Consider the following 112,384-nt stretch of genomic DNA (forward strand, 5'->3'; position numbering starts at 1 on the left):
TAAGGGGTTTTTTTAATCTTAAATCTATAAGTATCTTAGGCAAAATTGAATACCCTTACTTAGAAAAGATTAAAGATTTTATTGTTGATTCCCCCGATGTAGACCTGGCATCTCAACTTATTTTTAGTAATTTGAACATTAAAGGGATTGATGGCAACATTAGTAAAGAATTCTTTTTGCAACTTAAAGATGAAATTTTTCAAAGAGTAAGGGAAGCTCAGAGTAGACGAGCGATTCGGGAACATAAGGTTTCTCTTTATAAAAACTTTGGCAAACCCTGGACTTTAAAGGAGATGGAAAAACTCAGAGTCATGCTGGTCGATTTTGATATGTCCCCAACAGAAATATCTGAATACCTTGGAAGAGAACCACGCTCTATTGCTAAAAAAATAATCGAAAATGATAAAATTTCCAATCATAAATGGCGACAGAGCGTCGGATGGTTGTGAGTTGCATATTGACTGAAATAAACCGATCTGGAAAATTCCGCTTCTGGCACTCTATGGACCCAGGTTCGGCTCTATGAATGAACGAGCAGAACCTTTTTCAGGCATTCTGGTTTACAGGCGCTGGTTGATGTTAACGCGTAAACCTCAAAAGGAAGCGGTCTCCGGGCCTTTAAACCTCACTCCGCAACCAGCCACATATCGGCCTCGTCAAACATCTCTTCCAGCATGCGGTTCAGCTTTTCCCGATCGCTTTTGCTGGCATCGCTATTCAGGCCGTTCGCCTGCATCGGCTTCACCTTCACCTCGGCATCCGGAAAGATCCGGTGCACTCGGGTGGTCAGTTCAGCCAGGATGATCTCTCTTGCACCCGGAAGCCCCGCCACATTTCTTTTGTCGTAAACCAGTTCAACGAACATCACACATCCCCTCAAACACTGTTTTAATGTACAGCATTCTTACCGGGGCAATGACATCTGTCAACTGCCGCCCGCTATGCAGGCGGCAGAAGTGACGATCAGAACAAGACCGAGTAGTTCAGGCCAAAGGTACGACCGCGTCCTTTGTAGGTATAGAGGTTCTCAGCACCGTAGGTTGGGCTGTAGAGCCCCGGTGCGCGCTGTCCCCATGCGGTGGTGTAGTCTTCATCCAGCAGGTTTTCCACGCTGAAGCTCAGCTTGCCCACCGGCAGAAGGTAACTGCCTATGAAGTCAGCGGTGTTATAGCCATCAATCTGCTTCCCGGCTTCATCAGACAAATCAAACGTCTGCGTACTTTGCAGACGCAAGGTCCAGTCGCCCGGCGCCCAGGTGACCCATGCGCTCATCTTGGACGGGCTGGCGCTGTCTACCGTCAGCTTTTCCCATTTCCCGTCGACGCGGGTTTCCGATTTGATGACGTTGAAGTTTGCGCCCGTGCTCCACTCGCTGTCGGTGAAGAAATAATCCACCTGGCCTTCAACACCGTAGATGCGACGCTCGTCATCTTCGACGTTAATGGTCATGTCGCTTTTGTTAATGTTGATGGTTTTGTCAGAGAGCGAATAGTAACCGGCAATCTGAGTGCGCAGGTTATCCCCGGTGTAGCGCCAGCCCAGCTCGTAAGCATCAACTTTAATCCCGTCGAGTTTTGAGTCGTTAACGTTAACGCTGTTGACCAGGCGATAATGGCCGTTTACCAGCTGATAGGTGCCGGAGCCGTAGTATTTCGCCAGATCCGGGATCTCAAAGCCCTGAGAGAAGTTAAACCACAGCTGCTGGCGTTCGGTCAGATGACCCAGAATGCCGGCGTTAAACAGCAGGTTGTTGTAGTCGGTTTTCCCGCCCGGGACCGCGTCTGCCGAGGTGGCTCTCCCCGTGGCGATAGCCTGTTGCTGGGCATAACCCACAAAGTCATCGACCTTGTTTTCCGTGTACTGATAGCGCACACCGCCGCTCAGGGTGATAGCGGAGAAGTCGTAGCTCGATTGCAGGAAGGGGGCGAGGTTGGTGATGCTGTAGCCCGGATAGCGTCCCACGTTATACGCATTATCCAGCTTCATGCCGCCGCTGGCCGCCGCTTTGCTGAGGTCGAAAAATTGCTGATTGGCGTCGAAGGTTTCATGTTCGGCATCCACACCCCATGTCAGGGTCAGCGCATCCAGCGGTTTGCTGTTGAGGGTCAGCTTGCCGCCGTAGAAATCGGTTTTTTGCTGCGAAGCGCCAATGCTGGTGACCCGGCCGCCTGAAAGCGTAGGGAAGGGGTAGTACGTCAGGCTTTCATCGCGGTAATAAATTTGCGCGAGCAGATCCTGGCCCCAGAAATCGGTGTTCGAATATTGCAGGTTGATCAGGTGGCGTTCGGTGCCAGGAATACGATCGGAGTCGAGGTTATTTTTGTTGTATGCATTGCCGGCGCCCGTTACTGCCGAGAAGTTCTCGCCAAGATAGAGGCCGTGCTTACCGTCGGATTCGCTTTTGTAATACTGCGTGGTGAGCTGCAACTGCTGATGATCGTCAATATTCAGCGTGCCGGTGCCCATCACGTCCAGGCGGTCAGAGTATTGCAAACCGGTCTGAGTGTTATCAATGATCACTTCGTCGCCGTTGCCGTCGTACCAGCCGCCAAAGCGTTGATACGCCACTGACAGTCGCCCTGAGGCGTTGTCGTTGCCGCCGCTGACCGCCGCCGCGATGTTCTCGTCATTATCGTTATGGCTGTTGAAGCCCGTTTTCAGGCCGGTCTGAAACTCGACTTCCGTTTCCGGCTGGCCCTTTTTGGTGACGATATTGATTAAGCCCCCGGTACTGCCGCCGCCGTAGAGGGAGGTCGCCCCGGAGATGACTTCAATGCGGGAGATATTGAACGGATCGATGGAATCCAGCTGGCGGCTGTCGCTGCGCGAGGAGTTTAAACGCACGCCGTCGACCATCACCATCATTGAACGACCACGCATATTCATACCGTAGTTGGTACGTCCCTGGCTGCTGACATCCATTCCGGGAATCAGCTGCGCCAGCACCTCTTTAAGCTCTTTGCCTCCCTGAACCTGCTGCTCAATATCAGCCTGCTCAATGACCCAGGTGGTCTGTGCCATGTCGGTAATAGAGTGGTTTGTACGGCTGGCGGAGACCACCAACGACTCTTCTTTTTGTCCTTCTGCTGAGGCATTAGCGGCTAGCATCATCAATAAACAAGGGTTTAAAGCCCAGGAGTAACGCGGTTTCATTATTATGATCGTCCTGATTTTTCGAGGTGTCGGTGGCATGAATGCCCCTTACCGCAAGAACATCACCCGGTCAGGTGATAGTGATTATCAAGATGATATGAATAATCATTACAAAGTAAACAGGTAATGTTAAAAAATGTTTCTATAATGGCATGATTTTAATGGGGTTTATTGGGGTGCGGGTCAGGCGTGAAAGAAAACTCACTGCGCCACGGCGTAATACCGGGAAAGACTTCCGCCGAAACATGAGCGAGGAGAATGTTCCACTATACTGACAATTGCACTTATCACTTACCCAGGAGGCGACGCGCGGTTAAATACCTGACACAACCTAATCCATGACCATCAGGAGAACAAAATGCAAAAGCGTAAAACCTTGAAAGCGCTGCTAGCCGTATCGGCAGTAGCAGCGATGTTCTGCACTGTCGGCGTGCAGGCCCAGACGTCGTCAAGCGCCGCTCAGAGTAGCGCCGTAGGCCAGACCGGATCGATGGCCAAACTCGACTCCGGCGATGAAAAAGCGTTAAAGGACATGGCGCAGGCCAATATTAATGAAGTTGCCGCCGCGAAGATTGCGCTCAGTAAGGCCGAGAGCAGCGAAGTTAAGGCCTTCGCGCAGAAGATGGTCGATGACCACGGTGCTGCCCTGACCAAAGTCCAGGCGGTCGCCCAGCAGAAGGGCGTAACATTGCCAACTGAGCCGGACGCCATGCATAAGGCCATGGCCGACAAGCTGGAAAAAGAGAGCGGCGATGCATTTGACAAGATGTATATGGAAAACGCCGGCACCAAAGATCATCAGATGGTGCTGTCGAAGCTGCAGAGTGACGCCAAAAATATCAAGGACCCGGATGTGAAGGCCCTGGCCGACGCGCATACGCCGGTGGTTGAGCAGCACCTTAAGTCTGCCCAGCAGATGACGATGCAACCCGGCAAGGCAGAAAGTAAGTAACCAGGTTGTTCGGTGGGCGCACGGTTCTGCACCAGGATTTCCCTTTTACTCCTGGGCCCCTCCTGGGCACCACTACAGTGCACCCACCCCGCACTCCCTCACCAAAACGGTGAGAACCCACCCCTGTAAATTACCAACCCTCTGATAATCCGCATAAAAAATTCCTGGCACACCCCTTGCAGAGATAAACGCGAAAGGGCAGCACCACACAATTTGAAAATAGCTGGCTAGGGTTCCGGTTCACTGCGGTGAATGGCTGGTCCAAGAGCTGGCGACCTCTGAGAGGTTACACGGCGGGACAAAAGCCCGGGAGACAGCAGCACCAGACGGTGTCGCGCTGCCCCCTTATTTTGTGCCACTCAGAGGTCAAGCATGAAGAAAACGCCATTACTCCGCTCTCTTGTACTGTCGCTGGCGATGCTGGTCAGTCTCCCCACTTTTGCTGCCGTCAAAAAAGAGTTCAACGTCTGCTGGACCCTCTACGCCGGCTGGATGCCCTGGGGCACCATCAGCACCGACAAAATCATCGATAAATGGGCCGACAAGTACGGCATCAAAATCAACGTTGTGCAGCTCAACGACTACATCGAATCCATCAATCAGTACACCGCCGGCCAGTTCGACGGCTGCACCATGACCAACATGGACGCGCTGACCATCCCGGCGGCGGGCGGTGTAGACACCACGGCGCTGATCCTCGGCAGCTACTCCGAAGGCAACGACGGTGTGGTGATGAAGGGCGAGGGCAAAACCCTCACCGATCTGAAAGGCATGAAAATCTACCTGCCGGAGCTGTCCGTTTCCCATTACCTGCTGGTGCGCGGGCTGGAGAAAGCGGGGCTGGCGGAAAAAGACGTCACCGTGGTGAACACCTCGGATGCAGATATCGTCTCGGCTTTCAACACGGCAAACGTGCAGGCTGCCGTGGCCTGGAACCCTCAGCTCTCGGTCATCAAAGGCACGCCGAAAACCACCGAGGTGTTCAGCTCCTCGCAGGTGCCGGGCGAGCTGATCGACATGATGGTGGTCAACAGCGAAACCCTGAAGGATAACCCGGCGCTGGGCAAAGCGCTGACCGGGGCGTGGTACGAGATGATGGGGCTGATGAAAGCCCAGGACGCTAATGCCCTGAACGCGATGGCGGCGGCCTCCGGTACCGATCTCACCGGCTATCAGGCGCAGCTGAAAACCACCCACCTGTTCTACACCCCACAGGACAACATCGCCTTTGTCACCTCGCCGGAACTGGCGAAAACCATGCAGCGCGTGGCGGCGTTCTCCTTCGATAAAGGGCTGCTCGGCGATGGGGCGCAGAGCGCCGATTTTATCGGCATGAGCTTCCCGGGCAACGTGACCCAGGGCGATGCCAACAACGTCAAACTCCGCTTTGACGACAGCTTCGTGAAAATGGCCGCCGCTGGCCAGCTGTGATGAGTGACGGAGTCTCCATGCGACACATAAATCGTCATCCCACCCCGGGCATGCGGCTGATGCTGGTTATGCTGCCCTTTGTCCTGCTGCTGGCCGCATACTTTTTTGGCTCGGCGGTGCGGCTTGAGGCCAACCCCCAGGACAAGCTGCTCCCGGGCCTGCAACAGATGCTGGATGCGATCTCGCGGATGGCCTTTACCCCGGATAAACGCAGCGGCGAGTACCTGTTCTGGGTCGACACCCTGGTGAGCCTGGCCCGTCTGCTGGTGGGGCTTTCGATCGCCTCGCTGATCGGCCTGTGTATCGGCGTCACCGCCGGGGTGTTTCCCCTGTGGCGGGCGTCCCTTTCACCGCTGATGACGGTGCTGTCGATGGTGCCACCTCTGGCAATTTTACCGGTGCTGTTTATCGTCTTCGGGCTGGATGAACTATCAAAAATCATGCTGATCGTTATCGGCATCACCCCGATGCTGGCCCGGGATCTGGAGCACCGCGCCTGCGAAATCCCGCCGGAGATCCTGATCAAAGCCCAGACCCTGGGGGCCAACAGCTGGACGCTGGTGCTGCGGGTGGTGCTGCCGCAGCTGCTGTCGCGCCTGCTGACCTCGCTGCGCCTGCTGCTGGGCTCAGCCTGGTTGTTCCTGATTTCGGCGGAGGCGATTTCCTCCACCGCCGGGCTGGGGTATCGCATTTTCCTTGTCCGCCGCTATATGGCGATGGACGTGATTATTCCCTATGTCCTGTGGATCACTCTGCTGGCGTGGCTGATGGACCTGGCGCTGCGCCAGCTGCACAAGCGCTGTTTCCCGTGGGCAGAAGGAGGGAAAGCATGAGTTTTATCACCATCAACAATATCTGGCAGGAGTACGGCGACCATGTGGTGCTGGAGCGTCTGAATTTACAGATCAACGAGGGCGAGTTCTGCTCGATGGTCGGGGCGTCCGGCTGCGGGAAATCGACTTTTCTGCGCCTGCTGCTCGGCCAGGAGAGGCCGAGCCGGGGCTCCATCACCCTGGACGGCAAACCGCTCACCGCCGAGCCGGACAGCCGCCGGGGCGTGGTGTTCCAGCGCTACTCGGTCTTTCCGCACCTCAGCGTGCTGGATAACGTGGCGATCGGTCTTGAACTGCCACAATCCCCGCTGTTTGGGCGGCTTTTTGGCGCGAAAAAACGCGCCGCACGTGAGCAGGCCGCGCAGATGCTGGACAAGGTCGGCCTCGGCCATGCCCTGCACAAATATCCCGCGCAGCTCTCCGGCGGGATGCAGCAGCGCCTTGCCATTGCCCAGGCCTTTATCATGCAGCCTCGCGTCCTGCTGCTGGACGAACCCTTTGGCGCGCTGGATCCGGGGATCCGCAAAGACATGCATGCGCTGCTGTTACAGCTGTGGGGCGAAACCCGCATGACGGTGTTTATGGTCACCCACGATCTCTCCGAAGGCTTCAACCTCGGCACCCGTCTGCTGGTGTTCGACAAGGTGCGCCTCGATCCGCAGGCCCCGAACGCCTTTGGTGCGCGCATCACTTACGACATTCCGCTCAACGAGACACGGCTTTCGGCCCTGAGCGGTTCGACTCCCGACAACGTTTATGCCTTAAGGGGTTAACGCTATGAATACGACTTTACGTGAAGAGATCCTGCCGGGCGGCGGCCACCTCTCGTTTGTACTTAAGCGCGGACAGATCCTGCGCATGACCGACCTCGACGGCGGGGCCAACGTCAGCCTGATGATGCTCAACCCCCATGAAAAGAGCGAGCGCCTGAACCTGCCGGATACCCTGAAAGGCCAGCACACCGCGCGCCTGACCGCCGGGCACTGCTTTTACTCCGATATGGGCCGGGTGCTGGCAGGCATTACCGCCGATACCAGCGGCTGGCACGATCCCTTTGGCGGCGTGCTCAATGCCGCCGAAGTGACGGAAAAATACGGTCAGGGACGCTATCAGGAGCTGCGCAACGGCTTCTTCCGCAACGGTACCGACAACCTGCTGGTGGAGATGGGCAAATGGGATCTCAACCTCGAAGATCTGCTGATGGTGGTCAACTTCTTCAGCAAAGTGACCGTGGATGACAGCGGTCGGTTCAGCTTCCACCGCGATCATTCCCAACCGGGGAGCTACGTAGAGCTGTATGCCCCCATGGACACCCTGATGGTGATGACCGCCCTGCAACATCCGATGGACCCGTCCACCGAATATGCCCCGCGCCCGGTGCAGCTCAGCTGGCGGCAGGCAGAGGACGAGGAGGGCGCCATTAACGCACTCCTCACGCGCCCGGAAAATGGCCGCGCCATCACCAACACCCAACTTTTCGCCCTGTAAGGAGCCGCAAGATGACCATTATCAGCGAAAAACAGCCTCAGGAGGCGACCTTCCGCCACGTGATCCCGGCGGGCGAGCCTTACCTGTTTGAAGTGAAAAAGGGCCAGACCCTGCGCCTGCTGGATCTGGAGGGGAATCAGGCGGTGGATACCCTGTTCTATAGCGCCGATAACCCACGGGAGCGCTACGACGCCCAGCGCACCCTGCGCCGTCAGAACAATGCGTATCTGACCAGCGGCAGCGTGCTGTACTCCAACCTCGGTAATCCGCTGCTGACCATCGTGGCCGATACCTGCGGGCGTCACGACACCCTCGGCGGGGCCTGCGCCCAGGAGAGCAACACCGTGCGCTATGCCCTCGACAAACGCCATATGCACAGCTGCCGGGACAACTTCCTCTGCGCCTGTCTGCACGATGGCCGCCTGCAAAAGCGCGATATCGGGGCCAACATCAACTTCTTTATGAACGTGCCGGTAACGCCCCAGGGCGGGCTGACCTTTGCCGACGGCATCTCCGCCCCGGGGAAATACGTTGAGCTGCACGCGGAGTGCAACGTCATCGTGCTGATCTCCAACTGCCCGCAGCTCAACAACCCCTGTAATGGCTGGAACCCAACCCCGGCGGAGGTGCTGATATGGAACTGACGCCAAATCGCTGGCAGCGCCTGCGCCAGATGCTCTACCGCCTGTTTGAAGTGCGCGCCGGACGGATCCTGCCGTAAATCTTTTTTCCCCGTGGACGACCATGCGGTGAGCCAATTTTCGGCGGGACGACCCGCCACGATTGAGTCTGAACTATGTTGACGAAACTCCTGATTGCCAACCGCGGGGCGATTGCCTGCCGCATCCTGCGCACGCTGCGCGCCATGAATATCGGCGGCGTGGCGGTCTATTCCGAGGCGGATATCAGCAGCCTGCACATTCGCGAGGCCGACGAAGCCCTGAGCCTGGGCGACGGCCCGGCGGCGAACACCTATCTGGTCAGCGACAAAATTATCGCCGCGGCGAAAGCCAGCGGTGCCCAGGCCATTCATCCGGGCTACGGCTTTTTATCCGAGAACGCCGCCTTTGCCGAAGCCTGCGAAGCTGCGGGTATCGCCTTCGTCGGACCAACGCCGGAGCAGCTGCGCCTGTTTGGCCTGAAACACACCGCCCGGGCGCTGGCAAAAGCCCAGGGCGTGCCGATGCTGGAGGGCACCGAACTGCTGGCGGACGTGAATGAGGCGCTGCGCGCGGCAGAGCAGGTCGGCTACCCGGTGATGCTGAAGAGCACCGCGGGCGGGGGCGGGATCGGCATGCGCGTCTGCTATACCGACGCGGAACTTTTTGATGCCTTCGACGCCGTCGTGCGGCTGGGGAAAAATAACTTCAGCGATGCGGGCGTCTTTATTGAAAAGTACATCGAGCGGGCGCGTCATCTCGAGGTCCAGCTGTTTGGTGACGGCAAGGGGGAGGTGATCGCTCTCGGCGTCCGCGACTGCTCGGTGCAGCGACGGAACCAGAAGGTGCTTGAGGAGACCCCCGCGCCCAACCTGCCGGACGGAATGGCGGACGCGCTCTGTGCGGCGGCCATCAAGCTGGGCAAAGCGGTCAACTACCGCAGCGCGGGTACCGTGGAGTTTGTCTACGACAGCGATGCCGCCCGGTTCTACTTCCTCGAGGTGAATACCCGTCTACAGGTGGAGCACGGCGTTACCGAACAGGTGTGGGGCGTGGATCTGGTGCGCTGGATGATTGAACTGGCCGCCGGAACCTTACCTGCGCTGGCGGAACTGCGCGCAAGCCTGACCCCAGCGGGCCACGCCGTTCAGGCGCGGGTCTATGCCGAAGATCCGGGCCGTCAGTTCCAGCCTTCGCCGGGTCTGCTCACCGAGGTGGTGTTCCCGGCGGATGACCGCCGCTCTCTGCGCATCGATACCTGGGTAGAGTCCGGCTGCGAGGTACCACCGTTTTTTGATCCGATGCTGGCGAAAATCATCGCCTGGCAGCCCACGCGCGATGCGGCCATTAATGCCCTGCACGCCGCCCTGGTCGACACCCGTCTGTACGGGGTGGAGACAAACCGCAGCTATCTGCAGCAGATTTTAACCTTTACCCCGTTCGCCAGCGGCGAGCCCTGGACCCGTTGCCTGGAAGGGCTGGCTTATCAGGCCTCTACCCTGGAGGTGCTCAGCCCCGGAACGCAAACCACGGTGCAGGATTATCCCGGGCGCATCGGCTACTGGGCGGTCGGCGTACCTCCTTCCGGACCGATGGACAGCCGGGCGCTGCGTCTCGGCAACCGCCTGCTGGGCAACGATGACCGTGCCGCAGCGCTGGAGATCACCCTCAGCGGCCCGACGCTGAAATTCAACTGTGACGCCCAACTGGTGGTGACCGGGGCGGAGATCGCCCTCACGCTGGACGGCGAGCCGCTGGAGAACAACCGGGTCTTTAGTGTGCACAGCGGCATGACGTTGCGGATGGGGGATATCACTGGCGACGGCGTGCGCAGCTATCTGTGCCTGCGCGGCGGGTTTAGCGTCCCGGATTACCTCGGCAGCAAAAGCACCTTTACCCTCGGGCAGTTTGGCGGTCACGCCGGACGCGCCCTGCGTACCGGGGATGTGCTGCACATTGCGCCCTTAACCTCACCATGCCCGAAGCAGGAATTGCCCCTGGCCCTGCGCACTCCCCTGGACGCCGTCCGCGAACTGCGGGTGATCTACGGCCCGCACGGCGCGCCGGAGTATTTCACCCCGGAATATATGCAGACCTTCCTGACTACCGACTGGGAAGTGCATTTCAACTCCAGCCGCACCGGCGTGCGTCTGATCGGCCCTAAACCCGAGTGGGTGCGTGACAGCGGCGGCGAGGCGGGGCTGCATCCGTCGAACATTCACGACAACCCCTATGCCATTGGCGCGGTGGATTTTACCGGCGATATGCCGGTGATCCTCGGCCCGGATGGCCCAAGCCTGGGCGGGTTTGTCTGTCCGGTCACCATCATTGAGGCCGACCTGCACGCGGTCGGGCAGCTGAAAGCGGGTGATAGAGTGCGCTTTGTGCCCGTCGACATCGCCACCGCCCGACGCCTGGCGCAGGCGCTGGAGGCTGAGATCCGCAGTTTGCATCCGCAAAATCTGAACTGGCAGCCGGCGGAGATCGCCTCGCCGGTGGTGCTCGAGCAGGGCCAGGGCGATAAACGTCTGGTGGCGCGACTCTCCGGTGACACCCATCTGCTGCTGGAGATGGGCGATCCGGAGCTGGATCTGGTTCTGCGTTTTCGCGCCCACGCCCTGATGCAGGCTCTGGAGGCGCGTGCGCTGCACGGCGTGATCGATCTGACGCCGGGCATTCGCTCCCTGCAAATTCACTATCAGCCGGAGGCGCTCAACCTGGCAGCGCTGCTGGAAGCGATCGCGGGATTGTGGCAGAGCGTCTGCGAGCAGGACTCGCTGGAGGTGCCGTCGCGCATCGTCTGGCTGCCGCTCTCCTGGGACGATCCGGCCTGCCAGAAGGCCATCGACAAGTACATGACCACCGTGCGCCGGGACGCGCCCTGGTGTCCGAGCAACCTCGAGTTTATCCGCCGCATTAACGATCTGGCGAACGTGAACGACGTTTACAAAACGGTCTTCGACGCCAGCTATCTGGTGATGGGGCTGGGGGATGTCTATCTCGGCGCACCGGTGGCGACGCCGCTGGATCCGCGTCATCGTCTGGTCACCACCAAGTACAACCCGGCGCGCACCTGGACGGCGGAGAACTCAGTGGGGATCGGTGGGGCGTATCTCTGCGTTTACGGCATGGAGGGGCCGGGCGGGTATCAGTTTGTCGGCCGCACGTTACAGATGTGGAGTCGCTATCACGCGGTAGAGGATTTTGGCGGCAAGCCCTGGCTGCTGCGCTTCTTCGACCAGATCCGCTTCTATCCGGTCTCTGCTGACGAGCTGCTCACCATCCGCCGCGATTTCCCGCTGGGGCGCTACCCGCTGCGCATCGAGCACACCACCCTGAAGCTGGCGGAGTATCAGCAATTTCTCACTGACGAAGCCCAGGGCATTGAGGCGTTTCGCACCCATCAACAGGGGGCCTTTAACGCCGAGCGCGAGCGCTGGATCGCTAACGGCCAGGCGCATTTCGACAGCAGCGACGTGCTGGCGGAGGAGGGGGAGGATACCCCGCTCAGGCCGGGACAGGCCGGCATCGACAGCCCGGTCTCGGGCAATCTGTGGCAGGTGAACGTTGAACCCGGTCAGCAGGTACGCGAGGGCGATGTGCTGGTGGTGCTGGAGTCAATGAAGATGGAGATCCCGCTGCTGGCCTCGCAGGACGGGGTGGTCAGTCAGGTGCGCGTCCAGCCGGGCTCTTCGGTGCGGGCGGGTCAGTGCGTGGTGGTTCTGGAGAAAGCAGCATGATGCAGCCCTTTGATTTACGTCTCGATATGCTGGCGCAGGCTTACCGCGAGGACCGTTACAGGCCGCGCGAGGTGATTAACACCCTGCGGGAGCGGGCGCTGGCGTTAAACCCGGAGTTTAATACCTTTATTTATCTCCTCACGCCAGAGGAGCTGGAGCCGTACCTGGCCGCGCTGGAAGGCACATCACCCCAGACGCTGCCGCTCTACGGCGTGCCTTTTGCCATCAAAGACAACATCGACCTGGCGGGAATTACCACCACCGCCGCCTGCCCGGCGTTTGCTTACCGGGCAGAGCAGAATGCAACCCTCGTCGGGCAGCTGATTGCGCTGGGGGCCGTTCCGCTGGGCAAAACCAACCTTGATCAGTTCGCCACCGGCTTAAACGGCACGCGCTCGCCCTACGGAATTTGCCGCAACAGCGTTAATGCAGCCTATCCGGCGGGGGGCTCCAGCTCGGGTTCGTCGCTGGCGGTGGCGCTGGGGCTGGCGAGCTTTGCCCTCGGTACCGACACCGCTGGCAGCGGGCGCGTTCCAGCATCGCTCAATAACCTGGTCGGGCTGAAGGCGACCAAAGGGTTAATCTCCACGGCGGGTGTCGTCCCGGCATGCCGTTCCCTGGACTGCGTGACCTTCTTTACCGCCACCGCTGCCGAGGCCAGCCAGCTGCTGGCGCTGACGGCGGTGAAAGATCCACGCGACGACTACAGCCGGGCTAACCCGGCCTGGAACGGGGCGCAGGCGTTTGGCGCACCCGAAAAAGGGTTCCGCTTTGGCGTGCCGGACCGGCTGGCGTTTCTCGGCTGCGCCGAGAGCGAAGCGATCTTTCACTCTGCAAAAGCCCGGTTAGTGGCGCTTGGCGGCATCCCGGTGACCATCGACTTTGCCCCGTTTTTAGCGGCGGCAACGCTGCTTTATGACGGCCCGTGGGTGGCGGAGCGTTATCATCTTGCCGGGAAACTGATTGAGCAGCAGCCGGAGGCGGTACTGCCGGTGATCCGCGATGTGCTGCGCAAAGCTCCTGGCACCGACGCGGTGGCGGCGTTTGATGCCCAGTACAAACTCCAGCATTTCAAAACCCTCTGCGACGGGATCATGGCGGAGCTGGATTGTGTGTTAACCCCGACCTATCCGCGCCCGGTCACTCTGGCGGAACTGGCGGAGGAGCCGGTTAAACGCAATTCCGAGCTGGGAGTCTATACCAACTTCATGAACCTGCTGGACTATGCCGCCGTGGCGGTACCCGCAGGGTTTATGGCGAATGGTCTGCCGTCAGGGGTGACGCTGTTTGGTCGGGCCTTTACCGATCAGTATCTGCTCAGCCTGGCCGGGGCGTTACAACGTCACCAGCAGCTGGCTCTGCCTGGCGGTCGTCAGATCCAGACGGCTGAGCCTGCGACCACCGCCAGCCACGATCGCCTGTCGGTGGTGGTCTGCGGGGCGCATCTGGACGGGCTGGCGCTGAACCACCAACTGCGCCAGCGCGGGGCGACCCTGCGCGAAGCAACCCGCAGCGCACCGCACTATCGGCTGTATGCCCTGGCCGACGGCAAACGCCCCGGCATGGTGCGCGACCGCGAACAGGGGGCATCCCTTGCCGTTGAGGTGTGGGAGCTGCCCCACGTCGAAGTGGGATCGTTTTTGGCCGGGATCCCGGCGCCGCTGGGGCTGGGGAAAGTGGAGCTGGAGGACGGGCGCTGGTTAACAGGGTTTATCTGTGAAGAGTATGGCCTAAAGGGGGCGCGTGATATCACAGCGTTTGGCGGCTGGAGAGCCTGGCTTGCCCACAAGCAGTGAGCAAGCCAGGGACGTTATTAACGGTACAGCGGTTTCTCTGCCACCGGAATCAATAACGTGGACTGCCAGTCGGCCAGCGTCAGCTGCGCCAGCTGTCCCAGCGCCCGGTAGAACGGGTGGCCCGCGTTTTCGACAAACACGGCGAGAAAACGTGTGCTCCACGGCAAAAGATGCCAGGCCAGGAGCTGATCCCGTTCAGCATCACGCCCTGTTTCCGCCAGCCAGGCGGCCAGCAGCAGCAGGGTACCGAAGCTATCTTCCGGTTCGTTCTGGGCCATCTCAAAGGCGATGCCGTTGTCGCGCATCCACTGGCGCAGCGCCAGGGTGGAGTCGCCGAACAGCACTGATTCACGATCCAGCCACACCGATCCCCACGGCGGGGCGGGCAGCGCCCAGGGGCCGATAAACAGCCGCTGCCAGGCATCGGGGAGCGGTTCGTCGGCCTGCTGGCGCAGTGCGTCGGCGATGGGGGCTAACTGCCCGGGCGGCAGCGGCCAGTCCTGCTGCCAGTCGCCCTGGGTCAGGGCCGTCACCAGCGGGGCAGCCTGCTCGCTGTCCGGGGCGAAATAAAACAGTGCGCCCAGTACCCGGGCGGTAAATGCAAAACCTTCATTCATTACTGCATTCCTTGAACGGCGCGGGTTACCCCGCGCTGACAGATTATCCGGCAATCGCCATACCCACGGTCATATGCAGACCGTAGAAGAGGCCGCGGCCAATAAGCTCTCCGGCCACCACCAGCAGCAGCCCCAGCGTGAGCCCTGGTAAAGTGGGCGTTTTACGACGCACCAGCGCGCACAGCCAGCAGCCCAGCCCGGCCGCAAGCAGTATGATACGCCACACCTGCAGGGAACCATAATCCGGCACCAGGGCGTTGGCCTGCTGGACTGAACTCTGGATCGTCCCGAGTTCGCCACTTTGCAGGATCACCGCCGCCGCGCTTGCCAGCAGCGCCAAAGCAGCGATCCCTGCCGCCGCCCGGGTGTTAAACGGTGCTTTCGCCATCCGCACCAGCAGGGCAGCAAACAGCGGGCCACCGAGCAGCATCGTCAGGAAGAAATTCAGGGTGGTGTAGCCGTTATGCCAGGTGGGCACCGTGTCTATCTGATACACGCGGGTCATCGCCCAGACAAAGACCAGCCCCAGCACCATGCTCAGCACCAGCCAGATCCTGCCCAGCAAAGCGGGCATCCTGCCGAGCACGGCCACTAACCACCAGAAGCCGCCGACGGCAAAGAAGAGCGCCCCGCTGGCGATTTCGTTACTCAGGCCGGATGCGCCGACGCGATTGAGCGAGTTAAAGGCCCGCAGCGGCGAGCCGAGGTGCAGCACGGAGGCGACAAAGCCCACCCCCATCACCAGCCACAACCAGAACATGCTGCGTACCAGCCGATAGCGCACCCGCGGGTCGTGCTCGCGAAGCCAGGCTCCGCCAGCCACGATTAACGCGCCAGCGACGCACTGGCCGAACACGGTAAAAATAACCAGCGGCCATTCATGCCATCCGTTTCCCATCTCACACCTCCTTCGGATTGGCCAGATAGCCGGTGGTGTCACCCGTGGGTCGGCTGTTGGCATTGGGTTTTATGACGATATTCGGCTTCGTGAAGTGCGCCGACGGCAGCGGGGCGACGGCGGCCAGCTTGTCGTGTTTTTTGCGCAGCTCTTCTATCGGGCCAAAGTCCAGGGCCCGCAGCGGGCAGGATTCGACGCAGATCGGCTTGTGGCCCTCCGCCACGCGCTCATGGCAGCCGTCGCACTTGGTCATATGCCCTTTGGCGGCGTTGTACTGCGGGGCGCCGTACGGGCAGGCCATATGGCAGTAGCGACACCCGATGCAGACATCTTCGTCCACCACCACAAAGCCGTCGTCGCGCTTGTGCATCGCCCCGCTGGGGCAGACTTTGGTGCAGGCCGGATCCTCGCAGTGGTTGCAGGCGATGGAGAGGTAGTAGGCAAACACGTTCTGATGCCAGACCCCGTTGTCCTCCTGCCAGTCGCCGCCCGCATACTCGTAGATGCGGCGGAAGCTGACGTCCGGGGTCAGGTCCTTGTAATCCTTGCACGCCAGCTCGCAGGTTTTGCACCCGGTGCAGCGGCTGGAATCAATAAAAAATCCATACTGAGTGGTCATCGGCTACTCCTTACGCCTTCTCGATTTGCACCAGATTGGTGTGTTGAGGGTTGCCCTTCGCCAGCGGCGACGGACGGTGCGTGGTCAGGGTGTTCATGCAGGCGCCGTGGTCAACGCGGTCGCCCTGCATATCAGCCTGATGCCATGCCCCCTGGCCCATGGCGCTGACGCCCGGCATGATCCGCGGCGTCACTTTGGCGGCAATGCGCACTTCGCCGCGGGTGTTGAAGACCCGCACCATATCGCCGTTTTTGATCCCGCGAGCCTGGGCATCCACCGGGTTGAGCCACACTTCCTGGCGGCAGGCAGCCTGCAGCACGTCCACGTTGCCGTAGCTGGAGTGGGTGCGGGCTTTGTAGTGAAAGCCGAACAGCTGGAGCGGAAACTGGCCGCGATCGTCCGAGTCCCAGCCTTCGAAGGTGGAGGCATACACCGGCAGCGGGCTGATGGTTTCGTCCTCCTGAAGCTCCCACTTGTCGGCAATCTCTGCCAGCCGGCTGGAGTAGATTTCGATTTTACCCGACGGGGTTTTCAGCGGGTTGGCCTCGGGATCGTCGCGGAATTTCTTATACGCCACGAAGTGACCGTTGGGATCTTTGCGCTTATAGATACCCATCTCTTTCAGCGCCTCGTAAGAGGGGAGCTGCGGATCTTTCGCCACCATTTTGGCGTACAGATATTGCAACCACTCCGCCTGGGTACGGCCTTCGGTAAAGCGTTGATGGATGTCCGGCCCGAGGCGTTTCGCCACTTCGCTCATGATCCAGTAGATGGGTTTACGTTCGAATTTCGGCGCGGTCACCGGCTGAAGGAAGATCAGGTAGCCCATATTCCCGGCGTAATCGTTGGGGATAATGTCCTCCTGTTCGACGGTCATTAAATCGGGCAGAAGCAGGTCGGCGTATTTCGCCGATGAGGTCATGAAGTTGTCGATCACCACAATCATTTCGCATTTGCTTTCGTCCTGCAGAATGTCGTGGGTTTTGTTGATGTCCGAATGCTGGTTGATGATGGTGTTGCCAGCGTAGTTCCAGATGAACTTGATCGGCACGTCCAGCTTCTCTTTGCCGCGCACTCCGTCGCGGGTGGCGGTCATCTCTGGCCCGCGGGCGATGGCATCGGTCCAGCTGAAGCAGGAGATCTGCGTTTTGACCGGGTTATCCGGCAGCGGCATCCGCTCAATGGTGATAGTGTAAGTCGATTCACGCGCGCCGCTGTTGCCGCCGTGAATACCGACGTTGCCGGTGAGGATCGGCAGCATGGCGATGGCGCGGGAGGTCAGCTCGCCGTTGGCCTGTCGCTGCGGGCCCCAGCCCTGGCAGATATACGCGGGTTTGGCGGTACCGATCTCCCGGGCCAGCTTGATGATGCGGTCGGCAGGAATACCGGTGATAGCCGCAGCCCATTCCGGCGTTTTGGCGGTGGCGTCCTCGCCGTGGCCCAGAATGTACGCCTTGTAATGACCGTTGGCAGGAGCGCCTTCCGGCAGGGTGGTTTCATCGTACCCGACGCAGTATTTGTCGAGGAACGGCTGGTCGACAAGGTTTTCGTTAATCAGGACCCACGCGATACCGGCCACCAGGGCCGCATCGGTGCCCGGACGAATGGGGATCCACTCATCTTCGCGCCCGGCGGCGGTATCGGTATAGCGAGGATCGATGACGACCATGCGCGCATTCGAGCGTTCGCGCGCCTGTTCCAGGTAATACGTGATCCCGCCGCCGCTCATGCGGGTTTCCGCCGGGTTGTTGCCGAACATCACCACCAGCTCGCTGTTTTCAATATCGGAGGTGCTGTTGCCGTCGTTACTGCCGTAGGTGTAGGGCATGGCACAGGCGATTTGCGCCGTACTGTAAGTGCCGTAATGGCTGAGGAAGCCGCCGTAGCAGTTCATCAGACGGGCCACCAGAGAGGCGTAAGGCGAGGAGCGGGTGATGTTACCGCCGACAATTCCGGAACTGTAATTAATGTAGACCGCTTCGTTGCCGTATTTCGCTACTACGTCGCGCAGGCTGTTGGTGAGCAGATCCAGCGCCTCATTCCAGCTGATGCGTTCGAACTTGCCTTCGCCCCGTTTGCCGACACGCTTCATGGGATAATTCAATCGGTCGGGATGGTTGATGCGTCGACGGATCGAGCGTCCGCGCAGGCAGGCGCGTACCTGATGGTTGCCGTAGACATCGTCGCCAGTATTGTCCGTTTCGACCCAGTACACCTCATCGTCCCGCACGTGTAGCCGCAGCGCGCAACGGCTGCCGCAGTTAACCGAACAGGCGCCCCACACCACTTTATCCGGGCCGGGTTGTAGCGAATCTTTGAGCGCGGCGGCGGCGGGGCGTAAACCGAAAGGTAGTGACAGACCCCCTGCGGCAAGGGCAAGGGATCCGATGGCGGTGGATTTGACAAGTTCGCGGCGGCTGATCCCGCCGCCTTGCGCATTCTCTGACATGGCTCACTCCATTATGTTCTTTATCTGTGAACGTTTTAAGCCGTGATTAGGATCAGGCTAACGGAGTGGGAGTGTTACCTATTAAGGGGGAGATAATATTAATGTATATCAAAACAAAGGGGATTCCCCCGCCTGAACGGGGGAGCCTGTCTACTGCGGTTCGCGCGGTGCCGGGGCCTGGGTGCCGCCGCCGCTCACCGGATAATTTCCGCTGCTGGTGCGGGTATAGAGGATTTTCAGGGTGTCATTGGCGCAATGACCCACCACTTCGGCGTCGGGTTTATCGGCCTGATCGTTCGGCACAATGTTCAGCATAAAGCCACTTTCCGGTACGCCGTTGTTGATGATCCGCTGCTGAATATCGCTTTTGATCCGCTCGCAGTTATCGGGTGCCGCCAGCGCGGCAGGGGCAACGCCCGCCAGCAAAAGTGCAGTAATCCAGGGTAACCGTTTCATATCTGCCTCCTTACGACTGTGTATAGCTGTAATAGTAGCAGGGTTAGTGCAAGTGCCTGCGTTTGGCGGTATCTTTCTGAAATATCTTAAAAAATATTTTCTTCAAATAACGTTAAACTACCCCAACAGCAAGCCATGCTGATCTTTAGAATCAATATCCTCCTCGATCGTGATATTATCCCCTGTTATTTTTATGGATATATTTTAAAATTTAAGGACACGTTTTATGGATACGACTGAAGAACTCGGCGGTACTTATTTTTACCACGGAAACGCCAACGTAACGCCACAAGAACTATTCTGGTTGATATTTGCTGAGAGTCTGGCTAACCACCTGGGAATCGAAGTAGAAACCGCCGCCATGATTCTGGCTGGTCAGCCTATATTGCCTAAGCGCGTGGTGCTGGGGTCAAAAGTTAAACGCACCAGTATAGCGTCAAAATTAGCCCGTAGAATTTTTAAGAATGCCCGTTTACCCGGGGGGATGAGGGTGGAAACCTCAGTATTAGGACATGCACGTTGTACAAATAAGATAGGGGCAGTAGTAGGCAGGGCTGTTCCCTATGTTGGTTTTGCTCAGGCGGTGATCGTTTGCACGATTGTTGCCGGGGAAACCAGAAACAAATACAACCTGATAGCCCGACCGAAAGATCGGATTGCATGGACTTATTTCTGATGCTATTGCCTGATGAACAAGAATTTTTAGATTATGTCACTGAGAAGTACGGTGAGCGAGATTGCCCGGCAAAAAAGAAATGGACGCTCCAGGAGCATTTTAATTTCTTGCAGGAGGATCTTGAGGAAATGCTGTTTGATCTGTTCACCCGGTACGGCATCGAGCACAGCAATTTTAATCTGGATAATTACTTTATGCCGGAGTTTTACTGGTGGCAGTTCAGTATTAAAAAGGAGTGGCGTACCCGTAAATTTAAGTCTCTTACACTTGAAATGATTATTGAGTCAGCTAAAGCCGGGCGCTGGTTGTATGACTAAGGGGCTTAAAAGCCCCTTAACATTATCCTGTTACTCGACTATTCCATGCATCGTTATAGATAATATTACCGTCGCTATGTTTCCAGGTGATCTTTTCATAGCGTAGTTCCACCGTTTCCATATGGTTCTCGTTTGGATTGTCGCCCGTAGCCATTGCCGGAGAAATAGAAACGATACGAACGCATTCAAGCAGCATGTTAAAGTATTCTTCTTCTAACCCGGCATGATTGATGCGATACCATTTTATTTCCGCAGACTGCAGATTTTGTCCGGTTGCCACAGCCTTGTACAAATAGGGGCTAGAGATATCAAAGTCTTTCACTATTAACATCGGGGAATGTATTCGTGTTCCGGTCACCTTACCTGTCGCGTTGTCAGTGGGGATCATCAAATTATGATGAAAGCCTTTAACCTCAATACTGTATTCCCGTTTTGCTACATCTACGCCGCCCTTGATAAGAGCGCCCCCGTCATCCTTCAACCATAAATACGCTGGTATTGCCATTTAACCTCTCCTTTTGTTTGCCGCGTTAACGTACAACCAAAAAACCATACATTCAACATGGTTAAAGGTTCCAGGCTGTCTTTCGTTGGAGTTTTAATTAGTACCTGGTTTTTATGGTTTACACTAAAGGTTAATGTAAATGGTTGTATTTGCTAATATGACCGTGAGTTATCTTCGTCTATCGGTAGGTCATGTGAATAAACACGCGCTTGTACTTGTCCTGGCGGTTCTGTTGGCGGGGTGTGATAACGCCACCGCACCGCTGTCGTTTACGCCAGAGATGGCCAGCTTCTCTAACGAGTTTGATTTTGATCCGCTCCGCGGGCCGGTGAAGGACTTTAGCCAGACGCTTTTCAATGATAAAGGGGAGGTGGCGAAGCGCGTCAGCGGCACGCTGTCGGCGGAGGGCTGCTTTGACAGCCTCGAGTTGCAGGATCTGGAGTCGAATTCCGGCATCGCCCTGGTGCTGGATGCCAACTACTATCTCGATGCCCAGACCCAGCAGAAAAAGCTGCGGCTGCAGGGTAAATGCCAGCTGGCAGAGATGCCTGCGTCGGGCATTACATGGGATACCGACGACAACGGGTTTATCGTCAGCGCCCACGGTAAAAATATGGAAGTCCGCTATCGCTACGATACTGACGGCTATCCGCTGGGGAAAACCACCGTGGCCGGGGAGCAGCATCTGTCGATTACGGCAACCCCGTCATCAGACAAGCGTAAGCGAATGGACTATACCGCCGTCAGCCTGCTGAATGATAAACCGCTGGGTAATGTGAAACAGACCTGCGAGTACGACCGGCATAACAACCCGGAAGAGTGCGTGCTGGAAATTGTGGACGCGAGCGTGAAGCCTGCGATGGCGCGTAAGTACACTATTAAAAACAGTATCGAATATTACTAAGCACCGCGCAGCAGGCTGCGCGGTAATGTCGGGCAGAAATCAGGGCGCCAGCGCGCGGCCGGTGCGGCGATCCAGGCAGCGCAGGGTGTTGGGCTCCCAGTAGGCATTCACGTTGGCGCTCTGCTGGCATTTATCCCGCGCATCAAAGGCGACATCCTCTTTATCCCACTCTTTCTCCACGCGGGTATTCACCTTTTGGCGCAGGTTGCGGGTGTCATTCCATTGCTCTTTATCCATGGCGGCATTTTGACGGCTCTGGGCGCTGTCGCCGGATTCAATAATCAGTTTGCTGGTATTGGCGGATACTGGCGCGACGAAGACCGCGGCCAGCAGGGCAACCAGACAGAGACGTGTGCTCAATTTACTCATAGCGATTTCCTTATGGATGGTGGAAATTCGAATCCCCACCGCAGATTCTATAACAGTCCATTTTGAGGGCAAACCCACATCGGGCATGTGGAAAGGATCCTTTCACATTCGGGTATAATACCGCATCACTCATCAGACAACGTTAAATATGTTTAAAACAACTCTGCTCTTTTTTGCCACCGCGCTGTGCGAAATTATTGGCTGCTTTCTGCCCTGGCTGTGGCTGAAGAAAGGCGCGTCGGTGCTACTGTTAATTCCCGCGGGCATCGCCCTGGCGCTTTTCGTCTGGCTGTTAACGCTGCATCCGGCGGCCAGCGGGCGCGTCTATGCCGCCTACGGTGGGGTGTACGTCTGCACCGCGCTGCTGTGGCTGCGGGTCGTGGATGGCGTGAAGTTGAGCCCGTATGACTGGGCTGGCGCACTGGTTGCGTTGTGCGGCATGCTGATTATTGTGGCAGGCTGGGGGCGCGCTTAGGCGCCTCATTCTGTGATCGAGCGAGGGTTTTTCGATCTTCATACTTGTATGGTAGTAGGGTTGTTGCGTAAATTTCCTGCATCACAACAAGAGATGTAAGGAACCGAAAAATGAAGATTGTAGGGGCTGAAGTTTTTGTCACCTGTCCAGGGCGTAACTTTGTCACGCTGAAAATCACCACCGACGAAGGGATCGTTGGCCTGGGTGATGCCACCTTAAATGGCCGCGAATTGTCCGTGGCCTCGTACCTGAAAGATCATCTCTGCCCGCAGTTAATTGGCCGTGATGCCCACCGTATCGAAGATATCTGGCAGTTCTTTTATAAAGGCGCGTACTGGCGTCGCGGCCCGGTCACCATGTCGGCGATTTCCGCCATCGACATGGCGCTGTGGGATATTAAAGCCAAAGCCGCCAATATGCCGCTGTACCAGCTGCTGGGTGGCGCCTCCCGCGAAGGGGTAATGGTTTACTGCCACACTACCGGCCACACCATCGACGATGTGCTGGAAGATTACGCCCGCCATAAAGAGATGGGATTCAAGGCGATCCGCGTTCAGTGCGGCGTGCCGGGAATGAAAACCACCTACGGTATGTCTAAAGGAAAAGGGCTGGCGTATGAACCCGCTACCAAAGGCAACTGGCCGGATGAACAGCTGTGGTCAACCGAAAAATACCTCGATTTTACCCCGAAATTGTTTGACGCCGTGCGCAACAAGTATGGCTTTAATGAACACCTGCTGCATGACATGCACCACCGTCTGACGCCGATCGAAGCCGCGCGTTTCGGTAAGAGCATTGAGCAGTACCGGATGTTCTGGATGGAAGATCCAACCCCGGCTGAAAACCAGGAGTGCTTCCGTCTGATCCGCCAGCACACCGTTACGCCGATTGCGGTGGGCGAAGTGTTCAACAGCATCTGGGATTGCAAGCAGCTGATTGAAGAGCAGCTGATCGACTATATCCGCACCACCATCACCCACGCGGGTGGTATTACCGGGATGCGCCGGATTGCCGATTTCGCCTCGCTGTATCAGGTGCGCACCGGCTCGCACGGTCCGTCTGATCTGTCACCGATTTGTCACGCGGCGGCGCTGCACTTTGACCTGTGGGTGCCGAACTTTGGCGTGCAGGAGTACATGGGCTATTCCGAGCAGATGCTGGAGGTGTTCAATACCAACTGGACCTTCGAAGACGGCTACATGCACCCGGGCGATAAACCGGGCCTGGGCATCGAGTTTGATGAAAAACTTGCGGCAAAATATCCCTACGATCCAGCCTACCTGCCGGTTGCCCGTCTGGAAGACGGCACGCTGTGGAACTGGTAAAGGAGCAGAAGATGAAAAGTATCGTTATTCAACAACCGAATACGCTGGTTATCGAAGATCGCCCGTTACCTGCTCCCGCCGCGGGCGAGGTGCGCGTCAAGGTGAAGCTGGCCGGGATTTGCGGTTCCGACAGCCATATCTATCGCGGCCATAATCCGTTCGCCAAATATCCGCGCGTCATCGGCCATGAGTTCTTTGGCGTGATTGATGCCGTCGGGGACGGCGTCGATAGCGCCCGCCTGGGGCAGCGCGTCTCGGTGGATCCGGTGATCAGCTGCGGCCACTGCTACCCGTGCTCGGTCGGCAAACCGAACGTCTGCACCTCGCTGGTGGTGCTGGGCGTCCATCGCGACGGCGGCTTCAGTGAGTACGCCGTGGTACCGGCCAAAAATGCCTGGGTCATCCCGGAGACCATCAGCGATAAGCACGCGGTAATGGTGGAACCCTTCACCATCGCGGCCAACGTCACCGGCCACGCCAGCCCTACGGAGCAGGATGTGGCCCTGATTTATGGCGCTGGCCCGATGGGGCTGGTCACCGTCCAGGCGCTGAAAGGCGTCTATAAGGTGAAGCAGGTGATTGTGGTCGATCGCATCGAAGAGCGCCTGGCGATGGCGCAGCGCAGCGGAGCCGACTGGGTTATCAACAATGGCAACCAGTCCCTGCAGGCGGTGCTGGACGAGAAGGGTATCAAGCCGACGCTGATTATTGATGCGGCCTGTCATCCCTCCATTTTGCAGGAAGCCATTACTCTGGCCTCGCCGGCGGCGCGCATCGTGCTGATGGGCTTCTCCAGCGAGCCGAGCCAGATTGTGCAGCAGGGAATTACCGGCAAAGAACTGTCTGTTTTCTCGTCCCGTCTGAATGCCAATAAGTTCCCGGTGGTGATCGACTGGCTGGAAAAAGGGCTAATCGATCCTGACAAACTTATTACCCATACCTTTGAGTATCAGCACGTTAAAGACGCCATTGAACTGTTTGAGAAAGACCAGCGGCAGTGCTGCAAGGTATTGCTGACCTTCTGATAACGATGAATGCGGTTTAGCGGTACGCATCTTACCCTGTTGAGATAGCCAATATGACTCAAGTACAACATGAAAGAACGACATCTGACCTGGTCAAAGCCGCCGTATCCGGGTGGCTTGGCACTGCGTTAGAATTTATGGATTTTCAGCGCTAAGAGGGGTATGTCGAGGATATATAAAGATATTATGCAGCGGTCCTGTCGCTGTGGGGCATGGTTGGGGCAAAGTCGCTTAATTTTGAACTCAACATGGCGATCTGGTCCAGGTTGTTTTCCTCCATCCACTTCCCATAAACCTGAAATACCATCTGGGCATCGGCATGCCCCATCTGATTAGCAATGAAGTTCGGGTTTGCTCCTGCAGAAAGCGACCAGCACGCATACGTGTGTCTCGACTGATACGATTTCCGGTGGCGAAGGCCGGCTCTTTTCATCGCCGCATCCCACGAGTTCCCTATGGAGTTGATGGAGAAGTGCTTGCCGTAATTCCCCGCCCTGGCTGTCAGTGACGGCAGGAAGACAAACGTGCACTTATTGAACTCTTTCTTTCCGTACTCCCTCAGCTTAACAGATACGTTATGCTCCTGAGAGAGACGGGTCATTTCATACTGGCTTTTGAATGCCTCGAGAGCAGGCTCGATCAGGTGCACAACCCGGTTAGTGCCAGCATTGGTTTTCGGCAGCGTGAAGATCCCTTTCTGCGTCAGGCTTCTTCTGACGGTGATTGTTCCCGCCTTCAAGTCCACATCTTCCCAGGCAAGTCCGCACAGCTCACCCGGCCGCAATCCGGTGTAAACGGCGATAGCCCACAGATTCTTGCTTTGCTGATGGTGGCAGGCGTCAATCAGGCGAGGAAACTCCTCTCGGGTGATCGGGTCAGGATCCGGGCGGGACTCTCGCAGAGGGGCCACACCGTTCATTGGTGACTGTGCAATGTAGCCATTTTCAACCGCAAACTGGAAGATACCGAATAACACGGTCATGTAGTTGTTCACAGTAACTGCGGATCGACCCCGCTTCGCAGTTTTATGTCCCTGCTTCATGACCTGGAAACCGGTCAGCAGTTCCTTCCGGACTTCCAGCATGCTCTCTTTGGTGATTGAAGAGATAAGGGTGCCGGGCCCAATAATAGTCGTGACATTAGCAATGACTCGTCCATAAGTGTTGAGAGATGATTCAGCCACCTCCATTTCCTTTAGTGCAAGCCATCTCGCGGACAACTCCCCGATCGTTACCTCTTGCCTTGCCTCCCCGAACCGCGCCAGGTTCTGGGAGGAGGGGAACTGCTGGGCATAGTTGAAGGTTCCGGTTTTAATGGCGTAGCAGATCGACGTCCGCAGCTCGCCGGCCACTTTTCTGTTTTTGGGGGTGTCAGCCACCCCCAGGCTTTCACGCACTCTGACCCCTTTGTAGATGAACCACAGCCTTAGCGTGCCGCCGTGGTTTTCCACTCCTGTTGGGTATTTCATAACGATTCCTCGTTGGTTGATGGTCAGAGTATTTAAGCAGATTGTCGCCGCGGTTTCGCTGAGGCCATACGGTCGATCCAGCGGTCGATCTCATCCAGGTTGTAAAAACATGGGCTGTTATCCCACGGACTACAGTCAAAAGAGACGTGTTTGTATTCCTTCCCCTCCAGAAAAGTCTTTTCCCGCGCCTTCTTCAGTGTCCCCTTTTTAATACCCTTCAGGGCTATCAACTGCTCCTCAGACACCCATTTCCCGGGCGATACCATCATGATTACTTCACTCATACCTTCCTCCACTCAAACTTAATGCCGGGGCGAACTGGCTAATTTTCCGCACCCGGCAAAGCCATCAGCTGTTTTAGGTTGTTCGGTGATATTTCAATATCAGACGACCTGCCCGGGTAGGGATCGCAGGCGGCGCATGCCGGTCATCGCCGTGGCCACGTAGCTCGCCTTCCGGTTCACCACCTCCACCCAGACCTTCACTCCCTCCACCCGCACCGTGTACGTCTCTTTCATCCGGCAGCGCCCGTAGTTGCCGTAGCGTTCCTGATGAGCCGCCAGGGCGATATCGCAGGCCTGACGCGCCAGCGGTGACTGTGTGCTGCGGTTAATCAGTCGCATGGTCATCTCCTTGCTGCTCAGGAAGCATGGCGGCGCGGCAGGCTTCCCAAAGCTCTTCCGCCTTAGCGTTAGCTGCGATACGGCTGTCAATTACCCGCTCACAAAAATCAACCAATTCATGCGGGCATTCATCCGGCACCGCTGGCTGCGGTAACTGTGGTGCGGGCGGGGTGATAATTTGAAACTCAGCATTATGCGGCTGTGCTTTTAAAACAAAATCTACTTGGTCACGTCTAATGGTTTGCCACTCAGTTACCTGTCCGTTGTAGCCATTTCGAATGCGGTATTGATAGACGGGTTCGACAGGCGCTGTCAGCGCTGCAACCGCGGCATTTAGCAAGGCAATGCTCACCTCACACACTGAACGTTCAGCGGGTGATGGTGTGACTTCTGCGATCTCCCGCGCAGCTCCAATTCGCTCTTGAGCGCACCATATCAACTGCTCTTTGGTAAATTTGCTCATCTCGTTACCGGGAGGGCGGACCCTCCCGCCTCCCTTAGGCCACGTATTCCGGTTTCATATCTGCCAGGGTGATGCTGAACTTATCGTGCAGCTCCTCACTCAGATGGCGCTTCGCCGTCGCCAGCAGGCGCTCAGCTTCCGCGAATTGCTCAGCAGCGCCCGGTTCGCCAGACTGAGGCAGGGAGTTAATCGCTGCGTCAACCGCATTGCGGTGCTTCACCAGGTGATAACGGCGCGTCGCCTTATTCTTCAGCTCCGTGAACAGGGTGGTACCGAGCGCGGCTTTGGAGTCGTTGATTTCGTTGCCGACGCTGGTGGCTTCATCGAGTGTTTCTGCCTTCTCAATGCGATCCCGGAATTCATCGGCCATAGCATCGATGTTGGCGGCAGATTCCTGCGCGCTGTGGGTGGTTGTTACGGCGTCACCTTTGATGTCAGCCAGACTCACGCGCTGGGCGGGTGCCGGGTTGATCTCCTTCTCGGTGCGTGGCTCCACCTCATCCGGGCTGTAAACGCCGAGGATGACCTCAGGACAGTACAGGCGCGCCCAGTACTTCACCGCGAGATAAGCGATCTGCTGCTTGGGTGCTGTTTTCCACAGCGGCGAGTTACGGGTGGTGATGTCAGCCAGGTAGAAGTTCTCGCCCCAGGTGATCTCTGTTTCGCCGCGCAGGACCGCGCCGACCCGGACAAACAGGCCGAGCTCATCGCGGCCGTCTTTCTTGCCGGCGATCTTTTCCCAGTCGCCGCCGTATTCGTAATGGAAGCGGCCCACGATGGCGCTTGAGCTGGAGATAACCGCGTTAACCAGCTGCGCTTCGTACCCCAGCACGCCGTTGACCAGGTGCGTTTTCTGCGCCACGGCGTAAGGGTTCATGCCCCACTGCATGGCCTGCATGACGATCGCCATACAGTCGGCAGGTTTCCCCGCCAGATGCTTCGGTACGGTCACAGCAGACTGCGCCATCAGCTCAGCAAAGGCGGTCAGTTGGCCGAGTGCCTGCACGTTGAATACTGCATTGCTGGCAGAGATGGTGTTCGGAGTCTGCTCAGCAGCGATAATGTTGGTGTTTTGCATGGTCATTCTCTCCATTAAGCCAGGCGCAGCGCTTCAAGGCGGCGCAGGTCGAAGTCGTTCAGTTCGTCGGTGTAGTCTTCGGTGATCGGCGCTGGCCAGCAGTTGGTGTCGTAAGCCTGAGCCAGGGCGCGCATGGTTTTCTGATACTCCTGCATGCCCAGCGCCAGCAGATCCTCCGACGCCTCAATGACCGCCACCCAGTGGTAACCCTCGTCTTTGTTGACGAAGATCCAGAAGAACTGATCAAAGTCAGCGACGCTGCTGTACATGCCCGCGCTGAGGTGGTAATCGCGATCGATGATTTCCCGATGCAGCTTGGCGCGCAGGCCGTCCTGCTTAATGCGGCCCATGCTGATCGTCTTCAGGTCAACACCGATACGAACGCCGTTGATTTCTACCTCAAGGTCCGGGCGTACACGGACTTCAAGGCCGGTTTCGTCGTCCATTCCGAAGTAACTGGTTTCGACAGCGCGGGAAGGGTGGCGCAGCAGTTTCCCGGCTGATTCATGGTTAAGCAGGGCCTGCTGAATTGCAGTGGCCAGCGCCAGTTGTTCACTGGACAGTATGGTTTTCCCGGCAACGCTATCGCGCCATTCCTGCTCGAATTCATCAGCGAAAATGGCATCCGGCTTCACCGCGCGGATCGACGCCTGCAGTTCCTCTTTCTTGCCAGTGAGCTTCAACTGCTCGGCCTTTGGCTTATCCGCATTAAATTCGCGGATGAACGCCTTCATGGAGTCGGTGGTGGTGAACGCTCCCTCCGGAGCGCCCGGGAACACAGCGAACTCTTCGTGAAGCTTCTCCGGCTCAAGGGCCAGCGTGTGGGCCAGGCTGCCGAACGTCAGCGCCTCGCTGCTTTCGCGGCGAATAGTCTTGGTTACGTGGCGGCCGTGGTAGAACATCAGGCTGACACGTGCATCTTTCACCTGGGTGCTGCTGATCCCGTTCGCTGCGTGATACACGTTATTCGGCAGGCCTTCATATCGGCCAGGTTCGAAGTATGCAGGGAACTCCACACTTGGAATTGATTCCTGCGGCATCAGCTCACCTTCAAGCGCTGCTGGCTCGGCTTCCGGTTGTGTGGCGTTCGCCAGCTCTGGTGCCGCGGCGGCCAGCACCTCAGTTGGGTTCAGGGAATCTGTTTGCGGATCAGTTGCATCAGCGCTTTCGCTTGGTGGAACCGCGTCAATACTTTCTCCTTCCGCCGGGTCAGTCGTTTCCATCTGCACATCGCTGGTGGTCTCCTCTATAACCGATGAACGGTCATCTGTTTGTGGTTGTTTTTCGTTCATCAGGCCTTCGATGGAGAACATGCCGCCGCCGAGGTTCGCGACTTGCGGCTGGCTGGTGGCGGTTTTTTCCGCTTCAATCTTCTCGTTAATTTCTTTCTCCCAGCTAACCTCTGGGGTGTGGCGAGCCGCCGCCAGCATTTCCGCTGTAGGATTCTCGTGGTCGATTTCGGTCAGGTTCGCGTTGATGTATCCGGCAAGGCGCCCAGAATATTTGTAGAACTCAGGGTGAGCACTACGGATCAGCGCAAAAATTGCAGCGCGGGAATAATCCAGAATGCCGGGTGTTGCGCGTAAAGCTTCAGACCATTCTTTAAACGGACTGTCATTCGCTGCGACGATAGCTTTTGCCTGGCGGAAGGCGTCACTTGGAATGTCGTAGATATTGAAATCAGCTGAAAGCGTTGCCAGCGCAATCTCAGTATCGAGCCCGTCAAAATCGGGTTTGTAGTTAGGGTTGCGATCGGTCTTTCCGCCACCGCCCGGCTGTGCTGCCGGTACCTCAGGTTCAGCAGCTGTCGCAGGCAGTGGCAGCAACTCAGTTGCAGCGTTGAACTCAGCTGTCATTGTCTGGTTCACGAACTCCAGATGAGCAACCGGGTTGAGATGGATATTCTCAGGTGCGATGCGCACCAGATTGAAAATGGCCGCGCGGTTGACCGCCAGAATGCCGGGTTGATTGCGCAGGATCTTGCTCCAGGACTTCCAGTCTTCATCTTTATTCGTCACTATCTCTTTCGCCCGACGGAGAATGCCGCCCGGGATTTCCCGATGGTTGAAGTCCATCGGAAGCAAGGCGCATGCGATCTCAAGACCGAGTGTATCCAGGGTGTGGTGTGCTCCTTCACCACGGTCAGTTACGTACCCGCCATCGGCATTGGTCCCGGCGTCAGTGCGCTGTACGTTGCTGATGCGGTTGCCGGCGGTCCATTCGCGCGTCAGGATCCCGCGGTCAATGTGCTCGGTGCTGAACCACGCCTTAAAGAATTGGATGACGACAGACAGCTCAGTGCGTTTTCCATCAACAGGGAAGATAGTTTTCAGTGCATTGACCACTTTCCAGATATCGGGCTCATGCGCTTTCTTGAAGCCCTCAACATTTTCGGCGGCCAGAATCATGTTCTGCACGTAGCTGTTATCCACATCCAGTTCGAGCTCGAGAATGGCTTTCTTCTGCTCTTCGTCGACGTGGTAGAAATACTGCTTGTCGGCGATGTACTGCGCCAGAAGACGCTGACGGAAAGGCAGGGTGGCTACAGTCGTTAAGACCGGGAGTTTGCGTTCGCGGAACTCTCTCACCGCATCACAGACCGTTTCGGTGCTGGTTGCATCACCAACAATTTCGCCAGTTTCGATATCCACGCCGTCGACAACAGTAGTGTCAGTACCCTCAACAACCTCTTCGTCTGGTTGTGTCAGCTGTGCGGCCCCGGGGATCACGTTCCAGTTGCGCTGGTCGTCGGCCAGGGTGTAGCGCTCGCACCAGGTGTAATCGATGGTGCTTTCTTCGGGCAGGTCGTTAACAACAGGCATGTCGGTGCGGACAGGCTTGGCGTAGTCTTTACCGCGGCCAGTTTCGATGCCAGCTTCTTCCAGCTCAACATCGAGCGTCAGGGCAGCGCGCGCTTCGCTTTTCGCAGTGAACCAGATCACTGCATCTTGCTTGCCGGATTTCTGAGTGGCCTTAACCAGGTAGAAAAATTCCATGTCAGATCCTCATTTTTGGATGTAAGATCCCCGGGCCAGAGATAGCGCCCATTGGGTGTTTTTTTGGTTTTGGTATAAATTCCGGTGTACTTTGGTCGGTGGCACCGGACGTAGACCCCGCCTTGCGCGGGTTTTACGTTATGCTTCGTGAGCCATCTGGTCGTACGAAGCGCAACGCTTAGAGCAGTAATCGAGTTCTTCGCGCGCCAGCTGGGCGCCGCGGATGAAGAGCAATACGTTTTTAACTTCTTTCCCTTGCTCGATTGGTTTGCGGCAGTACGCGCATTCTTTCGAGTTACACATCAGGATTCCCTTTCTGCGCCAGCAGGTAACAGATGCGGCGAACAATCACTCCCACCCAGCTCAGTTTTACGGCCTGCTGCCGTACTGGTTTACGTGCAAAATCAGTCATATCTCCCCCTTACCAGACCTTTGGCCAGCCAGCTATTACGGCAGCGGTACCAATTTCATACTCCGGCTCATCAGGTTGTTCGCTGCGATAAATGGCGGTGGCAATCTGATCTGCCTCTTTCCAATCATTCGCTTTAACCTGAAATGTGCGATACCCACTACTGCCAGAGATCACGACGGTAAATCTCAACTTAGCCATGTCTTCCTCTTTGCCCTTGTCGCCAGGCTGGCGGAACGTTTCTTTAACCTGATGCGCGTTAATCACTCCACCTCATCCGACTATTCGTATGCCGTCGGCGGCTACTTCGTGGGCTCCATGCCTGGGTGGTTCGTGGTGCGTCTTGGTGATATTAGTAAACCACCACTTTACTGAATGGTCAAGCAGGGAAGTGATAAAAAGTACAGCAATGCTTTACTTGCGCGATTTGGAGTATGAAATTGCGTGATAGAAGGCAAAAAAAATCCCGACGCTAAGGTCGGGATCGGGGAGTTCGGGGCGTTAGTTTGGCGGCGGAGTTGGTGGGTGAGGGTGTAAAAAACCCGGCGCGGTGGCCGGGTGGGATTTTATGAGCCTATTATTGACTATGTGCAACCCCTCGAAAAATAATAAGAGGTGTTATACCGAATGAACCAAAGGGCCTGCCCATTATGCTTCGCATCATGTTCAACATGCCCTGCATACCCTGTTTTAATTCATTGGTCGCTGTAGGATATGGTGCATCAGGATTATCAAGCTTGAGATCGTCAGCATAAGCATCGACAATGCAAAGAATATACCATTCACCAGGAATGAAAGGACCATACTTTAAGGAGACGTCACTTAATGTTGTTGTCAAATTTGAGGGTTCAACAGACATCCAGCTCTGGTTTCCACACGAATCAGCAAAATCAATATGAGTGGTTGGAGGTAGTATTTTTACCAATTCTTCTGCATTATCAAGATTGGCAATTTCATTTTTTAATAATGCCTTAGCCTGAGCGTTTCTTTCGTTTTTTATTTCGTTTAACTTTATTTTCTTAACAATAGGCATACAAAGATGAACCATCTGAGCATCGAATATTTTCATCATGCCTTTGATTAAAACTAGATCGCCTAGTTTAGCATCATTGAGACTTGTTTTAACTATCCCAGTTTCTGACAGTTTATTTAATAGATTTAATGGCATGCTCCATGAAGAATCAAAAGTCCTTTCTTGGGTGCGCGAATATGCTTCTGATGCGCTAGAACGTCCCCCTAAGAGAGGTATGCCTGCCTTCAGCTCATTTAGGCCATTTTCAGATTCGGAGGAGGTCTGTTTAACTGAATTTAATACACCAGAGGGATAAAGTTGCGCTGTTAATGCACTAACACGCTCCTTGTCATAATAAAAATAATCAAATAGTGAATCTATGCTTTGTGAGTCTTGAGCCATCAAAATGTTCCTCTTTGATTTTTTTTCTTTCTTCAGCAATTTTCTTTTGCGCAGACTCGATATCATCCTGAATTTTTTGCAAATCATCGACGCCCACCTTAGATGGTTGTTCATTGACTTGTTTCAGTAGTCTGCGAATCATGACAAATTCTCCAAAGAGGTTATAGCTTGATTATGTCCTCTCCAAAGTGATAAAGCAATTTTGTCATGCAGGGTCAAAAAAGCCGTGCCTGTCAAGTGACTGTATTTGCTATTTTTTTTCCAAAACATAGCAAACGACGACTGTTTTCTGCTTTAGCGACCAAGTCGATGCTGTATTTTCAAATCAGTTCTCTTGCGACCGAATCCTTCCCTTCATGTATTTCTCATACAGCTCATCCAGCTCTTTCAGGCGAATCGCAAAGATGCGGAGCATGTTCTGTTGTTCTTCTTCCGGCAGCTGGCGATAGAGCTCAAGCAACCGCTGTTCGTCCGGCTTGAGTCCATTTTTCTCACCAACGTCCTCACCGAGTAGCCATGGCACCGATACGCCAGCTGCGTCTGCAACAGCCAAGGCTGATTCTTTGCTGATTTTACCGGTTCGAAACCATCCGGTTACCGCTTGCTTACTGACGTTGGCAACCTTGGCCATCTCTGTTTTGGAGAAGCCTTTGCCATTCAATTCAGTCAGCCTAGAAATAAGGCTCTGGTTAGGATCTTTTTTATTCATAGATGGATTGTAAACAATAGCTTTACCAGTTGGTAGGCAGGCGTGTATTGACTCAATGGTAAATTGGTGCTTTACTTTGCTCACTTATGGAGGTCCTATGACTGGTATTGAAAATGCAATTCTCCGATCTGGCTCAGCCAGCGCACTTGGCGCTTTGATCGGCGTTTCAAAAATGGCTGTTTCGCTGTGGCGCCGCAAAGGCATTCCTGCCGAACGGGTGCTGCCAGTGTTCGAGGCTACAGGCGTAACTCCCCACGAACTACGCCCTGATCTCTACCCGAACCCCACAGATGGTTTACCAAAGTAGGAGCATAAAAATGCAAACACTTTCTTTTCAACAGAATAACAGAGCGCCAACAGAGCGCCTGATATTCCAGTATCACCAAAGCGAAGAGTCAGCTGGTAACGTTGACCACCGTATCTTATGTGCGGCAGTCCGTGCCTGGGCTGCAGACGAGGGGCGCCTGGTCGTTGCACTGCAAATCAAAGAAGTGGCGGAGGAGATGATGATTCAAGGCATTGATCTCAACATTCAGCCGGGCGTTTGGAACGTGAAGATGTTTCGTTGGTTAGACAACAAGGAGAACTCGGCAGCATACCGGGCGAACGTAGAACTGCTGACGCCAGCGATTCTATCCGCATTGCCCCTGGCATACCGGGATCGCGTTGTGAAGCACGACGAAGTTGCGCTTCGAATCGCCAGAACGGTGAAGGAGGACGCCGAGGCTATTCAGGCCGTCATGCTCAAAGCACCAAAGCAGGTTCGGCTGAAGGAGATTAGCGAAAAGATTGTCGCCAGCTTCTACCTGGACGGCCCGGACTCTGTGGCGCCATTGATGGCCATGGTAACGACGATGCTGGGTGGTGCGCTATGACAGATTCAGAAAAGGCGAAAGCCCTTCTGCGGGAACAGAAAGGGCTCTCAGGTGCAATAACGTCAAGCAATTGCGGAGATCAGTATGTCAGCAACTAGTAACAAGGTAAACATCCAGCCAACCCACAAGTGCTTTTTTTGCAGAAAGACGAATGTCGAAGTCGCTGGCGTTCTCATCGCTGGGGATGGCGTTTCAATCTGTCAGGAATGCGTTTTTTTGTGCGTCGAGATCGTCTTTAAGCACTCCGCCAGAACTGACGAACCGACAGCAATTTAAGCATTCAGGGGTTTATATGCGTGATTACGGCAAGGTGCATACATCTTTTTGGATAAGCGATGGAATGCGTCGGGTTTCTGATGATGCCCGCCTGCTAGCGCTGTACCTGCTCACCGGGCAACACACAAACATGATTGGTTGTTTTCGCCTACCTGATGGATACGTTTCGGAAGATCTCAACTGGAAGCCTGAAAGGGTTTCGAAAGGGTTTGACGAGCTATCTAAAAACGGTTTCGCAACGCGTGATCCGGCCTCGAAATGGGTTCTTATTCTGAACTTCATGCGGTGGAATCCCGTAGAAAATCCCAACCAAGGCATTGCTGCTCTGCGTTTGTTTGCTCAGGTGCCGGACAAATCAACTGTGAAGTCAGAGCTGGCGCGGGTCATGGCCGATGCTATAGCCCATATCGGAAGCTCAAAACTTAAGGGTTCCGAAAGGGTTCTGGAACGGTTTCTTAACCAGGAACAGGAACAGGAACAGGAACAGGAAAATACTTTGGGGCATGGCTCCGCCACACCCCCAGAGAGTGATGTTCCGGCCGATGGCAATGCGCTTCCGAAAAAGAACGCCTATTCAGATGACTTCGAGCAGGTGTGGGCGATTTATCCAAAGCGCGCCGGAGGCAACAGCAAGGCGGATGCCTGCAAAGCCTGGAATGCCAGAGTTAACTCGGGAGCCACGGTTCAAGAGTTACTTGACGGCACCCAGCGATACGCCGACTTCGTGAGAGCTACGGGCAAATTTAACACCGAGTACGTCAAACAGGCCGCAACGTTCTTTGGCCCCTCGAAACACTACGAGGAAGCCTGGAAAGTGACAGCGCCGTCAGGCGTTCGGGATCCCAATACCATCTCCCGTCCAGATAACACCATCCCACCAGGGTTCAGGGGGCAGTGATGAAAAACATGATTGGTACCGGCAGCGCGCTTGAGCGCCTGAAGAAGTTCATCCCGGCCAGCGTACAGCCGAAATTTAACAGCGTCGAAGAGTGGCAAGCCTGGCAGGAAGCCGAGGGCCGCAAGCGTTCTGAGGAGATCGACAAGCAGAATCAGCGTGCACGCTCGGAAAAGATTTTTGGTCGTGCTGGCATTCAGGCTCTGCACCGCAGCTGCTCGTTCGCGAACTATCAGGTGTCGAGCCCGGAGCAGCGCCAAGCGTACAGCATGGCGAAGAGCTACGCGCAGAATTTTGGCGGCGGTGGATTTGCAAGCTTCGTCTTCAGCGGCGCGCCGGGGACCGGAAAGAACCATCTGGCGGCGGCGATCGGTAATTTCCTGCTGGCAGCTGGCCACTCCGTTCTGGTGGTGACCATTCCTGACCTGATGCTCCGCGTCCGCGAATGCTACGACGACGGCCAGTCCGAATCATCACTGCTGAACGACCTCTGCAACGTCGATCTGCTGGTGCTGGACGAAGTCGGGATACAGCGCGGTTCCAGCGGCGAGAAGGTGATCATCAACCAAGTCATCGACCGCCGACTCTCTGCCATGAAGCCTGTTGGCATCCTGAGTAACCTGAATTACGACGAGCTGGTTGCCACACTCGGTGCGCGGGTCATCGACCGCCTGCGGATGGACTCGGGCGTCTGGGTCAATTTCGACTGGGCCAGCTACCGCGGGAAAGTGTCACACCTGCGTGCCGTGGGTGGCAAGGGGGCTGCAGATGGCAAGTAACAACCTCTGGACAATCATCCGCGCTATCCAGCGAAGCGGGGAGATAACCCCGCGTCAGGTTCGCCGGCTGCTTGGCTGCGACAGCAAAAAGGCCTTTCGCCTGCTGGAACATCTCGTTTCTGCTGGTGCTGTGAAGAACATCGGCCAGCGCCGCCACCCGGTCTACGTCATGGAGCCAGGCGGGGAAGTGCGCATCAAGCCTCTGCCGGTGACGCGGCAGAAACCCAGCATTGCAGACGTTTGCCGCCAGAACTGGCAGGGCTATCAGATCCACAAAATTATCGGGAGTGCACGGGCATGAGTGATTCACTGAACAACAAAGAGCTGGTGGCAGTTGGTCATCAGTTCGCGAAAGCGATAAGCAGCGACACGGCGATCATGGATATGGCGAAGATGTTCACTCGCCTGGCAGAACGTCTGGACTGCACCACCGCGGCGCTGCGCGAGATGACGAAGCAGCGGGATGCGCTGGCGGCCATGCAGCACCAGGGTATCCGCAAAGCGCTGGATGAATGCTACGAGTATCTCGATCGGGACTGCATCATGGAGTCGAACGGCATTAGTTACGAAGATGCTGCTCAACGAGAAGTCGGTGCAATGACTCTTCATGATGCATTACTTCGCATGGGAGCAGGCCAATGACATTCAGCACTGTTAAACCTGAGGGACCATTTGTCCTCATGACGTTCGAAGGCGATGATATTCTTTTCGATGATCGCGGCATCGTGATGATGAACGGGAAGCCGAAGTGGGTAGGCGTAGATCGTCTCTATTTTGAGAAAGACTTGGGAGAACACAAAGCTAAATACTGGACGCGCTCTATCGAGGAGGCCTTTTCATTTTCCACGATGGACGATGCGACAGCCCAGCTATGTAAGTTGAAGAATCCACACTTAATTCGGGTGCGTCGGTTGCACCTGGAGGAGGAGTGATGATGGCAGAGTAAACCGTTTTGGATATGTGCTGTGGCTCACGCATGTTCTGGTTCATCAAACATGATGCTCGTGCTTTATTCTGCTATAGCGCAGTGGTGAAGTCGTCAAAATCATTAGGTGATATTTGTGAAAGGCATGTTAAAAGGGCAATCGTGACTATTTTTCGGCGTAACACTAATTGCTTGGATGAAAAACTTCTCTTGCTGACCGAACCGTTGCCACGCAACATTATGTACAGATCTAACTTTATGACCGTTTCAGTTGCTATGAGCAAATCGTAAGGTATAAACTTGGCGTAAGTTAACTATATTTTCGTATCTATTAACCTAAATCAAGAGTACTTCGATGGCTAATTTATTAGATTGGAATACACTGCATCATAAAGTGCAAGCTTACTTGGATCCTGATAATGGTATCGATATACCACAAAAGGCTTTTCCAATTCTGATGGTGGCAACACTACTCAATGTATCTGAGGAAGAGGCCGAGGATGCGATAACCGATGGCTCAATGGACCGAGGGGTAGATGCTGTCTATGTAGATGATAGAGAAGGTAGAAACTCTATCCATATATTTCAATTCAAGTATGCAGATAACTATGAAAATACAAAAAAGAATTTCCCAAGCAATGAGATTGATAAATTAGTATCTTTTTTTATTGATTTATTGGATTTGAATAAATCCTTGGAGAAAACTTGTAATCCAATACTGTGGAATAAAATAAAAGAGATTTGGGCTGCGCTTGAAAAAAGCAATCCTTCTATTGAAGTGCATTTTTGTGGTAACACAATGGAGATGCAGATAGGTGAAAAAGATAGAGCCAATGCATCATTAAGCAAATACAAATATTTCAATGTTCATCATCATAGCCTAGACACTATTGTTAATTACTTTGTTGAAAGAAAAAATAGCATCATTAATGAACAGTTACAAATAGTTGATAAGGACTATTTTGATCGTACTGATGGGAGCATCAGAGGATTGATATGCACGGTAGAGGCTTCTGAGATAGTCAGGATTATAACTAACCCTGAAAATCCAAAAGAAGTCAGGAAAGAAATTTTCAATGATAATGTAAGGGTTTATTTAAGCCGTACAAATAAAATTAATAGGCGCATAATCGAAACGGCATTGTCGGATCGTAGTCCATTGTTTTGGTATTTAAATAATGGAATTACCATTACTTGTGATTCCTTCTCTTACATAAAAGGGAAAAGGGCACCGTTAGTTGAATTGAATAATATACAAATCGTTAATGGCGGACAAACTTCCAATGCATTATTTGAGGCTAGTTTGAATTCAACCGAAAAATTAGATGATGTTTTAATATTGGCCAGGATTATTGAAACAAAGTCTCAACCAGTTAGTTTGGCTATAGCGGAATCTACAAACAGCCAAACGCCAATAAAGAGTCGTGATCTTCGGTCAAATGATGAAATCCAGAAAAAACTAGAAGAAGCCTTTGAAGGTATGGGTCTTTATTATGATCGAAAGGATGGTCAGCATTCAAATCAACCTAAAGGTGTTAGGGTTGATGCTTTAAATGCCGGTCAAGCCCACTTGGCTTATTCTTTGGATTTACCTGAAGTTGCTAAAAAAGATAGAGGGAGGATTTTTTCAGACCTCTATGAGACTGTATTTACAGATGAGTTAATGGCTGATGATCTTTTGGCAGCGATAAAAGTGTTAACGGTTATTGAAAATAAGAAAAAGTTGCTGCAATCTGCTATTAGGAGAGAAGAAAAATTCAATCCGGCACATATGTTCCTAATCGATGGTGCATATCATGTGCTGTTCGCTGTAGGCCAAATTTGTGATGTTAATGGGGTCGATAGATTAGATTATCAAAAAGCTATTACATTCATCCCAACATCTATTAAGTACATCAGTGCTATGGTAGAGAAAGCTCAGAAAGATGACGCATCTTTTTCTTTTAATAGATATTTTAAGGACGCAAAAACTAAGACCAAAATTGCTGCTTACATTCAGGGCATGGCTAAAATAAAGTAAAAAATTAAGATAGAAAGACTTTTGCTCCGGACTTGGCTAAATTAATGATCATTTTAATATGTTCTTTGGCTAATAGGTCGCACCCTGAAACATTGCTTAGGTGCCGTTCGCTAAAGCGTTGCTGTATGCAAACCTAACCGGGATGTGCGAACAACATTACCTACCATACGATATGTGGATTTCCATATCGACGCAGCCACGGCCTCTTCGGAGGCCTTTTACTCGGCAGCTAGCCGCCTGAGGAACCGACCCGCAATAGCATGATCGATATTACCGATCGATGTAGTGATAATGATCTTTAAAATCGATTAAATATTAGCCACAGAGCGGCAACAAATTATCAACCTGACATGGAGTGTCAGCGTCGCAATATACCCCCAGGCGCAGCCCGGCTCTGCGTTCGGTAGGGTTGAGGGTTTCTAACCAGATATTTAACCCAGCCCTTTCCATCTTTCGCGAGTCTTGAAATTAACGTGAGTTTTTTACACGGGTGTAGCACTAAAATTCATTCAAATCAATAAGGTGAGTGGGAGCGCATAGACATACGTTCCAGGAGCATACTTAACCAAAACGCATGATCACTGTTTATATATACAGTATTTTGTTGTATGGTTCAGATGCTACAGGAAAAAATGAATTTTTCTTCCGGCGAACCTATTAGGAAATTTGCGCCATTTGTTATTTTGGCACTGTAGAGTGGATTTCTCCCCGCCGGGAAATGGTATTTGTGGTTAGCAAAGTGAGGAGGTTGATATGAAAGAAAAGCAGGAGCAGGGTGACTGGTACGACATTATCAGGCGTTCAGACGGCAAGCTTATTGGATCCATGCTGTTTGAGGGCCGATGTCTCGTATACACCAAAAATGGGATGGTATCGTGCCGCCCGCTGCTGGAGGATGAAGGGATTTTTAATCTTTCTTCCGGAACCCGTTTTCTTCGCCGCCTCGGCTACCACGTCAATCAACCCTCTGATATTATGATATCAACGGACTGAACACCCGTTGACCTGATGCGCCACGGAGAACACCATGGCGCAGTTACAACTCATCAAGAATTCTGCAGGAACCCTGATCCCCGCCTCGCCGGAGACCAGCGAATTACTGCAATCAAAAATCAAGCTCGGCGCCGTGCTGGTGGCCGACTTCAAACAGGTCCGTAATCCGGCCTTCCATCGTCGCTTCTTCGCTCTTCTGAATCTCGGCTTCGAATACTGGGAGCCAACCGGCGGCGCTATCTCCTCCAACGAACGCAAGCTGGTTACCGGTTACGCGAAGTTCCTGGCATTGATCGGTGGTAGCGAAGCTGCGCTGCTGGATGCTGCTGAGCAGTATCTCGAGCAGGTGGGAAGTCGCCGCATCAACAATGGCATCAGCCTGTGCAAATCCTTCGACGCCTACCGCGCTTGGGTGACCATCGAATCCGGACATTACGACGCCATCCAGCTACCTGATGGCACCCTCCGAAACACCCCCGCAGCATCGCCTTCGCCAATATGGACGAGACCGAATTTCAGCAGCTCTACAGGGCCGCGCTCGATGTTCTTTGGCGCTGGATTCTGTCATGGGCATTCAGGGACCAGCGCGAGGCTGAGAACGCCGCTGCGCAGCTTATGAGCTTCGGGGGATGATGCCGATGAAATCCTCATGGTTCCAGCATACCGACTGCACTACGGCGCAGGCCGACGAACTGATGGCTACATACCGGGCTCGCGGCGTTGCCGTAGAGCGCAGTCTCAATCCCGACTTCATCACCTGGACCGTCAGCGCCAGGCTGCCGGAAGCAAAGCGGCAGGAACGCACGCCGCGGACATTCCGCCAAAAGGTCTGGGGGTGAGCATGGCTAAGAAACCTCGCCGTAAGTGCGCAAATCAGAGCTGCCGTGAATGGTTCTACCCGATCCGTGACGGGCAGGTGGTCTGCTGCTACGAGTGTGCCACCGCCGTTGCCAAAGCGCAGACCGCGAAGAACCGGGCCGAGGCTCTGCGTGCTGAGAAGAAGCGCCAGCGCGAAGAGGAGAAGGAGCAGCGTGCGCGGCAGGCCGAGCGTCGCCAGGCAGTGAAGCCGTTAAGTTACTTCCGCGACCAGGCACAGCAGTCCTTCAACGAGTTCATCCGGTACCGGGATCGACATCAGCCATGCATCAGTTGCGGCCGCTACCATGACGGGCAATACCACGCCGGCCACTTCCGCACGACTGGCGCCAATCCAGAACTGCGCTTCAACGAAGACAACTGCCATAAGCAATGCTCAGCCTGCAATAACCATCTGTCGGGCAACCTGACGGCCTACCGTCCGGCGCTGATCGCCAAAATCGGCCAGGCCCGCTTTGATGCCCTTATGGGCCCACACGAATTACCGAAATGGAAGCGCGACGACTACATCCGGATCCGCGATGAGTACCGAGCAAAACTCAAAGACCTAAAACAGCAGGTGGCCGCATGAAACCAGAACTGATTGAATCGCTTCGCATGCGCTGGCTACGCCTTCGCATTTATCGCCGCCCCGGAACGGTGCTGGTGGACTATCGCATTCTTCGCAACTTTATTCGCATTTACCAAATGGCAGGAGTCGCAGCATGAACCTCGAAAACACCGTGAAATACCACTTCGCAAAGTCCACGATGATTAGCGACTCCCCGCGTGCTACAGCATCAGATTCACTAACCGGTACGGATATCATGGCTGCCATGGGCATGACGCAGGAACGCGCTGCCATGGGCTACAGTGCTTTCCTCGGAAAGATGGGGATCAGCAAGAACGATCGGGACAGGGCGATTTCGCTACTGGCCGAGTACGCGCTCACCAAATGCGATAAGGTCGCTGCGCTGCGCAAGCTGGAAGCCGGAGTTAAGCCACTGTTGATGCGCCAGCTGGCCGCGTTCGCCTTTGAAGATTACTCGCGCAGCGCCGCCAGCGTGAAGCAATGCGATTGCTGCGCGGGGCAGGGGTTTATCCAGGCCGACGTATTCACCAATAAATACCGCAAGCCGGAAGGCAAGATGACCGTGGCTGGAATGGTGAAGGTCAAAGAGTCTGCCAGGGTGCTCTGCAAAAAATGCGATGGAACAGGCCTGGTCAGCGCGGCATGCAGCGACTGCCGTGGGCGCGGTAAAGCGGTAAGCAAAGAACTGACCGATCAGCAGGGTGTTCCGGTTCTGGCCGACTGCAAGCGCTGCGGCGGGAGAGGGTACGAGCGGATCCCTTCGACTGAGGCATATGCGGCTGTTTGCCTGATTACCGATACGATCTCTGTCGCCACCTGGGAAAAGTCGGTTAAGCGGTTCTACGACCAACTGATCACTAAATTCGACATTGAAGAGGCGTGGGCAGAGGCGCAGCTGAAACAGATAACGCGATAGCGCTCACGGAAATAGCTTACGTTTCAAGCGAGGGCTATTTACTTTTCCGGAATCTGTGTTAATTTCTTACTAACGATGGGCTTTATATGTCCAGAGTTAAAAACTCTGAACCTCGCTACTGCGGGGTTTTTTATTATGAAGTAACTTGTAAATTAAATGTATCTTTTAAGATGCAAGCCACGTACAGTGCGCGGGTGGTGAATCCCCCTAAGCGGTGGGGCGACTAGACTGGGAGGTGAATGACGCGATTCTGTGGTCTAGCGCAGGATCACCGGGAGGCACCCGGCACTACAGTCCCATTACTACAGATTTCTAAGGCTGCCGATTGGTGGCCTTTTTGTTTTCCATGACCCAAGCCAGCAGAGCACCGTTGGTCTTTTTGTTCATACTGAATAAATATACAGATATAAATAGCTTTATGGCAGGAAGAAGACTAGGCTGTGCCTGTGATGAATCCCCCTATGCGGCGGGGCGACTAGACTGGCAGGTGAGTAGCGCGATTCTGCGGTCTGGCGCAGAGTCACCGGGAGGCACCCGGCATCACACTCAACAATGAGCTTTTTTGCACGGTCTTGAGAGATCGGATACTGTCGTCTTGATGAGTTCTTTCAGAGCTTGAAGAGGACGGTAAGTATGGAAGAAGGTTTCTACTGGATACAGCACAACGGCAGGGTGCAAGTTGCCCTCTATACCGATGGCGAAACTGAAGACCTGCGTACAGGGCAGATAGTCAGAGGTACATGGCATCTGACTCAGGGTTACGATATTTGCAATGACGGCGAGGCGGAGGTGCTTCAAGGTCCGCTTCCTCCCCCGTAATAAACACAACACTACTTTCGAAGGCTGCCGATTGGCGGCCTTTTCAATTTCAGGCTCCCGGATTCCCCCATCACTCGTCTTGTCGTTAATTCGTCCGGATAGCCTGATCCCCCTTAGAGCACAGCACCCGCGAACCTGCGAGGTGAGAGACATGAAAATGAACAACGACCCTCACTCCTGGACGGAGTTAATTGATCTGCTCCACGGCTGGTGGCGTGGCGAAACACCCATTGGTGCTGTGCTGCTGTCGGTTGTGATGGCCGTGCTGAGAATTGCTTACGGCGGCGGCGGGTGGAAAAAGATGCTGCTGGAAGGCCTGATGTGCGGTGCCATGACGTTAACAGCTGTATCCGCTCTGGATTACGTCAACCTTCCTCAATCCCTCTCCATTGCAATCGGCGGGGCGCTGGGCTTTGTCGGCGTCGAGCAGGTCCGTTCCGTGGCAAACCGAGTCATCAACGTCCGCTTTGGTGGTGACACCAAGTAAGGAACCCTATGAATCAGGCACAATTTCAGCAGGCGGCTGGGCTAAGCGCCGGGTTAGCTGCGCGCTGGTATCCGCATATCGACGCGGCAATGAAAGAGTTCGGTATCACCGCAGTTAACGATCAGGCTATGTTCATCGCCCAACTGGGCCACGAATCAGCTGGATTCACTTCGCTGGTAGAGAACTTCAACTATTCGGTAGACGGCCTGAAGAAAACCTTCGGTAAGCGCCTGACGCCGTACCAGTGCGAGATGCTGGGCCGGGTAGACGGCAAGCAGAACGCCCACCAACCACAGATCGCCAACCTGGTATACGGCGGCCGCATGGGCAATAACACCCAGGGCGATGGTTGGAAGTATCGTGGCCGTGGCCTGCTGCAGGTCACTGGACGTGAGAACTACACCAAATGCGGCGCGGCCCTGAAGCTGGATCTGGTGAGTACGCCGGAACTGCTGGTGCAGGAACGACACGCTGCCCGATCGGCTGCCTGGTTCTTTGCGTTACGCGGCTGCCTGCTGTACTCCGACGATATTGTGCGTGTCACGCAGATCATCAACGGTGGGCAGAATGGGCTGGCTGACCGCAAGGTGCGTTACAACCGGGCGCAGGCGGTACTGTCATGAACAGCCTCAACTGGAAACTGGTGGTCTGGGTGGTGCTAGTGTTTGTGCCTTGGTGGGCTGTAATCCATTACCACGATAAATACCAGTCGGAACAGTCGCGCGCAGATGCTGCTGAGCAGAACGCCAACACTGCCAATGTCATTCAGGCCGTGAACATCATCAACGCCATTTCAGAGGCCAACCAGGATGCAAAGAACCAGATCGCACTGGAGTCACAGGGAGCCCAGGCAGATATCAAAGTGGCTATTGCGAATGATGATTGCGCTCATCGGCCTGTGCCTCCTGCAGCTGCTGACCGGCTGCGGCAATTCGCGGACAGTTTACGTAAAGGCTCCGGTGGTGCCGTTTCCGGCAAACCTGACAGCTGAGACGCAACAGCCCGCTATCCCTGAACCGCTGACCTACGGGGCCAGTCTGGATCTGAATGTGAGCCTGCTGTCGGCGCTGGGCCAGTGCAATATCGATAAGGCCAGTATCAGGAAGATAGAGGCATCACGCAGCTCACAGTAGCCATTCCAAAGTTCATCTGCGTGTGGGCTTGATAATAGTAAAAAAATGCCCCCTGGAGAGAGGGCAATACATGCTATTAACAGACTTTTTTATTGAGTGTGCTCATGTGGGTCATGATACAGCTCCATGGGATTCCCTGGTGTAGGTAGGAGCCTCGCAGGGAATACTAAATATGGTCTATAGCTCTGATTTAACAAGCGAAGGGGTGCGCAACCAGGACAATTCCTGGTGTTGGCTGGTGGGATATTGTGGCTACAGCGACAAAACCATAAATAGAACCACATCCCTGAGGCTCTGACACAGTCTCTCCTCTGGACTTTAAGCATAGCCACCTGGCTAAACGAGCGAGTATTGACTAATGAGCAAATGAGCAATATAAATAGGCCACGCTGTCACACTAGCACCCGCTCTTAATATCTCGCTCTGAAAAAGAGCAGCATCAAACCTCGCTATCGTGCGGGGTTTTTTTACGCCAGAATTTCACCGCGCACCGCAGCGCATCCAACTACGTCGAACCCAATCCTTTGGAATGAGCCTTTGAGGAGTCAGTTAGTGCTGGCGAGCCTCGACGGGCTGATCTCCTATGCGGCAAAGGTTCATCTCAAAGTAAGGTACACGCTATGAACTACCCAACAGTCGTTAACGGCATCGATTTCCGAGATCTGATTTTTGTGGCAAACAACGATCCGGTTACAGATTCTTTTATGGTGGCAAAAGCATTTGGCAAGCTATCGAAAAACGTAGTGCGCGATATTGAAAGGACTATTGATGCTTGCCCTCCAGAGTTTGATACAAAGCTCAACTTTGAGCTTTGCTATAAAAACAATGAGTTACAAAATGGTAAGCCGCAGAAGTTCTACCGTCTCCGCAAGGATGGGTTAATGCTTCTTGTGATGTCTTATACCAAGAAGGAAGCCATGCGGATCAAGATCGCATACATCAACGCTTTCAACTGGATGTACGCAATGCTTCAGATAGGCCAGCGCCAGTTTGAGGAAGAGCGAAACGCGGTCATGCTGGAGTTCATGAAAGAGAAAGACGTAGCGAGTATGTCAGGTCGTCTTCTCAATCGCTGGGGAAGGGTGAAAAAGCCCATCCTGCTCGCCAAGATTGAACGACTTGAAAAGCAGGGGCAGATACCACTACCGGGATTTGCCAAAGCAATAACTGAATAGGGCCGCCACTGAGCGGCCTTTTTTGTGTCCATTCCAAAGCTCATCCTTGGGAGGAAAATCACTTGCCGCTGAAACAATTGTGATGAGATGATTTCCTTAACCTAAGAGAGGAGCTATATGGAACGACTAAGCGACGACGCCTATAACAAAATATTAAAGGGATTACTTGGTGTACCCGTTCCCGAAGAAAGGGAATGGGCTGTACCGTTAGCCAGGAAATATCTTTTGGCTTATGAGGTTGGAGAATTGGAATTAACAGAGCGGCAATATCACGGCTTAAAAGATTGTGCTGCGCCAACTGCAAGCGAGCGTTAAATCATATACAAACCGCCTCCGGGCGGTTTTTTATTGCCATCACCATGGGTAGACCCATCGTAATGTCTATAGCGGATAAATTGAAATTACACCCTGTAGGGGATAAGCGGAGTAACCAATGGCAAAACCGGACTGGGGCGTGCTTCAGCAACGGTTCCTGTCCGATCATGCCGAAACCGGCGTATCACCGAAGGAGTGGTGTGAAGCGCAGGGACTGAATTATGCAACCGCACGCCGACACATCAAAAAGCCTACTGCGCAAACTGCGCAAAAAACTGCGCAGAAGAAAGTGCGCACTGCGCAAAAGGAAAAGTGCGCAGATGAGCTGGTGGATGATGATGGCTTGACGGCCCAGCAAAGACTTTTCGTCGCAGAATACCTCAAGGATCGCAATGCCACACAGGCAGCTATCCGGACGGGGTACAGCAAAAAGACAGCCAATGAGCAGGGTGCAAGGCTGTTAGCAAAAGTTAGTGTGGCTCAGGCCATTGCGCAGCAGCAAAAAGCCTCCATTGAGCGCACTCTTGGCAGTGCCGATGAAGTCCTCGCCCAGATGTGGCAGCTCGCCACCTTCGATGCAAACCAGCTTTCACAGTATCGCCGTGGCGCCTGCCGCTATTGCTGGGGCTTCGGTCATCACTACCAATGGCGCGACGCTGTGGAGTTCGATGAGGCTATCGCAAAGGTTGAAGGCAACGAGCGCGCAAAACTCCCGGAAGACCCTGGCGGTTATGGCTATGACCACAATCGCGAGCCTAACTCTGACTGCCCACGTTGCAATGGCGACGGAATAGGGCAGCCATACTTCGCTGACACTCGAAAGCTACCCCCTGTCGCGGCCCTTGCTTACTCCGGCGTGAAGCTGGGCAAGAATGGCGTTGAAATAACGGCCATAAGCCGTGAGCGTATGTATGAAGCTGTGATGAAGCGCCTTGGGCTGGCTGATAGCGAGTTTGCGCAGCGGCTACAGCAAATTGAAATTGAGCGCCGACAGCTGGAGGTGGAGAAACTGCGCAAAGAGCTGGCAGCCGATCCAGATGATGATGTCCCGGCACCAGTTGCAATCAACATTAACGTGGTAGACGCGAGGGTTCGTGATGATAGCGCCGACGCTTAATGTTCCACAGGCGCGCTTCCTTGCTATGCCGCATAAGTTTAAGGCCTATGTTGCCGGGTTCGGTTCCGGTAAGACGTGGGTTGGCTGCGGCGGCATCTGCAAGGGGATGTGGGAGTTTCCCAAAATCAACCAGGGCTATTTCGCACCGACCTATCCGCAGATCCGCGACATCTTCTACCCGACAGTGGAAGAGGTGGCGTTCGACTGGGGGCTAAAGGTCCAGATTAACGAGAGCAACAAAGAGGTCCATTTCTATGCCGGGCGGCAGTACCGGGGAACCACTATCTGCCGCTCGATGGAGAAACCGGCCACGATCGTCGGGTTTAAAATCGGCAACGCGCTGGTGGATGAGCTGGACGTGATGCCCGCGCTCAAAGCGCAGCAGGCATGGCGGAAAATCATTGCCCGCATGCGCTATAAGGTCGCTGGCCTGCGCAACGGCATTGATGTCACCACCACGCCCGAAGGGTATAAGTTCGTTTACCAGCAGTTCGTCAAGGCGGTACGCGATAAGCCGGAGCTGGCGGCTCTGTATGGGCTGGTGCAGGCCTCCACATTCGATAACGAAGCGAACCTACCGGACGACTATATTCCGTCGCTGCTGGCGAGCTATCCGCCGGAGCTGATTAAAGCCTACCTGCGCGGGCATTTTACTAACCTGACCAGTGGTACCATTTACCACCAGTTCGATCGTAAGCTGAATAACTGCACCGACGAAGAGCAGCCGGGCGAGCCGCTGTTTATCGGCATGGACTTCAACGTCGGTAAGATGGCCGCCATCGTTCATGTGAAACGTGAAGGGTTGCCGCGAGCGGTGCGGGAGCTGGTGAAGGTCTATGACACTCCGGCGATGATCAAACGCATTCAGGAAGAGTTCTGGCGCTATGAGGGCGGCCGCTACGTTGCCAGCCGCCAGATCTACATATACCCGGACGCCTCCGGCGACAGCCGCAAATCCAACTGCGCCAGCCTGACCGATATCGCTCAGCTTAAAGAGGCGGGGTTCAGCATCATGGTTAACGCTTCCAACCCGCCGGTGAAGGATCGTATCAACTCGATGAACGCCATGTTCTGCAATGCGCTGGGCGAACGCCGCTACCTGGTCAACGTCCAGCGCTGCCCGGTCTATACGGAAAGTCTTGAGCAGCAGGTATGGGATAAAAACGGCGAGCCGGACAAAAAGGCGGATAACGATCACCCCAACGATGGTGGCGGGTATTTCATTGTGAAGGATTACCCCATCGTTAAACCAGCATACTCAATCACCATGGATACCACCTTCTGATATGGCTAATAACGACATCACCTGGGTTCGTCCTGAACACCGGGCGGCCAGTGCTGCCTGGAAGAAAATCAGGGACTTCTGCAAAGGGGCGGAGGCGGTAAAAGATCCGGGCAACAACTATCTGCCTTTGCTCGACCCCACAGACAAGAGCTTACGCAACCGCAAGCGCAACGAAGACTACCTGCAGCGGGCGGTCTTCTACGCGATTACTGGTAATACCAAGATTGGCCTCCTCGGGCTGGCCTTCAGAAAGGATCCGACCTTTTCCGCGCCGGAGAAACTGAGCTATCTCCTGAAGAACGCCGACGGCGCTGGCACCAGCATTTACCAGCAGTCGCAGCTGGTGACCGAGAACGTGCTGGAGGTGGCCCGTGACGGGCTTTATGTCGATTACGCTGAGGGCAGTGGCCAGGCCATCATCCTGCGCTATCTGGCCGAGAACATCATCAACTGGCGCACGAAGCGTATCAACGGACGCGATCAACTGGTGCTGGTGGTGCTGCGGGAATGCGTGGAGAAGGAAGATGGTTATGCGTTCAAGGATGAGGTCCAGTATCGCGAGCTGGCGCTCGAAGAGGGGCGTTTCGTCTGTCGTGTGTGGCGTCGCAGCGGGGATGCCGGTTCCGGCGCGTTCGCTGTTACCAGCGAATACCAGCCAAAGCCCAAAGGCAAAGACAGCTGGGACGAAATCCCGTTCACCTTCGTCGGCGCGCAGAACAACGATCCTTCTATCGATGACTCTCCGCTGGCTGCGCTGGTGGAGATAAACCATGGACACTTCCGGAACAGCGCCGATTACGAAGACAGCGTGTGGTTCTCCGGCCAGGTTCAGCCGTACATGACGGGGCTGGATGAAGGATGGCGCGATCACCTGGAGAAGAAGGGGGTCAAAATCGGCTCCCGCTCGCCACTGCTTCTGCCCCGTGAGGGCAGCTTTGGTTATGCCCAGGCTCAGCCCAACATGCTGGCGAAAGAAGCGATGGACAGCAAGCGCGACTACATGGTGCAGCTGGGTGCGCGGCTCATTGAGCAGAACGCAGCGGTGAAGACTGCGACCCAGTCCAGCAGCGAGCAGACATCATCCACATCCGTGCTGGGTATCTGCGTGTCCAACGTATCAGAGGCCTACTCACTGGCCATCGGCTGGTGCGCGAAATATCTGGGCGTCGGCGAGCAGCAGGCGGCCTATGCGATCAACCAGGAGTTCATTGCTAAGGTCGCCGAGTCCGGCATGGTTACCGCTATTGTGAACGCCTGGCAGTCCGGTGCAATCCGCGACACTGATATGGTTCGTGCGCTGCAGAAGCTTGACCTCATCAATCCGGCAGACAGCCCCGACGATATTATTGACGAACTGCACAACCCCAATCCCACCCTGATCGGCGGTAACAATGGCAACAGTAAATGAAAGGTTACGTGACGAAGCCATAGCCCACACCGTCTGGATCAGCCGCTACAGCACTGGCTTGGCAAACCGCATGGTGAAGCTGCTGAATGACAGTGACGCCGAACTCACCGCGCGCCTGCTGGTGGCGATGGACAGTCTGCCCACCAGTCAGTTTACCGTGGCCCGTCTCGAAAGTTTGCTTGGCAGCGTACGTGAGCTTAACCAGCAGGCCATCGCGGGCATGCAGACCAGCCTGGCGGATGAGCTTCTGCAACTGGCCGGGCACGAAGCGGGTTATCAGCTGAGCCTTTTTGATACGCTGCTGCCGCAGCGGGTGAAAGAGCGGTACCCGCTGCAGGGTATCACGCCTGAGCAGCTATACGCGGCAGCCATGGCCCAGCCCTTTCAAGGGCGGTTACTGAGCGAGTGGGCCGATAATCTGGAAGCCGACCGCATGGCACGCGTTGTTAATGCAGTGCGCCGCGGCTACCTGATGGGTGATACCACGGAGACCATTGCCCGGCAGGTGCGCGGGATCGCCAGCAAAGGCTATAAGGACGGGGCGCTGCAGGTCAGCCGGACCAATGCCACCAGCATTACCAAAACGGCTGTGAATCACCTGGCGGCCACGGCACGGACTAACTTTGCAGAGGCCAACAGCGATATCCTGAAGGGTAAGCAGTGGCTCTCCACGCTAGACAATAAAACCACGCCGACGTGCATCATCCGTGATCGCCTGCGTTACACCCTGAACAACAAACCGATCGGTCACAAGGTGCCTTACCTGCAGGGGCCGGGAAAAATTCACTTTTGCTGCCGTTCCACGGAGACGCTGATTACCAAATCATGGCGTGAGCTCGGGATCGACAGCGAAGAGCTGGATGAAGGCACCCGCGCCAGCATGGACGGGCAGGTGCCGGCGGATACCACCTATCTTGAATGGCTGGCCCGGCAGTCGCCGCAGCGACAGGATGAGATCCTCGGGCCGGAGCGGGCCGCGCTTTACCGCGCTGGCGAGGTAAAGTTCGGGGAGATGTTCACGGACAAAGGCGAATGGATAAGCCTGGCCCGACTGAAAGCGCTCAGTTGACCCCAAAACCTTTTTACACATGGCTGCCTCCGGGCGGCCTTTTTTATTGGGCTAGGCCCATAACATCCCAAGGGGAAACCATGTTAATCCGAAATATGCTCCTGAAATACTACGCACCTGAAGACGATGGCCAGGGCAGCGGGGGTGGCGGTACCGAAATCACCCCAGAAATTCAGAAGCTGATTGATGATCAGGTCGCAGCTCAGGTGACCGGCCTGAAAACCAAAAACTCTGAGCTGCTGGGTACGATCAAGCAGCAGAAAGACAACCTGTCCCGCTATGAAGGCATCGACCCTGATGCCGTGCGCGGCATCCTGCAGCGTTTTTCCGACGACGAAGAGGCAAAGCTGATCGCCGCCGGGAAAATTGACGAGGTGCTGGATAAACGCACCGAGCGCCTGCGCGCTGATGTCGATAAGCAGATCAAAGCGGCCAATGAACGCGCGGAAAAGGCCGAAGCCTTCTCCGGCAAGTTCCGGGATCGTGTACTGGGTGATGCCATCCGGGCGGCAGCGTCAAAAGCTGGCGCACTGGCGGAAGCATCCGATGACCTGATCCTGCGTGCCAGAGGCACATTCCAGCTCAACGACGAAGGCGAGGCCGTAGCAGTTGATGCGAATGGCGACGTTCTGTTCGGTAAGGACGGCAAAACCCCACTAAGCCCGCTTGAATGGGCGGAGTCGCTCAAGGAGACGGCACCGCACCTGTTCCCGCGTGCAGAAGGTACCGGTGCGGGTGGACACAAGCCAGGCGGTGGTGGCAGCCAGAAACGTTCAGAAATGAGCGCCAGCGAAAAGGCGGACTATATCCGCAAGCATGGCCAGCAGGCCTTCCTCAAACTCCCGAAATAAGAGACTTACTCAATGGCTACAACTGTTAATAACGATCTGGTCATCTATGACGATTTGGCACAGACCGCTTTCCTCGAGCGCCGCCAGGATAATCTGGAAGTGTTTAACACCTCTTCCAATGGTGCGATCCTGCTGGATAACGAGCTGATTGAAGGCGACTTCCGCAAGCGCGCTTTCTACAAGGTAGGTGGCTCCATCGAGTCGCGTGACGTGAACTCCGTCGGCAAAGTGAACGGCAAAAAAATCGGTGCAGGCGAAGCGGTATCTGTTAAGGCGCCGTGGAAATACGGTCCGTACGAAACCACTGAAGAGGCATTCAAACGCCGTGGCCGCACGGTGGATGAGTTCTCCGAGGTGATCGGCGTTGATGTGGCTGATGCCACCCTGGAAGGCTACGTGAAATATGGCCTGAAGGCGCTAACGGCTGCAATCGGAGCTAATGCCGATATGGTTGTTACCGCCGATATCGAAACCGACGGAAAGAAAACCCTTACGCGCGGGCTGCGCAAATACGGCGACAAATTTAATCGCGTGGTGCTGTTCGTCATGCACTCCGCTACCTACTTCGACATCGTGGACGAGGCGATCGCCAGCAAGATTTACGAAGAAGCGGGCGTGGTGGTGTACGGCGGCCAGCCGGGCACCCTGGGTAAGCCGGTGCTGGTGACCGATACCATGGATGCCGCCGCCATTCTGGGGCTGGTGGCCGGTGCGGTGACCGTGACCGAATCGCAGGCGCCGGGCTTCCGCTCCTACGACATCAATGACCAGGAAAACCTCGCGGTTGGCTACCGTGCGGAGGGTACGGTGAATGTTGAACTGCTGGGCTACAGCTGGGATACGGCCAAAGGCGAGAATCCGGATCTGACTGCCATAGGCACAGCCGGTAACTGGAAGAAGCATTTCACCAGCAACAAGTCCACTGCGGGCGTGCTGATCAAGCTGGGAACCGCCCCGGGGGAGTAACACTGTCAGCGGATAAAACCTCCGCAACTGCTGACAGTACCGATGCGGTTACCTTTTCCCTGAAATATACCCGTAACGGCGCGGGCGTGACCGGAGCAGCTGTCGCCTGGTCGTCTACTGGCGGCACGCTGAGCACTGCGGGATCGCAGACCGGCTCTGCCGGTGGCGCTACGGTGAAACTCACCTCCGATACCGCAGGAACGTTCACCGTGACGGGTACAGTTGATGGAGTGTCGCAAACCAGTGAAGAAATCACTTTCACTGCCGCTGCCGAAGACTAACTGACGGGGCGCAAGCCTCGTTTCTTTGGGTGCAACGATGATCATTACCGATATCACTTCACCGGCCATGAACAGCTATGCAGGCGAGGGGGATTTGAAAGCCTTTGCCGATCTGCGCGATATCACGCTGCCGGAAAAGATCGCGCCATTGCTCATCCGGGCGATGGATTACCTTGAGGGGCTGGACTGGGCCGGCTGGCGAAGCGAACCAAAGCAGCCGCTGGCGTGGCCGCGCGCGGGCATCGAACTGGACGGATACGAACTGCCTGCCGGAGAGGTACCGCGTCAGGTTGTTACTGCGCAATGCATGCTGGCGGTCGAGGCGATGGATGGCGATCTGCTGGGCAGTGTGCGAGAAGCAGCTGTGAAGTCCGAGCGCGTGGAGGGTGCCGTAACCACGACCTATGCCGTCGCTGATGGTGAGGTGTTCAGACCTTCTTACCCGGCGGTGATGGCCCTGCTCGGCGATCTGGCGGGTGGTCGTGGCTATGCAGTAAATACTTTTGCGGAGCGTGCATAACATGCCTGATTTAACGATCGTACCGTTCAAGCCAAAGCCTGAATCCGGTGCCGATAATGCTGAAGTGATTCGACTGCTCACCGACGCCTTGGAACATGCCCGAAGAGGCTCATGCCATAGCGTAGCGCTGCTGCTTATCGAAGGCGACGGTAACGCGCTAGATTGCTGGCACAACGGCGGCAGGCCTTATGTCCTCGTCGGGGCACTAGAGTCGCTGAAGCTGGATTTCATCAATGCCAATATCGAGCGCCGTTAATATGCCTGTTAACTATACGCGCATGAAAGCCACCAGCACGCGCCTGCTTACGGAGAACGGCGCGGCGTACCCGATAAAGCGCAAGGGCACCGTAACGGTCACAGGAGGCGTTGAGCATCGCGAGCCGGATAAGAGCTTCACTGCTATCGGCGTGCGGACTGAGTATAAACCCGGCGAAATTGACGGCACGGTCATCATAAACGGCGACACGCGCATTGTGTTTACTGCTGATACCGAGCTGCGCACCGGTGACATGGTGGATGTGGACGGCAAATGGTACCGCATTGAAAAGCCCAACCCGGTTAAGCCTGGCAAACTGCTGCTGTGCTACCGGGCCCAGCTGAGGGCATAGCATGTCAGATAACAAGGCGTTTATGGTGTCCATTAATGCGTTCGTTAGCCAGGCAAAGGAGCGACAGGAGGAAGTGGTGCGCGTGGTCGGCATCAAAATCCTGGCGCGGCTGGTGCAGATGTCGCCTGTCGGCAATCCAGAGCTGTGGGCAGTCAACCAGACGGCGGAGGCCTATAACGCGGCGGTCTCCGAGCACAACAGCCAACTGCGGCAGAATCCGGGCAACCTGACTAAAGCAGGGCGGCTGCGGCCGGGTCGTAAGGTTAACGACAGCATGGACCTGAAGGCACCGCCGGGCTATACGGGCGGGCGTTTTCGCGGCAACTGGCAGGTGTCGTTTGACCAGCGGGCCAGAGGTGAGACCGGGCGCATCGATAAGGCCGGGCATGAGACCATCGCCGCAGGTAATCTGGTGCTGGAGCAGTTCAAAGTAGGTACCACGGCAGTCTATTTCTGCAACAACGTCCCGTATGCCTACCCGCTGGAAATGGGGCATTCGAGTCAGGCGCCTGGCGGCATGGTGCGCATCACCGCCGCCGAGTTCCAGCGGTACTTCAGCGAGGCAGTCAGCGAGGTTAAAAATGATACCGGACATCACAACGGCGCTTGAGGCGATGCTGGGTATGTGGTCTGACGGCGAGGGCGTGCCGGTAGCGTGGGATAACATTCAGTTCGACCCGCCAGGCGACGGACTGTATCTGATCTCCCATGATATGCCTGCGCAGCCGTACAGCATCGATATAGCGGGTGGCTGCCGGGTCTACCCCGGCGTGTATCAGGTCACTGTCGTCGCGCCAGCGGGTGGCGGCAAATCACAGGCCAGAGCGCTGGCCCGCCGCGTCGCCGGGCTATTCCCGGAGAACCAGGAGATCCCCGGCGACGGCTTTACCGCCTGGGTGACATCACCGCCCGCCATCTACCGCGGCATACCGGACGGTGTGTCCTACTCCATCCCCGTCAGCATTAACTACCGGGCTGATATCTCAGCCTGATCATCCCCACCGGCTCTGCCGGTTTTATATTTCTACATGGAGAATCCCTATGGGCTTCGCATTACCTAATGGCGCCACGGTATTTGTCGGCTCGAAACTTGCCACGCCAGTGGCGGTGACGGGCGTGAGCAATGCCGCAGGCGCCGTCTTTACCGTTGCAAACGGCCACGGCCTCGCTGTGGGAGACGTGGTACTGGTTTCCAGCGGCTGGGTACTGATTGACAGCCTGGTGGCGCGTGTCACCGCGCAGACGACCACCAGCGTGACGATCGGGGTGATTAACAGCACCGATACCAACTTCTTCCCGGCTGGCTCGGGTGCTGGTTCACTCAGCAAAGTATCCGAGTGGACTGAAATCCCGCAGATCACCGAGGTTGCACAGTCCGGCGGCGATCAGCAGTACACGCAGATCCAGTTCCTTGCCGATGACCGTCAGCGCAACCTGGCGACCTACAAGGCGGCCAAGTCGCAGACCTTCACCATGGCGCACGACTCCACGCTGCCGATTTACAGCGTGCTGTCAGCTGCCGATCGTTCCGGCGATACACTGCCGCTGCGCATGTACGTACCAAAGGCAAAAGAGATGCGTTACTGGTCCGGAAAAGCTTCTTTTGATCCACAGCCGACCACTGCCGTAAACAACGTCGAAACGGTACAGCCTGCATTTGCTATCCAGTCCCGCGATATCACCTTCTACAAAGACGCCGCTCCGCAGGCGGCTGTCTGATTCACCCTTTAACAGGCCCGTCAGCGGGCCTTTCTTTCTGCCGAGGAACACATGGCCACTAAATTCCAGCTTCAGCCCAAACCCACTTTCAAAGCCGACGTTAAGATCCCGCGCGCAGGTGATGATGACGGCATGCTTACGTTTACTTTTCGCCACAAGCCGCTTAAGGAGCTGGCCGCACTGGAGACGCTGGAAGGTAAGACCGCCATCGATTTTCTCGTGGAGATCACCGAAGGCTGGGCACTGCCTGACGCGTTCAGCCAGGAAAATTTTGAAGTGCTGCTGGACAACTATCCGGGCGCAATGAAAGCGATCGTCGGCACCTATTACCGCGAACTGACGGGTAACCGCGAAAAAAACTAATAGCGGTTGCCTCGGCATTTTATACGCCTGAACCCTCCACCGAAGACCTGGCCGCGTTCGGCCTGAGTGCTGATGACTACACCGAAGAAGAGCAGACCGTTGAGGTATGGCCGGACGTCTGGCCCGCGTTCGCTGTCTTCCAGTCAATGGGCACCCAGTGGCGCACGGGCATGGGCGGCATCACCGGGCTGGATTACAACGTGCTGCCCTGGCTGATGAAGCTTAATGGTGTGGAGGATGAGGCAACCGCGTTAACGGATATCCGCGTAATGGAAAGCGCGGCGCTGAAGATTGTCCATCAGGGGGCTTAATGTCTGATATTGCAACGATTTCGCTCCGGGTGAATACTGCCGAGCTGGAGCGCGGCAACAAGGCGCTGGACGATTTCCAACAGACGGCTGGCGGCGCCGCAAATAAGGCCGATGATCTGAACTCGGTATTTCGCGCGGGTGCATCCGATCAGAAAAAGAATACCCAGAGCCTGAAAGAGCAGCAGCAGGAGCTGCAGAACCTGCTGAATAAAATCAGTCCGGTGAACAGGGCACTGGATGAGCTGGACAGCCTGCAGGAAAGCCTGAGCAGGTTCCGTAAGAGTGGACTGGTGCCTGATGAGGATTACTCCCGCTACAACAGCGTCCTGGAAACTACCCGGGAGAAACTCGGCAGGGTCATGGAGGCCGAGACTGCTGAAGGGCAGGAACGGTTAAAGCAGGCACAGGAGACGCAGCGCGCCACCGCCGCGCAGGAAAACTTCCTCAGATCCATTACTGACCAGGCGGCGACTTTCCGCGCCAGTAAGGCGGATATGGCCGAGTACCGGGCAGCGCAAATGGGGATCGCCGAGGAAGCTGCCCCGGTTATTGCTCGACTGCGGGAGCAGGAACGTGCCGTCCAGCAGGAGGCTGCCCAGCGGCAGATTACAGCCCAGCAGTCGCGCATGCTGAAAGAAGCGATCGCCGAGCTGGAGGCAACAGAGCGGGCTGAGGCTGCGGAACTCAGGCGTAACCAGAACATTCGCGATTCGTTCATCTCTTCGCTTCAGGACCAGGCGAACGCAATGGGCAAGACGCGGATCGAGCTGCTGGAGATGAGAGCCGCTCAGCTCGGTGTGTCGGAGCAGGCCGCCCCGTTCATCGCAAAGCTTGGCGAGCAGGAAAGGGTGTTCAATAAAGGCACACTCAGCGCCGGGCAATATCAGCAGGCCCTGAGGATGCTTCCCGCACAGTTCACTGATATTGCCACTTCCATTGCAGGTGGCATGCCGTTATGGATGGTGCTGATCCAGCAGGGCGGGCAAATCAGTGACTCATTCGGTGGTATTGGTGGGTTGTTTCAAGTCATCAAGGAAGAGTTGCTGGGAATTAAAGATGCGTCTGATGATTCTTCAGAATCTCTTTCAGAAAATGCCAACGCACTGGCAGAGAATGCCGAGCACGCCAGCGGCCTGTTGCGGTTTCTGACGCCAGCCAGGCTGGCTGTGGGTGGTTTTACTGCGATCCTTGGCGGTATGGCTATAGCCGCATGGCAGGCCGAGCAGGCTAATCGCGAGCTTTATCAGTCGATCGTGTTAACCGGCGGAGCGTCTGCGACGTCTACAGCCCAGCTATGGAAAATGGCTGAACAAATAGGTGAGAACACGACCGCCAGCACCAACTCAGTTGCTGAAACCCTGGCCCGCCTGGCCCAGTCAGGGAAGTTCACCACCGCCCAGCTGCAACTCGTGGCGCAGACCTCCCAGCAATGGACACAGGTAATGGGTAGTGGGGCCGAAAAAATTGAAGCCTCGTTTGCCGAAATAATGAAATCGCCGGTCAAGGCGCTGGCTGAACTGAACTCCCAGTATAACTTTCTGTCGGTCTCGCAATTAAGTTATATCGCCGGGCTGGAGGACTCAGATAAAAAACAAGAAGCTGTCAGCGAGGGCATGCGGATTTTTGCCGATACGATGCAAAAGCGTATGCAGCAAATTGATGATGCAAGCACGCCTCTGGAACAGATGTGGGATAGCATAAAAAAATGGTCTGCCGACGCCTGGAAGTGGGTGGGAGATCATACTATCGGTGCTCTTAATCTGATCATCGATGTCGTCGCAGGAACAGTTGAGCAGGTCCAGATTTTACTGAAGCAGGGTGATGTCCTCATTGCCGAGTTTGCCAACTCCGCGTATGAGAAAACCAAAAATATTCCCGGCATGAAGTCCTTGTTCGGGGATATGGCTACAGACAATAAAGCATTTATTGCCCAGACCAAAAAAGACATTGCTGAGCTGGAGAAATCCTACACTGCACGCGATGCGCGAGTACGTAAAGGTGAAACGGGCTATGTAAACCGTGACAGGAGCACAACGGTAGACAGCGGCCCGAACCAGCAAAGCAAGGTTACTGACCGAGCGCAGCAAATACTGAAAGACCGACAGAAAAAGAACAGAGGGGCGGCGGTTTCTGCTGGAGACAGCGCAGAAGACAAAGCGCAGGCTGATCTGCTGGCCCTTCAGGCGCAGCTCAGGGTTCTGAAAGAGCACCAGGGCATTAATGACGTTATCAGTCAGCAGCGTAAGGATTTATGGAAAACCGAGGCGCAGTTTGCCGTACTGGAGGAAGCCGCCGGTAAGCGCAAGCTCTCCAAGCAGGAACAATCCCTGCTGGCCAGCAAAGACCAGGTATTGGCGCTGGCGCGCCAGAAGGCGCTGCTGGGTGACCAGGTCACCGCCCAGGAGCAGCTGAACAAGCGCATGGACACGGCCAGCAAATATGTCACGCAGATGGCAGAGAAGCGGGCCGGGCTTGAATCAGGCGCAACGATGAGCGACAGGCTGGCAGGCCGCCAGACGGCGCTCTCTCAGCTGCGCAGTGGCTGGATTAATGCTGGCGGCAGCCTTGAGGATGAGGGCTACCAGAAGGAGCTTAAAGCTGCTAACGACTACTACGAAGCGGAGGATAAGCTTCGCGGTGACTGGCGGGCTGGCTTTAAGAAAGGGTGGTCCGAATACCTGGACTCAGCTATGAACGTCTATGCCTCCATGCAAAGCGTGGCGCAGTCAGCCCTGGGTGGTATCTCCGATATGATGACGAACCTCGTGACCACTGGCACAGCCAGCTTCAAAAGCTTTGCTGCATCGATGATGAAGATGATCGCTGATGTCATCAACCGGTTGCTGGTGGCCTATGCCGTACAATCCGCGCTGGGGTGGGTTACTGGCAGCGTCAGCAGTAGCGGTGGGAGCACGCCATCAGGTGCCTACACCAGTGCGGCTAATTCAGGCGTAAGCCTTTATGATTCTGGTGGCTATACCGGACCAGGAGGCAAATATGAGCCTGCAGGCATCGTACATAAGGATGAATTTGTTTTCACCAAAGAGGCCACAGCTGCAATTGGCGTGGGCAACCTTTATGCCATGATGCACAACGCCCGGGGCTATGCCAGCGGTGGTTTGGTCGGTCGGGCACCCATGTTCGGCCTGGGCAATAACGCAGGCGCGGGTAATACGGCACCAGTGATCCAAACAACCGTACACGTCGATGCCAACGGCAATGCTTCAGCGCAATCAGAAGGCTCTGGCGATGCAATGGGCCGGGCGCTGGCGGCAGAGATGCAGAATGCCGCCACACTTGTCGTGCAGAAGCACCTTAAGAATGGTGGACTCATTTATAACTTCATCAAGGGGAGATAGCTTAGACCACTTTAATTAGCGGTCATCTCATTTACAGTTTATTGCCACTATCCTAAATTTTTTAGTGGTGACGTAGAACTCAGAACCATCATCCAGGCGGCGCATGAGCTCCCCATCCTCAGTATATTCCCCATGTTCAGGGAACCCATCTACGCCACTTTTTTGAGTTAATACTGGTGATACCCTTGAGTACGAGTATTTGCCAGATTTAGCATAAATAGTAAACATGTTATCCATATCGTTAACCACCGCACCATTAGACGATGCGGACAATAATTCACCAGTTTTGACATTCTCAAAAGCAATGTCGCAAATTTTTTTTACCATAACCTCGGCATGGACAACTGACGGCAATAAAAAAACAAAAATTAAAGGGGCAATTCTTTTCACGCTTATTTTCCTTTTTGTGACTGGTTCAGGCAGATTTTTAATAATGCTTGAATACGTCGTCTAATGCATTGTCGGTAGAATACCTAAGCAATTATCAGAATATAAACCCACTTTACAGTGGGTTTTTTTATGGGGCAAATATGGCCGTAGAAACCTATAAATGGCCCGTCCAGCTGGGCGGTGGGGCTATTGAGTATGATCAGACTATCCGAACCGCCCGGTTCGGCGATGGATATGAGCAGGTTGCCGGGAATGGCATTAACTCCACGGCGATTCAGGTGCCGATGATACATGTTGGCAAAGATGCAGAGGTTAATGAAATCCGCGCATTCCTGCTGGCACATACGGTGAAAGCCTTCATCATCACCCCGCCGGGCGAAGTGAAAGGACTGTATCGCGTCGTTGCCAATTCGATTCGAAAGAACCAGTTAAGTAACAATGCCGCCGAGCTGATTTTCACCATCAGACGGGCATATGGGGTATACGCATAATGGGACTCATCGATCAGGCGGCAATGCTGGCACCGGGTGGCAGGGTCCGCCTGGTCGAAGTGGACGCTTCCGAGTTCAGTGGCGGAATCCACCGCTTTCACTACGCCCCATTCCCCCACACGCCAGTAGAGATTGATGCGGCAAACGGCGACGAGTCGAAGCTGGGGCCAAAGCCGATAATCTGGGATGGTAACGCATACGAGTTCTGGCCTTTTCAGGTAGCGGATCTGTCGCTCTCCACTGACCAGGCCGCTGAGCCAAAGCTCAATGTTTCCAACCTTGACGGGCATATCACAGCGCTGTGCCTTCAGTTCAAAGATATGGTGAATGCGAAGGTGAGCATCATCGACACCTACGCCATTTACCTCGATGCGGTTAACTTCCCGGGCGGCGTAAACCCTGCGGCGGACCCGACGGCATTCTCCCTGCAAACCTTCTGGCTGGACACCAAAACCTCAGAAGATGATGAGGTGGTATCGTGGGCAATGAGCAGTCCGGCTGACCTGCAGGGGCTGGTGATCCCGACCCGGCAAATTACCTCGCTATGTGAGTGGGCGCTGCGCGGGCAATACCGCAGCGGTGATGGCTGCACCTACAACGGCACGGCGTACTTCGATGCGAAGGGTAATGCGGTCGCTGACCCGGCGCTGGATGTGTGCGGCGGCTGCCTAAGTGACTGCCGTAAGCGGTTTGGAGCCGGTCTGGCAGAGCCTAATGCAGCAAACCTCGACTTTGGCGGCTTCCCGGCGACCGTTCTCTTCTCTCGATAACCGGACATACCAATGAACAAAACCATTATGGCGGCGATCCGCGCACATGCGCTGGAGGAATCTCCGCGCGAGTGCTGCGGCTTCGTCATCCAGTCGGGGCGGCGTCAGCGTTACATCCCTGTACCGAACAGCCACGAAAACCCTACAGAGCATTTCCGCATTGATGGCGAGCACTGGGCGAATGCTGAGGATGCCGGGACCATTATCCGCATCATTCACTCCCATCCAGGCGACGGCGCCCGGCCTATCCCGTCAGACCTCGATCGCCAGCAGTGTAATAACTCCGGCGTGGTCTGGGGCATCTACGCGCCGGACTGCGATGAATATGCAGAGGTAACGCCGGACGCCATCCCTCTGATTGGTCGCCCGTTCATTCTGGGCTCGCACGACTGCTGGGGGCTGGTCATAGACTGGCACGCCACCCAGGGCGTGATGCTTAACGATTTCCGCGTTGATTACCCATGGTGGGAAAGCCAATACCCGGACAATCTGTATTTCGATAACTGGGAGCGGGAAGGGTTTGTCGAATGCGACCCGGCGCCCGGCTGTATGGTCATCATGCAGGTGGAGTCTGCCAAGTGGAACCACGCGGGGATCATCACTGAAGAGGGCGAGTTGCTGCATCATCTATACGGCCAGCCTTCATGCGTCACGCCGTACGCCCGCGGCTACTTCAAAGACCGGACCATGATCTGCGTTCGTCACAAAGACCTTCAGCAGGAGATTCAACCATGGCGCGTTTAACCACTATTCGTCTGTATGGCGCCCTAGGGGCCCGGTTTGGACGCGTTCACAGGCTGGCGGTTCAGACCTCGGCGGAGGCCGTGAAGGCACTTTGCATCAACTTCGACGGGCTTGAAAGCTACCTGATGAACGCCAAAAAGAACGGCATGACTTTCGCGGTGTTCCGCGGTAAGCGCAACATCGGCGTGGATGACTTTAAGGACCTGACCGGGGACAGTGATATTCGCATCGCACCGGTGATGGAGGGGGCGAAGAAGGCCGGTATGTTCCAGACGATCCTTGGAGCGGTCATGGTGGTTGCTGGGGTGGTTGCCTCGTTCATACCAGGCGGGCAGGCATTCGCGCCTTCGTTACTTATCGGTGGTGCCAGTATGATGGCCGGCGGCATATACCAGATGCTCTCACCGCAGCCCAAAGGTCTGCAGGGACGCGATGACCCCGATAACAAGCCCAGTTATGCCTTTGGTGGCGCAGTGAATACCCTGGCAATGGGTAACCCGGTCGCGCTGCTATATGGCGAACGCGAGATCGGAGGTGCGATTATCAGCGCGGGGATCGTGGCAGAAGATATTTAACTTTCAGCAACATAGGCCACAGTTAGCCCGCGGAGTGTTATGCTACTTTCTTCAGCATTTACTACAGGGAAAACTACAATGCCAGCAGTAAAAATTATCGCTAAGTGGTTGAAACAGGAAAATGATATCCGCCTCGATTCAACTTTGGAGTTTGTCGCTGCTATAGATTCCAGAGGGCATATCAAACCTGAGCAAAGGGTTTATGGGGTTATCACTGGATACGGATATGGTTCTCTACCTCCCGGAGATTATTCATTCATCAGTTCAACGAGTGTTGATAAGAAGGCTCTGGCAATTGACTGGGGCAGAGATTATCAGCAATTCAGTTCGACTATTGACGTCCTTGAAAGGCATCTAAAATCGGGAGAGATCATTACCCATGTGGAAAAGCCCGGGACTGAAAATACTTACGATTATGAGATAACTGCAGTCACGTATTTTGAGTGATAAACCCACGGTAAAACCAACCCGCTTCGGCGGGTTTTTTTATGGATGCAATATGGCAACGATTACTGGTGCAAAGGGTGGCAGCCAGAAGCAGCACACGCCTGTCGAACAGCCTGATTCAGCTCAGTCAATGGCGCGCTGCCGCATGCTGCTGGCACTTGGCGAAGGTGAGTTTGCTGGCGGGCTGGATGCGACCCGGATTTTCCTCGACGGCACGCCGCTGGGTAACCCAGACGGCTCAATGAACTTTGAGAATGTCTCCTGGGATTTTCGCCCCGGCACGCAGACGCAGACGCCGATCCCCGGCTTTCCTGCTGTGGAGAACGAGACTAGTATTGGCGTATCGCTGACGAAGGCTACCTCCTGGACACGCGCTATCAGCAATACCCAGATTGATGCTGTGCTGGTGCGCATCGGGATCACCGGCCTGCAGCAGCAGGAGAACGACGGTGATATCGTCGGCACAACCGTCGCATATCACATCGACGTTGCGGTTGATGGCGGGGCATACCAGACAGTGCTCACCAAAACGGTAACGGAAAAGCTCAGTTCACTGTACGAACTGACGCACCGCATCAATCTGCCCAAAGCCACCACTGGCTGGCAGATCCGTGTGGTCCGCGATACTGCCGACAGCGCCAGCCAGATGCTGCAGAACAAAACGCAGGTGCAGGCCATCACTGAGGTGATCGACGCCCGCCTGCGCTATCCGCATACCGCGCTGCTGTATGTGTCATTCAACGCCAAAGCATTCAGCAACATCCCGAAGATATCCTGTAAGCCAAAAGGCCGGGTGATCCGCATCCCGCAGAACTACGATCCCGACGCGCGGACGTACAGCGGCACATGGGACGGCACCTTCAAATGGGGATGGACCAACAACCCAGCGTGGATCTGGTTTGATGTCCTGACAGAGCCGCGCTTTGGTCTGGGCCGCCGGGTAACGGTGGATATGCTCGATAAATGGGAGCTCTACCGCATTGCCCAGCGCTGTGACCAGCAAGTACCGGACGGGAAGGGCGGTACCGGCACAGAACCGCGATTTATGTTTGACGTCTATATCCAGTCGCAGGCCGACGCCTGGCAGGTTATCAAGGATATCGCTGCTGGCTTCAACGGCATGACGTTCTGGGGCAACAACATGTTCAATGTTGTCTCTGATATGCCGGCAGACACGTCGAAGCTGCAGATCCTCACCCGCGCATCAGTGGTGGGCAAGCCAACGTATTCCAGCGGCAGCGAAAAGACGCGATTCTCGAGCGCGCTGATTAACTTCAGCGACCCGGATAACCATTATCAGGACCGCACCACCGCGGTAATGTTTCCTGACCTGGTGAAGCAGTTCAAATTTAAGCAGACGCAGCTCACGGCCATCGGCTGCACGCGTGAAAGCGAGGCTCAGCGCCGCGGCGGATGGGCGGTTTATTCCAACTCGCTCGATCGCATGATCACGCTGCAGACCGGGCTGGATGGCTTCGCCTTTGTGCCAGGCACCGTCTTCGCTTTTGCTGATGAGCGCGTATCAGGCAGGGTATATGGCGGGCGCCTCACGGACTATAACGCCGGGCTTAAAGCGGTAACAACCGATCGCGGTACCAGCGCCGTCGCGGGTGACACACTGATGATCCGCACCCAGGGTGGCACTGTGGAAAGCCGGATTATTCAGGCGGTCAACGGCACGCAGCTGATCGTGGCCACACCGTTCACAGCGGCGCCAGCGCCAAACGCTATATTCGTTATCGATGCTGGGCAGTTGCGCCTGCAGTACTTCCGCGTCACGAACCTGACGTTTAACGATGAGGAAAACACCTATACCATTACCGGCGCGGAATACAACGCATCGAAATATGATGCCGTCGACCACAATGCGCGCCTCGATATCCCGCCGATCAGCCTCATCCCCACGGGAGTTGTCTCACAGCCCGGCAATATCGTGGTAACGAGTTACGAGTCGGTGCGCCAGGGCCAGCGCATAGCGACGCTGACCGCATCCTGGGATGCTCCACTGGATAAAGCCGGTAAGCCGCAGGCCGATGTGATCGCCTATCAGGCTCAGTGGCGCCGGAACGATAGCGAGTGGGTGAACGTCCCGCAAACCGGGCTCCGCAATATTGAGGTGCCCGGCATTTTTGAAGGTGATTATCTGGTGCGGGTCCGGGCGATAAACTCAGGCGGGGCGTCCAGCCTGTGGGCAACGTCAACGCTGACACACCTCAAAGGCCGTGTGGGAGATGTTCCAAAGCCAGTTAATTTCCGTACCACGCCATTGCTCTGGGGCGTGCAGCTGGACTGGGATTTCCCTGCCGGCACTGGCGATACGCTGCAGACAGAAATTCAGTATTCCACAGTATCAACCGGCGCGAACCCGATGCTGCTGGCTGGTGTTCCGTACCCTCAGCAAATTTACCAGCAACTTGGGCTAAAGGCCGGGATAGGGTTCTGGTACCGGGCGCGGCTGGTGGATCGCACCGGCAATAAGTCGGCCTGGACTGACTTCATTCAGGGCAGCAGCAGCTCGGATGCCGCGGATTACCTGGTGGATATCGATAACCAGATCAAACAGACCGACGCCTACAAAGACCTGGTTTCGGATATAACTGATCTGGGTGACGATATCCAGTCGGCGCGCAATGATATCAGCACAGTCACAAAAGAGTCGGCGGCGACCAAAGCGGGCCTTGCACAGGAGGTCACGGACCGTAAGAAAGCCATCACCGACGAGGCAGCGGCCCGCGGCCAGGCACTGCTGACCGAGAAGAACGAGCGCGTCGCGGATATCAGCAACGTCAACCAGACGATTCAGACCACCACTGAATCGCTGGCGCAGCAGATTGCGCAGGTGTCGGCGGGGACCGGTTCTCAGTTTGATCCGGCCAAAATCTGGTACTTCGATTCGACTGCGGAGGGCTGGTCCGGTAACGGCACGCCGACCATTGTTAACGGCTGGCTCCGTCCTGCCAACCACGCATCGGACCCGTACGTTGCTTCTCCTGCGACGCTGGGCATAACAGCAGCTGCGTATCGCTTCCTGAAGCTGCGTATCAGGAAAGTGGGAGCGCCTGCATGGGCGGGGGAAATCCGCTGGCGCAATGCGGCCAGTTTCAACGAAACCAACCGCTTCGTGGTGGCCGAACCGGCGTATAACGCCGACGGCGTTGCAACGCTGGAATGCGACGATATCCCCTGGCTGGCCGAGACGACGATTAACCAGATTCGGCTGGACCTTTCCAGTAAACAGGACGCGACAAACTACTTCCTGATTGACTGGGTGGCGATCGGGCGGCCAACGCCGGGCGCCGGGATGGCCGCCCTGCAGCAGGAAACGACAGCCCGTGTTACCGGCGACCAGGCGGAAGCCACGGCGCGCGAGACGCTGGCGACGCAGATCCGGGGCGGTTATACCGGTGACGACCCGTCAAAACTGGCATCGGGCCTGCTGTACACCGAGCGCCAGGCACGCATCACGGCGCAGGAAGCTGAGGTGACGGAGCGGAAGAAGCTGGAATCGACCGTTAACGCTAACCAGGCTTCCGTTACGCAGGAGCTGGCGACGCTGACAACTGAGCAGGAGGCTCAGGCCACCACGCTTTCGGGCCTGCAGGTTACCGTCGGCAAAAACACCGCAGATATCACCACAGTCACCAAAGCCGTCGCGGATAACAACAAGGCGCAGACCACCGCGCTGGCTGCGGTTAAGGCCACGACCGACCAGAACACTTCGGACATCAGCACGGAAACCACGGCCCGCACGAATGCTGACAGCGCGCTCGGCCGCCGCATCGACAGTCTGAAGGTTGACGTGGACGGTAACACGGCCAGCCGGGATGCCGGTATTGTCGGTAACGTCACCAATGCGCTCGCCAGCTTCACCGCGTTCTCTGAACAGCGCGTGACGTATGCTGTTGGCGAAACGAAAACGATGGCTGAAATCATCGAAAGCCGGAAGACCGCCGCGGATGCCACGAGTGCCGTGGCGGAGCAGGTCACCACGCTTAAGGCGACGGTAGAGCAAAACGGCCAGACCAACGCTGCAGCCATTACGCGCATTGATAAAGCCGTTACGGATCTGGAGAGCGCCACCGCGACCAGCATTGAGCAGGTGACGGCTGCGATCGGCGATACCAATGCCAGTGTCCAGACGACCAGTAAAGCTGTTGCAGATATCAACGACAAGCTGGGTACCCAGTGGGGCGTTAAGGTTCAGGTGGAAGCGAACGGGGTTAAACGTATCGCGGGTATTCAGCTGGGCATTGATGCAACCGGGTCCTCAAACTTCCTGATTTCTGCCGATACGTTTGCGGTTTATAACCCGACGACAAAAGGACAGGAACTGGTGTTTGCCGCCATCGGCGGGCAGATGTTCATGCGATCGGTGTTCATCCAGGATGGTTCCATCGACAACGGCAAGATCGGCAATTACCTCCAGTCCAGCAACTGGGACGGGACCGGCAATGTCGGCTGGCATATCAATAAATCCGGGTATGCCACGTTTAACGGCGTGACGGTCAGGGGGACGATATACGCAACCAGTGGGGAGTTCAGAGGGACAGTTTACGCGACGGATGGAGACTTCAAAGGCACAGTTTACGCGAACAAAATCGTAGGCGATGTCGTTAATATGTTCTCCTTCCCTGGTGGCAGATTCAGGGGAGATCCAGGCCAACAAAGAGATTTTTATCGACAGGTTACCTGGGCAGGGGGTGTCCCATATGACGTCACTATCGCTGTTCCGACATTTGTCGTCTGGAATGAAAGTGAAGCTTACAATGGTTCTCTGGAAGCATATATCAATATAAACGGGAGAGATATTACAGTAGTGTCTCTTGGCTTAAAGCTCTCGTATAACGACCCCAATAGTGTGAGTCGTCAGGTTAACAGTTATGTACCTGTGACAGGTAGTCTGGATATACCTGCAAATTCAGGGCCTGTAACTATACGTGTTGGCCTGAGAGGAATAACTAATGCCAATACTTTTATGGATATGCAGCCATCAATGGCGTTAATTACCAAAAGAAATTCCCCAAACTTCTCCGGTTATGCAGGTAATTAATTCCAGCCAGGTGGATGCTGGCGATTTGGCTTAAACGGGCTGGGAATAATAATCCGATATAAGTATTTCGGCTGCGCACTCGTTGTTTCTTCTGAATTCAATAATCACACCCTTATAACCCAGCTCCGGCTGGGTTTTTCATTTTAAGGACATCACGAATGGCCACACTTGATGACGATTTAGCGAACGCCGTCACGGAAGGTTTTCGCCTGGCGCAAAGCAGTATTATCAACCAGGACCTGATTTTATCGGGCACTGGTGACGTCACCGTTACTCTGGCAAATGGTTCGAAAAAAACGGGCCCCAGCTGGTCGAAGCTGATCACCGCCGCGAACGCGGCAGGGACCAGCGCAGCGGCGGCGGAAGCGTCAGCGAAGAATGCTAAAACCTCTGAGACGAACGCAAACACGTCGAAAAATGCGGCAGCCAGCAGTGCCTCTGCGGCTGATACATCAAAGACCAACGCCAAGACCTCAGAAACCAACGCGAAAACGTCTGAGACGAATTCTAAAACGTCGGAGAATAACGCTGCCGCCAGCGCCAGTAGTGCCGCAGCATCACTGGCCGCCGCGTTATTGCTGACCTCTGTACCTTTCGAGGCAGCGCCGTTCCCTGACGTGTGGGCGCCGCTCAACGACGATCTGCGCCTGCTTGCGGGCTCTGCGCCTTATGACAGGCTGACCATCTCGGGTCAGGCGCTGGAACTGGCAACAAAATCAGTGGGTTTTACACGGGCGGGCTCGGGAACATATATCAACAAATCCGGCGTATTGCAGACCGCTGATATCAACGAACCGCGTTTCGAGCGAGAAGGCTTATTAATTGAGGGGCAGGGAACTAATAGCATGCTTTATTCAGGGGACCAGAATGCTGCCTGGTGGCCTAAAGCAAGGTGTACTACAACGTCTGGGTTTGCCGCGCCAGATGGCAGCAACTCCGCTACAAAATTAATGCCAACATCGGAATTGGGTTCGCATTATATCAGCAAGACATTGCCTGTCACTACAGGCGGCATTTACACATTAAGCTACTTTGTAAAGGCCGGGGAATATAATAAATGCCGCCTTAGTTTTTCCGGCACCCTTGTTCCTGATGGACGGAGTTGTGATTTTGATTTAGTTGCTGGCACCATGAAACCTTTAGGTACTACAGGGACACCTACAATCACACCTCTGTCTAATGGATGGTATCGTTGCTCAATCACTTCTGATGTTATATCTGAGAATGGAACTGTAAACTTTAATATATGGGTGCTGGACGAGAACGGGAATACCTCAGGCTTCGCTGGTGATGGCGTTAAAGGTATTTATGTCTGGGGTGCGCAACTAGAATCCAACCCTGTCATGACCAGTTATATACCCACAACAACCGCAGAGGTGACAAGGGCGCAGGAAACATTGCGGCTCCAGCCCTCCGGCAATATTGGGTATGGTGTGGTGGGGGACCTGTTTAACAGAACTATCAGTTTTGAGCTTTCTGTGAATGCTTTCGTTCCAACTACCGCAGGATATTTTAATTTATTAGCTGGTGTGGGTGTGGGAAACGATATTATGCTTCGCATTGCCAGTGCGACTATCAACTCTCTCCGTTCGAGCGGCAGTTTCAGCCCTAACATTAGCGTTACATACCCGTTTCATCGTCAGATATTTACTCAAACGATTGACACTGACAATACCCTGACTGCTTATTTTAACGGACAGAAAGGCGTAAGGGCGGGAGCACCCGCAATACCTAACGGTGTGCCCACCTCGATAAATGTCAGCTCACAATCTCAGTTGGTTTACCACATTCGGAACTTCCGAATCTGGCACCGCTTATTAACCCCTAACCAAATTAATGGACTCCGCTAATGAGAAGCTTATATCTGCGCTTTGCTGACGCCGATGAAATGCGTATGCAGTTAATTGGGGCGGGTTTTCTGGTCGATGAAGAACAGGGCTGTTTATACCACCCGGATATCAGCCTGGATATCATCGGAGTTATTACCATCGTCAGCGATGTTGAAAATCCTGGGCAAGAAAACGAGTTAATAAAATATTCCGAGGAACCTGGTTATCACGCCAATATCCGGGTAATGAATGACGGGCTTGATTTATCACCTCTGCATGAATTCATCGTGACTCCAAAAACGCCTGCTCGCGTCTGGGCATAAGGAAATTACATGGCAAACAGACAAGATAGTATTACTCTTACTGCGGCAGATGTAAAAGCCCTGAGTACAGATGGTGGTACTGTAAATGGTAACGTGATATGCAAAAATAGTGTTCAGATTAAAAGCGTCGACGCTTCGTCAAATACGCTTCTTTATTTGCAGGATAATAATGGAGGTGCGAGAAGCATCTTCTTCACCGCGCCAAACGGTACTACGCAACTACAGGTTAACAGTAATCCAACGACGGTCAGCTATATTTACTCCTTTAACGTCGATGGAGGGTTTTCATCTAAATATCTCAGCACAGGTGCTCCGTTGGCTACAAGCTGGGCGCAGTCCTGGCAACGGGGTTACGCTGGTGCGTATATGGACTCAACCCTGGATAACCAGGGCATGGGGGCCATAGCTGCTTGGTCCTGGGGCTATCAACATGGCGGAGGTTACCCTCTGCGGACGAGCTGGGGTAATGTCGGCAACGGTACAGGTAACTGGGGCAATACCACGATGGTCCAGTTTGGGGATAGCGGCTCAAAAGTCCGTTACTGGCTTTTTACGCCTGAAGCAGGGGATCTCGTCACCTCAACGGGCGGGGACGGTGGGTTTGCCGGCAACTATACGTATCAGAAGGCAGCTACCTCTGATGCCACACTGAAGCACGATATCGCCTATGACGATGGCAAAGCCTCTTACGACAACATCAGGAAGCTGAAACCCTGCACGTTCGTGTATAACGGCGATTACCTGGAACGTGTGCGCCGGGGGATCATCGCCCAGGACGCTTTACGGGATATTGACCGTGAGTATGTGAAGCTGGTTCCTGCAGCGCCTGAGTTTGACGAAGAGGGCAATCGTTGTGATAAAGACGACACCTTAGCTCTTGATAATAACGTTATCCAGATGGATACGGCGCTGGCGCTGCATCACGCGATTGCCAAAATCGAGGCGCTGACCACACAGGTCACGCAGCTGCAGGCTGAGGTTCAGGCGCTGAAATCGTAACGGCACCAGGATGTTCATCAGTAATTATCATCAGCAGCATTTCGATGTCTTTGAAGAAAAAAAGCCCGTACGGGAACGGGCGCAACTCCCTTAGTTTTGTTATCAATCCCGCGTTCAGGACGCAGGTAGTTAACATATCGGCAGCATAAGCCATTACTTTAGGTAGAGAGCATTAGCGCTTCGTTTAAAATCATCTAAAGTTAATGAAGGTGAATCCCCCTGTGCGGAGGGGCAATCCAGTTGCTGTTCGTGTAAATATGCTTGCGGCTCGTATAACTGGTAACGAGTCACCGGGAGGCACCCGGCACCTGTATCAGAGTAAGCTGTTTGTTTGTGCTGATAACCTTTGCCTGCTCAAGCGGCACGCCTTTTTTTAAGACCTTGATGAGGAGTTTCTCATGGCAAATGTTGCGCTTTTAGCCGGTTTGTTTGTGCTTATCGTGTCGGGTCTTGTCGGTCTTTCACGGGCATTATTAAATATCTGGTGCGGTCCGGAGTAACAGTAAATCGTCCAGGATGCTGCGTGGCCTTGCCATAAACAGTGAGTGCTGCTGGTTTATTGCTCCTGATAATGTTTGTAAGTCGGTGTTTTTTAAGTCCGGCTACAGGAATATTAAGAAATGTTAACCATTACTCCTTTAGTTATAACGAAACTGTGTATGATGTCAGTTCAGCCAGCGGCGTGAGGGTCATACCTGTTATGAAATTTATCTGTCCTGTATGCAGAAGTAACCGGTTCTTTTTCACTTCCTTCAATCCCGTGCTAAACCTGCCACACGGTGCGTTATGTTCCGTATGTGGAACCCGGCTCACTACGCGCTCCATCCTTCCCTCGCCGCGCAGAAGGCGCTGGCCCAAACAGGTGGTATAAGCAAGTTACCTTCTGCTGTCGAAAAGTGGCTGAAGTCACATACATGTATAATGAGCATTCATAAAGAATGCGATTCGAATGAGATGATTTCATTACGAATTTTTCCAGTATTATACGTTAATAATATTTTAATGAGGGATATCTGACCATTGCTGCCAAAAGGTAAAAACCACCTAAAAATTTCTCTTCAGCTGCTCTTACTTCCCGGATTTTCATTATTGTCCATGGGCGTTTTACTGGAGGGTCTGCTTTCATTGCAATCCATTGTAGACGGAGAAAAATCTCTCACCTTTAGCTGGGACTTTATCGCACTTGATAATGAGGCTGTATCCTCAGCTTGTGGTACGCAAGTTAAAACCAGCCTGACTCTGGACTCACTGGAAATGGTGTCGGGAGTTAATCACTACTTAATCATTTTTGGTAGTAAACTCGGTATGGATGATGAGCAGCTCACATTTTCTCTGAAGCCATTGATCGAAAAGGCATTGAACAAGCGAATAGTAATCGTATGTATGGACGGCGCTGTTTTTCATCTGGCAAAAGATGGTTACATCAGCGAGCATACCATGGTTGCTTTTAATGCTTCCCGCAGTTTGAGTGAGCATTATACTTTTGAATCCATTCCAGCTCATACCGGTGTTTTTAATGACGGTGATATATGGCTTTGTACGGGAGGAAATGCTGCTTCGCGGATAGCTGAGCTAATTGCGCAAAAAAGAAAGCAAAGAATCAGCGAAATAAAGAAATTAAGTACCGAGATGGTCAGAAATGAAACAGTATTTAATACTGTTCGAGACATTCCTTCATCCCTTCCCCCACAGGTTGCATCAACTCTTCAGTTTATAAAAAACAATCTGGCTACAAGCCTTGATCCTGATTTTATAGCATCGCGCTGCGGATTAAGCAGGCGGACACTTGATTTATTGATGACCCGTGAAACAGGCAGAACCGTTAAGCAAACCATCGTACACCTGAGAACGGACTATGCCTGTCACTTGCTGGTACAGAAAACAAAATCACTGAAAGAGGTGGCTAAAGAGTGCGGCTTTGAAAGCATTAGCCAGTTCAGCAGGCTCTTCAAAAAAAGAACGGGGTTAACGCCCGCAGCATGGCGTTACGATGCCTATCTCAACTTGTCCAGTCAAAATGACTGACTTCTTAAACTGCTGGCTCCGGAGGTAATTCGGCAGTGTACGCCAGCAGCTACATCTGATAAGTATCTTTACCCGCTCACATCACATGGCGGAACGCTGATTTGTGATGATGGTGAAGCGATAGTGGGCTTAGCAGCAGAAGAAGCTGAAGTCATGGGCAGGGTGACGTTCTTCATTAACAGCGCAGCTGATGATGTGTGCCCGGTGTAAGAAGCGGTGCGTAGTTAGGGGGATCAAATGATCCCCCTAATAAGTTTTATGTCCGCTATGAGCGAAGAGCGGACTTATCTGTACAAGGCTTACCATCCAGAAATGGAAGATCACCCAAAAGGAAAACACTCGCAAACCTACTAGACAACCTTTTCCCGAGCATTTAGCCTGAATTAAAATTTTTATATCTGTCAGGCTACTTCATTATGAAAAATGATATCAGAACCCTCGACCTTAACCTTCTTAAGGCCCTTGATGCATTACTGGATGAGGGAAGCGTGACTCGGGCTGCACAGCGCCTCTTCCTGACGCAGCCTGCCGTCAGTGGTATGCTTATTCGCTTGCGTGATTACTTTGACGATCCACTCTTTGTTCGCACCAGCCACGGTATGGTCCCCACAATGCGGGCCAACGAACTTTCTACGCCGGTAAAACAAATCCTGACTGATATCGCTATCCTGCTGAAACCAAAGGAATTTGATCCCGTGACGGTAGAGCTGACTTATACCATCGTCGCAATGGACTATGCACTTAAGGCTGTTGTCGTTCCGTTGATGGCTGAGCTAAAACAACGTGCACCTTATATTAAAATCGCCGTGCGGCCCGTGGACAATGAGCAAATGTATCAGCAGTTGTCTCGGGGTGAAGTTGATCTGGCTTTGATAATACCGCAAACAACCCCCGAAGACCTGCATGGAAGAGCGCTCTATGAAGAAGATTATGTCTGCGTAGCACGACGTCATCATCCTCTGGCAGCGAGTTCAGAAATGACGCTCGAACAATTTTGCAAACAGGAACATATTCTGGTGTCTTCAGAAGGTAACTTCACCGGTGTTACAGATGAAGCACTGGCTAAGCTCAGTCTGACACGACGAGTAGGCATGTCAGTTAATAGTTTTCAGGTGATACCTGATATATTGCGAGTGACTGATATGATTGCAGTTGTACCTCACCGCATGGTCCTGACTAACAAAGATCTCATCATTCTCCCTTTGCCCCTGAAAGTACCCGGCTTTACCAAGAGCATGGCCTGGCATGAGCGAACCCATCGTGACCCAAGTCATCAGTGGATTCGTGCTTTATGTGCAGAAGTAAGCCAACATCCCGCGTCCTGATATAATTTATCTTATTAAGAATATAAGTAATTACAATTCGCCTTATAACTCCATTGCACCAATAATCACTGTCATCACGTTACTGCCGTAATGACACACGCAGTGCACTCAACTAAAGCAATTGGAGAAATTTATGAACGCGATTAACTGGCCAGAAGGCTTTGTTCCGGGTTTTACCGATAACTTTGTTTCTAATGAAATGATCATCTTAGGTCTGAACGTCAATGATGTCTGGCCGCTCCTTAGTCAGCCATTGCTATGGCCGGAATACTATAAAAATTCCGCCGATGTGCGCTTTTATGACAACAAAGGTCCAGAATTGGAAAATGGGGTTCGCTTCTACTTCAGCACGTTTGGTTTCCCAGTTGAAGCTCAGGTTGTGGAGTTTGTTCCACCTGCTGAAGGTAAACCTGCTCGTCTGGCATGGCACGGATGGGCCGGTGAAAAAGATACCGCTCAACGACTCGATGTCCATCATGCGTGGCTACTGGAAGATCTTTCCGGTCACAGGGTCCGTATCCTAACGCAGGAAACACAGAACGGAGTCCCGGCAAAAGATCTGGCAAATACCCGCCCGAACCCAATGCTTAATGGTCATCAGGAATGGCTTGACGGCCTGATTCGAGCAGCAAAGAAATAATAAACCGCTTTCCACAGTCATATCACTGAGGCTGCACTTCCCCGCAGCCTCAAGAATATTTGCCCGTTTGCTATTGCACTTGATTACAGGTAAATCATGTAACCCCCGCAAGTGACACCGCGCGGCCATATCTGTAATGTCCCCTCCTGGCACAAAGCGGTCTGCGGTAAAGGAAGCGGAACGCACCCTTAATCATACAATGGCTCGGTAAAGATATTGCCCAAGGAGATTCGCCTAGCAAAAGAAGAGGGGTGATTTCTCGAAGGAGTCATGCAAAGCATTTTTTTGGGGCATGGGTGGGACATAAAAACGCCGCAGGTGACATGCAAAAGAACAAATGGATGCATTTCACGAGCGGCAAGTCACTGTTAAATACTCAGGAATTAAGGACAATCCCACAAGGTCCTGATACAGCGCTTTAAATTATGGACTTCCAGCTCTATTCGCTGGGCGCAGCATTGGTCTTTCACGAGATCTTCTTCCCGGAACAGTCGGCCGCGATGGCGCTTATTCTGGCGATGGGTACCTATGGCGCCGGCTATATCGCCCGTATTGTCGGGGCCTTTATTTTCGGCAAAATGGGCGACCGCGTGGGGCGTAAGAAGGTGCTGTTTATCACCATCACCATGATGGGGATCTGTACCACCCTGATCGGCGTGCTGCCGACCTATGCGCAGATTGGTATCTTCGCACCGGTGCTGCTGGTGACGCTGCGTATTATCCAGGGTCTGGGGGCTGGCGCGGAGATCTCCGGTGCCGGCACCATGCTGGCGGAGTACGCGCCAAAAGGGAAACGCGGCATTATCTCTTCGCTGGTGGCAATGGGCACCAACTGCGGTACCCTTAGCGCCACAGCCATCTGGGCAGTGATGTTTTTCTTCCTTGACCGCGAAGAGCTGCTTGCCTGGGGATGGCGCGTGCCGTTCCTTGCCAGCGTAGTGGTGATGATCTTTGCTATCTGGCTGCGAATGAACCTCAAGGAGAGCCCGGTATTTGAGCAGGTCAACGCCGAAGAAGCGCCGGTACAGGCTGCTGCGCAGGAAAGTACGCTGGGTGCGATGGTGAAGAGCAAATCGTTCTGGCTGGCGACCGGGCTGCGTTTCGGCCAGGCGGGTAACTCCGGTCTGATCCAGACGTTTCTCGCCGGTTACCTGGTGCAGACGCTGCTGTTCAATAAAAGCATTCCGACCGATGCCTTAATGATCAGCTCGATCCTTGGGTTTATTACCATCCCGCTGCTGGGCTGGCTGTCGGATAAAATCGGCCGTCGTCTGCCTTATATTGTGCTGAATATTTCCGCCATTATTCTGGCTTACCCGATGCTGTCGATTATTGTCGATAACTCCTACACCCCGGGCGTTATCATGACCTCGATTATCGTGATCCATAACTTTGCGGTACTCGGACTCTTTGCCCTGGAAAATATCACCATGGCCGAGATGTTCGGCTCACGAAACCGCTTCACCCGCATGGCGATCTCAAAAGAGGCGGGCGGTCTGGTGGCGGTTGGCTTTGGTCCGGTGCTGGCGGGAATTTTCTGCAACATGACCGGCTCCTGGTGGCCAATTGCGGTAATGGTGGTGGTCTATTCCGCTATCGGTCTTATCTCCGCCCTCCTGATGCCAGAAGTGCGTGACCGTGACCTGAGCATCCTGGAGGATGCCGCGGAAGACAAATCTGCCGCGCTGGGCGTTAACAATAAGCATCGCGTCATCTCCTGACGCCTGAAGGCTCTCCTGTAAATGCAGGAGAGCCTTTTTTTATCCCCCCTAAAACAACAAAAACAGGTGGCCCCTTCAGGGAATTAACTGGATTTTTTTCAGGTAAGGAAACTGTATGTCTCGTGCAAAGAAAAACATCACCATTCCAGTGAGTATTGGATACGGATTAACCGATATTATGGGCGGCGGCGCCTTTACCGTGATTGGCGCCTGGCTGTTATTTTTCTACACCACCTTTGTGGGCTTATCGCCGATGGAAGCGGCATCGATTGTGGCCATCGCCCGTATTGTCGACGCGGTAGTCAGCCTGTTTATGGGCAGCCTGACCGACCACTTTTACAAGAACTATTTTGGTAAAAAATTTGGCCGCCGGCGCTTTTTCCTGCTGATTGGCGCGCCGCTGATGCTGGTCTACGCCTTGCTGTGGCTCGACGGCATGAGTTACGGCTTTTATCTGGCGGTCTATCTGGCGTTTGAGATTATTGCCGCCATGGTGCTGATCCCGTGGGAAACCCTGCCATCAGAGATGACCAAAGAGTTTAATGGCCGCACCAAATTATCCACCTGCCGCATGTTTTTGTCGGCGTCCGGCACCTTTCTGGCGACCTTTATTCCCGGGCTGTTGATCGGCTATTTTGGCGAGCAGAGCGCCAGTGCCTATCTGATTAACGGCGTCATCTTCGCCGTGCTGTTTATGGTCTGCGTCTTTATCTCGTGGAAAGTGACCTGGGAGCGGGAGATCACCCCGGAGATGCAGGCAGAACTGGAAAAGTCCGCGTTGCCCACCAGCCTGGCTGACAAACTGAATGCCATTGGCGAGCTGTTTAAATCCTACGCCTCGACGCTTAAAATCCGCGCCTTCAGAAAGCATCTGGCGATCTATCTGCTGTCATTCACCGGAAAAGACGTCTACAACACCGTGTTTGTCTTTTTCTGCGTCTACTGCCTTAACGTTTCGTCATCGCTGGCGGGAAGCCTGCTGTCGATGAGTATCGTGGGACTGCCGGTGACGCTGATTGCCGGCCTTGGGATCATCAAATACGGTCCGGCCCGGCTGTACGTCTTCGCCTATGCGGTGATGATGCTGTGCCTGGCCGGTTTCCTCGCGGTGTATCAGATCCCCGCGTTGAATACCGTGGCCACGCTGTTCATCCTCGCCGGGCTGTATCAGGTAGGCCGCTGCGTGCTGGAGTTCACCCCGTGGAACGTTTTCCCGTTCATTCCTGATATTGACGAAATGGTCAGCCGCCAGCGCCGGGAAGGGCTGTTCGCCGCGGTGATGACCTTCTCGCGCAAAACCACGGTCGCCATTGCCACCTTCGTGGTCGGCTTTCTGCTGCAAACCGGCGGCTTCGTGAAGGGGAGTCAGGTCCAGCCGCCGGAAGCGATTCATATGATTGCCATGCTGATGTTTATCGGCACGGCTGGACTGCTGATCCTTGCCCTCTGGCAGGCCCTGACGTTCCGTCTGAACAAACAGACTCACCAGATTTTTGTGGAAGAGGTGGAACGCCTGCGGGCTAACGGCTCCAAAGCGGCGGTTGAACCGCACGTGCGGCGCATTGTTGAGGATCTGACGGGCTATGACTATGACAGGCTCTGGACGGAAACGGATTCACTCACAGAGAAGCCACCTGAGAGCGTCACCAGCCTCGGTTGAATGGTCTACAGCATTTTAATGCTGTCACACAACTTTCAATTGATGTCACACCAGATGGTGAAAAGTTAACGTAAATCAATATCGACCTATCAACAATCAGTATGGTTAACGGCAGAGAATTTTTTATGCCATCTACCATTCTAGTTGGGTTAGTAAGCCGGGGCGGAGCAGCAATACCGGCCCGGATCCATCGCTTAATCACATTAACGAGTACTATCATGAAAAATCCGTTATTACATGCGCAAGCCACGCTTCCTCATTACAACCGCGATGCCCTGCAGTCGCGCATCGTGCATCTGGGTTTTGGCGCTTTCCATCGCGCTCATCAGGCGGTGTACGCCGATATGCTGGCAGCAGACCACGGCAGCGACTGGGGATACTGCGAGGTTAACCTGATTGGCGGCGAGCAGCAGATCGCGGATCTTAAGGCCCAGGACAATCTTTACACCGTCGCCGAAATGTCAGCCGATGCCTGGACGGCGCGGGTCGTTGGGGTAGTGAAAAAAGCCCTACACGCCCAGGTGGATGGGCTGGAAGCGGTGCTGGCTGCCATGTGTGAACCGCAGGTCGCGATCGTCTCGTTGACCATCACCGAGAAAGGCTACTGCCACGCGCCTGCCACCGGTCAGTTGATGCTGGATCACCCGCTGATCGCCGCCGATCTGCAGAATCCGCATCAGCCAGTTTCCGCGGTGGGCGTGGTGGTGGAGGCGCTGGCTCGACGTAAAAACGCCGGACTGCCAGCCTTTACCGTGATGTCCTGCGACAACATGCCGGAGAACGGCCACGTGATGCGCAATGTCACCTGTGCCTATGCCCGGGCGGTTAACAGTGAGCTGGCCGACTGGATTGAGGCCAACGTGACTTTCCCGTCCACCATGGTCGACCGTATTGTGCCTGCTGTCACCGCTGACACCCTGAGCAAAATCGAGCAGATCACCGGCGTGCGCGATCCGGCCGGGGTGGCCTGCGAGCCGTTCCGTCAGTGGGTCATCGAAGACAACTTTGTCGCCGGGCGTCCGGCCTGGGAGAAAGCCGGGGCCGAACTGGTGGCTGACGTGATCCCGTTTGAAGAGATGAAGCTGCGCATGCTCAACGGCAGCCACTCGTTCCTGGCGTATCTGGGCTATCTGGCGGGCTATCAGCATATTAACGACTGCATGGAAGACGCGAACTACAGGCGCGCCGCCCACGCGCTGATGTTGAACGAGCAGGCCCCGACGCTGAAAGTCACCGGGGTGGATCTGGCACGTTACGCCGATCTGCTGATCGAGCGTTACAGCAACCCGGCGCTGCGCCACCGTACCTGGCAGATCGCTATGGACGGTAGCCAGAAACTGCCGCAGCGTATGCTGGACTCCGTGCGCTGGCACCGGGTGCATCAGAAATCCTTCCCGCTGCTGGCGCTGGGCATTGCCGGGTGGATGCGCTATGTCGGCGGCGTCGATGAGCGTGGCGAGGCTATCGAAGTGTGCGATCCGCTGCTGCCGGTGATCCAGGCGGCGGTACAGGGCAGTGCGGAAGGCGAAAGCCGCGTCAAAGCCCTGCTGGGGATTGAGACCATTTTCGGGAAGGAGCTCCCGCTGGATGCGGAGTTTGTTGACGCCGTGATGAGTGCTTACGCTGCGTTGCTGAAGAACGGGGCGAAAGCTACGGTTGCCCACTACGCCGCGCAGATCTAATGCTCTCTCATGCCGCCGCTCGCGGCGGCATGATCTTATTCGCACACTTCTTTACGCAGACCGCTTATTTCCTGACCCTACTGTTTAACCTTCGTTTGATAAACGCGTGTCACTCTGAATATCGTTAATAAAACATTATCGATATAAGGAGAAGGCGTATGTATAAAAAAATTTTGATGCCTGTCGATGTATTTGAAATGGATTTAAGTGATAAGGCTGTGCGTCATGCCGCGTTTCTGGCGCGGGCGGATAATGCCGAAATTACGCTGTTAAACGTCCTCCCGGTCAACAGTCGCGCCATGCTGCGTGGCTTCTCTTCGGATATCGTTAAATTCGAAGCGTACATGACCGCAGAATCAAATAAAAAGATGAATGAGTTAAAACGACTCTTTGATATTCCGCCTGACCGTATTCATACCGCGGTGCGTTTTGGCAGCGTACGCGATGAAATTATCGCGATGGGTGCCGAAGGGGAGTTCGATATTATTGTTATCGGCTCGAAAAAACCGGGGGTAACGACCCATCTGTTGGGCTCGAACGCCGAATCGGTATTACGCTATGCCAAAATTCCGGTCTTAGTGGTGCGCTAAATAACTTACCGCATCCCGGGCATTTGACGGGATGCGGACCCATTATTCTTCGCTAAACCAGTCGCTGTTTTCCTGACGAATTAACTGCACCGACTCGCCAATTTCCTGCAGATGCAGGGTCATTGCTTTTTCTACCGCATCGGCGTCGCGTTTTTCCAGCGCGCTGAAAATATCCAGATGCTGACGCAGCAGCATCTCCGGCGGCGAGACGTGATCGAGGCTCATGTAACGCACGCGGTCCATGGTTGCCTTAATATTCTCGATGGTGTCCCAGGCCAACTGGCAGTCGGCAATTTGTGCCAGTTTCTGGTGAAACTCGTCGTCAAGCAGGAAAAAATCATTCAGCTGTTTGCGCTCAATGGCGATGCGTTGCTGATGCAGGTTCTGCTCGATCAGGTAACACTGATGATCGTCGATCAGGCTCGCTGCGCGTCGTACCACGGCGCACTCAATGGCCTGGCGGACGAAACAGCCATTACGCACCTGGGTGAGGGAGATCTTATTCACGTAGCTGCCGCGCTGGGGGCGGATCTGAATCAGGCCGTTTTCAGCCAGCTTAATAAAGGCTTCACGAACCGGCTGGCGAGAGACGTCAAAACGGACCGACACCTCTTTTTCTGAGAGCGGGGTGCCCGGCGGGATCAGACAGTGCACAATGTCGCTGCGCAAAATACGGTATATCTGCTGATTAACGGGTTGGGTCGGATTGAGTTGCGATTCAGCGGCCATTGGTTGTGATTTCTCAAAGAATTAACCGGTAAATACTACCATTCTTTTGCCCGGCATCCCAGTCCCGGCCCGAAGGCCGGGCGGGGAAAGGTCATCCGCGATGGACGCTGAGACCGGCAAAACTCTGGCTGACCGGCATCATCTCAACGGTGTTAATGTTGACGTGTTTTGGCAGGGTGGCCACCCACCAGACGGCTTCAGTGACATCATCCGGCGTCAGGGCGGTGGTGTTCTCGTAGGTTTTACCGGCTTTATCGTCATCGCCCTTAAAGCGCACGTTGGAGAACTCCGTCCCGCCGACCAGACCTGGCTCGATATCCGTCACGCGGATGGCGGTGCCGTGCAGATCGGTGCGCAGATTCAGGCTGAACTGGCGCACAAAGGCTTTGGTCGCGCCGTAGACGTTACCGCCTGCGTAAGGCCAGCTGCCCGCGGTTGAGCCGATGTTGATCACATGACCACGGTTACGTTCGACCATTCCGGGCAGGACGGCACGGGTCATATAGACCAGGCCTTTGTTATTGGTGTCGATCATCGTTTCCCAGTCTTCCACGCTGGCTTTATGGGCAGGCTCCAGCCCCAGCGCCAGCCCGGCATTGTTAACCAGTACGTCGATGTCACGCCATTCAGCCGGCAGGTTAGCCATCATCTCTTCAATGGATGCGCGGTTACGCACGTCCAGCTGCGCGGTCAGAATGTTCTCTCCGAGCTCCTCTTTCAGCTCCTGCAGACGCTCCTGACGACGACCGGTGGCAATCACCTTATGCCCATTGGCGACGAAGCGACGCGTGATGCTTTCACCAAAACCCGCTGTCGCCCCGGTAACTAATATAATCATCTCACTGTTCCTCAACGCTTTTTGTGTTTTACTACCATAGCATGTGATCTGACGCAGAGTAAGGCGACATTTTGCCCCCTTCGGGTCACAGAGATTGCAGCGACTGTCGGGCTGGCCTACTCTGGTGAAATTCATCGTATTCAGGAGTCTGATATGTCTGGCACTAACCCCTTTACCGCAAGCAGCCTTTTGCCGTACCAGGCACCGCATTTTGATCTGATTGACGACAGCCACTATCGCCCGGCCTTCGACGACGCCATCCGCCAGAAGCGCGAAGAGATCGCCGCAATCGCCGGGTCTGCGGCGGCACCTGACTTTAACAATACCGTGCTGGCGCTGGAGAACAGCGGCGGCCTGCTGAGCCGGGTGAGCAACGTCTTCTTTGCCATGACCTCGGCACATACTAATGATTATCTGCAGCAGCTGGAGGAGGCTATCGCCACCGAGCTGGCGGCGCTGTCTAATGATATCTGGCTGAACGACGCGCTCTTTGCCCGGGTGGATGCTGTCTATCACGCGCGGCAGACGATGGCTCCGGACGCAGAGTCCCTGCGCCTGATCGAGGAGCTGCACCAGCGCTTTATCCTGGCCGGTGCTCGCCTGGGAGAGGCGCAAAAACAGGCGCTGAAAGCGATTAATACGGAGTCTGCCACCCTCACCAGCCAGTTTAACCAGCGTTTGCTGGCGGCTGATAAAGCGGGCGGGCTGGTGGTGGATTATCCTCATCAGCTGGATGGCATGAGCCAGGCAGAGCAGGCGGCAGCAGCCCAGGCTGCAGCGGAGAAGGGGCTTAGCGATCGCTGGCTCATTCCGCTGCTCAACACCACCCAGCAACCGGCCCTGCAACAGCTACGCGATCGCCAGACCCGGGAAAATCTGTTCAACGCGGGCTGGCTGCGCACGCAAAAAAACGATGCCAATGATACCCGTGAGCTGGTACGTCGTCTGGTAGCGCTGCGGGCGCGTCAGGCTGAACTGCTGGGCTTCGACAGCTATGCCAGCTGGAAAATTGCCGACCAGATGGCGAAAACGCCCGACGCCGCGCTGGCGTTTATGCGCGGCATTGTCCCGGCCGCGCGCGGGCGCGCATTGCAGGAGCAGGCCGATATCCAGAAGGTGATTGATGATGAACAGGGCGGATTTAACGTGCAGGCCTGGGACTGGTCGTTTTATGCCGAACGCGTGCGGCTGGCGAAGTACGCCCTGGATGAATCACAGGTCAAACCCTATTTTGCCCTCAACCGGGTGCTGACCGACGGCGTCTTCTGGGCGGCGACCCAGCTGTTCGGCATTACCTTTGTCGAGCGCAACGACATCCCGGTTTATCATCCTGACGTGCGCGTCTGGGAAATCTTCGATCACCACGGGGAAGGGATGGCTCTGTTTTACGGCGACTTCTTCGCCCGCGACTCGAAAGGCGGCGGAGCGTGGATGGGGAACTTTGTCGAACAGTCCCATGAATCTGGCACCCGTCCGGTGATCTATAACGTCTGCAACTATCAAAAGCCGGCGGAGGGCCAGCCGGCGCTGATCTCCTGGGATGATGTGATCACCCTGTTCCATGAATTTGGCCATACCCTGCACGGACTGTTTGCCAGCCAGCGTTACGCTACGCTCTCCGGGACCAACACGCCGCGCGATTTTGTCGAATTCCCGTCGCAAATCAACGAACACTGGGCCAGCCATCCGCAGGTCTTTGCCCACTATGCCCGCCACTATGAAACCGGGGAGCCGATGCCAGACGCCCTGCGCGAGAAAATGCTCAGTGCGACCCAGTTCAATAAAGGCTATGACATGACCGAGCTGCTCAGTGCCGCGCTGCTGGACATGAACTGGCACGGGTTAGCCGCCAGCGAAGCGCCAGAGGATGTCGAGGCCTTTGAAACCGCAGCCCTGGAGCGCGAGCAGCTGCATCTCTCCGCGATACCGCCGCGCTATCGCAGCAGCTACTTCGCCCATATCTTCGGCGGCGGCTATGCGGCGGGCTATTACGCCTATCTGTGGACGCAAATGCTGGCCGACGATGGCTACCAGTGGTTTGTGGAAGAGGGCGGCCTGACCCGCGAAAACGGGCAGAAATTCCGCGAGGCGATTTTGTCCCGTGGCAATAGCACTGATTTAGCTGAACTTTATCGTCAGTGGCGCGGGCACGATCCGCAGATCGAGCCGATGCTGGTGAATCGCGGGTTGAGTGCGTAAGGGCTTTTTCACGCTAGGAACAGAACCGGGCGCAATGCCCGGTTTTTTGTCCGTTTTTTTCTTCCCCAAAACTCCTCCAAAATTCCTCCCCAAAATGAATCCTTAAATTCTGCGAAATTTGCACGGGGATACGGCCCAATTATTCACGTAGCTACACCTTAACTTTCACCCAGTCGAGACCGCGATCGTTGTGATACTGCGCTGTCATCTTGTCTGATGAGTGACCCAGTAGCTGCTGGGTGTTGATGCCTTGTTCCTCATACAGACGCTCGGATAGAGAACGCTGTTCGTGAAAGGTCGGCATTGTTTTCCCGTCCTCTACGGAAATGCCGGTGCTATCAATCGCGAGCTTGAAGGAGACGCTAAGGCTGTTCTCGCCAACCTGATCGCTTGCCTTCACATTACCGCTTGATGTCACATGATGAAGAAGCCAGGGGCTTACGACCCGATCCCTGCATCGCTTGATCACCTGTGCCAGGGTGATATCCAACATCTCGCAACGCAACGAGAGCGGTATAGCCAGTTTCGCCCCCGTCTTTTGCTGCTCAACGTGGAGATGGCTGGCTGTGCCGGTAGAGCCAACAGAGGGCATGATTATTGCTGGCTTTGAGGCAGAACTGCGCGAAGAGTTTCGCGATCCAGAAGCATGGGAGGCATACGAGGCTATGAGCGGCTGCGAACAGGCAGCGCACCGGGCTAAGTGGTGCTCGGCGGCGATGATTGCAGCAGCGCCCCGTAAGGAGACGAACTGATGGAGCAGTTGCTGCAGTTCGCAACAAAGCGGATCGTCGAACTGGAAAGCCTGCTGCTGGTTGATGTGGTTGAGACCTTCTCGTCTGGTGATATTTGCAGGAAAATAGGCCATGCATTCGAATCAAAGCAGGATATGTGGTAGGGCGGAAATCAGTTAAGTTGCAGCAAAAAGCTTACAAAACTGATTTTGAATACAGCTGATTTGTGTACACCTGAAATCAGTGTTGGTTTTTATGATCTTTGTATCTTGTTGATTTTAATTAATAAATAATTTTAACTGTTACTTTTTTTAATTTTGACTGATCTTTTGATGGGTGGTGATTTGTTTTTTTTCAAGAGGATTGACCGATCGATGAAAAAACATTTGATCGATCAATCCTTTTGATTCTAAACTATGGGTAATGAAGTTATTTGAGATACAGCCATGACTCGCAATTATTCAACTCAAGCTTTCTTCGATTTCCTTGTTGATTTGCCCTCGTTGGGGCTCATTAATGAGGCAACTGCACGTAATTTGAAGAATTCTGCATTGCTTCTGCTTTCAGTCGTGGACACCCGCAATGACGATGATGTTCGTAAACTGGACGTTGAGGAACTTATCAATAGTTATGTTGAGAGCCAGCCAACTAGGCCTGGGGACTCTAGCATCCAGACCTACCAAAGCCGATTCAAAAGCGCCGTTAACAAATTCGAGGAGTATGTGCGAGTGGGTACTATCGTGAACTTGGCGGATACGGAAGGAAACCTTGATGGGTTTGATGCTGTGGAGCAGAAACTTGAAAGGGTAAAACAAGGGGCGCGGGAAAAAGCGCAAACTTTCAATTTGCCAATTGTCGTGCGTCCAGAAACAGGAACGATGATAACAGTTCAGGGGTTACCTACGGACCTTACAACTGAAGAAGCTGAGCGTATTCTGACTGTACTGAAAGCATATGTGCGGTCTTAAAAAGAATTTGGGCCCTTCCTCGCCAAAGGAAGAGCCCAGATTGGGGATGTTAGAGCACCCGCAATATGTACTGCTAAGACAACAGTACAGTAGCGGATCCCCATATTTTTATCAAGTTTCAGGGAAGTGCTCACCTGGGGCGAGATCTGTATATGTCATTAAAAGAAATCGCTACAAAGCCACTTCCTCCGGGGTTCCGTTGGGTTAAATGTCGTTTTCGTAGAGCACCTGCGAAAGCAGGAACTCCAGACTCTGAGCGTAGAGTCTTAGACGCGCACGCCTATGGTTACAAGTGCTGGTCGTTCCCTGTAAGAACAAAACAATAAAAATCAAACCCGCTTCGGCGGGTTTTTTCTATCTTTTTAGCGTGAAGAAACAATGCTGAACCAGTGTCGCTTACCGGCACGAGCGAATAAATTTACAAAATATGTAATAGTCGAAACACGTTGCAGTCTCATTTACAATGACCTTCAAGACCATAGGAGAGAAGAACATGTCAGAGATATATGAAGAGGGTTATGCCGCAGGTATTGAATCGAATGATGATTTAAGACCTGATGAAACCATTGCTTTTCAAGATGAATATATGGCAGGTTTCGCCTATGCAAGGGCTTACAAAAAATTCGAAAAAAATATAGCGCCAGGTTCATTTGCTTTTCTTCTTGGTGAATCTGCTGGCTTTCACAGTGTGCCTCGGTCGTTGTTTGATGATAGATATAATCATGCGGACGATGCCTTCTTTGAAGCAGGGCATCAAGAAGGGTGTGAACGCCGGCAAAAGCTAGCAGATAAATTTTCATAAACAATTCGTGCAAAAAACAACCTAGTCCTGAATGGATATGTATATTTAATGAACAGGTAATTCATATTTGTGCGAAAGGCCGATTAGCGCATTTCAATATTAACTAGCAGAGTCGGCACTGTAGCCCTTAAAAGAAATTATCTTACAAACGGTATAGAAATCTCCATTTCGACAGCCAAGGCCTCTCCGGAGGCCTTTTTCTCGCCTGAATAACCACCTTGATGCACCTGATCGATATTACCGATCGATACGAGGTTATTGATCTATGAAAGTGATTAATAAACGCTCACACAGGGGTAACAATATTCCAACCCCAAAAAAATTATGCACGGCTTAGGATTTCGTTTAGGTCCGGCGTGCTGCGGAAATGCAGCGCGCCTCTCTCCACGAAAGACGGCGAATCAACCAGTTATCCCCGCCATGTTTAATGCGTTTAGAGTGTTAAAAGTAACGCTTAGTTTTTAACGGCGAGTAGCAATAATATTTATTCAAATCAATCGGATAAATGGTGTTGCATCTACCGATGCTTTTTGTGCATACTTGGGGAAACAAAATTATACTGTAAATGCATACAGTGCTTCTATGCTAAATTATGTGAAACGGACAGAGAAAACGACTCACGAAATTTATTTATTTTTAAGCCCTTAACAAACAGATCGACTTTGCTATCGTGCCTAAAGAGCAGTGCAGTGAGGCATCTGCAAATGAATAAATTTCTGGCTTATCTGTGGGAAAGAAGGGGGTTGATGTGTCTCAAACTAGTTCTGAAGGGAGTGATATTTACAAGCTCGTGCGGTGTTCTGATGACTCTGCCACGTGTTCGTTTAGACTCCGGCCAGGAGAACGCGTACTGTTAAATTCTGCTGGTATGGAAATCGGGTTCAAGCACCTCCAGGCAGATGAGCACGTCATAACTCACGATACTCTGACCGAGATCGTGAGGGAGTTGTCAGCCAACAATTGACCTTTTTAGCACCTGAATAGCATAATGTTTGTATCGGCCTGAACAACCGGTAACCTGACCACGATGCGCCACGGAGAAAGCTCCCATGGCGCAGTTACAACTCATCAAGAATTCTGCAGGAACCCTGATCCCCGCCTCGCCGGAGACCAGCGAATTACTGCAATCAAAAATCAAGCTCGGCGCCGTGCTGGTGGCCGACTTCAAACAGGTCCGTAATCCGGCCTTCCATCGTCGTTTCATCGCTCTGCTGAATCTCGGCTTCGAATACTGGGAGCCAACCGGCGGAGCTATCTCATCCAACGAACGCAAGCTGGTGACCGGATATGCGAAGTTCCTGGCATCGATCGGTGGTAGCGAAACCGCGCTGCTGGATGCTGCTGAGCAGTATCTCGAACGCATCGCCGACAAGCGCACAGGCAGCATCAGCGCCTGCAAATCTTTTGACGCATATCGTGCCTGGGTAACCATCGAATCCGGCCACTACGACGCTATCCAGCTGCCTGACGGAACTCTCCGGAAACACCCCCGCAGCATCGCCTTCGCCAACATGGACGAGACCGAGTTTCAGCAGCTCTACAAAGCCGCACTCGATGTTCTGTGGCGCTGGATATTGTCGCGCGCATTCAGGGACCAGCGCGAGGCCGAGAACGCCGCTGCGCAACTGCTGAGCTTCGGGAGCTGACCAGATGGCGAAATCATGGTTCCACTACACCGAATGCACAACCGAGCAGGCCGATGAACTTCAGCGGCTGTACCAGCGCCGCGGCGTAGCCGTAACGCGCAGCCTCAACCCTGGCTACCAAACATGGACCGTCAGCGTAGAGCGGCAGGAGGTGAAGTACCTCGAGCCCACGCCGCGTACGTTCCGGCAAAAGGTCTGGGGGTGAGCATGGCTAAGAAACCCCGCCGTAAATGCGCAAACCAGAGCTGCCGTGAGTGGTTCCACCCGGCTCGTGACGGCCAGGTGGTCTGCTGCTACGAATGCGCCACCGCCGTTGCCAAAGCGCAGACCGCGAAGAACCGGGCCGAGGCTCTGCGTGCTGAGAAGAAGCGCCAGCGCGAAGAGGAGAAGGAGCAGCGTGCGCGGCAGGCCGAGCGTCGCCAGGCAGTGAAGCCGTTAAGTTACTTCCGCGACCAGGCACAGCAGTCCTTCAACGAGTTCATCCGGTACCGGGATCGGCATCAGCCATGCATCAGTTGCGGCCGCTACCATGACGGGCAATACCACGCCGGCCACTTCCGCACGACTGGCGCCAATCCAGAACTGCGCTTCAACGAAGACAACTGTCATAAGCAATGCTCAGCCTGCAATAACCATCTATCGGGCAACCTGACGGCCTACCGTCCGGCGCTGATCGCCAAAATCGGCCAGGCCCGCTTTGATGTCCTGATGGGCCCGCACAAATTACCGAAATGGAAGCGCGACGACTACATCCGGATCCGCGATGAGTACCGCGCAAAACTCAAAGAACTTAAGCAGCAGGTGGCCGCATGAAACCAGAACTGATCGAATCGCTTCGCATGCGCTGGCTGCGCCTCCGCATTTATCGCCGCCCGGATACGGTACTGGTGGACTATCGCATCTTTCGTAACTTTATTCGCATTTACCTGATGGCAGGAGCCGCAGCATGAACCTCGAAAACACCGTGAAATACCACTTCGCAAAGTCCACGATGATTAGCGATTCCCCGCGCGCCACAGCATCAGATTCACTAACCGGTACGGATATCATGGCTACCATGGGCATGACGCAGGAACGCGCTGCCATGGGTTACAGTGCTTTTCTCGGAAAGATGGGAATCAGCCAGAACGACCGGGAGCGGGCTATAGCGCTGCTGGCCGAGTACGCGCTGACCAAATGCGATAAGGTTGCCGCACTGCGTAAGCTGGAAGCCGGAGTTAAGCCACTGGTGATGCGCCAGCTGGCCGCGTTCGCCTTTGAGGACTATTCGCGCAGCGCAGCCAGCGTGAAGCAATGCGATTGCTGTGCCGGGGCCGGCTTCATCCAGGCCGACGTATTCACCAATAAATTCCGCAAGCCGGAAGGCAAGATGACCGTCGCTGGAATGGTGAAAGTCAAAGAGTTCGCCTGGTTGCTCTGCAAAAAATGCAATGGTACCGGCCATGTCAGCGCGGCCTGCAGCGACTGCCGTGGGCGCGGTAAAGCGGTAAGCAAAGAACTGACCGATCAGCAGGGTGTTCCGGTTCTGGCCGACTGCAAGCGCTGCGGCGGGAGAGGGTACGAGCGGATCCCTTCGACTGAGGCATATGCGGCCGTCTGCCTGATCACTGATGCGATTAGCCTGGATACCTGGAAGAAATCGGTTAAGCCATTTTACGACCTGCTGATCACGAAATTTGATATCGAAGAAGCCTGGGCAGAAGCGCAGCTGAAACAGATAACGCGATAGTGGTCACGGAAATAGCTTACGTTTCAAGCGTGAGCTATTTACTTTTCCCGAATCTGTGTTAATTTCGTTCCAACGATGGATTACTGCCTTCGTTTCAAGCCCTGCGGTTAACCCCGTGGGGCTTTATCGTTTCTGGTGCATCTGATTTTTTAACGGCACCAGTTTTGAATTTTTTTCATGCAATCTGCAAAAGAAGCAAAACAGTATAGGTATACGACTTAGGGCATCAAAGCGGCATGAGACTATAGAAACTTCTTAAACAACCAGTAAGGTTAAAAAATGAAGCGTCTATTCTCTTATCAAATGGTTTGCACTCTTATCGCTCTGTTAATCATTTCTCAGATTGGACTCACAGAATGCTTGTCGCTGATTAAGGATGCATTTGGGTATCTGGTGACGGGAATCCACCCCTGAATAATCACTTAATTTCATCAAAGCCCTGGTATACGCCGGGGCTTTTTCTTATCTGAATACCCCTACCTGGGACTATAAGCGCATAGCGCAACGCAGCACCCATCGATTGGCGGACCAGAACCCGCCTTTTTTATTCAGGGCTCCGGGGATCATCCTCAGTACGTTTTGTCGTTAATTCACCCCGAGAGCCCGACCTCTACACATGGACCACCTATGTCTGAACCTCTAACCATTGCTGGCGGTGTCACGTCCGCAACTATCGGAGTGACGTTCGCATCTTTGTTCCCCGAGGCAACGCCCGGCGTAATGCTGTGCGCGCTGGCTGGTGCAGCAATGTACGTTCTGACAGCCATATGCCTGATGATGATGTCGATCGTGAGCTGCGCGCAAACTGGACCCGCAAAGGTTGAACTCATCGACACCGGATGTGACTGGGTCAACGTCATTCGCCTCACTGAGCACGACATCGAGGTGATGGATCGCCAGACGAAGAAAGACGTACTGGCGCACAACAAATCGTGGCAGGCGAACTGCCAGTCAAATGAATACCGGGCATCGCAATAGCGGTAAAATCGAGCCGAAAATAAGGAAATACCAGCGACATCACGAAGCGGCAGTGTGCTATATGAATGTTATTGCCCGGGAAAATAGGTAATGATAATTTTGGCTACTTAGACAGGATAACTCTGAGGTAGTCATGGAAAGAGGCGTGGTTGCTTTACCCTATGAAGTCAAACAGCAAGCGGGTGGTTTTACGTCCGGCGCTATGCTATCTGCCCTGCAGCTTAACTACTTTGCTCTGTACTGGGATAAAATATCAGTTCCGCAAAATTGTCTTTTTGTCATAGATCTTCCAAAAGAAAGGGATTTTGAGGAGGCGGGGTTGCTCACTCGCCCTATGGTTAATATAGGAAATGAATTTGATGCGGAACAGTTCCCAAAAATTCACCTACAGTCCCAAGTGCGCCTGGCTGACTACCTGAGGAAAAAGGATAAGACAACAGTATGGAGCATTCATCAGACTGGTGATCAGTCCCTGTTGTTAGCCGATGGTTCAATCTCAAAGCAAACTGTTAGATTGGAGCTTGAGAATTTATTACCTGTCCCAAGCACAGAGGTGCACCTGCACGATATATTAGAATTCAAATCCCGAAGAGCAGATGAACTTCAGGCTTTGCACTCTTATTGCGATGATTTGTACTTCGAAATTATCAACTCAGGTGATCCTTCTTTACAGGCAGCTAAAAAATTCTCGAAACTTACCCGAGCAATTACTGACTTAGAAAAATTAAATGCTGAAGGTTGGCGCAGCCCTATCAAGTTTGATCTTGATATCTCTCCAGAATTCGATTTAACAGACATGCGAGCTGGCATTGCGACAATTTTGGGCGCTTTTAGTACTCCACATGTCCTTGAAACAGTCACTGCAGGCGCGGTGATAGCGGTGCTTGAAGGATTTGTAAAAATTAAACCACGGCTTCAGAGCATGAGGAGTGGTGGGAATACACATCTGGCCTACATCTCTAAGGCCAGATTTGAGGGTATTTATAAGTGAGGTGACGATGCCCATGTCTTGGTATGGAAAAAAAATGGGTGCGGCCTACTTACTCATCACGATAGGTTCATTCATACAGTTCTGGTTTCCTGACATGACTTGGGCGTTAATCCCCCTCGTTGCCTTGCTCTTCGGGTTTGCGCGAGATAGAGAATAGCTCTCTTTCCCCTTCCACATTGAAAATCATAGCCGCCTACGGGCGGTTTTGTATTGCCATCACCATGGGCAGACCCATCGTAATGGCTAAGTAAGAGGCAGGCCTGGTATAACGCGTTACTTCGAAGTGAATGCCGGGCAGCTGACACCACCCGGCCTGTGCTTACTACTGCAGTTCCTTTTCTTTTAGCTGTTCAACGTAAAAGTCATAACGTTTAAGAAACCACAGCCGGCAGTCTTCTTCCATGTTGCCGGTAATAGCATCCGTGCAGAGGTGTCGGCCTTGCAAGCGCATCCGGGCAAAGCTACTGGCAAGAAAATCTAAATCCCGGGAAGACACGACACCCTTCTCACTTACTAACTGCATACATTCCTCCTCTGTTAGACCAACAAAAAGAAAAATGCGACTGTTGTAAGTATGGCTCAAATATCCGTACGCGCGACCATGCCGGCCGCTGAGGCAGGTTTGAGGCCGTCGCCAGTCAGGTACTGGTTATAGCCAGCGGGGAGCAGAGACGATCCGGGATGACGAACTAAAGGGCATGAGCGTGGCTGTTACGGTTACCGCTAGCGCATAACTCCTTTGATTTCCCTTCCAAGGGATAAATGCAGGTATTATTTGATATTCAATCTTCGACAAAACATAAACCAAAGCACAAGCCCAGCGAAAGTCCCGTAGCCAACCATGATCGCTATGACATGTAAGCGCAAGTTAATATAGTCACTGATGGAAGCTTTTCCATGCCAGATGTCATCCATCCAGTCACCTATAACAAAATCGGCAAACACAATGAGGAATAGCATCCCAGCTGAGATGGCGATCACGAAATAGATGAGAGAATAAAGTTTAAAACTTAGCCTATGTTTCATACCAAACCCCGATTTTTCAAGGTGTAATCATATTCCATAATTTTGGGGTGAGAAACCGATAGTTGAGCTGTGAGCATGGCTAATAGATCAGAAAATGACAGCCATTTTTTGCAATCACGAAGGGGATAATAAGGCTTTATGTCCGACATCCACCAAATCACGATAATCCTTGATATGAAAGATCACGTCGCACGCTCTCAAGAAGTGCTTGAAGAGCTGCAGAGAAGGGCGGGCCAGCTAAGTCCACGCTTATCAGAAGAGGACGCGCTACGCATTCTTCTTCTCGACATGACCTTCGATTACCTGAAGGCAAAGAACCTGGCAGAAGAAAGAACGGAGTAACGAATGAGCAAACCGGACTGGGAGGCTATCGAATCGGCTTACCGGGCCGGGGTGATGTCCCTCCGTGAAATTGCATCGCAGCATGGCATTAGCGAAGGCGCTAACCGTATCTAATAATGCGAGCACTACGGGAAGCATCAATATACTGATTACGAACACATCTGGATCTAAGACCCTCCAGGTGACTGTAATGCCTGAGGTTTCCAGCCGTTTAGGTATTGAAGAGTGAGAAAAGGATAGGGTATGAAAGATTTTTCTCCGGTGTGGCACTCTGTTGCGGCTGTGGTATTGCAGTGTGCTGTTGGACTCAAGTTCGGAATGTGGGGCGCAGGTGGTGCGATAGGCTGCATGTGGTTTATTGCCCGCGAACACACCCAAGCCGAGTATCGCTGGATCGCTCAGTTCGGCGGAGGCAAGCGCGCCAACATGCCGTGGTGGGGAGGGTTCGACAGGCGAGCATGGAATATACCCAGCATTCTCGACTGGTTCGTTCCGGTTCTGGCCTGCACCGCCGTATATTTTGTCGCCGCCGTTTAACTCCTGTCCGCGGCATTGATAGGTGTCGCCGCATTGATCTGCACTCGCTTTAAAACCACTGTATATAAAAACAGTAAAAGGAGTGCAGATCATGCCCCGCAAATCAGACATTCACAGCGCATTTGTCGCTGCAATACAGCAAAACCCTAAAGGCTACCAGTGGTTACGCACGGATGACTTCATCCGTGAATTGCGCGCGAGAAACTGGCATTTCAGCCAGGCCGACGCCAATGACTGGATAGAGCGGTATCAGGATTTCTTCGTCGACAAGACTCCGGACCATAGCGAGAATCGGCTTTGGATGCTCCGCAACATGGGGAGGGTTCTGTAATGGGATTCGTGTCGCCAGCAGGCGATTACGTAGAGCGCAGGCTCTCACCTGAAACCATCTGCAATATAGGCATCGACAGCCGCATCCTCGAAACCTCGTCTGGATTTGCGGTGATCGAGCCTGCCACCAGACTGGTGCAGGGACAGACTCTACTGATCCTGTCAGGTGGGCGAACGCAGTTCGCAATTTTCAGAGGTAAGGCGTTAATCACGGACGACGGCGAGGCAATCGAGGGGGCCGCGGCGGAAGAAGTCGAAGTCATGGGCAGGGTGACGTTCTTCATCAACAGTACGGATGCTGACGATGATTCTCCTGTGTAAGAAGCAGTGCGCACCTGATCACTATGAAAAGGTGATCAGGCGGTCTTCGGTGATGAGATTTAATATTACTATACAAGCGAAGAACTAAATTTAGATTATTTTTTCTTTATTAAATTTTTAAGTTGTTTTTTTGATGGCCTATTTTTAAGTCTATGAAGCATGGCATGGCAGTTAGGACATACAGTAATCAAATCGAATTCAGGATTCACACGATATTCTTCATTTATTTCATGCAGTGGTTTCCAGTGATGTACGTGTATGAAACCAACTCCGATTTCTCCATAAGTGTCTTCGAAGTTCATATCGCAGACGGAACAATTTAATCCATGGATTTCAATTGCTTTATTTCTTGCGTCTCGGTCACGTTCATATGAGTTCACGAGTACTTGTTTTTTCGCACCTTCTATGTATTCTGAGTTGTTAGGTATTTCTTCTGGATAATGAAAGTCGTCAAGGTTACTATTAAGAAATACAAGGTATCGTCTTAAGGCTGTGCCACAGTTACTTACATAACTATCTGCATAATAGCCCCCTGATAATTTATTGATGATATTAGTGACGTCCTCTTTAGAGGAAATTGTTATTCTATTTATATCTATATTGAGATAGCTTGATACAGACAGTAAATAACGTCTGTAACTATTGGCGCTTTGACGCTGCAGTCCAGTAGATACCAAAAAATCTATATAATCAAATTCATGATCAACCATAACGCCTCTAGGATATTTAACAGTATTGATTAAAAAATGTCATTTTTTATGTACAAAACACATGCTTACCTGAAGATACAGTGACTGTACCGTTACTACTTCACAAAGTTAAGACAATGTATAACATTCACCGCTCGTACATAAAGCCTATAGTTTTCAAAAGCGGTACGCACCTTAGGTCCTACAACGAATTGGAAGTAGTATTGCCGCCAAGATGGATGTGTCAGTGAAGTGGAAGACTTAATTTTTTGATGGAGCTACGCAAAGTTTACGTGTTGTGTCGTGTTATACCCCTTAAGCGGTTTTTAGCTAGTGATTGTACAAAATGCGAGCGTTTTTCATGGGTGATGGAGCATTTTTGAAAGAGATTCTTCCCCAAAACGATATGCAACCTACTGAATAGCATGGAGTTGTATTGGTAGCTGAAATGGTGCAAATCAACACTCCGAATGCAACTTAACTATTTGTTTGTAATAAGTAAAAATGCCATTTGAATAGTATGCTTCGCCCATATCTTCGGAGGCGGCTATGCGGTGGGCTATTACGCCTATCTGTGGACGCAAATGTTGGCCGATGACGGCTATCAGTGGTTCGTAGAAGAGGGCGGCCTGACCCGCGAAAACGGGCAGAAATTCCGCGAGGCGATTTTGTCGCGCGGGAATAGCGCTGATTTAGCTGAACTTTATCGCGCGTGGCGCGGGCACGATCCGCAGATTGAGCCGATGCTGGTGAATCGCGGATTGAGTTCGTAAGGGATTTTTTAGGCTGGAAACAGAACCGGGCGTGATGCCCGGTTTTTTTGCAACAGTCTGGTCTCGCTTTGAGCGAGAAGCGGATGTTCAGTCAGAGTATCTAAGGAGCTGGACACAAATCTTCTGACAAAGCGCTAAGAGCCCAAAACCATCACACCTCATATGAAGTGAAATAGTGGACTATCCTGAGACGTTTCCGTGTTAAAAAGAAGATTACCTTACATGGAGATGTTGTTATTTATGGCTTTTTTTTCCGGAATCACTGGGCGGCTGTTCCTCATAAACGTAATGACCGCCATTTCATATGCCTTCATATTGCCTGTAATGAGTCTTTTTTAATAAACGGGTTACATGCTAGCCCGATTTTTATCACTTTCTACAGCCTGGGGTTTGCCCTGTCAGGATTGTTTTTCAGCCAGCTGATGGGATCTCTTGCAGATAAGGGACATCCAGTCAGGCAACTTTTCATGATTTCTGTTACGTCGCTTTTTCTGGCGGGTTTAGCCTTCAGTTTCTGTCGTGAACCTGTCGAGGCTCTGGCCATCGGCATTTTCTTGATGGGGCCAGGCAATGCGTCTATCCCGTTACTCCTGTCGATGATCCGAAAGCATTCACTGTCGGCGGGGCTTAACGCTACGCGACTCAATACGCAAATGCGTTCAGGCGTGTCAATTGTATGGATTGCCGGACCGGCTCTGGCATTTGTCTTCGCCGACCGATTTGGCTTCACCTTTAATTTTCTGGCCTCAGCCCTGCTTGCGGCCATAACCTTACTGGCAAGCCAGTTTCTGCTTTCGAAGGATAAAAAAACTGTCAGTACAGGCAGAACAGAAACAACTCAAGCCAGTAAAGCCCCTATCACGGGTATGATTTGGGCACTGGGCGCAGTAATGATGCTGGCAAATTTATCCAATAACATGTACCTGACCATTATGCCGCTCTACCTGGTACACGAGCTTAATTTACCCGCTTCGTTTCCGGACTTTCTGCTGGGTGCAACCGCGATAATGGAGATTCCCGTTATGCTTGCCGCTGCTCATCTGGCAGAGAAAACAGGGAAAGAACCACTGATTATGGTCGGATTTCTCTTTGCTGCCGTCTATTACAGCCTGCTTCAGCTGGCCACTAACATGACCGAACTGATTGTCCTGCAACTTTTTAACGGATTATTCTTTGGTATTTTTGTTGGCTTGGGCATTTCTCTTATTCAGGACGCGTTGCCTGAACGTAGCGGCTTCGCATCAGCATTTCACTCCAATGCCATGCGCACAGGCATGATGTCAGGCAATGGTATTGCCGGTCTGATGGCGCAAGTAGCAGGGTTTAAAATGACGCTGCTTGTTCCATTGTTATCAGTGTGTTGTGCTGCTTTGCTAATGCTTTGCATAAAGAGAAATCACCCGACAAAAAACAGTTCACCAATGGGCTGACAGTCCTCATAAATATACGTACAAACCCGATTAACCGGCGCTGTTGCTTCGATTTTATTCTCATTAATTCAATGTCCGCTCCTGGCACGAAGCGGACGAGCTAACTGAGCTGAAGGTCTGCTGTGAGCGAAAAGCGACTGTACGGGCTGTATCACTCTATCTGTATCTGCGCACAATGATCTTCATCTGGCACGTTATCTAAGCATCCAGGGTCAACCCTAAATATGGTGGTAGTGCATCCTGCCGTCATCGCGTTAGTCTATCGGCGTCAAAAGGATCACAAGAACAAAGCGCTTTATGGAAATTATTTTGATGCGTCATGGAAAGCCGTCATTTACAGGTTCTTCGAGGGTAACGAGCCTTGAGATGAACGAATGGATTTCACAATATGATCTCTCTGCTACGGGCAGCGATATGCCCCCGCAATCATGTAAAGCATTAGCATCCAGCGCATTGCACATCATAAGCAGTCCTCTTCCCAGAGCGCTTTCATCTCTGAAGGCATTAGGACGTGAACCGGATATCATTGATGAAGTCTTCAGGGAAGCTGACTTGCCCCTGTTCGGGATGCCCGCTTTTAGGTTATCCCCCATCGTCTGGGCATCTCTCTTCCGCGTGATGTGGCTTTGTGGCATCTCCCGTAATGTAGAGTCCTTGGGAATAGCTAAGCAACGCGCCGTTCAGGCTGCGGATATCCTGGTCATGTCTGCAAAAGTATCAAATGGACCTGTGCTGCTCATGGGTCATGGGGTGATGAATCGGCTGATTGCAAAGGAACTCATATCGTTAGGCTGGAAAGAGTGCCGTCGCCAGGGTAGTGGTTACTGGAACGCGGGTATTTACAGCTTACTCTAAGTAAAGATCTTAATTAAACACTCACTCTACCTGGCCTTTTGAGGCTAGCAGGTCTGCTTCTGGCCCTCTATTGCCGCAGGGCGTGGAGCAGTTATTTTTAGATGTTGCCCCGTTCTTCTGCGTAAGCACTCAGTGGGGCAATTAATCAGGCCGAGCGCGGGGTCCCGCTCTTTTTTAACCGGCTGGCTTAAAGAGGAAGATTTGATGTATACCAAAAATATTCGTGCGATGCTCGGAGGGGCTTTTCTATTGACGTCTGTCTTCATCCCAACATCCAAAGCTCAATCTTTGTCCATATCATCAGAATATCCAAACTTGCAGCCTATGTCCGTTCAAACACAAGGCTCAGGAAAAGATGTCATATTGATCCCAGGGCTGGCGTCGTCTCGAGGAATTTGGACCGATTTAGCATCAGGTTTACAGCTGAACCATCGCGTTCACATTTTAGAACTCGCGGGCTTTGCGAGTACACCTGCTATTTCCCACCGGGACGGGAAGATCATCGCTCCGGTAGTTGACGCCATCGCTGAATACATCCGCACCCAACACATCAAAGCTCCTGCGATCATTGGCCACTCTCTTGGCGGGGAGATTGCATTGATGCTGGGGGCACAGCATCCTGACCTGGTCGGTCGCTTAATGATTGTCGATGCTTTGCCGTTCTATATGTTAATGATTGACCCTGCGGCGACCAGCGAATCAGCTTCTCAGCGTGCTATTGCTACAAGAGATTGGATACTGGCGCAATCGCCGGAAGAATTTGTAGCGTTTCAGAAAACATCCATAGCCCGTTTAGCTAAGACCGAGGCGGTGAGGCCTGCACTGTTGGCTGCAGGGCTCAGTTCCGATCGCAGAACCCTTGCAGATGCTGTCTATGAATTGATGATTACCGATTTGCGCCCCGAGCTTGACCGCATCAGAGCACCGATTGAGATCGTTTATGCGTATGACGCCTTATTCGGGGTGCCTGCATCCAGCGTGGATGAAATGTACCGTCGAGCCTATACCAATGCGTCAGATATTCATTTCACACGAATCGATGACAGTTTTCACTTTATCATGCTTGATCGGCCAGAACGGTTCTCCAGCGCGGTTCAGTCATTCTTAAACAAATAAGGCATGCTTAGGGCGCACATAAATCGACGTTGCTGCAGCGGCCGCAAAACAGTGATGTCCGCTCTGTGCCAGGAGCGGACATTCAGATTTTTCATTATTCAGCACCCGAACAATCACAAACGCATAATCCACCAATAAACAAACATATGCATCTCAGGATACTGATTCACGGTTAATAGCCAATGGTGCCGCCAGTATTAGTGCGGTCATCCAGCCAGGTACCCAGTTCGCTTCCGCGTGTACCCGTGATTGAGTATTGCGTCAGGTCGACGCTGAACAACAGCACGCCATTAATCACGCGTGGAAGCTCTACCAGTTGACCTTTGTAACGAACCTCGCGCGGCTTAACGACAATGACCCGATTACCGAGACGCTGGCCGTTCGCGGCAAACACTGAGTAAGTGCCTTTGAATTTGGTGAAGTCCTTGCTCTTTTTCTCCGCTACGGCATTCTGGGCCGGGGTTTTATTGATATCGCAGGTGGATCCGGCGTTCATCTGGGTGCAGCCTGAGCGCTCCAGTTGCTCGCGGTACTTGGCATTAATAGCGTGGACTGGTGCAGCTGCGATAACTGCCAGTACCAGCGTCGATAAAATCATTTTTTTCATAGTCAGGCCTTAGCGGTTAGCTTCTTTTTCAATAGCAATAATTTGGTTGTGCTGCTCAGTCTGGCGCTGCTCGAAATACGCCTTAACTTCCGGTGATTGAGCATCAACAAGGGATTGCATCTTGCGGTTGTAATTGTCCGTGCAAACACGACGCTCAGTGTAGTACGCATGTGAAACGGCCTCGCGTTCTGCACCTTCCACAAGTTTTTCACCAACAAGCCGGGAGTAATACTTCTCGCGCACCTTTTCATGACAGCGCAGGTAAGCACTGTTATAGAGGGTGCGGATTTCACGAAACTGATTCAGCTGCGAGATCGGCGTGTCTTTCTGCGGTGCGGTGCAGCCAGTCAGGGAAAAAGCCACCATCAGCGCGGCGGTTGTAATCACGTTAATCATGTAGCCTTTCCACTTGATACAGCATCGCAATGACTCTGATCGTAGTTGTGTGCCATTGACAGCCATTCCCAAAAAAAACAGGACACGGTTCACCAGGAACTCACTTAATCGTTGATATCTCAATCCCAATCCTCTTCGTAAAGGTCGGGAATTCCGTCCTCAATCAGTTCCTCAAGAGTTGGTTGCAACTCCAGATTTAACGGGGTTCCCTGCCAAAACATGAAATAACAAAGTACAAGGCCCAGCGCACAACCCGCAGCGGCGGCATATGGCATCTCGTCAGGATGCTCGATCGAAAATATCTGACATGCGCCCATGCCGCCAATCGCCATGAACAGGGTTATTGCGATATGGATCGCCCAAATCTTAACTCGTTTCATTTGTCATTTTTCTCGTCGGCGTAAAGTCCAGAACATATAGTGCGAATCCTTTAAAAAAATGCCCTCCCCAGCCTCAGTTCTGGGGGAGGGCGCGCAACGCGCTATCAACTCAATCAACACTCTGTTTTCGCCGTCATCGGTGGCGAACCTTTGACCTCCCGGACAGAAGAGGTCGAATCTTTTACGCGCTCTCGACGTCTGTAGACATGCTAGCCATCTCGAGGCGTGCGGTGCGTGGCTCTTTGAATAACCAGCGCCAGATCAATAGCGAAATCGGCGTGATGATCAGCGGCTGGAAATAGACCTGCGGCGAGTAATCCAGGAGCATTTCCGCAATTACGCCAACACTCCGCTGGTACTGTTCAGCCATGCAAATAAAGCTGATATACAGACCAACAGCTGCCAGCCCCAGCGCGATGCCGCACGCTTTCCAGTAACTCATTTCCGGCCATTCACCTGCGGCATATTTCCAGTTGAACCAGAGACCAACGCCAGCCAGGAGCAGTAGGGCAATTAGATAACCGCCGTTATACGCCCCTACCATAGCCAACAAGGGGATTACGGATAAGCAAAGCCAGACGGCCAGAATTATCGATTTATATGTTTTCATATTCGTTTCCTTAGCTCGCCACCTGAATGAGATGGATTGCTGTTAATAGTCCTCACTACGAATAATGACTACTCATTAACTGCTCGCAGATTCAAAGCCGTATTGATGCGCTAAAAATATTGCCATGTCGTTAATCAGATAACGGCCATCTTCGATAGATATCCCCGGCTGTACTACGGCATTCGAAATATAATTCTGCATTGCCATTAGACGGGTATTGTCGTGTGCGGCCCCCTTTTGCAGACCATCACGACAGGCTAGCCAGAATAAAGCGCTATCAGCCTCATTTCGTACCGGGGCGTAAGCCAGTTGCGGGCGCATTGAAATAGCGTGCTCAGTGAATCGGTAGGCCACTTCAACCGCCTGATCACAATTACGCGCAGTGTTTTTTTGGACGCAACCGGACAGCATCAGCACTGCCACTGCTGTAGCAAATAAAGTTTTGTTTTCCATAATTTCAGTTCAAATTAACGCTCAATTATCGTGCAAATTACAGGGTGGTAATCTTAAAAAGAAACAGCGCTTCAAATATGATAAGTGTTAACGAACCCTCACTACTTCATATCTTTGGAGTAAAAAGCGTGAACTCATTATTAGCCGCGTTCAATCATTCCGCGATCATGTGTGTCGGCATTTTCCCAGAAGCTACCGCCCGTCGTGTAAATCACAAAAGTACGATTGTTTCTGCCGTTAATAATAAGCATATCGTTCGAAATGGTAGCCTTTACTGGTTTTCCGCCGACCGTTGCCTTTCCCGCACCAATATGAATGTTTGCAATGCGCTGGCCGTTTGGACGGCGTGCCACGTAGTCCCCGTCGAACTTTTTTACGTCAGATTTCGCCGTAGGAGCCACTCCGCTGCTGAAGCCTGAGTCCTCGTTCTGCGCTTTGGTTTTGTGGATGTCGCACCCCTGCGCTTCAGTCACCTGAGTACAACCGGAGCGGATCAGCTGATCACGGTAATGGGCGTTGATAGCGTGCGCGGTTGGTGCTGCGATCGCGACGGACACGGCCAGGAAAGTGATAATCTTTTTCATGTGCTGTTACCCGTGGCGGTGGTGGTGGTCTTTGTCATGGTGGCGACCGTTGTCGTCGTCATGGTGGTGGCGGTGGTGATCGTCTTTGTGCTTGTGATCATCCTTCTTCTTGTCGTCTTTATACTTGTTTTTGGCGACGGCGGTGGCGACCGCTGCGGCACCCACACCGACAGCCGCAGCTGACAGTATAGGGTGCTCGGCGCAACCAGCCAGGGCTGCGGTCATGGTGAGTGCTAACATCATTTTTTTCATTTTTCGGCCTTATTATTTCAGTGCTTCGGCGTTAATTACGCGCTGTTCTTTGTTGAGCTCTGCCCGGCGCTTTTCATAAAAAGCGTGGACTTCCGGTGATTGCGCTTCCCATAAGGCATTGGCCTTGAGTTTGTAATGGGACTCGCAAGTAGCATGGTCAGCGCGTGCTGCGGCCTCAACCTCCCGGCGCTCAGCACCCTCAAGAGGTGTGAGGCCATAGAGACGGCCCTGGTACTTCTCTGTGATCAGGTAGTTACAGCGCAGGAGTGCTTTGTTATAGAGCGAGCGAGTGGTGCGAAACTGGGACAGCTCATCGCCCAGGGTGTCATGTTGCTTAACCGCGCAGCCTACCAGGGTTGCGGCCACCAGCGCGGCGATTACGTAACGTTTCATATCAGTCCTTTAAACGGGCAGCTTTCGCTGCCCATTGTTTTACTTTTTGCCGTCAGCGTAACGCCGGGCATTGTCGTAGAGGTTTACGCACATGCTTAGTAGCTCACCAGGAAGCCAGCGCCAGCACCTACGTTGCCCTGGGTGTCCCAGCTCAGGCCGGATTTAACGGTCACGTTCTGAGAAACACGGGCACTAACACCAGCGGCGAGCGCGTTTTCACCGTTGAACGTACCGACAGCCATACCGAAACCAGCGGTGTGATCCTGCGGAGTCTGAGGGATCTGGGTCAGTGCGATAGCACCAGCCACGCCCGCGCGGAATTCTTTACGGTCTTTGTTCTGCTGGTTTTGCAGTTTGTTAAAGTTGGTTTTGTTGTTGGCTTCCAGATCCGTGATACGCGCTTCATGGTTCGCCAGCTGTTTGCTATTGGCCGCTACTTTCTGGTTGGTTTTCACCTGCTCGTCATGCTGCTGCTGGATACGCGCGTCAGTATCGGCAAAGCGGGTATCTACAGAGCGGGCACGCTGCTGGTAGGTGCTGGTATCAACCTTCTGATCCACTTCACGTTGCAGGGTAGTGAACGTCTGAGAGTGTTTAGCCAGCTCAGCTTTGTTCGTTGCAACGCCGTCGGCGTTCTGCTGCTCTGCACTCTGAGCGCGGGATGTTTCAGCGGTCAGTGCTGAGGTATCCGCTTTGCCAGCCAGCGCAGTAGTGTTCTGCTGAATGCTGGTAGCATTCTGCTGCACCTGCGTTTTATCAGCTTTGGTCTGATCCAGTTGCTGCTCAGCCTGCGTAGCGCGGCTTGCTTCATCCCCGATATCCTGACGGTTTTTGCTGATAGCCTGGCCGTCGTACTGCTCATCCAGTGATACGCGCTGCTGGAGGGCGGTAAACGAGGTCTGGTCAGCTTTGGTAGCCAGCGCGGCAGTGTTAGTCGCAACAGCAGCGGTATTGCTGGCGATATCAGCGTGGTTCTGTTGAACACCGTTAGCCAAGTACACTTCGCCCTGCGCCAGCTGCTGCACGCCACCGGAGTTTTTGGTAACAGCGGCTTTGTCTGCTTTGTTGACAATCGCGTTGGTGTTGGACGTTACCAGCCCAGCGATGCGTGATTCTTCACCCTGTGCGCGGGTGGTTTCGGTAGCCAGTGCAGCCTGATCCGCTTTGGTGTCGATAAGAGCGGTATTCGCTTTCTCTGCTCCTTCGACGCGCGACTGCTCAGCTTTAAGCGCGGAATCCTGGCGATCCTGGTCGGTTTTGAATGCGCCTTGGTCAACTTTCTGCGACAGAGAGGTATTGATACCCTGAATGTCCTGCTCATTCTTATCTGCCTTTTGGGCGATAGGAGTCAGATCGGCTTTGTCAGCTTTATTGGCGAGGTCGAACTTAACGCCGGAGATCTCATTGCTGTTTTTCTGGATGTTAGTTTTCAGCGGATCCAGGTCGGTTTTGTCGGCCTTGTTGGCGATGTCGGCGGCGTTCTTCGTGATACCGCTTTGCAGCGGAGTCAGATCCGCTTTGTCTGCTTTATCGGCCAGCGTCTGCTGAATGTTCGCCTGGTCAGCGTTATATGCTGCCTGGTCAACTTTGCCAGCCAGTGCTGTTGTATTGGACTGAACAGCACCTTCCAGAGTGGTGATTTTGGCGGTGTTGCCGCTGATCAGACCATCCTGTGCGGTGTCTTTAGCCTGAATACCCTTAATGGCGGTTTCGTTGGTATCAATGCGGTTATTGGCGGCATCCAGAGCAAGCTGGTCGGCCTTAAGAGCAATGGCTGCGGTGTTAGCGGTGATCAGGCCAGAGTTTGCCGTTTCAGCAGCTTTTGCTCGACTAACCTCAGCAGCCAGTGCTGAATCCTGCGCGGTGTCTTTCGTACCCTGTGCGGTCTGAAAGTCAGTAAGATCTTTACCGACCTTGGTGATGTCTGCCTTATTGGTATCAATGCGGCCAGCCAGGGCGTTGCCAGTTGCCAGCAAGTCAGCGTTGCTCGCCTTTTTGGCGATCTCGGCATCCTGTGCTTTATCAGTAGTGGCCTGAGTGGCGGCTTGCTGTTTGATTTTGTCACGCAGCAGGTTATCGGCATCAACGCGGTGCGTTGCTTCATCGTCGATTTTCTTCTGGATGCTCAACGCCAGCTGGTTAACGCCGGTGGCGGTGCTTTCAGCCTTTGTCTTGGCGGCATCAGCCACGCCCTGAGCCTTGGCAATCGCTGCGTCGTGCTGGGTATCAGCATCAATGGAGCGTTTAATCTCGTCGTTCACCTTGCCGCCAACGGTCAGCAGATCTGCCTGGCTGGCTTTCTTAGCCAGCGCATTGTTTACGCGGCTGGTTTCGGCTTTCGCTGCGTCATCCTGGCGTTTCTGGTCTTTATCGAAATCGGCTTTGGTAGCTAAACCAGAGGCTTGGGACTGGAGAGCCTGCACGCTTGCGGCGTTCTGCTGGATCAGCTTGTCCTGACCTTTGTTTTTAGTATTCATACTGCTGATGACCTGATGGTTACGGTCAATCTGGGATTGCAGGTCGGCGCGGTTCTTCTGGATAACGGAATCCTGTTGTGTGTCTTTGGCATCACCACGGATGATGTCAGAACCGATACCAGCCACCTGGCCTTCGAGTACACCGATACGGCCATCCTGGGTTGCGTCATAAGCAGATTGACCAGGAGCGGTGACAACTGGAGTAGGAGGGGTTGCAACCGCCTGAGCATTGGATGTGATGGCGGTCAATACTACTGTTGCAAGTAACGTTTTTTTCACTTTAATCCTGCTATCATTCTGTTGATTGGTGTTTGCGATAACCCGTCTAGTTTGGCGACGAGGGGGTTATTGCTTTGCTATATCTGCGGCGAGGGAAACCTCGCCGTACTTCACTTTGAGTAACTCGATCGCCTCTCCGACAATTTCCTGCCGTGATTTCCGGTGTTGGAACGACAACACCCTGACTGCTTCATACAGCGACTCGTCGAGCCTGGTACTGAACATAACCAGCTTTGACGCTGGCTTGTCCTTATTCCCTTTTCCTTTTTGGGTTGCTTGATTATGTTCGGTATTCATAGAGCCTCATGGTGCTGCTGTTAAACCGTATTAGCGTATCGGGATTGGAAGTTGAGGCTTTGGTGGAAACATGTCAACACGTAATAAGTGTTTAAGAATTGTTGCATTAGTCATGAATATAATTCATTTTAAATACATGCGTATTTTCAATTGAAAGTCACAAGACAGTCACGACATTGCTAGTAACTCATGTGACTATTATTCACTCAAACTGAAATTAAAATGCGTTTATTTAGTCTTTAATATGTCATAAGTCTGCGCAATGCCGCACACTGCAACACTTCGCAACGTCTGCTTACCAACACAAACCCTTCTCCTCTCACACCCATGGCCTCTGGCATCAGAAACTTTAGCCAGCAACAATGCGTTCCCCATTAATTGCCGGACTTTGTTTTAATGTGGTTAATTTTTTAAAATTGATGTAAAAATGCGCAATAACAGACTTTGTTCGAAGCGCAAAAAAAACGCTAAAAAGTTTGATTTTAGTCAATCTTAAGCGAGGGTGTAATATGACCATAGGTAACTAATGCGATGAGGGTAGCGACAGAGTAAAACGAAACAGTCATCAATTAGGGTGATTGTTTCTTGGTATTAGTCTGATGGGGTTTTGTGGATTATAAGTATCATTAGTCAATCTATAGTGTGGTAGAAATAAACATTCACCCTGGATTATTGACGACAAAAATTCACAACTTCATAACCATCTCTGAAAGAGTTGATAGTGACAACAATAAAACAGATTGGTTTGCTCGGCATAAAATGAGAATGTCCGCTTCTCGCTCACAGCAGACCTTCAGCTCAGTTAGCTCGTCCGCTTCGTGCCAGAAGCGAACAGTCTCATGGAGCGTGTAGGTCCGCTATGAGTTAGGATCGGACGTTAACTGCTCCGATAAGCGTCGCCAGATTCAGCTTCAGACTCCCAGTTTTTCGCGAGTTGGACCTTCAAAGTAGATGCTACTGACATGGCAACTACGCGGTTGAGCCAGCACAAAACGAATTGCTTCCCAGACTGAACGCCCATTCATCAGACGTTCCCCCATTTTGGGTCGGCTATCGACAAACGTACCTAACCCTGTTAGTTCGAAATCCGGAGGATACAACCCAGTCACACGTATATTTTCTTCGGACAACTGTTGCGAGAGTTTAGTTGTAAATCCGCTAAGCCCGTGTTTGCTGGCAAAAAAAGCGGGGTGCGCAATTGAATCTGTAAAATTTGGAATCCCACATGAAGATATAATTGAAACGATATCCGCACTTTCTGAACGTCTTAACCCGGGTAGTAACGCCTGAGTCAGTAGAATTGAACCTGTCAGTCCCGAACTGACGGTATTGATAATCTCTGTGTTTGGTTGATCGTCTAACGTTCCTGACAGCCATTGAGCAGCATTAAGGATTAAAATGTCTATGGGTCTGTCTGAAGTTAACAACTGTGAAGAAAACTGAGAAAGGGATTCAGGCTGAGTCAAATCACAGATATATCCTTTCGCCATTCCGCCTTCAGCCTTGATGATACCGCAAGTTTTTTGAATATCATCAACACACCTCGCGCAAAAATCTACCTCGACGCCTTCTCGTGCCAGCCACACGCTCAGCGCCTGACCAAATCCCGCGCCGCCACCGGTAATCACAGCTCTTTTACCTCTCAGCATCTTCATCCATCCTTTATTAATGATTGTGTGGATGTAGATATACATGAGGAGGTAGATTGGCATCTTTCAGTTAGTGCCATTTTGAGACGACAGGAAGACGCTGTATATCCAGACCATTTGGTGCCTGAACATCGCATTAAGTATCGTTATGAATTTTCTGATGTAGACTTTAATAGCGACTTTTTTAGGCTTTCTACGTGTAATGCGGCGTATAGAAGTTATCAATCTTAGGGTTAATCAGCACTGCTGAACGCATAGCCATATACAGTGTTGCCCGCCAGCTGCCCGCTGTCTCAGTCATTCGGGCATACGCCAACCAGCGTCGGAACAGGCAAAATAACCCACAACAGCGGAAGTGGTTTGTTGGTTGAACTCAGCCTGACGCATACATTATTGCTCTGATACAAGGGTTAAAATAATTTCAGTGTTGTTGCGTTGAAAAAATAATAAATGCTGCAAAAAAATGTAAAGACCTGAGTGACATAATTTGTACTAAGCACAAAAGAGAATGAATTAGGGCAAATAATAGAAAGCGCGTGAAAGAAACGCTAATTAATCGCCTTAAGTCAAATTAATGCCGCTTAACAGATCCATAGGTTCAACGTTGTGTAAGTGGTTGTTAAGATTAATCTTAGAATTGGCGGAAATAAGGACTATTCATTAGAGATGCTGAATGTTTTGGCGTAAATTTATTCGCAAAAATTATGTTACAAATTCTACGAATTTATTCACAACCAAGGACGTTTAGCGTATGGGGATCTTAAAACCTGGATTATTACTGACTGCTTTTGCGCTGACTGCATGTGGTGGCGGCGGTGGTGGCGGCGGTGGCGGCGGTGGCGGTGGCGACAGCGCGCCCCCGGTAACTACTGCGCCTGTGCAAACGGATAACGGCAATACGGATACCGCACCGGAAACCCCTGCCACGGCACCGGTCAGCCTGACCACCGGCGGTACCCTTTCTGGTTGGACCTACACCACCCCTGAGGGCCGTGAATATGTTTTGCGCAACTCCGGGATCTCTGCGGGCTCGGTGCAAACTCATGGGGTCACCCGTGGTGGTGGCCAATTCCTGATCTCCTCAACATCATGGTGCTGTGGCCGTATGAGTTACACCATCTTCGGTACCTGGACACAGCATGAAACAGGGCAGCATGAGGTCTTCTACACCGGGGATGCCACGCTCGCGGCTAACATGCCAACCCAGGGAACGGCGACCTATGTGGGTCAGGGTATGCGTGAAAGTAACCTGAGTGATGCTCGCTTTGACATTGATTTTGCGGCGAAAACCATCACTGGCACCATTGCCGCCAATGATACCTTTGGTAGCGAAATTGCGATGCAGGGCAACATTGCCAACGGTGGTTTCACCGGTAACGCGCAATCCGGCGGGCAGGAGGGGACGTTCACCGGACATTTCAATGGCCCTACGGCTGAAGAGTTGGGCGGTCTGGCGCAGTTTACAGACACGACTAAAAACGCATCCTTTGGCGCGACACGTCAATAAATCGTTTTCCGGTCAGCCTGGCTGACCGGACCTTCAGATGGTAAGCCTTTCTATGAATATTTTGCGTACTGGCGCACTGGGTTTGCTGTGCCCGCTCAGCGTTGCGTTTGCTGCGCCGCCGGAAACCGACTCGATTCCTGCTGCTCCCCACTTTGAACGACTGACCACGCCGGACAAGCGCACCGAGCCTGGCGACAAGACGCTGCATGTTACCAATACTCAACTGGCGGAACAGCCAGAGCTGGCGATGGCGCTGCTCGATCAGGCCATTCGTGAAGAAAAGTGGCCGATGGTTCGTGCCATTCTACCCGTCTATGCGGCGTCACCCAATCCGGATTCTACCCTGATTCATTTTGCGAAAGCCGGGCTGGCGCGCAGTCAGGGGCATTATGCAGAGGCGATTGAACACTATCGCGCTATTCTGACCAGGCACCCTGACTTTGCTGCGGTGCGTCTGGATTTAGCGCGTGCCATGTTTGAAAATCGTCAGTTTGACGCAGCTGATTATCAATTTCGTCGTGTATTACAAAGCAACCCGCCGGAGAATATTCAGCAGGTCATTGCACAATACCTTGAGCGTATTCAGAAAGGCAGCACATTAACGGGTTCATTCAGCGTGAGTTATCTGAATGACAGCAATGTGAATAATGCTTCATCGGGTAAAACCATTCGGGTTGGCGATCGTCTGTTTATTCGTAATAAGGATAGTTTCCCTCAGCGCGGAGAAGGTTTCTGGTTCAATGGCGCATTACAAAAAGATGTCCAACTCTACGATCAGCATGGCTTGCGATTTCTAGGTACGGTAAACGGTAAGAGTTACTGGAATAATCATGATTTTGATGATATTACCACCCGTGCTTATGCTGGATATCAATGGCGTAATTTCCGGCAGCAATTTGCCCTGTTGCCTTTTTATGAAAAAAGATGGTATGGCACCGACGCGTACTCTTCTGGCCCTGGCGTCCGCGCCGAATACAGTTATTTACTTACGCCCACCTGGCAGGTGAGTCAGGCGCTGGAATATCAGAAACTGGATTATGATGATGAAAATTATCGATTCTTGCGCGGGCAAAATCGTTACTCTTCCACAACCCTGTCCCATGCCTTCAGTAACCGGGTGTCAGGGTTTGCCGGCTTCGATCTGCTCGATCAGCAGACCTTCACTCGCAGTGAGTCTAACCACCGGGTAGGTTTGCGCAGCGGGGTGCAGGTTGATATGCCCTGGCAACTCTCTTTTGCCGCCGCCACGGCCATTGCCAGACGCAATTATCAGGCCGACAGTGATATCTTTTCGACGCGACGGAAAGATAACGAACAGATCTATAACCTCTCGCTCTGGCATCGAGACCTTTATTTCTTTGGGGTGATGCCGAAACTGAATTTCACCTATAAACGGGTCGATAGCAATATCGATTTCTATGATTATCGTCAGAGGAATGTCACGCTTTCT

Annotated in this window: 123 protein-coding genes, 3 pseudogenes and 1 riboswitch (2 of these 127 only partly in view); of the genes and pseudogenes, 89 read left to right on the top strand and 37 right to left on the bottom strand. The window is 53.5% G+C overall.

Annotated elements, in window-relative coordinates; all coding sequences use genetic code 11:
* Window positions 1–449, top strand: partial view of a GIY-YIG nuclease family protein gene (locus ACP4QI_RS09655; RefSeq protein ID WP_350223585.1) — the final stretch only. Its footprint begins 496 nt before the window's first position; only the last 449 of its 945 coding nucleotides appear in the window; its start codon lies off the left edge, out of view; the stop codon is at window positions 447–449.
* 176 nt (window positions 450–625) lie between these two features.
* Here the strand turns inward: ACP4QI_RS09655 and ACP4QI_RS09660 are convergent, their stop codons facing one another.
* On the bottom strand, window positions 626–865 hold the full coding sequence (locus ACP4QI_RS09660; RefSeq protein ID WP_106993802.1) for a DinI family protein: 240 nt from the start codon (window positions 863–865) through the stop codon (window positions 626–628).
* 98 nt (window positions 866–963) lie between these two features.
* Window positions 964–3,153 carry a TonB-dependent siderophore receptor gene (locus ACP4QI_RS09665; RefSeq protein WP_285130778.1) on the bottom strand — a complete coding sequence of 730 codons (2,190 nt, stop codon included), beginning with the start codon at window positions 3,151–3,153 and terminating at the stop codon, window positions 964–966.
* A 358-nt stretch (window positions 3,154–3,511) separates the two neighbouring features.
* Between ACP4QI_RS09665 and ACP4QI_RS09670 the strand changes: the two genes are divergently transcribed.
* The 8 genes from ACP4QI_RS09670 to atzF all read left to right on the top strand — a co-directional run bounded on the left by ACP4QI_RS09670 (window position 3,512) and on the right by atzF (window position 14,052).
* A complete protein-coding gene (locus tag ACP4QI_RS09670) occupies window positions 3,512–4,105 on the top strand; it encodes a DUF4142 domain-containing protein (RefSeq protein WP_285127786.1) in 594 nt (197 codons plus the stop codon).
* A 216-nt stretch (window positions 4,106–4,321) separates the two neighbouring features.
* Window positions 4,322–4,420: riboswitch (guanidine-I (ykkC/yxkD leader) on the top strand.
* A 57-nt stretch (window positions 4,421–4,477) separates the two neighbouring features.
* On the top strand, window positions 4,478–5,536 hold the full coding sequence (locus ACP4QI_RS09675) for a putative urea ABC transporter substrate-binding protein (RefSeq protein ID WP_426494783.1): 1,059 nt from the start codon (window positions 4,478–4,480) through the stop codon (window positions 5,534–5,536).
* Between the two features lie 17 nt (window positions 5,537–5,553).
* Window positions 5,554–6,369 carry an ABC transporter permease gene (locus ACP4QI_RS09680; RefSeq protein WP_231312462.1) on the top strand — a complete coding sequence of 272 codons (816 nt, stop codon included), beginning with the start codon at window positions 5,554–5,556 and terminating at the stop codon, window positions 6,367–6,369.
* A complete protein-coding gene (locus ACP4QI_RS09685) occupies window positions 6,366–7,142 on the top strand; it encodes an ABC transporter ATP-binding protein (protein ID WP_142489342.1) in 777 nt (258 codons plus the stop codon). Before ACP4QI_RS09680 ends, ACP4QI_RS09685 begins: the two co-directional genes overlap by 4 nt.
* Before the next feature lie 4 nt (window positions 7,143–7,146).
* Window positions 7,147–7,857 carry an urea amidolyase associated protein UAAP1 gene (locus ACP4QI_RS09690; RefSeq protein ID WP_307762725.1) on the top strand — a complete coding sequence of 237 codons (711 nt, stop codon included), beginning with the start codon at window positions 7,147–7,149 and terminating at the stop codon, window positions 7,855–7,857.
* An 11-nt stretch (window positions 7,858–7,868) separates the two neighbouring features.
* Complete coding sequence (locus ACP4QI_RS09695; protein ID WP_285110928.1) at window positions 7,869–8,501, top strand: urea amidolyase associated protein UAAP2; 633 nt, start codon at window positions 7,869–7,871, stop codon at window positions 8,499–8,501.
* Window positions 8,502–8,653: 152 nt separating this feature from the next.
* Window positions 8,654–12,256 (top strand): urea carboxylase, encoded by a 3,603-nt coding sequence (gene uca / locus ACP4QI_RS09700; protein ID WP_426494782.1) that lies wholly within the window; start codon window positions 8,654–8,656, stop codon window positions 12,254–12,256.
* A complete protein-coding gene (atzF, locus tag ACP4QI_RS09705) occupies window positions 12,253–14,052 on the top strand; it encodes an allophanate hydrolase (RefSeq protein ID WP_426494781.1) in 1,800 nt (599 codons plus the stop codon). The genes uca and atzF overlap by 4 nt, the downstream gene beginning before the upstream one ends.
* Before the next feature lie 17 nt (window positions 14,053–14,069).
* Here atzF and dmsD read toward each other — a convergent pair whose 3' ends face one another.
* From dmsD to ACP4QI_RS09730, 5 genes are all read right to left on the bottom strand, one after another.
* Window positions 14,070–14,669 carry a Tat proofreading chaperone DmsD gene (gene dmsD / locus ACP4QI_RS09710; RefSeq protein WP_285130771.1) on the bottom strand — a complete coding sequence of 200 codons (600 nt, stop codon included), beginning with the start codon at window positions 14,667–14,669 and terminating at the stop codon, window positions 14,070–14,072.
* A 43-nt stretch (window positions 14,670–14,712) separates the two neighbouring features.
* Window positions 14,713–15,567 carry a dimethyl sulfoxide reductase anchor subunit family protein gene (locus ACP4QI_RS09715; RefSeq protein WP_426494780.1) on the bottom strand — a complete coding sequence of 285 codons (855 nt, stop codon included), beginning with the start codon at window positions 15,565–15,567 and terminating at the stop codon, window positions 14,713–14,715.
* A 1-nt stretch (window position 15,568) separates the two neighbouring features.
* Entirely contained in the window at window positions 15,569–16,186 is a 618-nt protein-coding gene (locus tag ACP4QI_RS09720) for a DMSO/selenate family reductase complex B subunit (protein ID WP_445730310.1), read from the bottom strand.
* 10 nt (window positions 16,187–16,196) lie between these two features.
* On the bottom strand, window positions 16,197–18,635 hold the full coding sequence (gene ynfE / locus ACP4QI_RS09725; protein ID WP_426494778.1) for a selenate/tellurate reductase subunit YnfE: 2,439 nt from the start codon (window positions 18,633–18,635) through the stop codon (window positions 16,197–16,199).
* A 150-nt stretch (window positions 18,636–18,785) separates the two neighbouring features.
* Entirely contained in the window at window positions 18,786–19,091 is a 306-nt protein-coding gene (locus ACP4QI_RS09730) for a DUF1161 domain-containing protein (protein ID WP_142489351.1), read from the bottom strand.
* Window positions 19,092–19,317: 226 nt separating this feature from the next.
* Here ACP4QI_RS09730 and ACP4QI_RS09735 point away from each other — a divergent pair, with 226 nt between their 5' ends.
* Window positions 19,318–19,767 carry an STM2901 family protein gene (locus ACP4QI_RS09735; protein WP_426494777.1) on the top strand — a complete coding sequence of 150 codons (450 nt, stop codon included), beginning with the start codon at window positions 19,318–19,320 and terminating at the stop codon, window positions 19,765–19,767.
* The gene (locus ACP4QI_RS09740) at window positions 19,752–20,084 is read left to right on the top strand and encodes a DUF1493 family protein (RefSeq protein WP_285127774.1); all 333 of its coding nucleotides are present in this window, start codon (window positions 19,752–19,754) and stop codon (window positions 20,082–20,084) included. Before ACP4QI_RS09735 ends, ACP4QI_RS09740 begins: the two co-directional genes overlap by 16 nt.
* 22 nt (window positions 20,085–20,106) lie before the next feature.
* Here the strand turns inward: ACP4QI_RS09740 and ACP4QI_RS09745 are convergent, their stop codons facing one another.
* Window positions 20,107–20,589 (bottom strand): Hcp family type VI secretion system effector, encoded by a 483-nt coding sequence (locus ACP4QI_RS09745; protein ID WP_285127773.1) that lies wholly within the window; start codon window positions 20,587–20,589, stop codon window positions 20,107–20,109.
* Between the two features lie 193 nt (window positions 20,590–20,782).
* On the opposite strand from ACP4QI_RS09745, the gene ACP4QI_RS09750 reads away from it, so the two are divergent.
* Window positions 20,783–21,493: a YnfC family lipoprotein gene (locus ACP4QI_RS09750; RefSeq protein WP_285130850.1), complete on the top strand. Its 711-nt coding sequence runs from the start codon at window positions 20,783–20,785 to the stop codon at window positions 21,491–21,493.
* A 39-nt stretch (window positions 21,494–21,532) separates the two neighbouring features.
* Here the strand turns inward: ACP4QI_RS09750 and ACP4QI_RS09755 are convergent, their stop codons facing one another.
* Window positions 21,533–21,862, bottom strand: coding sequence for a DUF1283 family protein (locus tag ACP4QI_RS09755; protein ID WP_142489352.1), 330 nt, complete (start codon window positions 21,860–21,862; stop codon window positions 21,533–21,535).
* A gap of 148 nt (window positions 21,863–22,010) precedes the next feature.
* Between ACP4QI_RS09755 and ACP4QI_RS09760 the strand changes: the two genes are divergently transcribed.
* The 3 genes from ACP4QI_RS09760 to ACP4QI_RS09770 all read left to right on the top strand — a co-directional run bounded on the left by ACP4QI_RS09760 (window position 22,011) and on the right by ACP4QI_RS09770 (window position 24,687).
* The gene (locus ACP4QI_RS09760; protein ID WP_285127771.1) at window positions 22,011–22,337 is read left to right on the top strand and encodes a YnfA family protein; all 327 of its coding nucleotides are present in this window, start codon (window positions 22,011–22,013) and stop codon (window positions 22,335–22,337) included.
* Between the two features lie 110 nt (window positions 22,338–22,447).
* Window positions 22,448–23,662 (top strand): D-mannonate dehydratase ManD, encoded by a 1,215-nt coding sequence (manD, locus tag ACP4QI_RS09765; protein WP_142489354.1) that lies wholly within the window; start codon window positions 22,448–22,450, stop codon window positions 23,660–23,662.
* An 11-nt stretch (window positions 23,663–23,673) separates the two neighbouring features.
* Window positions 23,674–24,687, top strand: coding sequence for a Zn-dependent oxidoreductase (locus ACP4QI_RS09770; protein ID WP_285127770.1), 1,014 nt, complete (start codon window positions 23,674–23,676; stop codon window positions 24,685–24,687).
* A 184-nt stretch (window positions 24,688–24,871) separates the two neighbouring features.
* Here ACP4QI_RS09770 and ACP4QI_RS09775 read toward each other — a convergent pair whose 3' ends face one another.
* From ACP4QI_RS09775 to ACP4QI_RS09825, 11 genes are all read right to left on the bottom strand, one after another.
* Window positions 24,872–26,155: a tyrosine-type recombinase/integrase gene (locus ACP4QI_RS09775; protein WP_426494775.1), complete on the bottom strand. Its 1,284-nt coding sequence runs from the start codon at window positions 26,153–26,155 to the stop codon at window positions 24,872–24,874.
* A 32-nt stretch (window positions 26,156–26,187) separates the two neighbouring features.
* Complete coding sequence (gene xisR / locus ACP4QI_RS09780; protein ID WP_234600573.1) at window positions 26,188–26,439, bottom strand: excisionase family protein; 252 nt, start codon at window positions 26,437–26,439, stop codon at window positions 26,188–26,190.
* A 99-nt stretch (window positions 26,440–26,538) separates the two neighbouring features.
* Window positions 26,539–26,778: a DUF4060 family protein gene (locus ACP4QI_RS09785; protein ID WP_426494774.1), complete on the bottom strand. Its 240-nt coding sequence runs from the start codon at window positions 26,776–26,778 to the stop codon at window positions 26,539–26,541.
* The gene (locus ACP4QI_RS09790; RefSeq protein ID WP_426494773.1) at window positions 26,765–27,241 is read right to left on the bottom strand and encodes a hypothetical protein; all 477 of its coding nucleotides are present in this window, start codon (window positions 27,239–27,241) and stop codon (window positions 26,765–26,767) included. The genes ACP4QI_RS09785 and ACP4QI_RS09790 overlap by 14 nt, the downstream gene beginning before the upstream one ends.
* 34 nt (window positions 27,242–27,275) lie before the next feature.
* Entirely contained in the window at window positions 27,276–28,319 is a 1,044-nt protein-coding gene (locus ACP4QI_RS09795; protein ID WP_426494772.1) for a RecT family recombinase, read from the bottom strand.
* Between the two features lie 14 nt (window positions 28,320–28,333).
* On the bottom strand, window positions 28,334–31,315 hold the full coding sequence (locus tag ACP4QI_RS09800) for a RecE family exodeoxyribonuclease (RefSeq protein WP_426494771.1): 2,982 nt from the start codon (window positions 31,313–31,315) through the stop codon (window positions 28,334–28,336).
* A gap of 138 nt (window positions 31,316–31,453) precedes the next feature.
* Window positions 31,454–31,618 carry a YdaE family protein gene (locus ACP4QI_RS09805; protein ID WP_285127765.1) on the bottom strand — a complete coding sequence of 55 codons (165 nt, stop codon included), beginning with the start codon at window positions 31,616–31,618 and terminating at the stop codon, window positions 31,454–31,456.
* A gap of 118 nt (window positions 31,619–31,736) precedes the next feature.
* Window positions 31,737–31,991 (bottom strand): hypothetical protein, encoded by a 255-nt coding sequence (locus ACP4QI_RS09810; RefSeq protein ID WP_426494770.1) that lies wholly within the window; start codon window positions 31,989–31,991, stop codon window positions 31,737–31,739.
* 310 nt (window positions 31,992–32,301) lie between these two features.
* On the bottom strand, window positions 32,302–33,138 hold the full coding sequence (locus ACP4QI_RS09815) for a DUF6414 family protein (protein ID WP_426494769.1): 837 nt from the start codon (window positions 33,136–33,138) through the stop codon (window positions 32,302–32,304).
* A complete protein-coding gene (locus ACP4QI_RS09820) occupies window positions 33,101–33,280 on the bottom strand; it encodes a hypothetical protein (protein ID WP_426494768.1) in 180 nt (59 codons plus the stop codon). Before ACP4QI_RS09820 ends, ACP4QI_RS09815 begins: the two co-directional genes overlap by 38 nt.
* A 183-nt stretch (window positions 33,281–33,463) precedes the next feature.
* Entirely contained in the window at window positions 33,464–33,931 is a 468-nt protein-coding gene (locus tag ACP4QI_RS09825; protein WP_426494767.1) for a helix-turn-helix domain-containing protein, read from the bottom strand.
* A 13-nt stretch (window positions 33,932–33,944) separates the two neighbouring features.
* Between ACP4QI_RS09825 and ACP4QI_RS09830 the strand changes: the two genes are divergently transcribed.
* The 37 genes and pseudogenes from ACP4QI_RS09830 (at window position 33,945) to ACP4QI_RS10010 (ending at window position 60,759) form a co-directional block, all read left to right on the top strand.
* Window positions 33,945–34,154 (top strand): transcriptional regulator, encoded by a 210-nt coding sequence (locus ACP4QI_RS09830; protein WP_000145712.1) that lies wholly within the window; start codon window positions 33,945–33,947, stop codon window positions 34,152–34,154.
* A gap of 10 nt (window positions 34,155–34,164) precedes the next feature.
* The gene (locus ACP4QI_RS09835) at window positions 34,165–34,722 is read left to right on the top strand and encodes a toxin YdaT family protein (protein ID WP_426494766.1); all 558 of its coding nucleotides are present in this window, start codon (window positions 34,165–34,167) and stop codon (window positions 34,720–34,722) included.
* An 84-nt stretch (window positions 34,723–34,806) separates the two neighbouring features.
* Window positions 34,807–34,998 (top strand): ClpX C4-type zinc finger protein, encoded by a 192-nt coding sequence (locus ACP4QI_RS09840; protein ID WP_426494765.1) that lies wholly within the window; start codon window positions 34,807–34,809, stop codon window positions 34,996–34,998.
* Window positions 34,999–35,014: 16 nt separating this feature from the next.
* Entirely contained in the window at window positions 35,015–35,896 is an 882-nt protein-coding gene (locus ACP4QI_RS09845; RefSeq protein ID WP_426494764.1) for a hypothetical protein, read from the top strand.
* Window positions 35,896–36,672 carry an ATP-binding protein gene (locus ACP4QI_RS09850; RefSeq protein ID WP_426494763.1) on the top strand — a complete coding sequence of 259 codons (777 nt, stop codon included), beginning with the start codon at window positions 35,896–35,898 and terminating at the stop codon, window positions 36,670–36,672. The genes ACP4QI_RS09845 and ACP4QI_RS09850 overlap by 1 nt, the downstream gene beginning before the upstream one ends.
* Complete coding sequence (locus ACP4QI_RS09855) at window positions 36,662–36,973, top strand: hypothetical protein (RefSeq protein WP_426494762.1); 312 nt, start codon at window positions 36,662–36,664, stop codon at window positions 36,971–36,973. Before ACP4QI_RS09850 ends, ACP4QI_RS09855 begins: the two co-directional genes overlap by 11 nt.
* Complete coding sequence (locus ACP4QI_RS09860) at window positions 36,970–37,314, top strand: hypothetical protein (RefSeq protein WP_426494761.1); 345 nt, start codon at window positions 36,970–36,972, stop codon at window positions 37,312–37,314. The genes ACP4QI_RS09855 and ACP4QI_RS09860 overlap by 4 nt, the downstream gene beginning before the upstream one ends.
* On the top strand, window positions 37,311–37,604 hold the full coding sequence (locus ACP4QI_RS09865) for a hypothetical protein (protein ID WP_426494760.1): 294 nt from the start codon (window positions 37,311–37,313) through the stop codon (window positions 37,602–37,604). Before ACP4QI_RS09860 ends, ACP4QI_RS09865 begins: the two co-directional genes overlap by 4 nt.
* 348 nt (window positions 37,605–37,952) lie before the next feature.
* Window positions 37,953–39,617 carry an AIPR family protein gene (locus tag ACP4QI_RS09870; RefSeq protein WP_426494759.1) on the top strand — a complete coding sequence of 555 codons (1,665 nt, stop codon included), beginning with the start codon at window positions 37,953–37,955 and terminating at the stop codon, window positions 39,615–39,617.
* A 753-nt stretch (window positions 39,618–40,370) separates the two neighbouring features.
* Window positions 40,371–40,610 carry a hypothetical protein gene (locus ACP4QI_RS09875; RefSeq protein ID WP_285125598.1) on the top strand — a complete coding sequence of 80 codons (240 nt, stop codon included), beginning with the start codon at window positions 40,371–40,373 and terminating at the stop codon, window positions 40,608–40,610.
* Between the two features lie 34 nt (window positions 40,611–40,644).
* Window positions 40,645–41,243 (top strand): annotated as a pseudogene (locus tag ACP4QI_RS09880) (DUF1367 family protein).
* Window positions 41,243–41,449 carry a hypothetical protein gene (locus tag ACP4QI_RS09885; RefSeq protein WP_426494942.1) on the top strand — a complete coding sequence of 69 codons (207 nt, stop codon included), beginning with the start codon at window positions 41,243–41,245 and terminating at the stop codon, window positions 41,447–41,449. The pseudogene ACP4QI_RS09880 and the gene ACP4QI_RS09885 overlap by 1 nt, the downstream one beginning before the upstream one ends.
* A gap of 2 nt (window positions 41,450–41,451) precedes the next feature.
* Window positions 41,452–42,057 (top strand): recombination protein NinG, encoded by a 606-nt coding sequence (locus tag ACP4QI_RS09890; protein ID WP_426494758.1) that lies wholly within the window; start codon window positions 41,452–41,454, stop codon window positions 42,055–42,057.
* Window positions 42,054–42,194, top strand: a complete 141-nt coding sequence (locus ACP4QI_RS09895; RefSeq protein ID WP_426494757.1) for a YlcG family protein — start codon at window positions 42,054–42,056, stop codon at window positions 42,192–42,194. The genes ACP4QI_RS09890 and ACP4QI_RS09895 overlap by 4 nt, the downstream gene beginning before the upstream one ends.
* Entirely contained in the window at window positions 42,191–42,973 is a 783-nt protein-coding gene (locus tag ACP4QI_RS09900) for an antitermination protein (RefSeq protein ID WP_426494756.1), read from the top strand. The genes ACP4QI_RS09895 and ACP4QI_RS09900 overlap by 4 nt, the downstream gene beginning before the upstream one ends.
* Window positions 42,974–43,606: 633 nt before the next feature.
* The gene (locus ACP4QI_RS09905; protein ID WP_426494755.1) at window positions 43,607–43,792 is read left to right on the top strand and encodes a hypothetical protein; all 186 of its coding nucleotides are present in this window, start codon (window positions 43,607–43,609) and stop codon (window positions 43,790–43,792) included.
* Between the two features lie 151 nt (window positions 43,793–43,943).
* Window positions 43,944–44,279 carry a phage holin, lambda family gene (locus ACP4QI_RS09910; RefSeq protein ID WP_273946228.1) on the top strand — a complete coding sequence of 112 codons (336 nt, stop codon included), beginning with the start codon at window positions 43,944–43,946 and terminating at the stop codon, window positions 44,277–44,279.
* A gap of 8 nt (window positions 44,280–44,287) precedes the next feature.
* A complete protein-coding gene (locus ACP4QI_RS09915; protein WP_426494754.1) occupies window positions 44,288–44,902 on the top strand; it encodes a glycoside hydrolase family 19 protein in 615 nt (204 codons plus the stop codon).
* 186 nt (window positions 44,903–45,088) lie between these two features.
* Window positions 45,089–45,412 (top strand): Rz1-like lysis system protein LysC, encoded by a 324-nt coding sequence (lysC, locus tag ACP4QI_RS09920; RefSeq protein ID WP_426494753.1) that lies wholly within the window; start codon window positions 45,089–45,091, stop codon window positions 45,410–45,412.
* Between the two features lie 620 nt (window positions 45,413–46,032).
* Window positions 46,033–46,587 carry a Rha family transcriptional regulator gene (locus ACP4QI_RS09925; RefSeq protein ID WP_426494752.1) on the top strand — a complete coding sequence of 185 codons (555 nt, stop codon included), beginning with the start codon at window positions 46,033–46,035 and terminating at the stop codon, window positions 46,585–46,587.
* Window positions 46,588–46,704: 117 nt separating this feature from the next.
* A complete protein-coding gene (locus ACP4QI_RS09930; RefSeq protein ID WP_426494751.1) occupies window positions 46,705–46,902 on the top strand; it encodes a hypothetical protein in 198 nt (65 codons plus the stop codon).
* Window positions 46,903–47,020: 118 nt separating this feature from the next.
* Window positions 47,021–48,019, top strand: a complete 999-nt coding sequence (locus ACP4QI_RS09935) for a terminase small subunit (RefSeq protein WP_426494750.1) — start codon at window positions 47,021–47,023, stop codon at window positions 48,017–48,019.
* A complete protein-coding gene (locus ACP4QI_RS09940) occupies window positions 47,997–49,304 on the top strand; it encodes a terminase large subunit domain-containing protein (protein WP_426494749.1) in 1,308 nt (435 codons plus the stop codon). The genes ACP4QI_RS09935 and ACP4QI_RS09940 overlap by 23 nt, the downstream gene beginning before the upstream one ends.
* A gap of 1 nt (window position 49,305) precedes the next feature.
* Window positions 49,306–50,712: a DUF4055 domain-containing protein gene (locus ACP4QI_RS09945; RefSeq protein WP_336653723.1), complete on the top strand. Its 1,407-nt coding sequence runs from the start codon at window positions 49,306–49,308 to the stop codon at window positions 50,710–50,712.
* Window positions 50,696–51,781: a hypothetical protein gene (locus ACP4QI_RS09950; RefSeq protein WP_426494748.1), complete on the top strand. Its 1,086-nt coding sequence runs from the start codon at window positions 50,696–50,698 to the stop codon at window positions 51,779–51,781. The genes ACP4QI_RS09945 and ACP4QI_RS09950 overlap by 17 nt, the downstream gene beginning before the upstream one ends.
* Window positions 51,782–51,861: 80 nt before the next feature.
* The gene (locus ACP4QI_RS09955; RefSeq protein ID WP_103179516.1) at window positions 51,862–52,632 is read left to right on the top strand and encodes a hypothetical protein; all 771 of its coding nucleotides are present in this window, start codon (window positions 51,862–51,864) and stop codon (window positions 52,630–52,632) included.
* 12 nt (window positions 52,633–52,644) lie between these two features.
* Window positions 52,645–53,598: a major capsid protein gene (locus ACP4QI_RS09960; RefSeq protein WP_103179517.1), complete on the top strand. Its 954-nt coding sequence runs from the start codon at window positions 52,645–52,647 to the stop codon at window positions 53,596–53,598.
* Between the two features lie 2 nt (window positions 53,599–53,600).
* A complete protein-coding gene (locus ACP4QI_RS09965; RefSeq protein WP_445730318.1) occupies window positions 53,601–53,879 on the top strand; it encodes an Ig-like domain-containing protein in 279 nt (92 codons plus the stop codon).
* Window positions 53,880–53,916: 37 nt separating this feature from the next.
* Window positions 53,917–54,399, top strand: coding sequence for a DnaT-like ssDNA-binding protein (locus tag ACP4QI_RS09970; protein WP_426494747.1), 483 nt, complete (start codon window positions 53,917–53,919; stop codon window positions 54,397–54,399).
* 1 nt (window position 54,400) lies between these two features.
* Complete coding sequence (locus ACP4QI_RS09975; protein ID WP_426494746.1) at window positions 54,401–54,655, top strand: hypothetical protein; 255 nt, start codon at window positions 54,401–54,403, stop codon at window positions 54,653–54,655.
* The gene (locus tag ACP4QI_RS09980) at window positions 54,633–55,007 is read left to right on the top strand and encodes a hypothetical protein (protein WP_426494745.1); all 375 of its coding nucleotides are present in this window, start codon (window positions 54,633–54,635) and stop codon (window positions 55,005–55,007) included. The genes ACP4QI_RS09975 and ACP4QI_RS09980 overlap by 23 nt, the downstream gene beginning before the upstream one ends.
* Before the next feature lies 1 nt (window position 55,008).
* A complete protein-coding gene (locus ACP4QI_RS09985; RefSeq protein ID WP_426494744.1) occupies window positions 55,009–55,617 on the top strand; it encodes a hypothetical protein in 609 nt (202 codons plus the stop codon).
* Window positions 55,589–55,999 (top strand): phage tail terminator-like protein, encoded by a 411-nt coding sequence (locus ACP4QI_RS09990; RefSeq protein WP_426494743.1) that lies wholly within the window; start codon window positions 55,589–55,591, stop codon window positions 55,997–55,999. The genes ACP4QI_RS09985 and ACP4QI_RS09990 overlap by 29 nt, the downstream gene beginning before the upstream one ends.
* A 49-nt stretch (window positions 56,000–56,048) precedes the next feature.
* Complete coding sequence (locus tag ACP4QI_RS09995; RefSeq protein ID WP_426494742.1) at window positions 56,049–56,726, top strand: phage tail protein; 678 nt, start codon at window positions 56,049–56,051, stop codon at window positions 56,724–56,726.
* Between the two features lie 51 nt (window positions 56,727–56,777).
* Window positions 56,778–57,089 carry a phage tail assembly chaperone gene (locus tag ACP4QI_RS10000; RefSeq protein WP_426494741.1) on the top strand — a complete coding sequence of 104 codons (312 nt, stop codon included), beginning with the start codon at window positions 56,778–56,780 and terminating at the stop codon, window positions 57,087–57,089.
* A gap of 62 nt (window positions 57,090–57,151) precedes the next feature.
* Entirely contained in the window at window positions 57,152–57,400 is a 249-nt protein-coding gene (locus tag ACP4QI_RS10005) for a DUF1799 domain-containing protein (protein WP_224214523.1), read from the top strand.
* On the top strand, window positions 57,400–60,759 hold the full coding sequence (locus ACP4QI_RS10010; protein ID WP_426494740.1) for a phage tail tape measure protein: 3,360 nt from the start codon (window positions 57,400–57,402) through the stop codon (window positions 60,757–60,759). Before ACP4QI_RS10005 ends, ACP4QI_RS10010 begins: the two co-directional genes overlap by 1 nt.
* 27 nt (window positions 60,760–60,786) lie before the next feature.
* Here ACP4QI_RS10010 and ACP4QI_RS10015 read toward each other — a convergent pair whose 3' ends face one another.
* On the bottom strand, window positions 60,787–61,149 hold the full coding sequence (locus ACP4QI_RS10015; protein WP_426494739.1) for a hypothetical protein: 363 nt from the start codon (window positions 61,147–61,149) through the stop codon (window positions 60,787–60,789).
* Between the two features lie 140 nt (window positions 61,150–61,289).
* Between ACP4QI_RS10015 and ACP4QI_RS10020 the strand changes: the two genes are divergently transcribed.
* The 16 genes and pseudogenes from ACP4QI_RS10020 (at window position 61,290) to ACP4QI_RS10095 (ending at window position 82,020) form a co-directional block, all read left to right on the top strand.
* Window positions 61,290–61,640: a phage tail protein gene (locus ACP4QI_RS10020; RefSeq protein ID WP_312293137.1), complete on the top strand. Its 351-nt coding sequence runs from the start codon at window positions 61,290–61,292 to the stop codon at window positions 61,638–61,640.
* Window positions 61,640–62,410, top strand: a complete 771-nt coding sequence (locus ACP4QI_RS10025; protein WP_426494738.1) for a phage minor tail protein L — start codon at window positions 61,640–61,642, stop codon at window positions 62,408–62,410. Before ACP4QI_RS10020 ends, ACP4QI_RS10025 begins: the two co-directional genes overlap by 1 nt.
* 12 nt (window positions 62,411–62,422) lie before the next feature.
* Window positions 62,423–63,154: a C40 family peptidase gene (locus ACP4QI_RS10030; protein WP_285112812.1), complete on the top strand. Its 732-nt coding sequence runs from the start codon at window positions 62,423–62,425 to the stop codon at window positions 63,152–63,154.
* Window positions 63,142–63,729, top strand: a complete 588-nt coding sequence (locus tag ACP4QI_RS10035; RefSeq protein WP_285112810.1) for a tail assembly protein — start codon at window positions 63,142–63,144, stop codon at window positions 63,727–63,729. The genes ACP4QI_RS10030 and ACP4QI_RS10035 overlap by 13 nt, the downstream gene beginning before the upstream one ends.
* Before the next feature lie 78 nt (window positions 63,730–63,807).
* A complete protein-coding gene (locus tag ACP4QI_RS10040) occupies window positions 63,808–64,176 on the top strand; it encodes a hypothetical protein (protein ID WP_445730311.1) in 369 nt (122 codons plus the stop codon).
* Between the two features lie 52 nt (window positions 64,177–64,228).
* The gene (gene gpJ / locus ACP4QI_RS10045) at window positions 64,229–69,226 is read left to right on the top strand and encodes a TipJ family phage tail tip protein (RefSeq protein ID WP_426494737.1); all 4,998 of its coding nucleotides are present in this window, start codon (window positions 64,229–64,231) and stop codon (window positions 69,224–69,226) included.
* 158 nt (window positions 69,227–69,384) lie between these two features.
* Window positions 69,385–71,076, top strand: coding sequence for a phage head spike fiber domain-containing protein (locus ACP4QI_RS10050; protein WP_426494736.1), 1,692 nt, complete (start codon window positions 69,385–69,387; stop codon window positions 71,074–71,076).
* Entirely contained in the window at window positions 71,076–71,378 is a 303-nt protein-coding gene (locus ACP4QI_RS10055) for a hypothetical protein (RefSeq protein WP_426494735.1), read from the top strand. The genes ACP4QI_RS10050 and ACP4QI_RS10055 overlap by 1 nt, the downstream gene beginning before the upstream one ends.
* 9 nt (window positions 71,379–71,387) lie before the next feature.
* The gene (locus ACP4QI_RS10060) at window positions 71,388–72,377 is read left to right on the top strand and encodes a tail fiber domain-containing protein (RefSeq protein WP_426494734.1); all 990 of its coding nucleotides are present in this window, start codon (window positions 71,388–71,390) and stop codon (window positions 72,375–72,377) included.
* 1,020 nt (window positions 72,378–73,397) lie between these two features.
* On the top strand, window positions 73,398–74,402 hold the full coding sequence (locus tag ACP4QI_RS10065; RefSeq protein ID WP_426494733.1) for a helix-turn-helix domain-containing protein: 1,005 nt from the start codon (window positions 73,398–73,400) through the stop codon (window positions 74,400–74,402).
* A gap of 416 nt (window positions 74,403–74,818) precedes the next feature.
* On the top strand, window positions 74,819–75,727 hold the full coding sequence (locus ACP4QI_RS10070; RefSeq protein ID WP_426494732.1) for a LysR family transcriptional regulator: 909 nt from the start codon (window positions 74,819–74,821) through the stop codon (window positions 75,725–75,727).
* 133 nt (window positions 75,728–75,860) lie between these two features.
* Window positions 75,861–76,367 (top strand): SRPBCC domain-containing protein, encoded by a 507-nt coding sequence (locus ACP4QI_RS10075; protein ID WP_426494731.1) that lies wholly within the window; start codon window positions 75,861–75,863, stop codon window positions 76,365–76,367.
* Window positions 76,368–76,792: 425 nt separating this feature from the next.
* A pseudogene (locus ACP4QI_RS10080) lies at window positions 76,793–78,088 on the top strand (MFS transporter); the annotation flags it as partial.
* A gap of 115 nt (window positions 78,089–78,203) precedes the next feature.
* A complete protein-coding gene (locus ACP4QI_RS10085) occupies window positions 78,204–79,748 on the top strand; it encodes an MFS transporter (protein WP_426494730.1) in 1,545 nt (514 codons plus the stop codon).
* 218 nt (window positions 79,749–79,966) lie between these two features.
* Complete coding sequence (locus tag ACP4QI_RS10090; RefSeq protein WP_426494729.1) at window positions 79,967–81,430, top strand: mannitol dehydrogenase family protein; 1,464 nt, start codon at window positions 79,967–79,969, stop codon at window positions 81,428–81,430.
* Between the two features lie 158 nt (window positions 81,431–81,588).
* Window positions 81,589–82,020: a universal stress protein gene (locus ACP4QI_RS10095; protein ID WP_285127717.1), complete on the top strand. Its 432-nt coding sequence runs from the start codon at window positions 81,589–81,591 to the stop codon at window positions 82,018–82,020.
* Between the two features lie 42 nt (window positions 82,021–82,062).
* On the opposite strand, the gene ACP4QI_RS10100 is transcribed toward ACP4QI_RS10095, so the two are convergent.
* Together ACP4QI_RS10100 and ydfG are read right to left on the bottom strand one after the other, a co-directional pair.
* Window positions 82,063–82,749 carry a GntR family transcriptional regulator gene (locus tag ACP4QI_RS10100; RefSeq protein WP_307762932.1) on the bottom strand — a complete coding sequence of 229 codons (687 nt, stop codon included), beginning with the start codon at window positions 82,747–82,749 and terminating at the stop codon, window positions 82,063–82,065.
* Between the two features lie 91 nt (window positions 82,750–82,840).
* Entirely contained in the window at window positions 82,841–83,587 is a 747-nt protein-coding gene (gene ydfG, locus ACP4QI_RS10105) for a bifunctional NADP-dependent 3-hydroxy acid dehydrogenase/3-hydroxypropionate dehydrogenase YdfG (RefSeq protein ID WP_142489361.1), read from the bottom strand.
* A 153-nt stretch (window positions 83,588–83,740) separates the two neighbouring features.
* Here ydfG and dcp point away from each other — a divergent pair, with 153 nt between their 5' ends.
* Window positions 83,741–85,786: a peptidyl-dipeptidase Dcp gene (dcp, locus tag ACP4QI_RS10110; RefSeq protein WP_426494728.1), complete on the top strand. Its 2,046-nt coding sequence runs from the start codon at window positions 83,741–83,743 to the stop codon at window positions 85,784–85,786.
* Between the two features lie 151 nt (window positions 85,787–85,937).
* Here dcp and ACP4QI_RS10115 read toward each other — a convergent pair whose 3' ends face one another.
* Window positions 85,938–86,378 carry a tyrosine-type recombinase/integrase gene (locus ACP4QI_RS10115; RefSeq protein ID WP_426494940.1) on the bottom strand — a complete coding sequence of 147 codons (441 nt, stop codon included), beginning with the start codon at window positions 86,376–86,378 and terminating at the stop codon, window positions 85,938–85,940.
* A 159-nt stretch (window positions 86,379–86,537) separates the two neighbouring features.
* On the opposite strand from ACP4QI_RS10115, the gene ACP4QI_RS10120 reads away from it, so the two are divergent.
* The 10 genes from ACP4QI_RS10120 to ACP4QI_RS10165 all read left to right on the top strand — a co-directional run bounded on the left by ACP4QI_RS10120 (window position 86,538) and on the right by ACP4QI_RS10165 (window position 93,631).
* Window positions 86,538–86,681: a hypothetical protein gene (locus tag ACP4QI_RS10120; RefSeq protein WP_426494948.1), complete on the top strand. Its 144-nt coding sequence runs from the start codon at window positions 86,538–86,540 to the stop codon at window positions 86,679–86,681.
* Between the two features lie 282 nt (window positions 86,682–86,963).
* Window positions 86,964–87,485, top strand: coding sequence for a hypothetical protein (locus tag ACP4QI_RS10125; RefSeq protein WP_426494727.1), 522 nt, complete (start codon window positions 86,964–86,966; stop codon window positions 87,483–87,485).
* A 493-nt stretch (window positions 87,486–87,978) separates the two neighbouring features.
* Complete coding sequence (locus tag ACP4QI_RS10130; protein ID WP_426494726.1) at window positions 87,979–88,287, top strand: hypothetical protein; 309 nt, start codon at window positions 87,979–87,981, stop codon at window positions 88,285–88,287.
* Between the two features lie 1,049 nt (window positions 88,288–89,336).
* Window positions 89,337–89,933 (top strand): DUF1367 family protein, encoded by a 597-nt coding sequence (locus ACP4QI_RS10135; protein ID WP_426494725.1) that lies wholly within the window; start codon window positions 89,337–89,339, stop codon window positions 89,931–89,933.
* A 4-nt stretch (window positions 89,934–89,937) separates the two neighbouring features.
* Window positions 89,938–90,138 (top strand): hypothetical protein, encoded by a 201-nt coding sequence (locus ACP4QI_RS10140; protein WP_392494951.1) that lies wholly within the window; start codon window positions 89,938–89,940, stop codon window positions 90,136–90,138.
* Window positions 90,139–90,140: 2 nt separating this feature from the next.
* On the top strand, window positions 90,141–90,746 hold the full coding sequence (locus ACP4QI_RS10145; RefSeq protein ID WP_445730312.1) for a recombination protein NinG: 606 nt from the start codon (window positions 90,141–90,143) through the stop codon (window positions 90,744–90,746).
* Window positions 90,743–90,883, top strand: coding sequence for a YlcG family protein (locus ACP4QI_RS10150; RefSeq protein WP_426494723.1), 141 nt, complete (start codon window positions 90,743–90,745; stop codon window positions 90,881–90,883). Before ACP4QI_RS10145 ends, ACP4QI_RS10150 begins: the two co-directional genes overlap by 4 nt.
* Window positions 90,880–91,662: an antitermination protein gene (locus tag ACP4QI_RS10155; RefSeq protein ID WP_426494722.1), complete on the top strand. Its 783-nt coding sequence runs from the start codon at window positions 90,880–90,882 to the stop codon at window positions 91,660–91,662. Before ACP4QI_RS10150 ends, ACP4QI_RS10155 begins: the two co-directional genes overlap by 4 nt.
* A gap of 627 nt (window positions 91,663–92,289) precedes the next feature.
* Window positions 92,290–92,640 (top strand): hypothetical protein, encoded by a 351-nt coding sequence (locus tag ACP4QI_RS10160; protein ID WP_426494721.1) that lies wholly within the window; start codon window positions 92,290–92,292, stop codon window positions 92,638–92,640.
* Window positions 92,641–92,785: 145 nt separating this feature from the next.
* Complete coding sequence (locus ACP4QI_RS10165; RefSeq protein WP_445730313.1) at window positions 92,786–93,631, top strand: DUF6236 family protein; 846 nt, start codon at window positions 92,786–92,788, stop codon at window positions 93,629–93,631.
* 322 nt (window positions 93,632–93,953) lie between these two features.
* On the opposite strand, the gene ACP4QI_RS10170 is transcribed toward ACP4QI_RS10165, so the two are convergent.
* Entirely contained in the window at window positions 93,954–94,154 is a 201-nt protein-coding gene (locus ACP4QI_RS10170) for a glycogen synthesis protein GlgS (protein ID WP_426494720.1), read from the bottom strand.
* A 641-nt stretch (window positions 94,155–94,795) separates the two neighbouring features.
* On the opposite strand from ACP4QI_RS10170, the gene ACP4QI_RS10175 reads away from it, so the two are divergent.
* The 4 genes from ACP4QI_RS10175 (at window position 94,796) to ACP4QI_RS10190 (ending at window position 96,187) form a co-directional block, all read left to right on the top strand.
* Window positions 94,796–94,999, top strand: coding sequence for a hypothetical protein (locus tag ACP4QI_RS10175; RefSeq protein ID WP_426494719.1), 204 nt, complete (start codon window positions 94,796–94,798; stop codon window positions 94,997–94,999).
* 243 nt (window positions 95,000–95,242) lie between these two features.
* Window positions 95,243–95,536 (top strand): hypothetical protein, encoded by a 294-nt coding sequence (locus ACP4QI_RS10180; RefSeq protein WP_426494718.1) that lies wholly within the window; start codon window positions 95,243–95,245, stop codon window positions 95,534–95,536.
* Window positions 95,537–95,627: 91 nt separating this feature from the next.
* Complete coding sequence (locus tag ACP4QI_RS10185) at window positions 95,628–95,867, top strand: hypothetical protein (protein WP_187214467.1); 240 nt, start codon at window positions 95,628–95,630, stop codon at window positions 95,865–95,867.
* Window positions 95,867–96,187, top strand: a complete 321-nt coding sequence (locus ACP4QI_RS10190) for a hypothetical protein (protein ID WP_426494717.1) — start codon at window positions 95,867–95,869, stop codon at window positions 96,185–96,187. Before ACP4QI_RS10185 ends, ACP4QI_RS10190 begins: the two co-directional genes overlap by 1 nt.
* A gap of 95 nt (window positions 96,188–96,282) precedes the next feature.
* On the opposite strand, the gene ACP4QI_RS10195 is transcribed toward ACP4QI_RS10190, so the two are convergent.
* The gene (locus tag ACP4QI_RS10195) at window positions 96,283–96,897 is read right to left on the bottom strand and encodes an HNH endonuclease (protein WP_426494716.1); all 615 of its coding nucleotides are present in this window, start codon (window positions 96,895–96,897) and stop codon (window positions 96,283–96,285) included.
* Between the two features lie 503 nt (window positions 96,898–97,400).
* Here ACP4QI_RS10195 and ACP4QI_RS10200 point away from each other — a divergent pair.
* The 4 genes and pseudogenes from ACP4QI_RS10200 to ACP4QI_RS10215 all read left to right on the top strand — a co-directional run.
* Window positions 97,401–97,649 (top strand): annotated as a pseudogene (locus ACP4QI_RS10200) (M3 family metallopeptidase); the annotation flags it as partial.
* A 383-nt stretch (window positions 97,650–98,032) separates the two neighbouring features.
* Window positions 98,033–99,079, top strand: coding sequence for an MFS transporter (locus ACP4QI_RS10205; RefSeq protein ID WP_445730319.1), 1,047 nt, complete (start codon window positions 98,033–98,035; stop codon window positions 99,077–99,079).
* Window positions 99,080–99,376: 297 nt separating this feature from the next.
* Window positions 99,377–99,934, top strand: coding sequence for a histidine phosphatase family protein (locus ACP4QI_RS10210; protein ID WP_426494715.1), 558 nt, complete (start codon window positions 99,377–99,379; stop codon window positions 99,932–99,934).
* A 204-nt stretch (window positions 99,935–100,138) separates the two neighbouring features.
* Window positions 100,139–101,050: an alpha/beta fold hydrolase gene (locus ACP4QI_RS10215; RefSeq protein WP_426494714.1), complete on the top strand. Its 912-nt coding sequence runs from the start codon at window positions 100,139–100,141 to the stop codon at window positions 101,048–101,050.
* Between the two features lie 172 nt (window positions 101,051–101,222).
* Here the strand turns inward: ACP4QI_RS10215 and ACP4QI_RS10220 are convergent, their stop codons facing one another.
* From ACP4QI_RS10220 to ACP4QI_RS10270, 11 genes are all read right to left on the bottom strand, one after another.
* Window positions 101,223–101,657 carry a hypothetical protein gene (locus ACP4QI_RS10220; protein WP_426494713.1) on the bottom strand — a complete coding sequence of 145 codons (435 nt, stop codon included), beginning with the start codon at window positions 101,655–101,657 and terminating at the stop codon, window positions 101,223–101,225.
* Window positions 101,658–101,666: 9 nt separating this feature from the next.
* Complete coding sequence (locus ACP4QI_RS10225; RefSeq protein WP_426494712.1) at window positions 101,667–102,053, bottom strand: hypothetical protein; 387 nt, start codon at window positions 102,051–102,053, stop codon at window positions 101,667–101,669.
* Window positions 102,054–102,172: 119 nt separating this feature from the next.
* Window positions 102,173–102,433 (bottom strand): hypothetical protein, encoded by a 261-nt coding sequence (locus ACP4QI_RS10230; protein WP_426494711.1) that lies wholly within the window; start codon window positions 102,431–102,433, stop codon window positions 102,173–102,175.
* Window positions 102,434–102,614: 181 nt separating this feature from the next.
* Entirely contained in the window at window positions 102,615–103,043 is a 429-nt protein-coding gene (locus ACP4QI_RS10235) for a hypothetical protein (RefSeq protein WP_426494710.1), read from the bottom strand.
* Between the two features lie 75 nt (window positions 103,044–103,118).
* A complete protein-coding gene (locus ACP4QI_RS10240; RefSeq protein ID WP_426494709.1) occupies window positions 103,119–103,496 on the bottom strand; it encodes a hypothetical protein in 378 nt (125 codons plus the stop codon).
* Window positions 103,497–103,636: 140 nt separating this feature from the next.
* Window positions 103,637–104,080 carry a hypothetical protein gene (locus ACP4QI_RS10245; protein WP_426494708.1) on the bottom strand — a complete coding sequence of 148 codons (444 nt, stop codon included), beginning with the start codon at window positions 104,078–104,080 and terminating at the stop codon, window positions 103,637–103,639.
* Window positions 104,081–104,086: 6 nt separating this feature from the next.
* Complete coding sequence (locus ACP4QI_RS10250; protein ID WP_426494707.1) at window positions 104,087–104,323, bottom strand: membrane lipoprotein lipid attachment site-containing protein; 237 nt, start codon at window positions 104,321–104,323, stop codon at window positions 104,087–104,089.
* 21 nt (window positions 104,324–104,344) lie between these two features.
* Entirely contained in the window at window positions 104,345–104,725 is a 381-nt protein-coding gene (locus tag ACP4QI_RS10255) for a hypothetical protein (protein WP_285127694.1), read from the bottom strand.
* 95 nt (window positions 104,726–104,820) lie between these two features.
* Window positions 104,821–107,481 (bottom strand): YadA-like family protein, encoded by a 2,661-nt coding sequence (locus ACP4QI_RS10260; protein ID WP_426494706.1) that lies wholly within the window; start codon window positions 107,479–107,481, stop codon window positions 104,821–104,823.
* A gap of 66 nt (window positions 107,482–107,547) precedes the next feature.
* Window positions 107,548–107,778 carry a hypothetical protein gene (locus ACP4QI_RS10265; protein ID WP_285127690.1) on the bottom strand — a complete coding sequence of 77 codons (231 nt, stop codon included), beginning with the start codon at window positions 107,776–107,778 and terminating at the stop codon, window positions 107,548–107,550.
* A 911-nt stretch (window positions 107,779–108,689) separates the two neighbouring features.
* Window positions 108,690–109,427 carry an SDR family oxidoreductase gene (locus ACP4QI_RS10270; RefSeq protein WP_426494938.1) on the bottom strand — a complete coding sequence of 246 codons (738 nt, stop codon included), beginning with the start codon at window positions 109,425–109,427 and terminating at the stop codon, window positions 108,690–108,692.
* A 751-nt stretch (window positions 109,428–110,178) separates the two neighbouring features.
* Between ACP4QI_RS10270 and ACP4QI_RS10275 the strand changes: the two genes are divergently transcribed.
* Together ACP4QI_RS10275 and ACP4QI_RS10280 are read left to right on the top strand one after the other, a co-directional pair.
* Window positions 110,179–110,934 (top strand): Slam-dependent surface lipoprotein, encoded by a 756-nt coding sequence (locus tag ACP4QI_RS10275; protein WP_426494705.1) that lies wholly within the window; start codon window positions 110,179–110,181, stop codon window positions 110,932–110,934.
* Between the two features lie 52 nt (window positions 110,935–110,986).
* Window positions 110,987–112,384: the 5' portion of a surface lipoprotein assembly modifier gene (locus ACP4QI_RS10280; protein WP_426494704.1), read on the top strand. Its footprint extends 18 nt past the window's final position; 1,398 of the gene's 1,416 nt are visible here — the first part of the coding sequence; the start codon lies at window positions 110,987–110,989; the stop codon falls past the right edge of the window.

The organism is Leclercia sp. TB492, from assembly GCF_049974505.2.
Lineage (GTDB): Bacteria > Pseudomonadota > Gammaproteobacteria > Enterobacterales > Enterobacteriaceae > Enterobacter > Enterobacter adecarboxylatus_C.

Coding starts and splice junctions, on each gene's coding strand:
- ACP4QI_RS09660 (WP_106993802.1), bottom strand. CDS start 865: ATGTTCGTTGAACTGGTTTACGACAAAAGAAATGTGGCGGGGCTTCCG.
- ACP4QI_RS09665 (WP_285130778.1), bottom strand. CDS start 3,153: ATGAAACCGCGTTACTCCTGGGCTTTAAACCCTTGTTTATTGATGATG.
- ACP4QI_RS09670 (WP_285127786.1), top strand. CDS start 3,512: ATGCAAAAGCGTAAAACCTTGAAAGCGCTGCTAGCCGTATCGGCAGTA.
- ACP4QI_RS09675 (WP_426494783.1), top strand. CDS start 4,478: ATGAAGAAAACGCCATTACTCCGCTCTCTTGTACTGTCGCTGGCGATG.
- ACP4QI_RS09680 (WP_231312462.1), top strand. CDS start 5,554: ATGCGACACATAAATCGTCATCCCACCCCGGGCATGCGGCTGATGCTG.
- ACP4QI_RS09685 (WP_142489342.1), top strand. CDS start 6,366: ATGAGTTTTATCACCATCAACAATATCTGGCAGGAGTACGGCGACCAT.
- ACP4QI_RS09690 (WP_307762725.1), top strand. CDS start 7,147: ATGAATACGACTTTACGTGAAGAGATCCTGCCGGGCGGCGGCCACCTC.
- ACP4QI_RS09695 (WP_285110928.1), top strand. CDS start 7,869: ATGACCATTATCAGCGAAAAACAGCCTCAGGAGGCGACCTTCCGCCAC.
- uca (WP_426494782.1), top strand. CDS start 8,654: ATGTTGACGAAACTCCTGATTGCCAACCGCGGGGCGATTGCCTGCCGC.
- atzF (WP_426494781.1), top strand. CDS start 12,253: ATGATGCAGCCCTTTGATTTACGTCTCGATATGCTGGCGCAGGCTTAC.
- dmsD (WP_285130771.1), bottom strand. CDS start 14,669: ATGAATGAAGGTTTTGCATTTACCGCCCGGGTACTGGGCGCACTGTTT.
- ACP4QI_RS09715 (WP_426494780.1), bottom strand. CDS start 15,567: ATGGGAAACGGATGGCATGAATGGCCGCTGGTTATTTTTACCGTGTTC.
- ACP4QI_RS09720 (WP_445730310.1), bottom strand. CDS start 16,186: ATGACCACTCAGTATGGATTTTTTATTGATTCCAGCCGCTGCACCGGG.
- ynfE (WP_426494778.1), bottom strand. CDS start 18,635: ATGTCAGAGAATGCGCAAGGCGGCGGGATCAGCCGCCGCGAACTTGTC.
- ACP4QI_RS09730 (WP_142489351.1), bottom strand. CDS start 19,091: ATGAAACGGTTACCCTGGATTACTGCACTTTTGCTGGCGGGCGTTGCC.
- ACP4QI_RS09735 (WP_426494777.1), top strand. CDS start 19,318: ATGGATACGACTGAAGAACTCGGCGGTACTTATTTTTACCACGGAAAC.
- ACP4QI_RS09740 (WP_285127774.1), top strand. CDS start 19,752: ATGGACTTATTTCTGATGCTATTGCCTGATGAACAAGAATTTTTAGAT.
- ACP4QI_RS09745 (WP_285127773.1), bottom strand. CDS start 20,589: ATGGCAATACCAGCGTATTTATGGTTGAAGGATGACGGGGGCGCTCTT.
- ACP4QI_RS09755 (WP_142489352.1), bottom strand. CDS start 21,862: ATGAGTAAATTGAGCACACGTCTCTGTCTGGTTGCCCTGCTGGCCGCG.
- ACP4QI_RS09760 (WP_285127771.1), top strand. CDS start 22,011: ATGTTTAAAACAACTCTGCTCTTTTTTGCCACCGCGCTGTGCGAAATT.
- manD (WP_142489354.1), top strand. CDS start 22,448: ATGAAGATTGTAGGGGCTGAAGTTTTTGTCACCTGTCCAGGGCGTAAC.
- ACP4QI_RS09770 (WP_285127770.1), top strand. CDS start 23,674: ATGAAAAGTATCGTTATTCAACAACCGAATACGCTGGTTATCGAAGAT.
- ACP4QI_RS09775 (WP_426494775.1), bottom strand. CDS start 26,155: ATGAAATACCCAACAGGAGTGGAAAACCACGGCGGCACGCTAAGGCTG.
- xisR (WP_234600573.1), bottom strand. CDS start 26,439: ATGAGTGAAGTAATCATGATGGTATCGCCCGGGAAATGGGTGTCTGAG.
- ACP4QI_RS09785 (WP_426494774.1), bottom strand. CDS start 26,778: ATGCGACTGATTAACCGCAGCACACAGTCACCGCTGGCGCGTCAGGCC.
- ACP4QI_RS09790 (WP_426494773.1), bottom strand. CDS start 27,241: ATGAGCAAATTTACCAAAGAGCAGTTGATATGGTGCGCTCAAGAGCGA.
- ACP4QI_RS09795 (WP_426494772.1), bottom strand. CDS start 28,319: ATGCAAAACACCAACATTATCGCTGCTGAGCAGACTCCGAACACCATC.
- ACP4QI_RS09800 (WP_426494771.1), bottom strand. CDS start 31,315: ATGGAATTTTTCTACCTGGTTAAGGCCACTCAGAAATCCGGCAAGCAA.
- ACP4QI_RS09805 (WP_285127765.1), bottom strand. CDS start 31,618: ATGTGTAACTCGAAAGAATGCGCGTACTGCCGCAAACCAATCGAGCAA.
- ACP4QI_RS09815 (WP_426494769.1), bottom strand. CDS start 33,138: ATGGCTCAAGACTCACAAAGCATAGATTCACTATTTGATTATTTTTAT.
- ACP4QI_RS09820 (WP_426494768.1), bottom strand. CDS start 33,280: ATGATTCGCAGACTACTGAAACAAGTCAATGAACAACCATCTAAGGTG.
- ACP4QI_RS09830 (WP_000145712.1), top strand. CDS start 33,945: ATGACTGGTATTGAAAATGCAATTCTCCGATCTGGCTCAGCCAGCGCA.
- ACP4QI_RS09835 (WP_426494766.1), top strand. CDS start 34,165: ATGCAAACACTTTCTTTTCAACAGAATAACAGAGCGCCAACAGAGCGC.
- ACP4QI_RS09840 (WP_426494765.1), top strand. CDS start 34,807: ATGTCAGCAACTAGTAACAAGGTAAACATCCAGCCAACCCACAAGTGC.
- ACP4QI_RS09845 (WP_426494764.1), top strand. CDS start 35,015: ATGCGTGATTACGGCAAGGTGCATACATCTTTTTGGATAAGCGATGGA.
- ACP4QI_RS09850 (WP_426494763.1), top strand. CDS start 35,896: ATGAAAAACATGATTGGTACCGGCAGCGCGCTTGAGCGCCTGAAGAAG.
- ACP4QI_RS09855 (WP_426494762.1), top strand. CDS start 36,662: ATGGCAAGTAACAACCTCTGGACAATCATCCGCGCTATCCAGCGAAGC.
- ACP4QI_RS09860 (WP_426494761.1), top strand. CDS start 36,970: ATGAGTGATTCACTGAACAACAAAGAGCTGGTGGCAGTTGGTCATCAG.
- ACP4QI_RS09865 (WP_426494760.1), top strand. CDS start 37,311: ATGACATTCAGCACTGTTAAACCTGAGGGACCATTTGTCCTCATGACG.
- ACP4QI_RS09870 (WP_426494759.1), top strand. CDS start 37,953: ATGGCTAATTTATTAGATTGGAATACACTGCATCATAAAGTGCAAGCT.
- ACP4QI_RS09875 (WP_285125598.1), top strand. CDS start 40,371: ATGAAAGAAAAGCAGGAGCAGGGTGACTGGTACGACATTATCAGGCGT.
- ACP4QI_RS09885 (WP_426494942.1), top strand. CDS start 41,243: ATGCCGATGAAATCCTCATGGTTCCAGCATACCGACTGCACTACGGCG.
- ACP4QI_RS09890 (WP_426494758.1), top strand. CDS start 41,452: ATGGCTAAGAAACCTCGCCGTAAGTGCGCAAATCAGAGCTGCCGTGAA.
- ACP4QI_RS09895 (WP_426494757.1), top strand. CDS start 42,054: ATGAAACCAGAACTGATTGAATCGCTTCGCATGCGCTGGCTACGCCTT.
- ACP4QI_RS09900 (WP_426494756.1), top strand. CDS start 42,191: ATGAACCTCGAAAACACCGTGAAATACCACTTCGCAAAGTCCACGATG.
- ACP4QI_RS09905 (WP_426494755.1), top strand. CDS start 43,607: ATGGAAGAAGGTTTCTACTGGATACAGCACAACGGCAGGGTGCAAGTT.
- ACP4QI_RS09910 (WP_273946228.1), top strand. CDS start 43,944: ATGAAAATGAACAACGACCCTCACTCCTGGACGGAGTTAATTGATCTG.
- ACP4QI_RS09915 (WP_426494754.1), top strand. CDS start 44,288: ATGAATCAGGCACAATTTCAGCAGGCGGCTGGGCTAAGCGCCGGGTTA.
- lysC (WP_426494753.1), top strand. CDS start 45,089: ATGCAAAGAACCAGATCGCACTGGAGTCACAGGGAGCCCAGGCAGATA.
- ACP4QI_RS09925 (WP_426494752.1), top strand. CDS start 46,033: ATGAACTACCCAACAGTCGTTAACGGCATCGATTTCCGAGATCTGATT.
- ACP4QI_RS09930 (WP_426494751.1), top strand. CDS start 46,705: ATGGAACGACTAAGCGACGACGCCTATAACAAAATATTAAAGGGATTA.
- ACP4QI_RS09935 (WP_426494750.1), top strand. CDS start 47,021: ATGGCAAAACCGGACTGGGGCGTGCTTCAGCAACGGTTCCTGTCCGAT.
- ACP4QI_RS09945 (WP_336653723.1), top strand. CDS start 49,306: ATGGCTAATAACGACATCACCTGGGTTCGTCCTGAACACCGGGCGGCC.
- ACP4QI_RS09950 (WP_426494748.1), top strand. CDS start 50,696: ATGGCAACAGTAAATGAAAGGTTACGTGACGAAGCCATAGCCCACACC.
- ACP4QI_RS09955 (WP_103179516.1), top strand. CDS start 51,862: ATGTTAATCCGAAATATGCTCCTGAAATACTACGCACCTGAAGACGAT.
- ACP4QI_RS09960 (WP_103179517.1), top strand. CDS start 52,645: ATGGCTACAACTGTTAATAACGATCTGGTCATCTATGACGATTTGGCA.
- ACP4QI_RS09970 (WP_426494747.1), top strand. CDS start 53,917: ATGATCATTACCGATATCACTTCACCGGCCATGAACAGCTATGCAGGC.
- ACP4QI_RS09975 (WP_426494746.1), top strand. CDS start 54,401: ATGCCTGATTTAACGATCGTACCGTTCAAGCCAAAGCCTGAATCCGGT.
- ACP4QI_RS09980 (WP_426494745.1), top strand. CDS start 54,633: ATGCCAATATCGAGCGCCGTTAATATGCCTGTTAACTATACGCGCATG.
- ACP4QI_RS09985 (WP_426494744.1), top strand. CDS start 55,009: ATGTCAGATAACAAGGCGTTTATGGTGTCCATTAATGCGTTCGTTAGC.
- ACP4QI_RS09990 (WP_426494743.1), top strand. CDS start 55,589: ATGATACCGGACATCACAACGGCGCTTGAGGCGATGCTGGGTATGTGG.
- ACP4QI_RS09995 (WP_426494742.1), top strand. CDS start 56,049: ATGGGCTTCGCATTACCTAATGGCGCCACGGTATTTGTCGGCTCGAAA.
- ACP4QI_RS10000 (WP_426494741.1), top strand. CDS start 56,778: ATGGCCACTAAATTCCAGCTTCAGCCCAAACCCACTTTCAAAGCCGAC.
- ACP4QI_RS10010 (WP_426494740.1), top strand. CDS start 57,400: ATGTCTGATATTGCAACGATTTCGCTCCGGGTGAATACTGCCGAGCTG.
- ACP4QI_RS10020 (WP_312293137.1), top strand. CDS start 61,290: ATGGCCGTAGAAACCTATAAATGGCCCGTCCAGCTGGGCGGTGGGGCT.
- ACP4QI_RS10025 (WP_426494738.1), top strand. CDS start 61,640: ATGGGACTCATCGATCAGGCGGCAATGCTGGCACCGGGTGGCAGGGTC.
- ACP4QI_RS10030 (WP_285112812.1), top strand. CDS start 62,423: ATGAACAAAACCATTATGGCGGCGATCCGCGCACATGCGCTGGAGGAA.
- ACP4QI_RS10035 (WP_285112810.1), top strand. CDS start 63,142: ATGGCGCGTTTAACCACTATTCGTCTGTATGGCGCCCTAGGGGCCCGG.
- ACP4QI_RS10040 (WP_445730311.1), top strand. CDS start 63,808: ATGCCAGCAGTAAAAATTATCGCTAAGTGGTTGAAACAGGAAAATGAT.
- gpJ (WP_426494737.1), top strand. CDS start 64,229: ATGGCAACGATTACTGGTGCAAAGGGTGGCAGCCAGAAGCAGCACACG.
- ACP4QI_RS10050 (WP_426494736.1), top strand. CDS start 69,385: ATGGCCACACTTGATGACGATTTAGCGAACGCCGTCACGGAAGGTTTT.
- ACP4QI_RS10055 (WP_426494735.1), top strand. CDS start 71,076: ATGAGAAGCTTATATCTGCGCTTTGCTGACGCCGATGAAATGCGTATG.
- ACP4QI_RS10060 (WP_426494734.1), top strand. CDS start 71,388: ATGGCAAACAGACAAGATAGTATTACTCTTACTGCGGCAGATGTAAAA.
- ACP4QI_RS10070 (WP_426494732.1), top strand. CDS start 74,819: ATGAAAAATGATATCAGAACCCTCGACCTTAACCTTCTTAAGGCCCTT.
- ACP4QI_RS10075 (WP_426494731.1), top strand. CDS start 75,861: ATGAACGCGATTAACTGGCCAGAAGGCTTTGTTCCGGGTTTTACCGAT.
- ACP4QI_RS10085 (WP_426494730.1), top strand. CDS start 78,204: ATGTCTCGTGCAAAGAAAAACATCACCATTCCAGTGAGTATTGGATAC.
- ACP4QI_RS10090 (WP_426494729.1), top strand. CDS start 79,967: ATGAAAAATCCGTTATTACATGCGCAAGCCACGCTTCCTCATTACAAC.
- ACP4QI_RS10095 (WP_285127717.1), top strand. CDS start 81,589: ATGTATAAAAAAATTTTGATGCCTGTCGATGTATTTGAAATGGATTTA.
- ACP4QI_RS10100 (WP_307762932.1), bottom strand. CDS start 82,749: ATGGCCGCTGAATCGCAACTCAATCCGACCCAACCCGTTAATCAGCAG.
- ydfG (WP_142489361.1), bottom strand. CDS start 83,587: ATGATTATATTAGTTACCGGGGCGACAGCGGGTTTTGGTGAAAGCATC.
- dcp (WP_426494728.1), top strand. CDS start 83,741: ATGTCTGGCACTAACCCCTTTACCGCAAGCAGCCTTTTGCCGTACCAG.
- ACP4QI_RS10115 (WP_426494940.1), bottom strand. CDS start 86,378: ATGCCCTCTGTTGGCTCTACCGGCACAGCCAGCCATCTCCACGTTGAG.
- ACP4QI_RS10120 (WP_426494948.1), top strand. CDS start 86,538: ATGGAGCAGTTGCTGCAGTTCGCAACAAAGCGGATCGTCGAACTGGAA.
- ACP4QI_RS10125 (WP_426494727.1), top strand. CDS start 86,964: ATGACTCGCAATTATTCAACTCAAGCTTTCTTCGATTTCCTTGTTGAT.
- ACP4QI_RS10130 (WP_426494726.1), top strand. CDS start 87,979: ATGTCAGAGATATATGAAGAGGGTTATGCCGCAGGTATTGAATCGAAT.
- ACP4QI_RS10135 (WP_426494725.1), top strand. CDS start 89,337: ATGGCGCAGTTACAACTCATCAAGAATTCTGCAGGAACCCTGATCCCC.
- ACP4QI_RS10140 (WP_392494951.1), top strand. CDS start 89,938: ATGGCGAAATCATGGTTCCACTACACCGAATGCACAACCGAGCAGGCC.
- ACP4QI_RS10145 (WP_445730312.1), top strand. CDS start 90,141: ATGGCTAAGAAACCCCGCCGTAAATGCGCAAACCAGAGCTGCCGTGAG.
- ACP4QI_RS10150 (WP_426494723.1), top strand. CDS start 90,743: ATGAAACCAGAACTGATCGAATCGCTTCGCATGCGCTGGCTGCGCCTC.
- ACP4QI_RS10155 (WP_426494722.1), top strand. CDS start 90,880: ATGAACCTCGAAAACACCGTGAAATACCACTTCGCAAAGTCCACGATG.
- ACP4QI_RS10160 (WP_426494721.1), top strand. CDS start 92,290: ATGTCTGAACCTCTAACCATTGCTGGCGGTGTCACGTCCGCAACTATC.
- ACP4QI_RS10170 (WP_426494720.1), bottom strand. CDS start 94,154: ATGCAGTTAGTAAGTGAGAAGGGTGTCGTGTCTTCCCGGGATTTAGAT.
- ACP4QI_RS10175 (WP_426494719.1), top strand. CDS start 94,796: ATGTCCGACATCCACCAAATCACGATAATCCTTGATATGAAAGATCAC.
- ACP4QI_RS10180 (WP_426494718.1), top strand. CDS start 95,243: ATGAAAGATTTTTCTCCGGTGTGGCACTCTGTTGCGGCTGTGGTATTG.
- ACP4QI_RS10185 (WP_187214467.1), top strand. CDS start 95,628: ATGCCCCGCAAATCAGACATTCACAGCGCATTTGTCGCTGCAATACAG.
- ACP4QI_RS10190 (WP_426494717.1), top strand. CDS start 95,867: ATGGGATTCGTGTCGCCAGCAGGCGATTACGTAGAGCGCAGGCTCTCA.
- ACP4QI_RS10195 (WP_426494716.1), bottom strand. CDS start 96,897: ATGGTTGATCATGAATTTGATTATATAGATTTTTTGGTATCTACTGGA.
- ACP4QI_RS10210 (WP_426494715.1), top strand. CDS start 99,377: ATGGAAATTATTTTGATGCGTCATGGAAAGCCGTCATTTACAGGTTCT.
- ACP4QI_RS10215 (WP_426494714.1), top strand. CDS start 100,139: ATGTATACCAAAAATATTCGTGCGATGCTCGGAGGGGCTTTTCTATTG.
- ACP4QI_RS10220 (WP_426494713.1), bottom strand. CDS start 101,657: ATGAAAAAAATGATTTTATCGACGCTGGTACTGGCAGTTATCGCAGCT.
- ACP4QI_RS10225 (WP_426494712.1), bottom strand. CDS start 102,053: ATGATTAACGTGATTACAACCGCCGCGCTGATGGTGGCTTTTTCCCTG.
- ACP4QI_RS10230 (WP_426494711.1), bottom strand. CDS start 102,433: ATGAAACGAGTTAAGATTTGGGCGATCCATATCGCAATAACCCTGTTC.
- ACP4QI_RS10235 (WP_426494710.1), bottom strand. CDS start 103,043: ATGAAAACATATAAATCGATAATTCTGGCCGTCTGGCTTTGCTTATCC.
- ACP4QI_RS10240 (WP_426494709.1), bottom strand. CDS start 103,496: ATGGAAAACAAAACTTTATTTGCTACAGCAGTGGCAGTGCTGATGCTG.
- ACP4QI_RS10245 (WP_426494708.1), bottom strand. CDS start 104,080: ATGAAAAAGATTATCACTTTCCTGGCCGTGTCCGTCGCGATCGCAGCA.
- ACP4QI_RS10250 (WP_426494707.1), bottom strand. CDS start 104,323: ATGATGTTAGCACTCACCATGACCGCAGCCCTGGCTGGTTGCGCCGAG.
- ACP4QI_RS10255 (WP_285127694.1), bottom strand. CDS start 104,725: ATGAAACGTTACGTAATCGCCGCGCTGGTGGCCGCAACCCTGGTAGGC.
- ACP4QI_RS10265 (WP_285127690.1), bottom strand. CDS start 107,778: ATGAATACCGAACATAATCAAGCAACCCAAAAAGGAAAAGGGAATAAG.
- ACP4QI_RS10270 (WP_426494938.1), bottom strand. CDS start 109,427: ATGCTGAGAGGTAAAAGAGCTGTGATTACCGGTGGCGGCGCGGGATTT.
- ACP4QI_RS10275 (WP_426494705.1), top strand. CDS start 110,179: ATGGGGATCTTAAAACCTGGATTATTACTGACTGCTTTTGCGCTGACT.